General features: G+C 68.1%; 81 protein-coding genes and 1 pseudogene (1 of these 82 only partly in view). 38 read left to right on the forward strand and 44 right to left on the reverse strand.

The window, feature by feature from the left end:
• The 7 genes from AB4Z47_RS12385 to cofD form a co-directional block, all read right to left on the reverse strand.
• On the reverse strand, positions 1 to 512 hold the 5' portion of the coding sequence (locus tag AB4Z47_RS12385; protein ID WP_441950421.1) for a TetR/AcrR family transcriptional regulator. The gene continues 109 nt to the left of window position 1, outside the view; the window shows 512 of its 621 coding nt (coding positions 1-512); it begins with the start codon at positions 510 to 512; its stop codon lies beyond the left edge, outside the window.
• Between the two features lie 40 nt (positions 513 to 552).
• Positions 553 to 762, reverse strand: coding sequence for a rubredoxin (locus tag AB4Z47_RS12390; RefSeq protein ID WP_441950556.1), 210 nt, complete (start codon positions 760 to 762; stop codon positions 553 to 555).
• A 23-nt stretch (positions 763 to 785) separates the two neighbouring features.
• On the reverse strand, positions 786 to 959 hold the full coding sequence (locus AB4Z47_RS12395; protein ID WP_441950423.1) for a rubredoxin: 174 nt from the start codon (positions 957 to 959) through the stop codon (positions 786 to 788).
• Between the two features lie 76 nt (positions 960 to 1,035).
• Positions 1,036 to 2,295 (reverse strand): alkane 1-monooxygenase, encoded by a 1,260-nt coding sequence (locus AB4Z47_RS12400; RefSeq protein WP_441950425.1) that lies wholly within the window; start codon positions 2,293 to 2,295, stop codon positions 1,036 to 1,038.
• 297 nt (positions 2,296 to 2,592) lie between these two features.
• A complete protein-coding gene (locus AB4Z47_RS12405) occupies positions 2,593 to 3,111 on the reverse strand; it encodes an NUDIX hydrolase (RefSeq protein ID WP_441950427.1) in 519 nt (172 codons plus the stop codon).
• 94 nt (positions 3,112 to 3,205) lie between these two features.
• Entirely contained in the window at positions 3,206 to 4,552 is a 1,347-nt protein-coding gene (locus AB4Z47_RS12410; protein ID WP_441950429.1) for a coenzyme F420-0:L-glutamate ligase, read from the reverse strand.
• The gene (gene cofD / locus AB4Z47_RS12415; protein WP_441950430.1) at positions 4,549 to 5,547 is read right to left on the reverse strand and encodes a 2-phospho-L-lactate transferase; all 999 of its coding nucleotides are present in this window, start codon (positions 5,545 to 5,547) and stop codon (positions 4,549 to 4,551) included. The genes AB4Z47_RS12410 and cofD overlap by 4 nt, the downstream gene beginning before the upstream one ends.
• Before the next feature lie 487 nt (positions 5,548 to 6,034).
• Between cofD and AB4Z47_RS12420 the strand changes: the two genes are divergently transcribed.
• From AB4Z47_RS12420 to AB4Z47_RS12450, 7 genes are all read left to right on the forward strand, one after another.
• Positions 6,035 to 6,268 carry a WhiB family transcriptional regulator gene (locus AB4Z47_RS12420; RefSeq protein WP_041561325.1) on the forward strand — a complete coding sequence of 78 codons (234 nt, stop codon included), beginning with the start codon at positions 6,035 to 6,037 and terminating at the stop codon, positions 6,266 to 6,268.
• A gap of 183 nt (positions 6,269 to 6,451) precedes the next feature.
• On the forward strand, positions 6,452 to 6,931 hold the full coding sequence (locus AB4Z47_RS12425) for a metallopeptidase family protein (RefSeq protein WP_167477524.1): 480 nt from the start codon (positions 6,452 to 6,454) through the stop codon (positions 6,929 to 6,931).
• Positions 6,932 to 7,175: 244 nt separating this feature from the next.
• On the forward strand, positions 7,176 to 7,556 hold the full coding sequence (locus tag AB4Z47_RS12430) for a DUF3499 domain-containing protein (protein WP_441950558.1): 381 nt from the start codon (positions 7,176 to 7,178) through the stop codon (positions 7,554 to 7,556).
• A 53-nt stretch (positions 7,557 to 7,609) separates the two neighbouring features.
• The gene (locus AB4Z47_RS12435) at positions 7,610 to 8,986 is read left to right on the forward strand and encodes a phosphomannomutase/phosphoglucomutase (RefSeq protein WP_441950432.1); all 1,377 of its coding nucleotides are present in this window, start codon (positions 7,610 to 7,612) and stop codon (positions 8,984 to 8,986) included.
• Between the two features lie 118 nt (positions 8,987 to 9,104).
• Entirely contained in the window at positions 9,105 to 10,307 is a 1,203-nt protein-coding gene (locus AB4Z47_RS12440) for a tobH protein (protein ID WP_441950433.1), read from the forward strand.
• On the forward strand, positions 10,307 to 11,527 hold the full coding sequence (gene manA / locus AB4Z47_RS12445; RefSeq protein WP_441950435.1) for a mannose-6-phosphate isomerase, class I: 1,221 nt from the start codon (positions 10,307 to 10,309) through the stop codon (positions 11,525 to 11,527). The genes AB4Z47_RS12440 and manA overlap by 1 nt, the downstream gene beginning before the upstream one ends.
• A 277-nt stretch (positions 11,528 to 11,804) precedes the next feature.
• The gene (locus AB4Z47_RS12450) at positions 11,805 to 12,731 is read left to right on the forward strand and encodes a cation diffusion facilitator family transporter (RefSeq protein WP_441950437.1); all 927 of its coding nucleotides are present in this window, start codon (positions 11,805 to 11,807) and stop codon (positions 12,729 to 12,731) included.
• 66 nt (positions 12,732 to 12,797) lie between these two features.
• On the opposite strand, the gene AB4Z47_RS12455 is transcribed toward AB4Z47_RS12450, so the two are convergent.
• Together AB4Z47_RS12455 and AB4Z47_RS12460 are read right to left on the reverse strand one after the other, a co-directional pair.
• Complete coding sequence (locus AB4Z47_RS12455; protein WP_441950439.1) at positions 12,798 to 14,267, reverse strand: phytoene desaturase family protein; 1,470 nt, start codon at positions 14,265 to 14,267, stop codon at positions 12,798 to 12,800.
• A gap of 59 nt (positions 14,268 to 14,326) precedes the next feature.
• On the reverse strand, positions 14,327 to 14,917 hold the full coding sequence (locus tag AB4Z47_RS12460) for a TetR/AcrR family transcriptional regulator (protein ID WP_441950441.1): 591 nt from the start codon (positions 14,915 to 14,917) through the stop codon (positions 14,327 to 14,329).
• A gap of 109 nt (positions 14,918 to 15,026) precedes the next feature.
• Here AB4Z47_RS12460 and AB4Z47_RS12465 point away from each other — a divergent pair, with 109 nt between their 5' ends.
• Both AB4Z47_RS12465 and AB4Z47_RS12470 read left to right on the forward strand, forming a co-directional pair.
• Positions 15,027 to 15,458, forward strand: coding sequence for a DUF4267 domain-containing protein (locus AB4Z47_RS12465; RefSeq protein WP_441950442.1), 432 nt, complete (start codon positions 15,027 to 15,029; stop codon positions 15,456 to 15,458).
• Positions 15,459 to 15,634: 176 nt separating this feature from the next.
• Positions 15,635 to 15,850, forward strand: a complete 216-nt coding sequence (locus tag AB4Z47_RS12470) for a DUF4287 domain-containing protein (RefSeq protein ID WP_441950443.1) — start codon at positions 15,635 to 15,637, stop codon at positions 15,848 to 15,850.
• 59 nt (positions 15,851 to 15,909) lie between these two features.
• Here the strand turns inward: AB4Z47_RS12470 and AB4Z47_RS12475 are convergent, their stop codons facing one another.
• The gene (locus AB4Z47_RS12475; RefSeq protein WP_441950445.1) at positions 15,910 to 17,265 is read right to left on the reverse strand and encodes a cation:dicarboxylate symporter family transporter; all 1,356 of its coding nucleotides are present in this window, start codon (positions 17,263 to 17,265) and stop codon (positions 15,910 to 15,912) included.
• Positions 17,266 to 17,389: 124 nt separating this feature from the next.
• Between AB4Z47_RS12475 and AB4Z47_RS12480 the strand changes: the two genes are divergently transcribed.
• Positions 17,390 to 18,970, forward strand: a complete 1,581-nt coding sequence (locus tag AB4Z47_RS12480; RefSeq protein WP_441950447.1) for an ATP-binding protein — start codon at positions 17,390 to 17,392, stop codon at positions 18,968 to 18,970.
• Positions 18,971 to 19,043: 73 nt separating this feature from the next.
• Positions 19,044 to 19,751, forward strand: a complete 708-nt coding sequence (locus tag AB4Z47_RS12485) for a response regulator (RefSeq protein ID WP_441950448.1) — start codon at positions 19,044 to 19,046, stop codon at positions 19,749 to 19,751.
• Positions 19,752 to 19,764: 13 nt separating this feature from the next.
• Here AB4Z47_RS12485 and AB4Z47_RS12490 read toward each other — a convergent pair whose 3' ends face one another.
• The 3 genes from AB4Z47_RS12490 to AB4Z47_RS12500 form a co-directional block, all read right to left on the reverse strand.
• Complete coding sequence (locus tag AB4Z47_RS12490) at positions 19,765 to 21,072, reverse strand: cytochrome P450 (RefSeq protein ID WP_441950450.1); 1,308 nt, start codon at positions 21,070 to 21,072, stop codon at positions 19,765 to 19,767.
• Between the two features lie 137 nt (positions 21,073 to 21,209).
• A complete protein-coding gene (locus AB4Z47_RS12495; protein WP_441950452.1) occupies positions 21,210 to 21,932 on the reverse strand; it encodes a TIGR03089 family protein in 723 nt (240 codons plus the stop codon).
• 3 nt (positions 21,933 to 21,935) lie between these two features.
• On the reverse strand, positions 21,936 to 23,360 hold the full coding sequence (locus AB4Z47_RS12500; RefSeq protein ID WP_441950560.1) for an LCP family protein: 1,425 nt from the start codon (positions 23,358 to 23,360) through the stop codon (positions 21,936 to 21,938).
• Between the two features lie 245 nt (positions 23,361 to 23,605).
• Here AB4Z47_RS12500 and rfbD point away from each other — a divergent pair, with 245 nt between their 5' ends.
• The 4 genes from rfbD (at position 23,606) to AB4Z47_RS12520 (ending at position 27,043) form a co-directional block, all read left to right on the forward strand.
• On the forward strand, positions 23,606 to 24,475 hold the full coding sequence (gene rfbD, locus AB4Z47_RS12505) for a dTDP-4-dehydrorhamnose reductase (RefSeq protein ID WP_441950454.1): 870 nt from the start codon (positions 23,606 to 23,608) through the stop codon (positions 24,473 to 24,475).
• Positions 24,476 to 24,549: 74 nt separating this feature from the next.
• Complete coding sequence (locus tag AB4Z47_RS12510; protein WP_441950561.1) at positions 24,550 to 25,413, forward strand: glycosyltransferase family 2 protein; 864 nt, start codon at positions 24,550 to 24,552, stop codon at positions 25,411 to 25,413.
• Positions 25,414 to 25,459: 46 nt separating this feature from the next.
• The gene (locus AB4Z47_RS12515) at positions 25,460 to 26,539 is read left to right on the forward strand and encodes a sugar phosphate nucleotidyltransferase (protein WP_441950456.1); all 1,080 of its coding nucleotides are present in this window, start codon (positions 25,460 to 25,462) and stop codon (positions 26,537 to 26,539) included.
• Positions 26,540 to 26,653: 114 nt separating this feature from the next.
• Positions 26,654 to 27,043 carry a hypothetical protein gene (locus AB4Z47_RS12520; protein ID WP_441950457.1) on the forward strand — a complete coding sequence of 130 codons (390 nt, stop codon included), beginning with the start codon at positions 26,654 to 26,656 and terminating at the stop codon, positions 27,041 to 27,043.
• Between the two features lie 137 nt (positions 27,044 to 27,180).
• Here AB4Z47_RS12520 and AB4Z47_RS12525 read toward each other — a convergent pair whose 3' ends face one another.
• Together AB4Z47_RS12525 and AB4Z47_RS12530 are read right to left on the reverse strand one after the other, a co-directional pair.
• The gene (locus AB4Z47_RS12525; RefSeq protein ID WP_441950459.1) at positions 27,181 to 28,779 is read right to left on the reverse strand and encodes a carboxylesterase/lipase family protein; all 1,599 of its coding nucleotides are present in this window, start codon (positions 28,777 to 28,779) and stop codon (positions 27,181 to 27,183) included.
• 320 nt (positions 28,780 to 29,099) lie between these two features.
• A complete protein-coding gene (locus AB4Z47_RS12530; RefSeq protein ID WP_441950460.1) occupies positions 29,100 to 29,516 on the reverse strand; it encodes a PIN domain-containing protein in 417 nt (138 codons plus the stop codon).
• Positions 29,517 to 29,648: 132 nt separating this feature from the next.
• On the opposite strand from AB4Z47_RS12530, the gene AB4Z47_RS12535 reads away from it, so the two are divergent.
• Positions 29,649 to 29,876, forward strand: a complete 228-nt coding sequence (locus AB4Z47_RS12535; RefSeq protein ID WP_441950461.1) for an FmdB family zinc ribbon protein — start codon at positions 29,649 to 29,651, stop codon at positions 29,874 to 29,876.
• A gap of 23 nt (positions 29,877 to 29,899) precedes the next feature.
• On the opposite strand, the gene AB4Z47_RS12540 is transcribed toward AB4Z47_RS12535, so the two are convergent.
• The 4 genes from AB4Z47_RS12540 to AB4Z47_RS12555 form a co-directional block, all read right to left on the reverse strand.
• Positions 29,900 to 30,175, reverse strand: coding sequence for a SelT/SelW/SelH family protein (locus AB4Z47_RS12540; RefSeq protein WP_441950463.1), 276 nt, complete (start codon positions 30,173 to 30,175; stop codon positions 29,900 to 29,902).
• 18 nt (positions 30,176 to 30,193) lie between these two features.
• Positions 30,194 to 30,583 (reverse strand): YchJ family protein, encoded by a 390-nt coding sequence (locus AB4Z47_RS12545; RefSeq protein ID WP_441950465.1) that lies wholly within the window; start codon positions 30,581 to 30,583, stop codon positions 30,194 to 30,196.
• A gap of 323 nt (positions 30,584 to 30,906) precedes the next feature.
• Positions 30,907 to 31,272 carry a hypothetical protein gene (locus AB4Z47_RS12550; protein ID WP_441950467.1) on the reverse strand — a complete coding sequence of 122 codons (366 nt, stop codon included), beginning with the start codon at positions 31,270 to 31,272 and terminating at the stop codon, positions 30,907 to 30,909.
• Between the two features lie 100 nt (positions 31,273 to 31,372).
• Positions 31,373 to 33,889, reverse strand: a complete 2,517-nt coding sequence (locus tag AB4Z47_RS12555) for an AAA family ATPase (RefSeq protein ID WP_441950468.1) — start codon at positions 33,887 to 33,889, stop codon at positions 31,373 to 31,375.
• A gap of 543 nt (positions 33,890 to 34,432) precedes the next feature.
• Between AB4Z47_RS12555 and AB4Z47_RS12560 the strand changes: the two genes are divergently transcribed.
• The 4 genes from AB4Z47_RS12560 to AB4Z47_RS12575 are packed head-to-tail and all read left to right on the forward strand — an operon-like array spanning position 34,433 to position 42,001.
• Positions 34,433 to 37,303, forward strand: a complete 2,871-nt coding sequence (locus AB4Z47_RS12560; RefSeq protein WP_441950469.1) for a DUF5691 domain-containing protein — start codon at positions 34,433 to 34,435, stop codon at positions 37,301 to 37,303.
• Positions 37,300 to 38,400, forward strand: a complete 1,101-nt coding sequence (locus AB4Z47_RS12565) for an ATP-binding protein (protein WP_441950470.1) — start codon at positions 37,300 to 37,302, stop codon at positions 38,398 to 38,400. The genes AB4Z47_RS12560 and AB4Z47_RS12565 overlap by 4 nt, the downstream gene beginning before the upstream one ends.
• Positions 38,397 to 40,844: a DUF5682 family protein gene (locus AB4Z47_RS12570; protein ID WP_441950472.1), complete on the forward strand. Its 2,448-nt coding sequence runs from the start codon at positions 38,397 to 38,399 to the stop codon at positions 40,842 to 40,844. Before AB4Z47_RS12565 ends, AB4Z47_RS12570 begins: the two co-directional genes overlap by 4 nt.
• A complete protein-coding gene (locus tag AB4Z47_RS12575) occupies positions 40,841 to 42,001 on the forward strand; it encodes a vWA domain-containing protein (protein WP_441950474.1) in 1,161 nt (386 codons plus the stop codon). Before AB4Z47_RS12570 ends, AB4Z47_RS12575 begins: the two co-directional genes overlap by 4 nt.
• Positions 42,002 to 42,714: 713 nt before the next feature.
• Here the strand turns inward: AB4Z47_RS12575 and AB4Z47_RS12580 are convergent.
• On the reverse strand, positions 42,715 to 43,548 hold the full coding sequence (locus AB4Z47_RS12580) for a phosphatase PAP2 family protein (RefSeq protein ID WP_441950476.1): 834 nt from the start codon (positions 43,546 to 43,548) through the stop codon (positions 42,715 to 42,717).
• Positions 43,549 to 44,181: 633 nt separating this feature from the next.
• Here AB4Z47_RS12580 and AB4Z47_RS12585 point away from each other — a divergent pair.
• Positions 44,182 to 44,493 (forward strand): carbohydrate-binding module family 14 protein, encoded by a 312-nt coding sequence (locus tag AB4Z47_RS12585; RefSeq protein ID WP_441950477.1) that lies wholly within the window; start codon positions 44,182 to 44,184, stop codon positions 44,491 to 44,493.
• Positions 44,494 to 44,602: 109 nt separating this feature from the next.
• Positions 44,603 to 44,731 (forward strand): hypothetical protein, encoded by a 129-nt coding sequence (locus AB4Z47_RS12590; RefSeq protein ID WP_441950479.1) that lies wholly within the window; start codon positions 44,603 to 44,605, stop codon positions 44,729 to 44,731.
• Positions 44,732 to 44,776: 45 nt separating this feature from the next.
• Here AB4Z47_RS12590 and AB4Z47_RS12595 read toward each other — a convergent pair whose 3' ends face one another.
• Positions 44,777 to 45,766, reverse strand: a complete 990-nt coding sequence (locus AB4Z47_RS12595; protein ID WP_441950480.1) for a helix-turn-helix transcriptional regulator — start codon at positions 45,764 to 45,766, stop codon at positions 44,777 to 44,779.
• Positions 45,767 to 45,829: 63 nt separating this feature from the next.
• Between AB4Z47_RS12595 and AB4Z47_RS12600 the strand changes: the two genes are divergently transcribed.
• Positions 45,830 to 46,972 (forward strand): epoxide hydrolase family protein, encoded by a 1,143-nt coding sequence (locus AB4Z47_RS12600; RefSeq protein ID WP_441950482.1) that lies wholly within the window; start codon positions 45,830 to 45,832, stop codon positions 46,970 to 46,972.
• Between the two features lie 164 nt (positions 46,973 to 47,136).
• Here the strand turns inward: AB4Z47_RS12600 and AB4Z47_RS12605 are convergent, their stop codons facing one another.
• Positions 47,137 to 47,277 (reverse strand): hypothetical protein, encoded by a 141-nt coding sequence (locus AB4Z47_RS12605; protein WP_441950483.1) that lies wholly within the window; start codon positions 47,275 to 47,277, stop codon positions 47,137 to 47,139.
• A gap of 76 nt (positions 47,278 to 47,353) precedes the next feature.
• Here AB4Z47_RS12605 and AB4Z47_RS12610 point away from each other — a divergent pair, with 76 nt between their 5' ends.
• Positions 47,354 to 47,560 (forward strand): hypothetical protein, encoded by a 207-nt coding sequence (locus tag AB4Z47_RS12610; RefSeq protein ID WP_441950484.1) that lies wholly within the window; start codon positions 47,354 to 47,356, stop codon positions 47,558 to 47,560.
• Positions 47,488 to 47,994, forward strand: a complete 507-nt coding sequence (locus AB4Z47_RS12615; protein WP_441950563.1) for a methyltransferase domain-containing protein — start codon at positions 47,488 to 47,490, stop codon at positions 47,992 to 47,994. The genes AB4Z47_RS12610 and AB4Z47_RS12615 overlap by 73 nt, the downstream gene beginning before the upstream one ends.
• 14 nt (positions 47,995 to 48,008) lie before the next feature.
• Here AB4Z47_RS12615 and AB4Z47_RS12620 read toward each other — a convergent pair whose 3' ends face one another.
• The 4 genes from AB4Z47_RS12620 to AB4Z47_RS12635 form a co-directional block, all read right to left on the reverse strand.
• A complete protein-coding gene (locus tag AB4Z47_RS12620; protein WP_441950486.1) occupies positions 48,009 to 48,308 on the reverse strand; it encodes a hypothetical protein in 300 nt (99 codons plus the stop codon).
• Between the two features lie 216 nt (positions 48,309 to 48,524).
• Positions 48,525 to 49,766, reverse strand: coding sequence for a lipase family protein (locus tag AB4Z47_RS12625; RefSeq protein WP_441950488.1), 1,242 nt, complete (start codon positions 49,764 to 49,766; stop codon positions 48,525 to 48,527).
• A 700-nt stretch (positions 49,767 to 50,466) separates the two neighbouring features.
• The gene (locus AB4Z47_RS12630) at positions 50,467 to 51,438 is read right to left on the reverse strand and encodes a zinc-binding dehydrogenase (RefSeq protein WP_441950489.1); all 972 of its coding nucleotides are present in this window, start codon (positions 51,436 to 51,438) and stop codon (positions 50,467 to 50,469) included.
• Positions 51,438 to 52,457 carry a 3-oxoacyl-ACP synthase III family protein gene (locus AB4Z47_RS12635; RefSeq protein WP_441950491.1) on the reverse strand — a complete coding sequence of 340 codons (1,020 nt, stop codon included), beginning with the start codon at positions 52,455 to 52,457 and terminating at the stop codon, positions 51,438 to 51,440. Before AB4Z47_RS12635 ends, AB4Z47_RS12630 begins: the two co-directional genes overlap by 1 nt.
• A 759-nt stretch (positions 52,458 to 53,216) precedes the next feature.
• Between AB4Z47_RS12635 and AB4Z47_RS12640 the strand changes: the two genes are divergently transcribed.
• From AB4Z47_RS12640 to AB4Z47_RS12650, 3 genes are all read left to right on the forward strand, one after another.
• On the forward strand, positions 53,217 to 54,479 hold the full coding sequence (locus AB4Z47_RS12640; RefSeq protein WP_441950493.1) for a hypothetical protein: 1,263 nt from the start codon (positions 53,217 to 53,219) through the stop codon (positions 54,477 to 54,479).
• A 49-nt stretch (positions 54,480 to 54,528) separates the two neighbouring features.
• Positions 54,529 to 55,074: a hypothetical protein gene (locus tag AB4Z47_RS12645; protein WP_441950494.1), complete on the forward strand. Its 546-nt coding sequence runs from the start codon at positions 54,529 to 54,531 to the stop codon at positions 55,072 to 55,074.
• 356 nt (positions 55,075 to 55,430) lie between these two features.
• On the forward strand, positions 55,431 to 55,838 hold the full coding sequence (locus AB4Z47_RS12650) for an SSI family serine proteinase inhibitor (protein WP_441950496.1): 408 nt from the start codon (positions 55,431 to 55,433) through the stop codon (positions 55,836 to 55,838).
• Positions 55,839 to 56,013: 175 nt separating this feature from the next.
• Here AB4Z47_RS12650 and AB4Z47_RS12655 read toward each other — a convergent pair whose 3' ends face one another.
• The 7 genes and pseudogenes from AB4Z47_RS12655 to AB4Z47_RS12685 form a co-directional block, all read right to left on the reverse strand.
• On the reverse strand, positions 56,014 to 57,225 hold the full coding sequence (locus AB4Z47_RS12655) for a cytochrome P450 (RefSeq protein ID WP_441950497.1): 1,212 nt from the start codon (positions 57,223 to 57,225) through the stop codon (positions 56,014 to 56,016).
• A 675-nt stretch (positions 57,226 to 57,900) separates the two neighbouring features.
• Entirely contained in the window at positions 57,901 to 60,429 is a 2,529-nt protein-coding gene (locus AB4Z47_RS12660) for an ABC transporter permease (protein ID WP_441950498.1), read from the reverse strand.
• 5 nt (positions 60,430 to 60,434) lie between these two features.
• Positions 60,435 to 61,211 carry an ABC transporter ATP-binding protein gene (locus tag AB4Z47_RS12665; RefSeq protein WP_441950500.1) on the reverse strand — a complete coding sequence of 259 codons (777 nt, stop codon included), beginning with the start codon at positions 61,209 to 61,211 and terminating at the stop codon, positions 60,435 to 60,437.
• Between the two features lie 311 nt (positions 61,212 to 61,522).
• Entirely contained in the window at positions 61,523 to 62,449 is a 927-nt protein-coding gene (locus AB4Z47_RS12670) for a hydroxymethylglutaryl-CoA lyase (protein ID WP_441950501.1), read from the reverse strand.
• Between the two features lie 373 nt (positions 62,450 to 62,822).
• Positions 62,823 to 64,043, reverse strand: coding sequence for a CaiB/BaiF CoA transferase family protein (locus AB4Z47_RS12675; protein ID WP_441950502.1), 1,221 nt, complete (start codon positions 64,041 to 64,043; stop codon positions 62,823 to 62,825).
• Positions 64,044 to 64,303: 260 nt separating this feature from the next.
• The gene (locus tag AB4Z47_RS12680) at positions 64,304 to 65,233 is read right to left on the reverse strand and encodes a TauD/TfdA dioxygenase family protein (protein WP_441950504.1); all 930 of its coding nucleotides are present in this window, start codon (positions 65,231 to 65,233) and stop codon (positions 64,304 to 64,306) included.
• Positions 65,234 to 65,540: 307 nt separating this feature from the next.
• A pseudogene (locus AB4Z47_RS12685) lies at positions 65,541 to 66,197 on the reverse strand (deoxyribonuclease IV); the annotation flags it as partial.
• A 559-nt stretch (positions 66,198 to 66,756) separates the two neighbouring features.
• On the opposite strand from AB4Z47_RS12685, the gene AB4Z47_RS12690 reads away from it, so the two are divergent.
• On the forward strand, positions 66,757 to 68,610 hold the full coding sequence (locus AB4Z47_RS12690) for a protein kinase domain-containing protein (RefSeq protein ID WP_441950506.1): 1,854 nt from the start codon (positions 66,757 to 66,759) through the stop codon (positions 68,608 to 68,610).
• 650 nt (positions 68,611 to 69,260) lie between these two features.
• Here AB4Z47_RS12690 and AB4Z47_RS12695 read toward each other — a convergent pair.
• Positions 69,261 to 69,485, reverse strand: coding sequence for a hypothetical protein (locus AB4Z47_RS12695; RefSeq protein ID WP_441950508.1), 225 nt, complete (start codon positions 69,483 to 69,485; stop codon positions 69,261 to 69,263).
• A gap of 348 nt (positions 69,486 to 69,833) precedes the next feature.
• On the opposite strand from AB4Z47_RS12695, the gene AB4Z47_RS12700 reads away from it, so the two are divergent.
• The gene (locus tag AB4Z47_RS12700; RefSeq protein ID WP_441950509.1) at positions 69,834 to 70,244 is read left to right on the forward strand and encodes a hypothetical protein; all 411 of its coding nucleotides are present in this window, start codon (positions 69,834 to 69,836) and stop codon (positions 70,242 to 70,244) included.
• Between the two features lie 41 nt (positions 70,245 to 70,285).
• Here AB4Z47_RS12700 and AB4Z47_RS12705 read toward each other — a convergent pair whose 3' ends face one another.
• On the reverse strand, positions 70,286 to 71,413 hold the full coding sequence (locus tag AB4Z47_RS12705) for an acyl-CoA dehydrogenase family protein (RefSeq protein ID WP_441950511.1): 1,128 nt from the start codon (positions 71,411 to 71,413) through the stop codon (positions 70,286 to 70,288).
• A 9-nt stretch (positions 71,414 to 71,422) separates the two neighbouring features.
• On the reverse strand, positions 71,423 to 72,595 hold the full coding sequence (locus tag AB4Z47_RS12710) for an acyl-CoA dehydrogenase family protein (protein ID WP_441950513.1): 1,173 nt from the start codon (positions 72,593 to 72,595) through the stop codon (positions 71,423 to 71,425).
• A gap of 230 nt (positions 72,596 to 72,825) precedes the next feature.
• On the opposite strand from AB4Z47_RS12710, the gene AB4Z47_RS12715 reads away from it, so the two are divergent.
• Positions 72,826 to 73,593, forward strand: coding sequence for a hypothetical protein (locus tag AB4Z47_RS12715; RefSeq protein WP_441950514.1), 768 nt, complete (start codon positions 72,826 to 72,828; stop codon positions 73,591 to 73,593).
• A gap of 47 nt (positions 73,594 to 73,640) precedes the next feature.
• On the opposite strand, the gene AB4Z47_RS12720 is transcribed toward AB4Z47_RS12715, so the two are convergent.
• Positions 73,641 to 74,786, reverse strand: coding sequence for an epoxide hydrolase family protein (locus AB4Z47_RS12720; protein ID WP_441950515.1), 1,146 nt, complete (start codon positions 74,784 to 74,786; stop codon positions 73,641 to 73,643).
• Positions 74,787 to 74,881: 95 nt separating this feature from the next.
• Between AB4Z47_RS12720 and AB4Z47_RS12725 the strand changes: the two genes are divergently transcribed.
• Positions 74,882 to 75,880, forward strand: coding sequence for a helix-turn-helix transcriptional regulator (locus AB4Z47_RS12725; RefSeq protein ID WP_441950517.1), 999 nt, complete (start codon positions 74,882 to 74,884; stop codon positions 75,878 to 75,880).
• Positions 75,881 to 75,885: 5 nt separating this feature from the next.
• Here the strand turns inward: AB4Z47_RS12725 and AB4Z47_RS12730 are convergent, their stop codons facing one another.
• The 4 genes from AB4Z47_RS12730 to AB4Z47_RS12745 form a co-directional block, all read right to left on the reverse strand.
• Positions 75,886 to 76,269, reverse strand: coding sequence for a hypothetical protein (locus AB4Z47_RS12730; RefSeq protein WP_441950518.1), 384 nt, complete (start codon positions 76,267 to 76,269; stop codon positions 75,886 to 75,888).
• A 208-nt stretch (positions 76,270 to 76,477) separates the two neighbouring features.
• Positions 76,478 to 77,563 (reverse strand): NAD(P)/FAD-dependent oxidoreductase, encoded by a 1,086-nt coding sequence (locus AB4Z47_RS12735; protein WP_441950520.1) that lies wholly within the window; start codon positions 77,561 to 77,563, stop codon positions 76,478 to 76,480.
• On the reverse strand, positions 77,556 to 78,497 hold the full coding sequence (locus AB4Z47_RS12740) for a hypothetical protein (RefSeq protein ID WP_441950522.1): 942 nt from the start codon (positions 78,495 to 78,497) through the stop codon (positions 77,556 to 77,558). The genes AB4Z47_RS12735 and AB4Z47_RS12740 overlap by 8 nt, the downstream gene beginning before the upstream one ends.
• A gap of 291 nt (positions 78,498 to 78,788) precedes the next feature.
• Positions 78,789 to 79,706 (reverse strand): SMP-30/gluconolactonase/LRE family protein, encoded by a 918-nt coding sequence (locus tag AB4Z47_RS12745; protein ID WP_441950523.1) that lies wholly within the window; start codon positions 79,704 to 79,706, stop codon positions 78,789 to 78,791.
• A 106-nt stretch (positions 79,707 to 79,812) separates the two neighbouring features.
• Between AB4Z47_RS12745 and AB4Z47_RS12750 the strand changes: the two genes are divergently transcribed.
• From AB4Z47_RS12750 to AB4Z47_RS12765, 4 genes are read left to right on the forward strand one after another with little or no spacing between them, the layout of a single operon-like run.
• The gene (locus AB4Z47_RS12750; RefSeq protein WP_441950525.1) at positions 79,813 to 80,538 is read left to right on the forward strand and encodes an alpha/beta hydrolase; all 726 of its coding nucleotides are present in this window, start codon (positions 79,813 to 79,815) and stop codon (positions 80,536 to 80,538) included.
• Positions 80,539 to 80,576: 38 nt separating this feature from the next.
• Entirely contained in the window at positions 80,577 to 81,011 is a 435-nt protein-coding gene (locus tag AB4Z47_RS12755) for a type VII secretion target (RefSeq protein ID WP_441950526.1), read from the forward strand.
• Positions 81,004 to 82,296 (forward strand): WXG100 family type VII secretion target, encoded by a 1,293-nt coding sequence (locus tag AB4Z47_RS12760; protein ID WP_441950527.1) that lies wholly within the window; start codon positions 81,004 to 81,006, stop codon positions 82,294 to 82,296. The genes AB4Z47_RS12755 and AB4Z47_RS12760 overlap by 8 nt, the downstream gene beginning before the upstream one ends.
• Positions 82,278 to 83,141, forward strand: coding sequence for an ESX secretion-associated protein EspG (locus tag AB4Z47_RS12765; RefSeq protein WP_441950528.1), 864 nt, complete (start codon positions 82,278 to 82,280; stop codon positions 83,139 to 83,141). Before AB4Z47_RS12760 ends, AB4Z47_RS12765 begins: the two co-directional genes overlap by 19 nt.
• Positions 83,142 to 83,249: 108 nt before the next feature.
• Here the strand turns inward: AB4Z47_RS12765 and AB4Z47_RS12770 are convergent, their stop codons facing one another.
• Both AB4Z47_RS12770 and AB4Z47_RS12775 read right to left on the reverse strand, forming a co-directional pair.
• A complete protein-coding gene (locus AB4Z47_RS12770; RefSeq protein WP_441950530.1) occupies positions 83,250 to 83,873 on the reverse strand; it encodes a phosphoribosyltransferase in 624 nt (207 codons plus the stop codon).
• 11 nt (positions 83,874 to 83,884) lie between these two features.
• Entirely contained in the window at positions 83,885 to 84,739 is an 855-nt protein-coding gene (locus tag AB4Z47_RS12775; RefSeq protein ID WP_441950531.1) for a carbon-nitrogen hydrolase family protein, read from the reverse strand.
• A gap of 62 nt (positions 84,740 to 84,801) precedes the next feature.
• Here AB4Z47_RS12775 and AB4Z47_RS12780 point away from each other — a divergent pair, with 62 nt between their 5' ends.
• Both AB4Z47_RS12780 and AB4Z47_RS12785 read left to right on the forward strand, forming a co-directional pair.
• The gene (locus AB4Z47_RS12780) at positions 84,802 to 86,592 is read left to right on the forward strand and encodes a DEAD/DEAH box helicase (protein ID WP_441950533.1); all 1,791 of its coding nucleotides are present in this window, start codon (positions 84,802 to 84,804) and stop codon (positions 86,590 to 86,592) included.
• 110 nt (positions 86,593 to 86,702) lie between these two features.
• Positions 86,703 to 90,068, forward strand: coding sequence for an AAA domain-containing protein (locus AB4Z47_RS12785; RefSeq protein WP_441950534.1), 3,366 nt, complete (start codon positions 86,703 to 86,705; stop codon positions 90,066 to 90,068).
• A 5-nt stretch (positions 90,069 to 90,073) separates the two neighbouring features.
• On the opposite strand, the gene AB4Z47_RS12790 is transcribed toward AB4Z47_RS12785, so the two are convergent.
• A complete protein-coding gene (locus AB4Z47_RS12790; protein ID WP_441950535.1) occupies positions 90,074 to 91,252 on the reverse strand; it encodes an amino acid deaminase/aldolase in 1,179 nt (392 codons plus the stop codon).
• Positions 91,253 to 91,448: the final 196 nt, after the last annotated feature.

Raw genomic sequence — 91,448 nt, forward strand, 5'->3', positions numbered from 1 at the left:
AGCGCGATCCGCACCAGCGCGTGCGCGATGACGTCCGATTCGGCGGCCGTCGCCGCCACCCAACTGTGCTGGAACGCGAGCGAAAGCCGCTCGGTCGCGTGGTCGAGCAGCGGCCCGGCATCGAGCGTGATCAGCCGCAGCAGATCCAGCTTCACCTCGCCCGCGAGCAGCGACCGCACCAGCGGGTCGGCAGCCGCGTCGAGGAAGAAGTTGGCCATCCCCTCGCGGAACGCGGCGCGGGCATCACCGACATTGCCGGCGATCGCCGCGTCGACGTGGTCGACCAGATCGTCGGCCAAGCGCAACGCATATGCCTGGGTGAGGCCGTTGCGCGAGGAGAACTCGTTGTAGAGCGTCTGCCTGCTCACTCCTGCCCTGGCCGCGACATCACCGAGCGTGATCTTGGACCAGTCACGCTCGGTGAGGAGCTCGCGCATCGCGTCCAGGACCGACGTGCGCAGGAGTTCCCGTGCGGCCTCCTGGTAGGGAATCCTGGTTCCGTTGCGCGGCATACCCGCGACACTGTCACGGGCGCTTGCCGCAGTCAAAATCTCACGACCGCTCGATCTCGACCATGAAGAAGTCGGCCTTGGCGGCTCCGCAATCGGGGCAGGTCCAGTCGTCCGGGATGTCGTCCCAGCGCGTTCCCGGCGCGATCCCGTCGTCCGGCCATCCCTTGGCCTCGTCGTATTCGAAACCGCACTGGATGCATTGAAAGAGCTTGTATTCGGGCCCACCCGTCTCCCCGCCGCCACCCCTCATCGAATCGCTTGGCGATGCTGTACTCATTTCGTGGCCCCTATCTGCTCGAAGTCGATCTTCTCCCGTACACCGCAATCGGGGCAGCACCAATCGTCCGGGACGGCCTCCCACCGGGTGCCCGCCGGAAAACCCTCATGCGGCGCCCCTTTCGCCTCATCGAAGACATAGTCGCAGACGGGGCAGCGATAAGCGGTCACGACTCCACCTCGCCAGCGCTCGGCTCCCGCATTATCGCCATGACGACCGCGCCCGCTGCTCGCTCGCTGCGCGCACTCATGCCTCGGCCACCTGTGCGCCGCCGGTCGGGGCATCCGTGCCGTAGCGCGCGAGCACCTGGTCGCGCTTGCCCGGATGGATGTTGGCGCGCGTGATGTCGCCGCCGTAGTGCGCGAGCACCCGCTTGTCCATGACGCGGCGCCACAGTGGAGGGAAGTAGGCGAGCAAGATCATGCTGGCGTATCCACTGGGCAGGTTCGGTGCGCCATCCCAACTGCGCAGCGTCTGGTAGCGCCGGGTCGGATACGCGTGGTGATCACTGTGCCGCTGCAAGTGGTACAGGAAGATGTTGGTGACGATGTGGTCGCTGTTCCAGCTGTGCACCGGAGCGGGCCGCTCGTAGCGTCCACCGGCCGTCCGCTGACGCACCAGGCCGTAGTGCTCGAGGTAATTGACCGCCTCCAGCAGGCTGAAGCCGACGACAGCTTGCAGGATCAGGTACGGAAACAGCTCGATACCGAACACCGCCAGCAGTACCGCGTACAACACCGCCGACATCAGCCAGGCGCTGAACACCTCGTTCCGCGGGCTCCACGGCTTCTTGCCCAGCCGCTCCAAGCGGACTCTCTCCAGGTGCCAGGACGACTTCAGGCTGCCCCACACGGTGCGTGGCCAGAACGCCCAGAAGGTCTCGCCGACACGGGAACTCGCCGGATCCTCCGGCGTCGCGACGCGCACGTGGTGGCCGCGGTTGTGCTCGATATAGAAATGCCCGTAGAACGACTGGGCCAGCGCGATGCGCGACAGCCACCGCTCCAGGCTCACCTTCTTGTGGCCGAGTTCGTGCGCGGTGTTGATGCCGATGCCGCCGATCATGCCGACCGTGATCGCCAGGCCGATCTTGTCCACTACGCGCAGCCCGCCATCGATGCCGAGCCAGCTCACGTTGTCCGCGGTGATCAGGTAGGCCGCAAGAAGCAGCGTCGAGTATTGGAACGGCAGGTACAGGTAGGTGAGGTAGCGGTAGTACTTGTCGTTCTCCAGATACTCCATCACCTCGTCGGGCGGGTTGTCGCCGTCCGGGCCGAAGAAGATGTCGGCCAATGGGATCAGCACGTAGACCAGGATCGGCCCGAGCCAGAACGGCACCTGCGCCAGGCGGTGCCAGCCGAATTCGTTCAACGCCCAGACGAGCGGTAGGCCGATCGTGAACAGACCGGTCGGTGCGAACAACCCCCACAACCACATGTATCGCTTGCGGTCGCGCCAAGCCGGCAACTCGACCGGCTGTGCGGACAGGTCGGCGTCCGTCGACATCGTCGTCTCCATTCAAAGCGGCACATCACGTGTGATGTGCATTACCTCCAATATTGGACGATACCGCCCCATTTGTCGCATGTATAGACAAATACGGCAATTTGTAAAGACAGCAGTGGCTTCCCTTCGCTGCCTATGGGGAAGGTCGGACGCGACGCAGGCAGCCGACCAGTTCCGCAGGATGGGTGCGGTCGTCGGATGAGACGCCCCCGGCGCCGCAAGACGCTCCACCCCGCAAGCGGCCATCGGCACTGTGCGGGATGGAGGTCTGTAGCAGTGAATTTCAGCGGTAGGGCGTCAACGAAGCAGGACGTCCGCGTCGGCGGGCAGCGCGTCCACCGGCCACCAGCGCAGATCAGTGGACTCACTGCTGCGCACCGGTACCGCGCCGACGGGCGCGGTGAGCCGGAACAGCAGGTCCAAGTGCCTGGTCGGTGCACCGAGCGAACAGGTGATCGGATGCGCCTGCACGCCGTACAGCTCGGGCTCCAGCCGCAGGCCCGCGATGCCGGACTCCTCGGTCGCTTCGCGCAGCGCGGCGTCGGCGACCGTGGCGTCCCCCTCCTCACAGTGCCCGCCGAGCTGGATCCACCGGCCCACCCGTGGATGCAGGGTGAGCAACACCTCGCGCTCGTCGTGGGAGAAGACCACGGCCGAGGCGGTGATGTGGCCGGGTGCGTGTTCGCGTAGGCAGCCGCGCGGAGCCGAGCCGAGGAAAGCCAGCATCGCCTCGCGCAGCGAGTGGTCGGAACTCGCTGCGGGACACCAGGATTCGAGCAGCTTGGTGGCCGAGGCATGCAGCGAGGCCGCGGTCATGACGCCACCTCGCTGGCGCTTCGACCCCTCGTGACCGAGCGACGCCCGGCTGTTCCCGTGGTTCGCTCGCCCACGCCGAGCGGTGCTCGCGTACTCACAGCTCGACCAGGCCGAAGCCGACACCGCGCACCGGCCGCGGGGACAGCTCCTCCAGCGGATGACCGACCGCTATGGCGCCCAGAGGGTTCCAGTCGTCGGCCAGGCCGAGGATGTCACGGGTGAGCTCCGGGGCGAAGATGGTCGACCCGATCCAGCAGCTGCCGATCCCCTCGGTGGCCAAGGCGACGAGTAGGCCCTGCACCGCGGCGCCCACCGCGACCGTGAACATGGTGCGCTCGTTGGCGCGCCGCCGCTCGTCCGGATAGTCGTGCGCGCCGTCGGGCACGCAGAACGGGATGATCACCTCGGGCGCGTCGAACAGGATGCGGCCGCGGGCGATGCGGCGCTCGACGCGTTCCGGCGCGAGGCCATCGGCGGCGAGATCGGCGCGCCACTTCTCCGCCATCGCCTCCAGCAATTGGGCGCGCAGACCCGGCTTGCGCAGCCAGACGAACCGCACCGGGCGGGTGTGGTGCGGGGCAGGCGCGGTCAATGCGACAGACACCGCCGCACGGATGCGTTCCGGATCAACCGGGGTATCGGCGAACTGGCGGATCGAGCGACGCAGCAGAATCGCCTCCCGCCGCCCCTGCTCGATCGCCTCCGCGGTGCCGAGCCAGAACAGGTCGTCGGTACCGCTGCGCAGCAGGTCGGCGGCGCCGGACCCGTCGTCGGTGACCGGAAACCCGCGCACCACGGCGACGGGTACGCCGCCGAGCTTGCCCTTCACCAGGTCCGCGGCGGCAGCCAGCTCGTCGGCCACCGCGACCTGGGTGACGTGCAGCTCGTTGCCCTGGCCGTCGACAGCACCCGCATAGTCGTGCAGCACCCGAAGCCCTGACGCGCCGATCGCCGCGTCGGTCTGGCCATTGCGCCAGGCGCGGCCCATGGTGTCGGTTACGACCACCGCGACCGTCACGCCCAATCGCTGGGCCAGCGCCGTCCGCAGCGCCTTGGCGCTGCCGTCCGGATCGGTCGGTAGCAGGACGAGTTCGCCCTGCTCGACATTCGAGCCGTCGACCCCGGAGGCCGCCTGCACGATGCCGAGCTTGTTCTCGGTGATCAAGGTGCGGCCCTTGCGCGCGAGCACCCGCACCGCCTCTTGGTCGATGAGCCTGCGCCGGGCGCTGTCCCGTTCTTCGGGGTCCATCGGCGCCTCCACGACGCGGCCCTCGACCTTCGCGACGATCTTGCTGGTGACCACGAGCACGTCGCCGTCGGCCAGCCAGGGTGCACACCGAGCAAGGTGTTCGGCCAGGTCGTCACCGGGCCGGAACTCCGGAAGGCCGGTGACGGGCAGGATACGCAGCTCGCCCGCCCCGTGGTCGGTGGGTGTCGTCATGGCTTCACTCCCGCGAGATCCAGTGCCTGGCGCACCATTTCAGCGGTAGCCGGCGGGTCGGTCATCAGCAAAGGCACGCTACGCACCTCGACACCGGGCACGTCGGCGGTGTCGGTGGTGTGGATCAGCCAGCCGTCCAGGATTCCGGTGGCCGAGCGGGCGCCGTAATACCGACCGATCGCCTCGGCCGTGGTGTCCACTCCGATCACCGACAGGCACTCGTCGGCCATACCGCGCAACGGTTTTCCGTCGATCACGCCGGACACGCCGATCACCTTGGCCTCGGTCGTGCGCAGGGCGCCCCGAATGCCCGGCACGGCGAGGATGGCTCCGATGCTCACGACCGGGTTCGACGGAGCGAGGAGCACCACATCGGCGGACGTTATGATCTCCGTCACATTTGGGCCCGGTTTGGCGTCATCGGCGCCAATTGTGGCGAATCCATGGGTGTCGATGTTCGCGCGATAGCGAACCCACCACTCTTGGAAATGGATCGCGCGCCGTTCGCCAGGATTGTCCGGGTCGGTCACAACGACATGCGTTTCGCAGCGATCGTCGGTTGCCGGGATCAGTTTCACACCGGGCTGCCATCGATTGCACAGCGCCTCGGTGACCGCGGAGAGCGGGTACCCGGCACGCAACATTTCGGTTCGGATCAGATGGGTGGCGATATCACGGTCCCCCAAGCCGAACCAGTCCGGCTGGGCGTGATACTTCGCGAGCTCCTCCTTGGCGTGCCAGGTCTCGCCGACCCGGCCCCAGCCGCGCTCGGAATCGATACCGCCACCTAGGGTGTACATGCAGGTATCGAGGTCGGGGCAGATACGGAGGCCGTGCATCCAGGCGTCGTCACCGACGTTCACGATCGCGGCAACGTCGGCCTCGGGCAGCAGTTCGCGGACGCCCTGAAGGAAACGCGCGCCACCGACGCCACCGACGAGGACGGCGATCCGGGGCCCGTTCCCAGCTACGGCGTCCGCTTGTTGTCCAGTCACATCCGCACAGCCTATGCGGTACCCCGATGGAGACGACTCGCGGTAAATTTGCTATCTATTTGCTAACGTACGTGACAAGATCAATTCGGAATGCGGCTGCGGATAGTAACGGAATAGCGTCGGCGGCTTGACCATCGACACGTCCGGCGTGTCTAATCACAGTCATGTCATTCCGGGTTCGCGCGAGAGCCCAAGGCGCGAGCGGCTTTTCGAACAGATGTTCGAGCGAATGACAGGCTCGGGGACGTCCGCGGGACAACGTCGCGGGGTATGGCCGTCGGCGTGCGTGTTGGTCCGACGGAACGAATCATTCTGCGCTAACACACAGTGAGGAGGCGGAGCGATGGCCAACGAGATGGTCTCGCCGACCGATTCCACAGCAGGCGCAGCACGTGGCGTCTGCACAGACAACGGCTGGAAGGACGAAGAGGGGGGTGACGGAGTCTCGGCACCCCGGCTCAGCCTGGTCGTGACCGGCTTCGACGAGATGTTCGAATCCATCGAAGAGCAGTGGCAGGAGCGTGCCCTGTGCGCGCAGACCGATCCGGAGGCGTTCTTCCCCGAGAAGGGCGGCTCGACCCGTGAGGCGAAACGGATCTGCATGGGCTGCGAAGTACGTGACGAGTGCCTGGAGTACGCACTCGCGCACGATGAGCGCTTCGGCATCTGGGGCGGGCTCTCCGAGCGGGAGCGCCGCCGCCTCAAGCGCGGCATCAGCTGAGACGTACGCGAGGCCCGGAGTTGCCCACCTCCATCAGGGCGACTCCGGGAACACGCGAGGACAGCCGATCCCGCGCCCGATCATCGGTTCGCGACAGCACCGACACGACACTCACCGACACGACAAGACCATCACGCCGCCTCGATGAGCGCGGCCGGAATCGACTGGCCTAGATTTTGTGCCATGGCACGTTCCCGTAAGCGTCGACCGCCGACCGCCCGGTCGGTGATCCGCCGCGGCCGCGGAGTGCGCGGGCCGATGCTGCCACCCACGGTGCCGGCCTGGCGGACCCGCGGCCAGAAGTTCGACCGGCTGGTGCTGGAGGCGTTCGCCCCGTTGGACACCCGCTGGCACGACCGGCTCACCAAGCTCGACATCGCCGTCGACGACGTTCCGAAAATCCGTCCGCTGCATCCCGATTCGGTTACCTGGCCGGACGAGGTCGTCGCCGACGGTCCGGTCCCGCTGTCCCGGCTCATCCCGGCCGGTGTCGACCGGCACGGCGCGGCGACCCGGGCGCGGGTTGTGCTGTTCCGCAAGCCGCTCGAACTGCGGGCCAGCGATCCCGATGACCTGGTCGACCTGCTGCGCGAGGTCCTGGTCCAGCAGGTCGCGACCTACCTCGGCGTCGACCCGGACGTGATCGATCCGGAAGCCGAGTGATCCGCACCCATCCAGACGGCCCCACCCCTCGAATGCCATTGCGGGGCGAGCGAAACCGATACCACGGGTACTTAGGCTCGATACCCGGGGAACTCCACCGCGGAACACACCGTCGGACGCGCCACGGGCGCCTCTTGCGGGACGCCGTGCTGCTCGCATTCTGCTGAGAGCAGACCGAGATTCGTTCAAGCGTGTCTGCCCCCATCGACGCGCCAGGAGGGTTACTCTCGTCGGCGTGATCCCCATGCGTCGTTGCTGCCGACCAGGCTGCAAGAACCCGGCCGTCGCGACGCTCACCTATGTGTACTCGGATTCGACGGCGGTCGTCGGACCACTCGCGACGGTCGCCGAACCGCACTCCTGGGACCTCTGCGAAACACACGGCTCACGGATCACCGCCCCGAAGGGTTGGGAGCTGGTTCGGCACGAAGGCGGATTCTCCTCGAGCACTCCGGACGACGACGATCTGACCGCGCTCGCCGAAGCGGTCCGCGAGGCCGGACTGCGCCGCCGCCCGCAGGAACACGACCAGCGCGGCTACCACGACTATGCTCCCCCGCCGCCGCGCACCGGTCGCACCGGTCGCCGCGGCCATCTGCGCGTGCTCCCCGATCCGCCGTCCTGACCCGGACCAGGACGGTGTCGGACCGACCGGGCGCAACCACTAGGGTGTTGGGCATGACAGTCGCCCGCTCTGCCGAATTCGTGAACGCGGTGATCAAGGCTTACGACGTTCGCGGCGTGGTCGGTGAACAGATCGATGCGGAATTCGTCGGGGATGTCGGGGCATCGTTCGCCCGGTTGATGCGCGCGGAGGGCGCGACCCGAGTCGTCATCGGACACGACATGCGGGACTCCTCACCAGAGCTGTCCACCGCCTTCGCCGACGGCGTGCGCGGCCAAGGGCTGGACGTCGTGCACATCGGCCTCGCATCGACCGACCAGCTGTATTTCGCCTCCGGCCACCTGGACTGCCCCGGGGCCATGTTCACCGCCAGCCACAATCCGGCCCGCTACAACGGCATCAAGCTGTGCCGGGCCAAGGCCCTCCCGGTCGGGCAGGACACCGGCCTCGCCACCATCAAAGACGAGCTGATCGAGGGCGTGCCCGGCTACGAAGGAGCGCCCGGCGCCGCGACCGAACTCGAGCTGCTGGCCGACTACGCGAACTTCTTGCGCGGCCTCGTCGATCTCGGCGACATCCGCCCTCTCACCATCGCGGTGGACGCGGGCAATGGCATGGGCGGCCACACCGTGCCCCAGGTGCTCGGCACGCTGCCGCAGGTGACCGTCGTGCCGCTGTACTTCGAGCTGGACGGCAGCTTCCCGAACCACGAGGCCAACCCGCTGGATCCGGCGAACCTGGTGGACTTGCAGAAGTTGGTCCGCACGTCCGGCGCGGACATCGGCCTCGCCTTCGACGGCGACGCCGACCGCTGCTTCGTGGTGGACGAGAACGGCGACCCGGTGTCGCCGTCGTCGATCACCGCCCTGGTCGCCGAACGCGAGCTGGCCAAGGAGCCGGGCGCGGTGGTCATCCACAACCTGATCACCTCACGGGCGGTGCCGGAACTGGTACATGAGCTGGGCGGAACGCCGGTGCGCACCAGGGTCGGTCATTCGTTCGTCAAGCAGCAAATGGCCGCCACCGGAGCCGTGTTCGGCGGCGAGCACTCCGCGCACTACTACTTCCGCGACTTCTGGGGCGCGGACTCCGGCATGCTCGCGGCCCTGCACGTACTTGCCGCGCTCGGCGAGAAAGACCGGCCCGTGTCGGAGCTGATGTCGTCGTATGCAACGTATGCGGCCTCCGGAGAGATCAATTCCACAGTGGCCGATGCGAAGAAGCGGACGATGGCCGTAATGGAGGCTTTCGCGGACCGGGCGCACTCGGTGGACCGGCTGGACGGGGTGACCGTGCAGCTGGCCGACGACGCCTGGTTCAATCTGCGCGCGTCGAATACCGAACCGTTGCTCCGGCTCAACGTCGAGGCCCGATCGGCGGAGGAAGTAGACGCACTCGTAACCGAGATCCTGAGCATCGTCCGCTCCTGACTGGAATAGTGGAATCACAGGCCTTGGATTCGCCCGACTCGGTCTCGGTGTGGCAGCTGAACCGGGTGGGTGCGGGGGCGGAAACGACACAGCGCGATGAGGGGAGGTGGGACGCCCGATGATCGCTGGAACACCGGTGCTCGACCTCGACGATGCCGCTTCGCTCGAGGCGGCCGATACCGGCGGCGCCCTGCGCTCGGCCGCCTCGGGCGGCGCCCAGGTGCGCGCCACCGCGGCGGCCGTGGGTGAGGATGCGCTGGCCCGCCTTGCCGACCTGAGACCGCGCAGCGTGGTGTTGGTTGCCGGTTCCGGACGCGCGGCGCGTGCCGCGAGCCTGCTGGTCGCCGCTCTGGGCGATCGAGCAGGCCTACCCGTCGTGCCCGCGGCCGCCTTGCCACCGTGGGTCGGACCGCTGGACGTAGTGCTCGTCTCCGGGGACGACGCGGGCGATCCGCGCCTCATCGACGCCGTCGACCGGGCGCGGCGCCGCGGTGCCGAGGTGGTCGTCGCCGCGCCGCACGAGGGCCCGCTGCGCGCCGCCGCGGCCGGTCGGGCCGCGCTGCTGGAACCGAGGGTGCAGGTGCTCGATCACAACCGTCTGCTGCGCTTCCTGGCCGCCGGAATCGCGGTACTGCGTGCGGTCGACCCCCTCCGGTCCGGCGCTGCCGTCCCCGAGCTCACAGAGCTGGCCGACGTGCTCGACGCGGAGGCGCTGCGCGACGGCCCGCAGAACGAGGTCTTCCACAACCCGGCCAAGACGCTGGCCGCACGAATGCAACAACGCGGCATCGTGCTCGCGGGCGACTCGCCGGCCGCGGCCGAACTCGCCGAGCATGGCGCCGAGGTGCTACTGCAGTCCGCGGGCCGGGTGTGCGCGGCGGTGGATCTCGCCGAGGCCGTCGCGGCGAAGGGCCGAATAGCCGAAGCGGCAGGCGGATCCACGCCCGACTTCGATCCGCTGTTCCATGACGAGGAGCTCGACGGGCCCGCGCCGGTGGAGCGCATCCGGGTGTTCATGCTCAGCACCGATCGCGATCAGGCGGCCGCGCGCCGTCGGATCGCGGTGTTCGGCGGCGCCGCGTCGAGCCCGGTGGACGCCGATCTGGTCAATGCCGATGTCGACCTGCTGCGCACCGACCTGACCGACCCCGCCGTGCCCGTGCAGACCCAGGCCGAGGAGTCCGCATCCGGACACGGCACCGAACTCGAACAGCTCGCCGTGCTCGCGCTACGACTGGAGATGGCCGCCGCGTACCTAGGGCTGATCGGATCTCGCCCCGCCGCGGCCGACAGCCAGGGGCAGTACGGGGGAAGCTACTAGTGCACGAACTCGTCGGTGCGCTGCGCTCGTATGCCTGGGGATCGCGCACCGCGCTCGCTCAGCTGTGCGGACGGCCGGTTCCTTCCGCGCACCCGGAGGCCGAACTCTGGTTCGGCGCCCATCCCGCCGACCCCGCGCAGGTGCGGGTCGGTGACCACACCGTCTCGCTGCTCGAGCTCGTCGCAGCCGACCCGGATCGAGAATTGGGCGCCGCCGCACCGGAGTTCGGTGGAAAGCTGCCGTTCCTGTTGAAGGTCCTTGCCGCCGAGGAGCCGCTGTCGCTACAGGCGCACCCCAGCACGGCGCAGGCCGAGGCCGGATTCGAACGGGAGAACCGGGCTCGGGTGCCGCTGGACTCGCCGATGCGCAACTACCGTGACGAGAACCACAAGCCCGAACTGATCGTCGCGCTGGACCGGTTCGAGGCGCTCGCCGGATTCCGCGACCCACACCGTACGGTCGAGCTGTTGCGTGCGCTGCGCGTGGACGGGCTCGACCCCTACGCCGAACTGCTTGCCGCCCAACCGGATTCGGCGGGTCTGCGCACCCTGTTCACGACCTGGATCACGCTGCCGCACCAGGTGCTCGCCACACTACTGCCCGCTGTGCTGGACGGCTGCGTGCGCTATCTGTCGGGCAAGGGCAAGCGTGAATTCGTCCCCGAGGCCCGCACCACGCTCGAACTCGCCGAGGCCTACCCCGGCGACGCGGGCGTGCTCGCTGCACTGCTGCTGAACCGGTTGACATTGGAACCGGGCCAGGGCCTGTTCCTCGCAGCCGGGAACCTGCACGCCTACCTACGCGGGCTCGGCGTGGAGATCATGGCCAACTCCGACAACGTACTGCGCGGCGGTCTCACGCCCAAGCACGTGGACGTGCCGGAACTATTACGAGTGCTGGACTTCGAGCCGATCGACCTGCCCGTCGTGCTGCCGGAACCGGCAGGCGACGGGTCGGTGCGCTACCGGACGCCCGCCCCGGAGTTCGTGCTGCGGCGCTTCGATCTCGTCGCAGGCTCCGCGCAGGTGCCGCTGACCGCGGCGGGGCCGGGCATCGTGCTGTGCACGGCGGGGGCGGTACGACTGTTCCAGAACGGCTCCCTGCTCGAGCTCGAGCGTGGCGCCGCCGCGTGGATCTCCGCGGCCGACACCGATATCCGCGCCCAGGCGATGAACGGCGATGCCCAGCTGTTCTGCGCGTGCGTGGGCGGAACACATTGACCGATCCGAATTGTCCGGTCCGGCTGCCCTAGGCGTACCTTCGCATTCGCTCCGGCCATGCGCGGCCTGACGACGGCCTACGCCCGACTGCGCCCATCAGGCGTACCTTCGCATTCGCTCCGGCCATGCGCGGCCTGACGACGGCCTACGCCCGACTGCGCCCATCAGGCGTACCTCCGCATTCGCTCCGGCCATGCGCGGCCTGACGACGGCCTACGCCCGACTGCGCCCATTAGTCTGTTCGCGGATAGGTCGAAAACAGAGAGGACATGCTTCCATGTCGGCTGGTGGTGGCAAGAAGGCGATTATCGCGGCGTTGTCGGCGAACGCGGGCATCGCCGTGGCGAAGTTCGTCGGTGCGGCGATCACGGGCTCCGGGTCGATGCTCGCCGAGGCGGTGCACTCCGTGGCCGACACCGGCAACCAGGCACTCCTGCTGCTCGGTCAGCGCCGCGCCGAGCGTGCGGCCGACGCGCTGCACCCGTTCGGGTACGCGCGCAATCGCTACTTCTATTCGTTCATCGTGGCGCTGGTGCTGTTCACGCTCGGCTCCGGATACGCGATCTACGAGGGCATCCACAAGATCCAGCATCCGGAGGAACTGAGTTCGCCGCTGGTGGCGATCGTCATCTTGGTGATCGCGATCGGGCTGGAGTCCTACAGCTTCATGACCGCGATGCGGGAATCGAAGCCGCTCAAAGGTGATGCGAGCTGGTGGCGGTTCATCCGCAATTCGCGCAGCCCCGAACTTCCGGTGGTGCTGCTGGAGGACACCGGCGCGCTGGTCGGTCTGCTGTTCGCGTTCGCGGGCGTCGGCCTGACCATGCTCACCGACGATGCGGTCTGGGACGGCGTCGGCACCCTGGCCATCGGCGGGCTGCTCGGTGTGATCGCGATCGTGCTCATCGTGGAAATGCAGAGCCTGCTGATCGGCGAGGGCGCGACCCCCGACGAGGACCGGCAGATCCGCGAGAATCTGGTCGACGGCACCCGCATCGACCGGTTGATCCACCTCAAGACCCAGTACCTCGGCCCAGAGGAGCTGCTGGTAGCCGCGAAGATCGGCGTGGTTCCCGGCCTCGATGTCGCCGCCATCGCCACCGCGATCGACGACGCCGAATCCCGCGTGCGCGCCGCCGTCCCCGCCGCCCGCGTCATCTACCTCGAACCCGACCTCTACCGCACCGAACTCGCCAAGGGGTAGCTCTTCGCACACCGCCGGTACCTGACACGGCGCAAGCATGGTGGGACGAACTGGCGTGCGAAGGAATCAGCGAAGCTGCGGGGTGCGAGTGCGGAGAAGGTCCAAGGGGTCGGTGTGGATCGCGAAGCGCCCACGCAGGGCGTGGCGAGCAGCGTGCAGGCCGTTCATACCGTGCACGCCCGGACCAGGCGGGGTCGCCGACGAGCACAGGTAGACGCCGGGAATGGGTGTGGTGTAAGGGCTCCAGCGCACGGCGGGGCGGAAAGCGAACTGGCGCAGGGTCATCGCGCCCGCGGAAATATCGCCGCCGACGTAGTTGGCGTTGTGCGCGGGCATCTCGGCCGCGGTGCGGACATTCGTGGCCGCGATCAGGTCGCGGAAACCCGGTGCGAAACGGTCTACCTGGGCGATCACGGCGTCGCTTACGTCGCGGGTGGAGCCGTTCGGCACGTGCGCGTAGGTATAGAACGTGTGGCCGCCCGCGGGCGCCCGGGTCGAATCGACCACGCCGGGTTGGATGGACAGCACATAGGGCCGTTCGGCGTGTTGTCCTGCGGCGACGGCGTGTTCAGCCGCCATGGCCTCGGCGCGAGTGCCGATGACGTGCACCGTTCCGGCCAGTTCGCAGCCATCGGCCTGCCACGGCACCGGCCCGGACAGCGCGAAGTCGATCTTGCACGCGGCACCACCGTAGCGGAAACGCCGCAGCCGCTCGGCATATCGCGCGGGCAGCCGGTCCCCTGCGATGCGCAGCAGTTCGGCGGGGGCCAAGTCGAGCATGATCGCGCGGGCGTCGGAGAACTCGTCCAGCGAGTCGACCCGGTGCCCGGTGTATATCCGTCCGCCGAGGCGTTCGAGTTCGGCGATCAGAGCATCGGGGATCGCCTGGCTACCGCCGCGCGGAATTACCCAGCCTCCGGCGTGGGCCAGGGTGCCGAGCAGCAGTCCGGCGCCCGCCGCGGTGATGGCGCGCGGCGGGATGATCGCGTGCGTGGCGATGCCGGTGAGCAGGGCGGGCGCGGCTTGATCACGAAACCTGATGTCCCACAACGGCGTGCCTTGCTCCAGGGTTCGTAGCCCGAACCGGAACGCGGTCCCGGGTCCCGGCGGCATCCTGCGCAGGTCCGACATGGCGAAATCGACGACGTCCGGCCAGTGCCGTACCAGCGGCGCGAACAGGGAACGCCAGGCCGCGCCGTCCCGGCCCAAACCATCGACGGTCCGCGCCAGATCCCGCCAGGCCAGTCCGGCCACACCGCCGTCGAGCGGATGCGCGTAGGACACCTCCGGCGCGAGTAGCTCGACACCGTGTGCCTCGAGGTCGAACGCGCGAAAGAACGGCGACGCCAACGCCATCGGATGCGCGCCGGCGCACACGTCGTGCCGGTATCCGGGCAGGGTCAGCTCGGCTGTGCGCGATCCGCCCCCGGCCGTCGCCTCGGCTTCGTACACCTCCACCGCAAGGCCGGCGCTGGCAAGGATTACCGCGGCGGCCAGCCCGTTCGGCCCGGAGCCGACCACCACCACATCAGCCATGCTTCCACGCTACCGGCCGACGACCACCTCGACGGGCGAGCCGACGCCGCCGGATCCGGTCAGGTGAGCGGCGCGCCGACGGCGGCGAGCCATTCGGCTACCAAGAGCGTGAGGCGTTGGTCGCGAAGTTCGGGGCGAAGACGTCGGCCGCGTTCGAGGGTGGCCAGGCCGTGCAGGGCGCTCCAGGCGACCTCGGTGCGGGCGCCCAGGTCGGGTTCGCCGACGAAGGGCCGGAACATGGCTTCCAGTTCGCCGAAACCGTCGCGCAGTGGCTGCGGCGCCGCCAACCCGAACGTGAGGTCGGTGCTCATCAGGAACATCGCGTCGTAGAGCGCCGGGTTGGCCGCGGCGAAATCCTGGTAGGCCCGCGCTACGCGGGCCAGCGCGTCGACCACGTCGGCCGCCGCGGCGTGTGCCTGCCGCAGGACGGCGCTGAGGTCGGCGAATCCCTGTTCCGCGACGGCCGCGACGATCGCCGACTTACCGGCGAAGTGGCTGTACAGCACGGGCTGGCTGTACTCGATCCGCTCGGCGAGACGGCGCACGGTCACCGCCTCCCATCCCTGTTTTTCGGCGAGATCGCGTGCGGTGTCGATGATGCGCTGCTGGCGGTCGGCCCGCTCCCGTTCCTTGCGTGTCTGGGTGCTCATAGCAAAATTCTAGCATCGCTAGACAAGCTATCGCGGCTCAGTTAACGTTGCCCTTGAATCTAGCGTTGCTAAATTTCAGCGCAGCGATAATCGAACCAGGAGCGCCGCCATGACCCTCTCCCGCATCGCCACCGTCCTGTCCCTGATCGGTGCCGCGTTCATCCTCTACATCGGGATCAGCTACCTGTTCACCCCCGACACCATCGCCCCCGGATTCGGCCTCCCCGCCTGGCCGGACGGCGACGCGGCCGCATTCATGAACCTGAAGGGCGTGCGCGACACCGTGTCCGGCGTGCTGATCCTGGCATTGCTCGGCGCGCGGCAACGCTACGCACTCGGCATCGCGACACTGGTCATCGCGCTCGTCCCGATCGGCGACATGCTGACCGTGCTGAGCTGGAGCGGCTCCACCGCCACCGCGTTCGGAGTCCACGGCCTGACCGCCGTTTTCGTCGCGCTGACCGGTGTGCTGCTCATCCGCGAGCAGAGTCTGCGGAATCGCACCGAGTCGAGGCCCGACGCGGTCGGTGCGGGCGCCTGAGGCCGGCCGCCCGGCGCGCCACCTCGGCATACTGTCCAGGCATCGCTTCGAATGGGGCCAGCCCCAGAAAGTTCGAATGCCCCGGTGAATTGGAGCACACCCGCTCCCCCGGCGATGAATTACGCGAGGCCGCCCCGTCACCACCACCGAACGCACGACGAGCAAGGAGATCGACCATGGCGACCAAGCCCCACGGCCCCGCGTCCTACTTCCCCTCTATCGAGGCCAAGTACGGCCGCACCATCGAGGAGTGGAAGGCCGCCATGCGCGACACCGGGCTGACCTCGCACAAGGAGCTCGTCGAGTGGCTGAAGACCGAGCACGGTTTCGGACACGGTCACGCCTCCGGCATCACCCAGCACTACCTCCACCCGGAGAAGTGGGCAAACTGACCCGGAAACGCGACGAAGGGCCCGCAGATCCTGCGGGCCCTTCGTCGTTCACCGTGCGGCTAAGCCGTAACCAGGTCCTTGGTTTCGGGTTGCCGCGGCGGCGGCGTCCCGTGGTCGTCGTCGACCATGGTCCGCTCGTCGAAGGGCAGCTTGCGATCGAGCACGTCCTTCACCCGGTCGACGTTGATGGTCTTGGTCCAGGTGCCGATCAGCACCGTGGCGACCGCGTTCCCGGAGAAGTTTGTCAGCGCGCGTGCCTCGGACATGAAACGGTCGATGCCGACGATCAGACCGATACCGTCGAGCAGTTCGGGCCGGTGACTCTGCAACCCGCCGGCCAGCGTCGCGAGACCGGCGCCCGTGACACCCGCCGCGCCCTTGGACGCGATGATCATGAACAGCAGCAGTCCGACCTGCTCGCCGAGAGCGAGCGGTTTGCCCATCGCGTCGGCGATGAAGATCGACGCCATGGTCAGGTAGATGGCGGTGCCGTCCAGGTTGAACGAATACCCGGTCGGCACGACCACCCCCACCGTGGTGCGCTCCACCCCCAGGTGGTCCATCTTCGCGATCAGGCGCGGCAGCGCGGACTCCGACGACGAGGTCGCGACGATCAGCAGGTACTCCCGCGCCAGGTAGCGGACCAGCTTGAGGATGGACACCCGCGACACCGCCCACAGCAGCACGCCGAGCACACCGAAGACGAACACCAGGCAGGTCAGGTAGAACGCGGCCATCAGCGTGGCCAGCTTCACCACCGCATCGAGCCCGGTCTTGCCGACCACGTTCGCGATCGCGCCGAACGCGCCGATCGGCGCCAGCCACAGGATCATCGCCAGGATCCGGAAAACGAGCTTCTGAATGATCGCCACCGCGCGCAGGACCGGCTCACCCGTCTTGCCCATGGCCTGCACCGCGAAACCGACCAGCAGCGCGACGAACAGCGCCTGCAGTACGTTGCCCGCGGTGAGCGAGGACAACAGCGTGGTCGGGACGATGCCCTGGATGAAGTCCCAGGTACCGCCCGCGCTATGCGCGGTGTTGGCTAGATCGTGACCGGCTTTGACCGACTTGGTGACGTTCAGGCCGGTACCCGGCTGCAGCAGATTGCCGACCACGATGCCGATACCGAGGGCGATGGTCGACATGACCAGGAAGTATCCGATGGCCAGGCCGCCGACCTTGCCGACGGTGGCGGCCGCGCGCACCGAGCCGATACCGAGCACGATGGTGCAGAAGATGACGGGTGCGATCATCATCTTGATCAGGTTGACGAAGATGGTCCCCAGCGGGGCGAACGACTGCCCGACCTCGGGCGCCAGCCAGCCGACGAGGATGCCCCCGACCACCGCCACGATGACGGCCAGATATAGCCAATGGGTGCGGTCGTGCCGCGTAGTAGTCGAATCGCTCATCGCGCTGGGTTCTCCTGCGAGTGGTACCGAAGTGAGGTGTCTCATGCACCCCAGGCAGAATGATGACTGGCCGGGGTGATCCGGGTCACTGTTTGGTGCATTACGTTCAGCGAAGGAAGAGCTTGTGAGACGCGGTCGGCTGTCCCTAGCCGGTCAGGCATTCGCCCTCCAGCTGGTCGTGCTCGCGATGATGATCGCCATCGGCGCGGTACTCGCGGTCTTGGACGCCAGGCACGACAGCGACGTCACCACCACCCGTGAGGTCATCGACGTCGCAGTGACCGTCGCGGACGCGCCGTCCACCGTCTCCGCACTCCACACCGCCGATCCGACAGCGCTGCTGCAGCCGGTCACCGAGGACATCCGGCGCGAGACCGGCATGGACTTCATCGTGGTCATGGCGCCGGATCGGACCCGCTACACACACACCAACCCCGCGAACATCGGACTGCCTTTCAGCGGCAACATCGATCGCGCGCTGGCGGGCGAGACATTCACCGAGACCTACTCGGGCACCCTCGGCCCTTCCATCCGTGCGGTCACTCCGATCTACGACGACGGGCGCGTCGTCGGTCTGGTTTCCGCCGGAGTGACCCGCGCGAAGATCGGCGACCAGGTCGCTACCCAGGTGCCGCTGATCCTCGGCGTGGCGAGCGCGGGTCTTGTGGTGTCGGGGGCCGGCTCGTTCCTGCTGAGTCGTCGACTGCGGCGGCAGACCCACGGCCTCGCGCCCGACGAACTGCGCGTGATGTACGAGCACCACGACGCCGTGCTGCATTCCATCCACGAGGGTCTTGTGGTGTTCGGGCCGTCCGGCGAGCACGCCGAGGTGGTCAACGACGAGGCACGCAGGCTGCTCGACCTACCCTCCGGCAAGATCCGGCGCAGCGACCTTCCGCTCTCGCTGCAGCGGATGAGCTGGGGTGTCGTGCGGGACGAGATGCACGTGACCTCCGATCGGATCCTGCTGGTCAACCAGGACATCGTGACGTGGGAGGACCGGCCGATCGGCACCGTGATGACGATCCGCGACCACACCGAATTGCGCGCGGTGATGGGCGAACTCGATACCGTGCGCAGTTTCGCGCAGTCGCTGCAGGCGCAGGCGCACGAGTCCGCCAACCGGCTGCACACCGTCGTCACGATGGTCGAGCTGGGCCGCCACCGCGAAGCCGTGGAGTTCGCCACCTCGGAACTCGAACTGTCTCAGGCGCTGATCGACCGGCTGCTCGCCGCGGTGGGCGCGCCCGCGCTCGCCGCACTGCTGCTCGGCAAGGTGAACCAGGCGACCGAGCGAGGCATCGAGCTGACCATCACCGAGGACACCGCACTCGACTCGGTGGACCCGTTGTCCCCGCACGAAACCGTCACGCTGGTCGGCAATCTCATCGACAACGCGATCGACGCCGCGGCGGCCACTGCGTCCGGATGGGTGGAGGTCACCATGCGATATCAGGACGCCGACGCCGACGCGGCGGATCGCAATTCGGTGCTCTTCGTCCGGGTGGCCGACAGCGGTCCCGGCATGTCGGCGGAAAAGTTTGCGCGCGCCTCCCAGCGCGGCTATTCGACCAAAGCCGATCATCACGGGCTCGGTCTCGCACTGGTTCACCGTCTGGTGGCCCGCTACGGGGGAACCATTCGCACCGAACGGGATCCCGAAAGCGCGGTGACCGTGACGATTCCACGAAAGGACACCGCATGAGCGGTCAGGCCCAGAGGCGGCAGCGAAGCGTGACCACGCAGGGCCCCGCTCATGCGAGAAAGGACACCGCACGATGATCCGAGTGCTGATCGTCGAGGACGAGCCGCTCATCGCCGAGGCACACCGCGCCTACGTGGAGCGCATCGCCGGGTTCACCCCCGTCGGCGTCGCCCATACCGGACGCGAGGCGATGCGCGCCGCGGCCGATGCCGCCGCCGAGGGCGCGCCGATCGATTTGGTGCTCATGGACATCGGCCTGCCGGACGCGAGCGGCCTCGATGTCGCCGCCGCCCTGACCGGCCTCGCGCCGCGCCCGGACGTCATCGCCATCACCTCCGCGCGCGACCTCGCCCTGGTGCGCACCGCCGTGTCGCACGGCGTCGTGCTGTATCTGCTGAAGCCGTTCACCTTCGCCGCGTTCCGCGACAAGCTGGACCGCTACCGGGAATTCCGCACCGCTCTCCCCGCCGGCGAGTCCGCCATCTCCCAGCACGACATCGACCGGGCGCTCAGCGCGCTGCGCACCTCCGACCAGCGCGCCGCCACCCCGAAGGGCGTCGCGCCCCAGACGCTGGACGAGATCTCCCGCGCCGTGCGCGCCGCCGAGACCGAAGGAATGACGGCCGCCGACACCGCGACCTCGATCGGGGTTTCTCGCATCACCGCGTGGCGCTACCTGGAGAAACTGGCCGACGACGGCCTGGTCGTCCGGCGCTCGGACTACGGGAGGGCGGGTCGCCCGAAGACCCGCTACGTCTGGAAGAGCGCGTCCACTGGCTGATCGGGCGATCCGGTCAGACCGCGGTCGGTTCCGGCGCCGTAGCCCGGCGTCCGAGCCGAACCGGCATCCGCTCGTAGCCGTGCAGCGTGAACAGCTTGCGGCGTTGCGGCGCGCCGTCCAGCCGGAGGTCGGGGAACCGGTCGAACAGGGCCTGTAGCGCGTAGACACCTTCCATCCTGGCCAGGCTGGCACCGAGGCAGACATGCACGCCGCTGCTGAACGAGAGGTGATCCTTGGCGTTCTCGCGCCCGACGTCGAACCGCTCGGGGTCGGCGAAGACCGCGGCGTCGCGGTTGGCGCCCGCCAGCGACAGCACTACCGTGTTGCCCTTGCGTACCCGCACGCCCTCGATCTCCACGTCGGTCAACGCGGTCCGTGCCGTCGTCTGCACCGGCGAGTCGATGCGCAGGATCTCCTCGACGGCGTTCGGCCACAACTCCGGCTCGGTGCGCAGCCGCTCCAGCTGATCGGGATGGGCGAGCAGCTGCACGACGCCGTTGCCGATGAGGTTCACCGTCGTCTCGAAACCCGCGCCCATGAGCAGGCTCGCGGAGGCCTTCAGCGCGTTGTCGTCCAGCTCGCCCGCGATGACCAGGCTGCTGAGGATGTCTTCGCCCGGCTCGCGGCGCAATCGCTCGATATGCTGGCCGAGGTAGTCGTTCATCACCTCCATGGACCGCAGCGCCTTGCGGTGCACCCGCCACGAGATGCCGAGGTCCAGCAGCGGCGTCATCCGATCGCCCCAGTCGAGGAACATCGCCCTGTCCTCGTCGGGAAAGCCGAGCATCTCGGAGATGATCGCGATCGGCACCTGCGCGGCGAACGACTCGATCAGGTCGGCCGATCCGCCCGAGGGCAACGCGTTCAGCAATTCCGCCGTGACGGACTCGACCCGGTCGCGCAGCCTTCGGATAGCGCGCGGCGTGAACGCCGAGGCGACCGGCTTGCGCATCAGGGTGTGCTGCGGCGGATCGATCACCAGCATCGATGGCGGCTCGACCGGGTTCGGCGGCAGCGGGAAGCGCTCGGCGAGCTTCTGCATCGGCGTGGGGATATTGAAGCTCTCGGTGGTGCGCACGCCGAATCTGTTGTCGCGCAGGATCGCACGACACAGCTCGTGGTCGAACGTCGCCCACGAGATCGGAGTGCGGATGAACTTGCCCTGGCCGCGCAGCCGCTCGATCAGCGGGTACGGGTCGGCGCAGCCACTTGGCCCGCCTACCAGCTCGGCGAACGGGTCACCGCGGCGGGCTTGCGCGCGCAGGACGAGACGCGGCACTCCCTGCACCGACAACCAGCGGAACCAATACTGCGGCTTCATATGTCCTCAACCCCCGTCGTTGTGCGATCGGCTCCACCGTACGGAATCCGGCCGACTTGTGGAACGTCCCCTGGTCGGACTCCGGCCTATACCGCGGTAGGAGCCGGGAAGCGTTCGTCCACGATGCCGGGTCCTGCTCACCCGCGCTGCGCGGTGACGCGTTCCGACGCGATCCGCCGGTCACGTAGCTCCGGATCGGGATTGACCACCTGCACCAGCGAGGCGCCCGCGGCGAGCACCGCGACGTACCCGTCGATCAGCTCCGCCGGGGTCTCCCACGGCGTGCTCGACAGGACCCGGTCGCCCTCGGAGAAGCCTTGCCGCATGGCCGATTTCCTCGCCTCGGCGAGTACCTCCGCGACCGGCATACCGTCCAGCGCGACACCGGCCCCGCGGGGCAGGAACTGGTCGCCGTGAACACGCACCGCGGTGGCGAAATCGGTGATCCCGACGGGTAAGTCGCGCACCGGGGCGCCCATCGCGTCGAGCGACAGCGCGGCGACCTCGCCGACGCCGTCGGCGTCGTCCAGGCGGTCGGGGGTCACCAGGGCCAGGTCGGCGTCCTCGTCCGGGCGCAGCACCACCTCGGTGCCCGCCCACCAGCAGCCGAGCAGCACCGCGGCGGTCTGCCAGTGCGCGGGCAGCAGCACGGCGATCCGGGCGCCGGGGCTCAGGCCGAACTCGTCGCGAATCAGGTTGGCGGTCTTGGCCGCCCAGTTCGCCAGCGTCAGACCGGACAGCTCGATCCGCGCGCCGGTAGCGTCGTCGTAGTAGGTGACGCGCGGGCCCGCGGGTTCGCGGGCGAGGATCGGATCGAGTACCGCTTCGGTGAGGGTGTGGGCCTGGTCGATGTCACGCATGGTTCAGTTCACGCATTTCGGTCCGTTCTGGCCTGCGTCGATCGGTGGGGCGGGCGGCACGGGTGTAGCGGAGGTCGACGTTCCGGAGAAGTCGGACACACTGCTGGCCGCCGAGCCGGGACCAGAATAGTCGTTCGCCAGCACGACGCTCACAGAACCCGCCGACAGTGCCGAATCGGCGACGACCGACAGCCCGCCCAGCGCCTTCGCTACCGCCTCGGCCTTCGGGTCCGAGGTGGTGGCGGCGAGCACCCGGCTGCTCGTGACGCTTCGGCCGGTGTAGTTGGTCACCGCGCCTTCGCGAAAACCCTTGGCGTTCAACGCCTGCGCCACCTGAGCCGCGAGTCCGACGACGCCGCCGGCGTTGTAGACGCTGACGGTCACCGTTGCCGGGTCGACCCCGAGATCGGAGTTCTGCGCGGATTCACCGTCGGCTACCAGCGCGGCGATGTAGGTCTTGACCGCCTTGGGATCCACCTTCACCACCGACTCGCCACTGCTGGTCTCACCGTTGAGATCCTTGACGGGAATGGTCTCGAACTTCACCTGCCCGCCGGACAGATCCTCCAACTGCTGCAGGAACGCGACCACGTCCCAGGCGTCGTCCAGCACGACCGTCCGCCCCACCGCGTCGCTGAGCTGCTTCAGCCTGCCCGGATTCCGCAGCGTCTTCGCGCTGAGCACCTGCCGCACGAGCTGCGCCATGAACACCTGCTGGCGCACGATGCGATCGAGGTCGCCGCGCATCAGATCGTGTCGCTGGCGCACGAAGCTCAGCGCCTGCGGCCCGTCCAGGCGCTGGCGGCCCGCGGGGAAGTCGGCGCCGGACATCCACTCGTCGACCGGCCGGTTCAGGCACACCTCGACGCCGCCGACGGCATCGGTGAGCAGCACGAAGCCGAGCAGACTCACCTCGGCGTAGTGGTCGACGGTGATGCCGGTCAGGTTGGCCACGGTCTTGATCAGCGCCTGTCTGCCCGCCTTCGTGGACTGCTGCTCCGCGTCGGCTGCCGAGACGCCCTGGTCGAGCAGCTTCGCCTGCTGCGTCGCCTTGGTCACGCCGTAGGCCGAGTTGATCTTGCCCATGCCGATACCGGGAATGTCGACGTAGGAGTCGCGCGGAAGGGAGATGGCGGTCGCGGAGCGGCCGTCGTTCGGCACGCGCAGCAGCACGATGGTGTCGGTGTTGGTGCCGACCTCGTCGCCCGCGTGCAGCATGGCGCGCTCTCCGTCCGACAGCGGGTTGCCGTGCGCGTCGGCGCGACTGTCCACGCCGACGAGCAGGATATCCACCGCGCCGTCGCGGCCACCGCCGAGACCGAGGTCGCCGATGCGCTCGATATCGGCGATCAGCGAGTCGACGCTGCGCCAGGCGAAACCGGTGAGCACGAGCACAAGCACCGAGGCGACCGCGACGGCGAGACGCAGTGGCCCGACCGATTGCGCGCCTGCTCCGGTCGATCGCGACGGGATCGATGTTCCCCTCCGCTGCGACAACTCTGCATCCTCCTCGCCGAAAGTTGGTGTCCTCGCGTCGCTTGCGCACTTGCCCCGTCGCCCCGGTTCCCGCCCCGCCCCGCCCGGTCCGGGAAGCCCCCGATACTCCAAGGCTAACGAACGGTTACTGGGAAGGACCTCAACCACCGGTATGACGGCGTGCCAGACTTGCGCCCGTGACCGCCCCTACCGCGCCCGACTTCGCCGCATCCGCACACCTCGTCGTCACCGGCGCGCGCGGCCAGGTAGGCCGGGAACTGCTGCGTCTCGCTCCGGCTGCCCGCGGCTATGGACGCGCCGAACTGGACATCACCGATCCGTCCGCGGTGCGCGCGGTGCTCGCGCCAGGTGACGTGGTGCTGAACTGCGCCGCCTACACCGCCGTCGACCGCGCCGAAACCGAAATCGAGGCGGCGTACGCGGGGAACGAGACCGGTCCCGCCGTGCTCGCCGCCGCCTGCGCCGACCTCGGCGCCCGCCTGATCCATCTGTCCACCGACTACGTCTTCCCAGGAACCCACGATCGGCCGTACGACACCACCGATCCGACCGGGCCCGCAACCGTCTACGGCAAGTCCAAGCTTGCGGGCGAACGGGCGTTGCTCGCGCGATGCCCTGACGCGCACGTGGTGCGCACTGCGTGGGTATATGCCGGGCGCGGCGGCGATTTCGTCGCGACGATGCTGCGTCTCGAACAGGAACGTGACACCGTCGACGTGGTCGACGACCAATTCGGCTCGCCCACCTACGCCGCCGACTTAGCCGCGGCCCTGCTGGAACTGGCAGAGCGACCGGATACGCCACGCGTGCTGCACGCCACCAATGCCGGGCAGGCCAGTTGGTTCGAACTCGCGCGCGCGGTGTTCGCCGGGGCCGGCGCCGACCCAGGGCGCGTCCGCCCGTGTGACTCGTCCGCACATCCGAGACCCGCACGGCGCCCGGCATATTCGGTGCTGTCGCCTCGCTCCTGGAACGAGGCCGGGCTGACCCCGCTGCGCGATTGGCGGACGGCACTGGAGGACGCGCTGGTGCGAGTGTCCGACTAGGGTTGGCAACTGTGAGTGAGCGCAGCGAGCGAACCGAAGACACAGCAGCTTCTGATTCCGTCACCCCCGCGGGCGTGGCCGTCGTCACGGTGACCTATTCACCGGGTGAGCACCTAGAGCACTTCATCACCACCCTGGCCGTGGCCACCACCGAGAAACCACAGGTGATCCTCGCCGACAACGGGTCGGTGGACGGCGTGCCGGAGCTGGTCGCCGAGGCCAATTCGCACGTCCGGCTGCTGCGCACCGGAGGCAACATCGGCTACGGCGGTGCGATCAATCGGGCGGTCGGGGAGATCGATCCCGACATCGAGTTCGTCGTGATCGCCAATCCGGACATCCGCTGGAGCACCGATTCCATCGACAAGTTGCTCGCCGCTGCCAAGCGCTGGCCGCGAGCGGGCGCGCTCGGGCCGATGGTGCGGGAGCCGGACGGCAGCGTGTACCCCTCCGCGCGCCGGGTGCCCGGGCTGCTCGACGGCGCGGGGCACGCGATCCTCGGCGCGGTGTGGAAGTCCAATCCGTGGAGCCGCCGGTACCGGCAGGAGAACGAGGAGATCTCCGAGCGGGCCGTCGGCTGGTTGTCCGGGTCGTGCCTGCTGGTGCGGCGCGCGGCCTTCGACTCGATCGACGGCTTCGACTCGCGCTACTTCATGTACATGGAAGACGTCGACTTCGGCGACCGCATGGGCAAGGCGGGGTGGCACAACGTGTTCGTGCCGGACGCCGAGGTCACCCATGCCAAGGGCCACGCCGCGGGCCGCCATCCCGAGGTGATGCTGCCCGCGCACCACGCCAGCGCCTACCGTTTCCAGGCCGACCGGCATCCACACTGGTGGCAGGCGCCGTTGCGGTTGGCGTTGCGGGCCGGACTTGCGGTGCGCTCACGGATTGCGGTTCGATCTGCCCTGCGCCAACAGGCGCAGAGCGCCGGGTAACCGGCGCATGAGCGGATAAGGACCCACTGTGAACAGGGGAAGCTTGATGGCAGGCAATGCAGGCACCGACGCCGTGATCCTGGTCGGCGGCCAGGGGACGCGGCTGCGTCCGCTGACCCTTTCGGCACCCAAGCCGATGCTGCCGACGGCCGGACTGCCGTTCCTGACCCATCTGCTCGCCCGCATCGCGGAGGCCGGGATCACGCATGTGGTGCTGGGCACCTCGTTCAAGGCGGAGGTGTTCGAGGAGCACTTCGGCGACGGGGCCGATCTCGGGCTGGAGCTCGAGTACGTCACCGAGACCGAGCCGCTCGGCACCGGCGGCGGCATCCGGAACGTACTCTCCAAGCTGCGGGCGGACAACGTGATGGTGTTCAACGGTGACGTGCTCGGCGGCACGGACCTCGGCGCGGTGCTGGACACGCACGAGTCCACCAACGCCGACGTGACGCTGCACCTGGTCCGGGTGAGCGATCCGCGCGCGTTCGGCTGTGTACCGACCGACGAGAACGGGCGGGTCACCGCGTTTCTGGAGAAGACCCAGGACCCGCCGACCGACCAGATCAACGCCGGCTGCTACGTCTTCCGTCGCGAGTACATCGAGAAGATCCCGGCCGGGCGTCCGGTCTCGGTGGAGCGCGAGGTGTTCCCGTCGCTGCTCGCCGAGGGCGCCCGCGTCCAGGGCCATGTCGACGCCTCGTATTGGCGGGACATGGGCACCCCCGAGGACTTCGTCCGTGGCTCCGCGGACCTGGTGCGCGGTATCGCACCCTCGCCCGCCCTGCCTGGTCAGCGCGGCGAATCGCTGGTCCATCCTGGTGCGGGCGTCGCGCCGGGGGCGTTGCTCATCGGCGGCACGGTCGTCGGTCGCGGCGCCGAGATCGGCGCGGGCGCGCGACTGGACGGCGCGGTCGTCTTCGACGGCGCTGTGATCGAAGCGGGTGCCACGGTCGAACGCACCATCATCGGCTTCGGCGCGCGCATCGGGCCGCGCGCGCTCGTCCGCGACGGCATCATCGGCGACGGCGCGAACATCGGCGCACGCTGCGAGCTGCTGCGCGGCGCGCGAGTCTGGCCCGGCGTCGAAATCCCCGACGGAGGCATCCGCTTCTCGACGGACGTTTAGCCGATCGCCTTTCACGGTATCGAGTTGCCAGAGCTGGGTTATGAACGGCGAATGATGCTCTGAGCTACGGTAATACGGCTTTTGGTTGCAGTTCCGCAGAGGACAAGGATGGGGATGAACATCAACACCGAACGTCTCGCGCGGATTGCCGCGCTCACCACGGTGGCCTGCGCCGCGCTTCTGATCGGTGCGGGTACCGCCGCCGCCGACGACTGGCCCACGGACGGCGGCGGCGCGTTCGCGGTTTACGAGACCAACAATTTCGCCGTCCCGAGCGACCCCGACTACTGGAATCCACTTTCCGACCGGAACCGGTTGACCTCACCGTTCGGCACGAGCACCCGTATTGTGTGCACCAGCTTCCATGGCGTTCAGCAGGATTGCTGGCAAGCAGACCCCGACGGCAACCCACACAAGCTCAACACGGCCCCACTCGACATGCCATATGCCGGCTCCAGCAAGACAGGCAACTCCGGGCCCCGCCATTACGTCTACCCGGGCTGATTCCACCGGGCTCGCCAGGGTGCGGCGGTGCTGGTCACCGCCGCGATACTTGGCTGCGTGCAGATATACCTCGAGCCATGATTCCGGGTCGACACGCAGCCCACTGCGGACAGAACGAACGACATCGCGGCAGCGTGCTAACTGAACCCCACCGCCTGTTCGCCCCAGGCGCTGTGCAATTCGCGGTCGGGGTCGTCTACCACTCGGTCGGCGGTGTCGATGACCAGGGTGGTTCGGGCGGCCAGACGGTAGGGGGGCCAGTGTTTGGAACCGTCGAGCGCGGCCGGAACACCATGTGCCGCGAAGGCGAGCCAGCGGCGCATCATGCGACCGGACACTTCCATGGCCACCTTGCGTCCGCCGAGCCAGAAGGTCGGGTCATGGTTGAAGGTACCGAAATTGCCGAAGACATAAGGCAATTCGGTGGCGTGCCCCGCTCCGACCCGAGCCGCCCGCAACATCGGCGTCGCATAGTCGAAGCGGTACATCCAGGTCGGTGAGTGCTGGGCATGCGCGTCGGCCACCCAATGCGCGGGCATCCGGAAGGCAGCGTCGGTGGACATGGCCATCGCGCCGCGGGTCTTGGTGAGATCCGGGTAGGCCGACGTGATTTCGGCGATCCGCTCCGGCGGCATCTCCGGGTGGTTGGCCGCGACGTCACGAAGCATCGCGTTCACCGCGTCCGGGGTCACCGGCATGATCGGCGAGCGGAACACCCGGAACAGTGACGCCTCGTCCTTATTGGTGCCGATGATCAGCGGCACCTGGTGCGAGCGCCCGTGCTGGAACCGGTCGATCGGGTAGGTCGGCAGCAGGTCGCCGTCGACCACCGGCGCGGCGGCCAGCCTGCCCGGCTCCTTCAGCGGGATCTCGTCGAGCAGCACGCCCGCCGCCGCGACGATCCGATCGATAGGGCATTCCAGCAGCTCCTTGGCACGGGACGCGGGCAGCTTCATCAGCTCCAGGAAGCGCCGCGCCACCGTCGCCGCCCGCTCCTGCCCGAACACCGTGGTCGCCGGCGGGCTCTGCGCGATCGCCTTGTGGAACAGGCCGGCGGCGCGCGGCGAGGTCAGCAGCGCGGTGACGCAGCCGGCGCCGGACGATTCGCCGAACAACGTGACATTGCCGGGGTCGCCGCCGAACGCGGCGATGTTGTCGCGCACCCACTCCAGCGCGGCGATCTGGTCGTGCAGGCCGAGGTTGGGCACGAAGTCGTCGCCGAGCGAGGACAGGTCGAGGAAGCCGAGCGCGCCGAGCCGGTAGTTCACCCCGACCACCACGACGTCACCGGTCGCGGCCAGCTTCCGCCCGTCGTAGATGTCCTGCGCGGCGGTGCCGAGGCAGTACGCACCGCCGTGCAGCCAGACCATGACCGGCCGAGACTCGCCGGCATCCACGCTGCGCACCGGGCCGCCGACAGCCTGCTGCGGCGACCAGACATTCAACCAGAGACAGTCCTCGCCGATCTTCAGGTGCGAGTCGACCGGCACCATGTTGCCCATCGTCTGTGGTGCGATCTGGCCGAAGGTGGTGCAGTCGCGCACTCCCGCCCAGGGCGGTGGCGGCTGCGGCGGCGCGAATCGGGCGGTTCCGGTCGGGGCGGCCGCGTAGGGAATACTGCGCCAGACGCGAACCGATCCTTGGCGCATGCCGCGCACATCACCGTACGACGTGCGGACGATCGGCTCGGCAAGGTCATCGGGACCGGGCGCCGTCTCGAAGAACTGAGCGCTCATCTCAGACCTCCTCATACTTCTCTCTCGAGAGTACGTCGAAGATCAGGACGACAACGTTTCGATGCCGAGACATTGCTGCGTCGGATCACATTCATCCGCTGTTCAGGCCAGTGCTGAGGCCATCGTGTCGAATCGGTCACGGTAGCGAGGTATCGGCGGAATCCTTCCGATAGCTCGTAAGGTGCTGACATTCGGCCGGGCGGGCTGTTCCACCGTCATTTCTACCGAAACCCCGACTCCTGGAACCCGAGTCGGGCCTCGGGGCTATTCTGCGTCTTGGGCCGGGTAGGTACTCGATGTCCAGTACGCTGCACGCGGTTTCAGGCCCACGGGTCGATGACGGGCACTCCGGCAGCCCGGAACGGTGCGGTGTCGCGGGTTGCCACGGCCATGTTCGCGGCGCCCGCCGTCGCCGCGATGTAGCCGTCGGAGGTGCCGATCGCGGCCTCGGCAGCGCGGGCGGTGGCCATGAGTTCGGCGAAGGCGGCGGACACGGTCGTGTCGAAGGCGAGAACGCGCCCCGCGAACAACGGCAGCACGCGGATTTCGAGCCTGTCGCGCAACGTATCTCGCCGTCTACCCGTGGGCATGGCGGCAATACCGAACCGCAGCTCGGCCACGGTGATCGCCGAAAGGTACAGGGTGCGCAAGGGCTGGGCGTCGATCCAGCCGACCACCTGGGAATCGGGTGCCTTGCGCAGCGGTTCGGAGATGACGTTGGTATCGAGAACGATCACTCGAACTCCATGGGGGCGGCGGGACTGCGCTCGCGAGCGGAGACAAGCTCGACGAACCAGGACCTGGTCGACGACCGGTTGATACCGCAGGCCGATCCGAACAGCTCTGCGGCGCCGCCCTACACTGGGGGAATGCCGAGTTACAGCTATCGGTGCCGCAGCTGCGGCGACACCTTCGAGATGAACCGTCCGATGGCGGAGTCGTCGGCGCCCGCAACCTGTCCGAGCGGGCACGACGACACGGTCAAACTGCTGACCACCTTCGCCACGGTCACCAGGGGCGGTGGCAGCATGCCTGCGCCGAGCCCCGCACCGCGGCCGGCGGGCGGCGGCTGCTGCGGTGGCGGCTGCTGCGGCTGACTCCGCTTCGGCCGGTCCGGGTCTCAGTCGCGCCGGTCGGTGTGGCCGAGGTCGCGTTCCGGTGCGACCCGGTCGCGCACCCGCTGTTTGAGCACCGCGATATCGGGGAACCCGCCGTCGGCCTTACGCTCCCAGATCTGCTCGCCGTCGACCGTGATCCGGAAGACGCCGCCCGAACCAGGAATGAGCGCGACCTCGCCCAGCTCGGTGGCGAAAGTGCTCAGCAACTCCTGCGCCATCCAGCTCGCGCGCAGCAACCAGCGGCATTGGGTGCAGTACTCGATCGCGACGCGTGCCATGCCCGCTGACGCTACCGGTCAGGCCTTGTGCGTGCCGTCCAGGTAGACCCACGCGCCGTCGGACCGGGCGAATCTGCTCACCTCGTGCAACGCGCCGCGACCATCCGCATCCCGGTAGTGTGCGACGAACTCCACGGTGCCGGTGTCATCGAACAGGCCACCGCGTTCGGTCGCGCGAATCTCCAGAAACAGCCAGCGCTGCGCCGGATCGAGCATCACCTCCGGCGGGCAGGTGCGCGGATGCCAGGACCGCAGCAGGTAATCCACGTCCCCCACCGCGAACGCGGTGTAGCGCGACCGCATCAGCGCCTCCGCCGTCGCGGCGCTCCGTTCGCCGCACAGCACCGGACCACAGCAGTCGTCGAATGCGTCGCCCTGCCCGCACGGGCACCTGCGCGATCCGCTCATGACTGCGCGACGCTCGCTGTGCTGATGATTCGCTCGCTGCACTCGCTCATGCCACCGATCTTGCCGCCAGGCGAACGACGCACCTCCTCCGGGCGTCGCCTATGCCCCGGAAACCTTCAAAACCGGTGACGACAACCTCGGAATCGACGCGCTTACCCACAGAAAAATATGGGGGTCTGCGCCGCCACGCTGCTACGAACAACGGGCCGAGGCTGCCGATTTCGTACCCCGACACGCTGCGTCCCGAAATCCGACGAGCCGCCGAACCGACGCAGATCACGGTGCTCAGCATCGAACCCCTGAACCGAACCCCAGTGACGCGGCTACCTCCGACGCGCGTCGACGGCCGCCAGCGCCGCGGCGAGGGCGACAGTCTGTTCCCGCCAGCGCCGTAGATCGGTGACGCTCGGCGCGAGTTCGTAGTCGTGGTGGTGCGCGGCCCGGGACAGCGCCGCCCACAGCGCCGCGACCCGCGCCGCCACCTCCGGTCCCGCGAAGGCGCGCAACGCGATCAGCTGCGCCCGCATCGGACAGCGGATCAGCGCGGGCGCAAGCCGCATCCACAGTTCGTCGACGGACTGCTCCAGAGCGATCCGCAGAATCCACGCGGTCGCCCGGGACCACAGCCCGCCCGCGTCGGTCACCGAACCGGCGAGCAGCCGGTCCACGGTGTCCAGCCGCTCGGCCACCGACGGACGATTCGCGCGCGGCCGCCGGGAGCCGTTCTTCGGCCCGCGCCCAGGTCCGCGGCGTGCGCCGGCGGGCGGACGCCGCCCGCTCACCGGCGCCTCACCGGGCCAGCCACGCGACGAATTTCTCGGTCTCGCCGATCAACTCGCGCATCGTTCGCCCGATCGGCACGTGCGCGCCCGCCGTGGCGTCGCGCAGCGCGTCCACCACCCACTGTCCTTCGCGCGCGACCAGGTTCTTGTTCAAGTCGTCGACCTTGCTGCCCACACCGAACACCGCGAGCGCAACCTTGGCCCTGGTCGACTGCGCGGCGTCGATGTGGCGTTCGACCTCGTGGTGGTTCATGCCCGCGGCGAGCAGGGTGCGCCGGGCCCTCGCCAGGCTGGCCGCCTCGACCGCGGAACGGCAGCAGGTGGCCACGAGTTCGTCGGCGATCGCGGCAGGCAACTGCGGAGTGCGCACCAGCGCGCGGGCGTCGTCGAGATAGCGACGGATCGGATCACTCGACACCCGCACCTCGACCACCGAGCGGTCGCGGCGCTGCACTTCGAGCACGGTCGCGTCGAGCTCCATCCGCCGCACCGCCTCGGCGAGGCGCTCGTCGTGGGTGAAGACCACCACCTGACGGGTCCACGCCACCATGGCGAGTACCTGGGCCAGGCCGTCCACCTTCGCGGGGTCCATTGCCTGCACCGGGTCGTCGATCATGACGAAGCGGAACGGGCTCTCCTCGACCGTGGCCCTCGGCAGGAACAGCGAGAGCCCCAGCGCGTGCAGCTCCCCCTGGCTCATCACGCCGAGTGCGGCGCCGTCCACCTCGTCCACCGTGACGTCGAGCAGCACCCGGCGCGCGGTTCCCGCGTTGCCCTGCAGGCGGATCGCACCCAGTTCGACACTGCTCTGCTGGCGCAGTGTCTGCCACACCCAGCGCGCCGTCGTCTCCAGCGGCGTCATGCGCTCGCCGCGCAGGCCCGCGGTCGCCGACTTCAACCAGTCCTCAGCCTTCTTCACCGTGCGCAGTTCGGCGGCACGCGCGGCGACCTCGCGCGCCCCCGTCAGCCAAGTCGCGATCCGCGGGACCAGCGGCGTCCACACCTCGTCGAGGCGGTCGAGTTCCTTGCGGGTGCCCTGCTGCAGCAGGTCCAGTTCGTCGACCAACCGCGCGTGCGCGCCGCGCAGCCGGTCCGCAAGGTCGGGGGTGTATTCGGCGGTCGTCAGTGCGGCCCAGTCGGACCAGGCGCCGCGTACCGCAGAGGTGTCCACCGACGGCGGGTTGCGCGGATCGAATTCCAATTCCGCCGGAACGAGATCCGGCAGCGCCCGCGCCGCCCGTACGGCATTGCCCAATTCGACGCGCGCGATGGTGAGCGCGTCGACACGGGCGGCGAGCCGGTCTATGGCGGCCTCGGCGGCGTGGGCCCAGGCATCGTCGAGTGCGCCGCTTCCACAGACCGGGCACGGACACGTTCCGACCGCCGCACGGTGATCGCGCGCCTTGCGCAACAGCTCGAGCACCCGCAGATCGGCTTCGGCGTCGGCGGTGGCGCCCTTGGCCAGCGCCTCGCCGCAGCACTCCAGGCGAGCGGCCACCTCCTCCACTTCGGTATCGGTCGGCAGCACCAGCCGCACGATCGCCCGCAGCCCATCCGGCCCGGCCGGGTCGTCGACGGCGCCGAGCACCTCGCGCCCGATCGCGGCGAGATCCGGCTGAGCAGGGCGCAGCAGACCCGCCACCCGGATCGCCCGGTCGTCTGCCACCGATGCGAGGAGCTCGAGCAGCTCCAGTCGTTCCTGGCGCGAATCACGCACGGCGCGTTCCAGTTCCAGCCGACGCATTCGGATTCGTTCCTGCGCCGTGGTGAGTTCGTCGAGACCGAGCAGCTGGTGTAGAGCGTCGAACAGATCGCTCGGCTTGCCGTCGACCAGGGCACCGAGCTCGCTGTAGGACAGGAAGGGGCGGTAGAGCTCCAGCTGGGCCGCCCATCTGTCCACGTCGAATTCCGTTGGCGGGGCGGGCGGATACTGCTGGGTCCAGTGCGCCTCGGCCAGATCCGCGGCGGAAGTCCACTCCTTGGCGATGGTCAACTGTGTGTCTGCCGAGGCTTCGCTCGGCCGAGCACTTCCGGTGTCTGCCGAGGCTTCGCTCGGCCGAGCACTCCTTGGCGTACCACCCGCGGTGAGCAACGCCAGCTCGATGCGCGCCGCGTCGCCGTCGTGCAGATTGCGCCAGCCCTCGCGCCAAGCGGCCGACCGGCCGTCCCACCGGCGATTTCCGCCGGTCAGGGCCAGTTCGGCGGCTTCGGCGAAACTGGATTTTCCGCTGCCGTTGCGGCCGACCACCAGGGTGAGGCCAGGCCCGGGCGGCAGGTGCAGCGTCGTCTCCGGCCCGATGCCGCGGAAGCCGCGCACCCGGATGGAGCGCAAGAAGATGTCGGAGTGGTTGAATGCCGTTGCCGGATCACCGGACTCGGCGCCGCCGAGCGCACGCAGCACGGTCCGCATCACCGACGGCGGCACCGCGGGATCCTCGGCAAGGCGCCTGGTCACCACCGCGGACAGCCGGGGCGCCGCGTCCGCTGGGCTGTTGACCTGGACGGCGTCGGGATCCAGGCGCATTCGATAACCCCCTCCACCACCGAGCCACCACACGTCCTCCGACCCCGTGCGCGGCGCCTTTGTCGAAGCTGTGCGAAACGGTACCCGATCGCGCCGCATTCGCAAGGAGTGCTCAGCCGAGCGAACCCTCGACAGACACCAGAAGTGCTCGGCCGAGCGAAGCCTCGGCAGACACCAGAAGTGCTCGGCCGAGCGAAGCCTCGGCAGACACCCACCGTGCCCCGTGCGAATCTGCCCGCGGGGATGGATATGGTCATCGAAACGGCTCGGCCGCGTCTCGATGTCCACCCCTCGCCAACCCCGGCGGGCAGCTCGATGGTGTCAACACCCGTTTCCGGGTGGCTCGGTCGAGCCGAACAGGACAGGATGCCAGAGCACCTCGATCGGCGCAACATAAGCGCGGCTGACGAATGTGGCACGGCGACAAGAATTTCCGTGCGAAAGGCACCGGCGGCGTCGGCATTTGTCGGTGCGCTGCGGTAGAAATCCGGTCAACCGAGGAATGGGGAAGGCGATGAGGCACCACCGAGCTGGAACCGTCCGATGACGACACCCTGGACCGAAGACCAGGTCAGGGCGCTCGCACCGGACGCGAGTTCGCTGTTCGCGGCGCGAAAGCTCACGGACCGTTGGCGTGGCGCCGGGCAGCACGGCGTCGCGCTGTGGGGGCGGTGCCAGGGCAGCAGCGCGATGCTGTACCAGACGGTGGTCGATCTGTCCGGCCCCGCGTACAGCTGCTCCTGTCCGAGCCGCAAGTTCCCCTGCAAGCACGCGCTGTCGCTGTTGCTGGCCTGGACCGCGGGTGAGGTTCCCGCGGTCCCGGAAACCGCGGACTATGCGGCGGCCTGGATCGGCGGCCGCGCGGCGCGGTCGGCGTCCACCACGGGGCGCAGCGTCCGCACACCGAACCCCGCCACCGCCGAGCAGCGCAGAGTGCGGGTGACCGCGGGACTGGAAGAACTCGACATCTGGCTCGGTGACCAGGTGCGCACCGGACTTGCGCAGACGGACCGCTCGTTCCGCACCTTCGAGGCCATCGCCGCCAGAATGGTCGACGCGCAGGCACCTGGCCTCGCTTCGGCCTTGCGCCGACTGCCGACCACGGTGGCCACCAGGACCGACTGGCCGGATCTCGTGCTGGGCGAATATGCGCGGATGCACCTCCTGGTCGCCGCGCACCGGCAACTCGATGATGTGGCGCCCGCGCTGCGCGCCAGTATCCGCATGCACATCGGCTACCCGAATCCGGCCGAGGCGGTGCGTGGCGAACCCGCGGTGCGGGACCGATGGATGGTGTTCGGTGTGCGGGTCTCCGAGGAGGAACGGCTGCACACCAGGCGCACCTGGCTGTACGGTCGGGCGAGCAAGCGGTGGGCGCTGATCGTCGACCACTTCTTCGGCTCCCCGAACTTCCCCGCCGACGTTCCCGCGCTCGGTCAGCTCGCCGACGTCGAACTGCACTACTATCCGGGCGCCGCGCCGCTGCGTGCGCTCTGGGGCGAACGGCACGGCGCCGCCGAACCCTTCACCACGCTGCCCGCCGACGCGGACCGGCCGAACACCATCGCGGCCGCGCTGGCCGACCATGCCGCTGCGCTCGGCGCCGATCCGTGGCTGCGTTCATGGCCGATGCTGCTCGTCGATGTGATTCCCGCGTTGACCGAACAGGGTTGGTACCTCACCGAATCCGACGGTACGGCGCTGCCGATCGCTTCGGCCGAGCAACCGTGGCGACTGTTGGCCGTCTCCGGCGGCCACCCGGTGACGGTGGCCGCCGAATGGAGCGCCGGCGGGCTGGTTCCGATCTCGGTGTTCACCGCGGGCGAGGTCGTCGACCTGACGCCGACGGATCCCGTCGGCCGCCCGTCGAATTCGCCTGCCACGCACGCGTCGAGCGCGGATTTGACTTCCGTCGCACTGCTGGGCACCGCACGCCGGACACCGGATCTCGACCGGCTGGCGCCTCAGGTTGCGCGCGCCGCGGTCCACTTGCCGACCGACCCTGCGCTGCGGCTGCTCGAGTCCACCGCGCTACAGGACATTTTCACGCGCGGCGCGGTCATGCCCGCCACCGCGACCGCACCGGAACCCGCGGCGGACGACGGCCGCCGCTCGCTGCCGCGCCTGGCCGCGGCACGACTGGCGCGCATGGTGCAGGAGCGCTCGCCCTTCCTCCCGGAATGGTTCGACGCGGCGGAGCCGCACGATTATCGGGCGCCGGACGCGCTGAGTGTGCAATTGCTGGAGCACGCGAAGATCAACGCCGCGCTGCGCGAGCCGCTGCTGCGCCTGGCCGGCGCCCGCGGCAGCTGGCTTGCCGCACAACACCCGGAGTGGCGAAACCTGGTGCGACAGCAGCCCATCGCGTCCGAGCGCTCCGCGGAGACCTGGCAGTTCGGGCAGCCACCCGAGCGGCGCGACTGGCTTGCCGCGCTCCGTCGTCGTGACGCCGCCGCGGCCGGAAGGCGGCTCGTCGCGGCATGGCCGAAGGAATCCGGTCCGTTGAAGGCGGAGCTGCTGGCCGTGCTCGCCGAGGGCATCGGGCCGGATGACGAACCGCTGTTGGAGACGGCGCTGGACGATCGGCGCGCCGATGTGCGGCGCACCGCGGCGGGACTGCTCGCGCTGCTGCCGGATTCGGCGTTCGCGCAGCGCATGCGAAACCGGGCGAGCGCGTGGATCCGCGCCGAGCACCGGATGCGGCACACGAATCTGGTGCCCGCTCTGCCCGATACGCTCGACGCCGCCACCCAGCGCGACGGAATTACCGACCGCACGGTCGAAATCGTCTACCGCTGGAACGGCGCGCCCGACGGGCAGGCCGCCCGTTTGCGGCAGGTGGTCGCTGCGACACCGCTGGCGCACTGGTCGAGCCTGCTGGACACGCCGGAGCAGGCGGTGCGCACCACGATCGACGACCGGTTCCGACAGCCGATCTTCGACGGATGGGTGGATGCCGCACTCGCACAACATGATTCGGCCTGGGCACGCGCGTTGTTCGAGGCGGGCGTACCGACCGATCTGGCTATGCTGCGCCGGCGTGAGCTGTTCGCGCTGCTCCCGCCGTCCGACCGGACCGCGCATCTGTTGCGGCTGGACGGCTCCTGGCTCTCCGAGATCGAGGCACTGCTGCCCGCGATGGGCCACCCATGGCCGGAAGCGCTGGCGCAGCACCTGATCCTGCTGCTGTTCGGGCGGGCACGAGCAGCGGCCCGCCGCCCGGACGCGCACGGCGCCTCCCCGAACGCGCATCGGTCGCTGCTGGCCACCGCCGCTGTCCATCTCCCCGTCGCCGCCGCAGACGCCGTCGCCGCGGTGGCCGGCCGGTGCGACGATCCCGCTTGGGAGCGCGCCTTCGACCAGCTCGTCCACGACCTCAACCACCGCTCGATGATGCTCGAGGAGTTGCATTGACCACAATCGACCCGAAGCCGAACCTCCTGCGCCCGCATGCGGAACAGGCGTACGCCGACGAGCTGCGCGCCCTCGCCGACGCCGACGAACGGCCCCGGCCGCCGTCCTGGCGGCTGTCGCCGTGGGCGGTGGTCACCTACCTGCTCGGCGGAACTCTCGACGACGGCACCGTGATCACCCCGAAGTACGTCGGGCCGCGCAGGCTGATGGAGGTGGCGGTGTCGACGCTGGCAACCGATCGGGCGCTGCTCCTGCTCGGCGTACCGGGGACTGCCAAAACCTGGGTGTCGGAACATCTTTCGGCGGCCATCAGCGGTGCGTCGACGCTGCTCGTCCAGGGGACGTCGGGCACGGCCGAGGAAGCGATCCGGTACGGCTGGAACTACGCGCGACTGCTCGCCGAAGGGCCGAGCGAAGGCGCGCTGGTGCCCTCGCCGGTGTTGACCGCGATGCGCACCGGTGCGATCGCCAGGATCGAGGAGCTCACCCGCATCCCTTCGGACGTGCAGGACGCGCTGATCACCGTACTGTCGGAGAAAACGCTCCCGATACCGGAACTCGGCATGGAGGTGCAGGCGAGCAAGGGGTTCAACGTGATCGCCACCGCGAACAACCGCGACCGGGGCGTCAACGATCTGTCCTCCGCGCTGCGCCGCCGGTTCAACACGGTGGTGCTTCCGCTCCCCGCCAGCGAGGACGAAGAGGTGGCCATCGTCAGCAGGCGGGTCGAGCAGCTCGGGTCGGCCCTGGAACTGCCCACGGTGCCCGCCGCGGCCGAGGAGGTGCGGCGGGTGGTGCGGGTCTTCCGTGAGCTGCGCTCCGGCAGCACCACCGACGGGCGAACCAAGCTCAAGTCACCGTCGGGAACGCTGTCCACCGCCGAGGCGATCTCGGTGATCACCAACGGGATCGCGCTGTCGGCCCACTTCGGCGACGGGGTGCTGCGCGCCTCCGACATCGCCGGCGCTGTGCTCGGCTCGGTGATCAAGGACCCGGTGGCGGATGCGGTGGTCTGGACCGAGTACCTGGAAGCTGTGGTCCGCGAGCGGCCGGATTGGTCGGACTTCTACCGCGCCTGCCGTGAGGTCACCGGTTGAACTCCAATACCGCAGCCACGCCGCTGACCAGGGTGTTCGGCATTCGCCACCATGGTCCCGGCTCGGCGCGCTCATTGCGGCTGGCACTGGAGGCATTTCGCCCCGACATGATCCTCATCGAAGGTCCCGCCGACGCCGATCCGCTGGTGGGCTACGTCGCGGCCGAAGGGATGTCGCCGCCGGTCGCGCTGCTGGCCTATGTCCCGAACGCACCGGCCAAGGCCGCGTTCTGGCCGTACGCGGTGTTCTCCCCCGAGTGGCAGGCGCTGCGGTACGCCGTGCGGAACTCCGTGCCCGTCCGGTTCTGCGATCTGCCCGCGACGGTCGTCCTCGCGGCGGAGGATGAGCCCGGCGACCGATTCGATCCACTGACCGCCTTGGCCGAGGCGGGCGGCTACGACGACGCCGAGCGCTGGTGGGACGCGGCCGTCGAATCCGCCCCCGACGCCGACGCGTTCGACCCCATCACCGAGGCGATGGGCGCGCTACGGGAATCCGCCGAGCACACCGCGCGCGAACAGCGACCTGCGCCGTACACCGTCGAGCACGCACCGGCAAACACCGATGCGGCAGATACCGAGACGCACGACGAGCCGGCGCACCACAAACCACCACGGGGCGCACCGGCCCACAGCCGAACGGTGCGCGGCGAACCACCACACGGCGAATACACGGATGCCGAAGCACCGGAGGTGAATTCGGTTGCCGAAGCGCTCGCCGACGCCGGCCGACCGGTTCCGCCCGATCCGATCACCATTGACGCGCACACCTTGCGACGTGAGGCCTACATGCGGCAGACCATGCGCAAGGCGCTGAAGGACGGGGCTGTCCGGCTGGCCGTCGTGTGCGGCGCATGGCACGCGCCCGCACTCACGGGCAAGCTCGGCCCCGCCGCCACTGATACCCGTCTGCTGAAAGGGCTTCCGAAGACCAAAGCCCGGCTCACCTGGGTGCCGTGGACGCATTCACGGCTGTCCACGACCTCCGGATATGGTGCGGGCGTCACCTCGCCGGGCTGGTACCACCACCTGTTCACCGAGACCGAGCGGCCGATCGTCCGGTGGCTGACCAAGGTCGCCGGCGTGCTGCGCGCCCACGATCTGCCCGTCTCCAGTGCGCACATCATCGAATCCGTCCGGCTCGCCGACACTCTCGCCGCGCTGCGCGGCCGCCCGCTCGCGGGGCTGTCGGAGGTCACCGAGGCGACCAGGTCGGTGATGTGCGCCGGCGACGAGACGATGCTGCGTCTGGTGGTCGGCGAGCTCATCGTCGGCGAGGCGCTCGGCAGCGTTCCGGAGGGGACACCGACCGTGCCGCTGGACGCGGACCTACGCGCCAAGATCCGGTCACTGCGCATGAAGCAGGAACCGTACGCTCGTACCATAGACTTGGACCTGCGCAAGCAGCGCGAGGTCGAGCGGTCGCGACTGCTGCACCAGCTGCGCGTGCTCGACATCGATTGGGGCACGCTCACCACGAGCGAGGTACGCGCCACCGGCACCTTCCGGGAGACCTGGACGCTGGAATGGCGGCCCGAGTACGCGGTCTCGATCATCGAGGCCTCCCGCTGGGGCACCACCATCCGCACCGCCGCCGAGGCGAAGATCCTCGACACCGCGAGCCGGACGGAGAGCACCGTCGGCCAGTTGACCGCCGCGCTGGAGGTGGCCCTGCTCGCCGATCTCGGCGACGCCACCGACGGACTGATCGCCCGGCTGGAATCCGCCGCCGCGCTCGACCACGACGTCACCCACCTGCTCGCTGCCCTGCCCGGCCTGATCAGAACGCTGCGCTACGGCGACGTGCGCGGTACCGACACCAAGGCACTCGGGCACGTCGCCGACGGACTGCTCGTGCGCATCTGCGCGGGCCTGCCCGCGGCGGTGACAGGACTGGACACCGACGCCGCCACCGAACTGCGCACCCTGCTCGACGCGGCACACACCGCCATCCACACCAGGGACGACAGCTGGGCGACCGGCGAGTGGCTGGCCGTACTCGGCCGTCTCACGGACCGCGACGACGTGCACGGCGCCTTGGTCGGGCGGACCGTCCGGCTACTCGCCGACGCCGGCCGCGTCGGCGACGCCGAGTCCGCGCGCCGGCTCGCTGCGGCTCTTTCGGTCGGTAACACGGCCGCGGCCAAGGCGGCGTGGATCGATGGGTTTCTCGGCGGCCGCGGCCTGCTGCTCGTGCACGATCGAGAGTTGTTGCGGCTCATCGACGACTGGCTGCGCAAACTCGGCGACGACGCGTTCGTCGAAACGCTGCCGCTGCTGCGCCGGACCTTCGGCGCATTCGAATCCGGCGAGCGCCGCGCGATCGGGCAGGCGGTGCGCGACGGCGGATCCGTCGCAGCAGCGGGCACGACGGCGGGATTCGACGTGGAGCGCGGAACGATCGCGGTACGCACCGCCGCGGAGATCCTGGGGGTGACGGTATGACTGCCGACGAAACACAGGCGCGGCGTTGGCGTTTGGTGCTCGGCGCGGCGGCCGAGGAGGGTCTCGGCGGCCTCGGCTCCGCCGACGACGCGGCCATGGACCGGGCGTTGTCGGCGCTGTACAACACCGACGACGACGAGTCGCCGGGCAAGCGCACCGGCGGCCTGCAGGGCTCGGCGCCGCGCGTCGCCCGCTGGCTGGGCGACATTCGCGGCTACTTCCCTGGCGCTGTCGTCGAGGTGATGCAGCGCGACGCCGTGCAGCGGCTGAACCTCACCCAGCTGCTGTTGGAGCCGGAGTTGCTCGAGGCGGTGGAACCTGACGTGCACCTGGTCGGCACGTTGCTGAGCCTCAATCGGGTGATGCCCGAGACCACCAAGGAGACCGCGCGCATGGTGGTGGAGAAAGTGGTCCGCGAGATCGAGCAGCGCATCGCGGCGCAAACCGTCGCCGCGGTGAACGGTGCGCTGAACCGCGCGGCCCGTGTCACGCGCCCACGCCTGCGGGATATCGACTGGGACCGCACCATTCGCAAGAACCTCGCGACGTACCTGCCCGAGCACCGCACCGTGGTGCCGGAACGCCTGGTCGGCTATGGCCGCAAGGCGCAGGCGGTACGTCGCGACGTGGTGCTCGCCATCGATCAATCCGGGTCGATGGCCACCAGCGTCGTGTACGCGTCGGTGTTCGGCGCGGTGCTCGCGTCCATGCGGTCGCTGCGGACCTCGCTGGTGGTCTTCGACACCGAAATCGTCGATCTCACCGACAAACTCGACGACCCGGTGGAGGTGCTGTTCGGCACTCAGCTCGGCGGCGGCACCGATATCAATCGGGCCCTCGCCTACTGTCAGTCCCTCGTCACCCGACCCGCCGACACGCTGTTCATCCTCATCTCCGATCTGTACGAGGGTGGCATCCGCGACGACATGCTCCGCCGTGCGAACGCGATGAAAGAGTCCGGCGTCCAGATCGTCGTCCTGCTCGCCCTTTCCGACGACGGCGCCCCCGCCTTCGACCACGACAATGCCGCCGCCCTCGCGGCCCTAGACATTCCTGCCTTCGCCTGCACCCCCGACAAGTTTCCCACCCTCCTTGCCGTAGCCCTCGACCGCGGCGACATCCGATCCTGGGCCGAGACCGATGCCGCCCACCGCTAGCGCACCACCAGGCCGGGGCTATCTCCGACCGGTGCACCGAGTCGCCTCGGCGCCACAGGGGCAGCGCCGAGGCGACTCGCTCAGCCGCCTACGGAAAAGCCGCTGTCCCCCTGGACCAGGGACAAGATCTGGACGGCAAACGAGAGCAGCGTATTCAGGATGGCAAGCGGATCCACAGCAACTCCTTGTCCGAACTGGCAAACAAGATGGGCCCCGTGATCGTACTGGTGAATACAACGCCCTTCGGGTGACCGCCGCGCCGCGTGTATGACGACCGCTGACAGTGCAGCCGACGGGTACCGCCGACAGCGGGGCGCACACCCAGCGAAGCCAATTTCTGCTCTCGCGGCGACGCCGCCATTTCTACCGTCGATGACGGCTCCACAGTTGAGGCGCTGGCGGTTCCGACGGACGGCGACCCCATCGCCGCCCCGCCACACGCAACAGACGCCGCCGCCGACACAGCGGTATGCGCATCGACCGCCCTCGTTGCCCGGCACGGCTGCGCATCGCCATGCACACCGAACGTAGCCCAATGGTGGCTCTGCTCCGGCCCGATGCCACCATTTCACTACCGTCGACGATGGCTCCCCCGCCGCCGACGAGGAGGCGAGAGCCGGGGGGCGACTCGTTCGGCTGCGCAGCACGATCGACCGCAACGAGAACATGCGCGTGGACTTCGCCGCGTGCCCGACCGCCGCATCGGGGACGCACTACTGACGACTGTTCAGGACGGCCTTCCTCGAAGCAGGGCCCATGACACCCCACGCGGTGGACGACGCGGGGACCACGAGCGGGTGCAGCGCGGCGGACAGGGCCAGCAACACCACGGCGACAATAATGTCGAGCCAGTAGTGGTTGGCCGTGCCGACGACGACGAGCGTGGTCAGGACGGGGTGGGCAAAGGCGAGCCAACGCCAGCGGGTGCGGTTCGCGGCGACCACCGCGAAGGCGAGCAGCAGTGCCCAGCCGACGTGCAGCGAGGGCATGGCGGCGAACTGATTGGACAGTCCGCCGGAATCGGCTGCACCGTAGACGGATTGGCCGTGTATCGCGGCCAGGTCGATGAAGCCTTGGTCGGGGAGCATCCGCGGCGGCGCGAGCGGGACCAGCATGTGCACCACGAGCGCCGCCCCGGTGAGAGCCACCATGAGATTCCTGGTCCAGCGGTAGTGCTCCGGCCGGAATACCCACAGCCACAGCAGGATCCCGACGGCGGCGGTGAAATGGGCTGTGGCGTAATAGAAGTTGGCCGGAACAGCGAAAAGATCATGGTGGACGAAGATGGCCTGGATCGTCGTCTCCTCCGGCAGACCGAGTCGGTCCTCGAAGCCGAGCAGGTCGTGCGCGTTATCCATGGCGCGCCCCGTGTCGTCGGCGGTGACCATGCGGCCTGCTCGATAGCCGAGGTAGAGGACCGTGATCAGGGCGAGTTGCCGAATCGCCTCGCCGCCGCGGCCGTGCACGGCCGCCCGCACCCGTTCGACGACCCCGCCGGGCGTGAACTCGAGTTCGACGCCAGGGCCGCCCAGACCCACTGCGACCATCGCGCGGCCTCCTTCCCCGTTGAACCAGGCCGCTACCAAAAATTAAGCGGAGTGATAACCTCCACTTAAAATTAGCATCACCCAGCCGACAACTTCAGCAGAATGTGACGGGGCATACACGCGACCGCACGAAGCCGGATTCGCTTATACAGAAAGCGGATTCGCGATGAATGCTGCCCGCGTACGGGCACCCGGATGCGGACAACAGGCAGGCGACATGCAGCCGCCCGCAATGAAGCCTTTCGCGGATGTTCCTCATGCCCGCCCCACTCGACCGCACCAGCTGACCCGCCCCGCACGGTCACTCGCTCCAACGGCAGGGTGTTCATCAGCGCTGCGGTCAGTGTGCCGATCACATTGCCGATCGAGAGGCCCTTGGGTTCGCCAGTTGCGGCGGAGTCGTTGGTGGTCAACGTTTCTCGTTTCGACATGGCGAGTTGACGGGATGATGGAGTCCCTTATGTGCGGGTTGCGGGGATGGTGGGTTACTCGTGCCCAGTAGTCGTCGCGAGTTCCGGCGCGCTTTCGGCGATGCCTGCCGGGGTTGTGACGAGATCGGCGCGCCCACACGCGCGTCCACCCAGCCCATGTCATGATGCGAGCGGCCTGACGCCTCACCTGAAGGAGACGACCGTGCGACTCGCCCGCATCCTCGCTATGCCCGCCGTCGCGTTGCTACTCGGTTCCGGCCTCACGCTCGCCGCCGCATCCTCAGCCCTCGCGGAGGGCACCGGACTCGACATCGCCGCCTTCAGCTGTCCCCAGCCCAACGGCCTCTTCCCCTTCCCCGGGGACGTGACGAAGTACGTTCAGTGCTCGAACAACATCCCGACCGTTTACACGTGTCCGAGCGGCCTGAATTGGAACCGGACCGGCCAGTACTGCGATTGGCCGGCCAGCGCGGGCGCGGTGGCTGACCGATACCAACTCGAAAAATTCCGTTGACCTAGGTACGACGAAACGACCGCACCGGCCGGACCAGCTCGGCGATCACCTACCACAAGGCCCCTGGTGGGTATGCCTGAAATTTGTTGTTCAATTGCAGGATTCGTCGGTGGCGAAGACCGGTCGGCCGAAGAAGGACGTACTGACGGTGACGGAGGCCGAGCGGCGGGAGTTGGTGCTGGGCGCGCGGTGCACGCCCGGAACCAGCCACAGCGATGACACCCAGAGTGGCTTGTAATTGGGTCACAGATCGTTTTCGGCCCACGCTTCGTCGGGGTGCGGATCATGATGGGCGGTCAGCCGAACCGGGTGCGCCGTCGCGGGGCGTGATGGCCGCGGTGACGCGGTGCGCCAGCGCGCGTAGGTGGTCGATGAGTTCAGGTGGTTCATGCACGTGGAATCCGAAGCCGAAAAGTCCGGTGTAGACGGCTATTTCGTCGAGTGAGTTCGAGCCGGTGTGCAGCAGGCAGTGCCCATCGTCGATCGCCTCGATGACACCGACGGTCGGCGGGATGCGGTCCGCCGCGACGGCGGCCGACACCTCGAGGGTGATGCGCACCTGGTAGCGATAAGGGGCGGTGCTGACCCCGCGGGACACCCAGCCGGTCAGGTCGACCTCGGGTGCCTCGCGCGGGGTGAATCGTGGCCCGTTGGGGATGCGCGGGCGGAGGCGGTCGACACGGTAGGGGCGCCAATTCTTCTTCTCGACGTCCCAGCCGACCAGATACCAGTGCCGCCCGGTGTGCACGAGCCGATGCGGTTCGGCCGCCCGCTGGATCTCGGAACCGTCGTGGGTGCGGTAGTCGAAGCGGAGCTGTTCGTGGTCGCGGATCGCGGCGGCGATCGTGGTGAGGACGTCCGCGTCCACGGACGGCGTGCCTGCCGGCATGCTGACGGTCGCCGCCTGGAGCGCGGAGACTCGGTGACGCAACCGGGTCGGGAGGATCTGCTCCAGCTTCGCGAGCGCCCGCAACGAACTCTCCTCGATGCCGGTGATCGTTCCGCCCGCCGCGGTGCGCAACCCGACGACGACGGCGACCGCCTCATCGTCGTTCAAGAGCAGCGGGGGCAGCTTGGTTCCCGCGCCGAGGCGATATCCGGCCGCTCCGGCGACCGCGTGCACCGGGTAGCCGAGATTCCGCAGCTTGTCGATGTCGCGGCGGATGGTTCGCGCATCGACCTCGAGGCGTTCGGCCAGGTCGGCGCCGGTCCACACACGGGGTGTCTGCAGGAGTGCCAGGAGTTCGAGGAGGCGAGCCGACGTTTCCAACACACTGCACATCCTTCCTCAGAGCTAGGGCGATAGTTGTCCTAGCCGCTCCATAAAGTCGTTCTCATGAGCGCAGATATCACTCCCTTCCGTATCAACGTCCCCCAAGTCCAGCTCGACGATCTGCATCGGCGACTGGAGGAGACCCGCTGGCCGGACGGCGTCACCGGAGTCGGCTGGGCGCAGGGCATTCCGCTCGACTACACCCAGGAGCTGGTGCGGTACTGGCGCACCACCTACGACTGGCGGGCGCAGGAGGCGCGACTCAACGCGTTCCCCCAGTTCCGCACCGAGATCGACGGTCACGATGTGCACTTCATCCATGTCCGGTCCGCGGTGCCCGGCGCCATGCCGCTGATTCTCACCCACGGGTGGCCGGGATCGATCGTGGAGTTCCTCGACGTGATCGGTCCGCTGACCGATCCGGTCGCGCACGGCGGCCGGGCCGAGGACGCGTTCGATGTCGTCGTGCCGACGATCCCCGGATTCGGATTGTCCGGGCCCGCGGTCGGCTGGTCGACGAGCCGGGCCGCGCGGGCCTGGGCCGAACTTATGCAGCGGCTCGGCTATGACCGCTACGCCGCACACGGGGAAGACACCGGCGCGGCCATCTCGCGTGAACTGGCGGTGATCGATCCCGAGCACGTCGTGGCGCTGCACGTGACGATGATCGCCTCGGCCACCGTCACTCCCGAGACGGCCGATTTCGACAATCCTGCCGAGAAGCGAGCACTGCAGCTGGCTCAGCGCGCACAGTACGAACTCGGTGCGTATGCGATGTTGCAGTCCACTCGCCCACAGACGCTGTCCTACGCGCTCGCCGATTCCCCGGTAGGTCAGCTGGCGTGGATCGTCGAACGATTCAAGGACTGGACCGACTCGACCGACGTGCCCGAGGACGCCGTCGATCGTGACGCGATGCTGACCAACGTCATGATCTATTGGCTCAACGGCACCGCGGGCTCGTCGGCGCGCTACTACTACGAGGGCGCCGCGACGTGGGGGAGGCCCGAACCGGAGACCGATGTGCCGGTCGCTGTGGCGGTGTTGCCGCAGGACCTCGGCATCCCCGTCCGTCGCATCGCCGAGCGGAACCACAACATCGTGCGGTGGACGGAATTCGATCGAGGTGGTCACTTCGCGGCGATGGAGGAACCGGACCTCATCGTCGACGACCTGCGTGCCACATTCCGCGAATACCGTAAATAGACACGGAATCTCGCGCTTGATCCGTGGTAGCGGATCGAATCCCAGGAGCTTAGGACCTCGAGCAGCCGAGGGCTGACTGCCAGCAAGAACCAGCGGCGACCAATGCCGGCGCCTCGACCGGACCCACGATCATTCCTGGTCTCCGGTCGAGGTTACGCACCGCGTCACTCGTAGCACAGCACCGCCGCGACCGAAGCACCGAGATCGGCCACCCGCGCGTTGCTCCCCGCGACGTGAGTGAACGATTCGGTCAACTCCGGGAACCGGCTCATCACCCCCAGCACCAACTGACCATGCGATTTCACCAGTAAACCCCCAGCCGCTCCGGCGAACTCACCAGTAGGGCGCGCCGACCTGGGGCTGTTTGATTGATTGGCGGCCATGACTTCACCAGTGTTCGAGACCGCCACTCCCAACTCGCTCGTCTACCTCGACCGTCTCGCCGCAACCGATCTGGGCCGCTTCTACAAGGGTCGCATGCTCAATGAGCTCGACGTCCGACTGGCCAGACGGTGGTGGATCTCGGCTGCGGCCCCGGCACCGATCTCGGCACACTTGCCGAAGCTGTCACCGCCACAGGAGCAGTGATCGGTGTCGACCACGACCAGGCCGCAATCGACGCTGCCAGGGAGCACACCGCCGAGCTGCACAATATCGCCGTTCACCTCGGCGATATCCACGCACTGCAGCTGGCGGAGCACATTGCCGACCGCGCCCGCACCGACTTCGGCCCCGGACCTACTCGGTTCAGGGGCCGAAGTGTGGTGCCCCGCACCAAATGGTGGCTCGGCAGTACGCGGTTACGCGGCGTGAGAGTCGCCGGCCGCCGGATTGGCCCATTTCATATCAACGAACCGCTTGAACGACGCGAGGAGATCCTCGTTGTTCTCGTGGGCCCGATGGGTGATCGCGCGGTTCGTGTGACGCCCGCGACCAATGCCCGGTTCCTTCATAAGACGGTCCTTCGGCGTCTTGAGCACCTTGCCGTCGGGCGACGTGTGGACCGCTCCAACTGGATGTAGTCCAGCACCGTCGTCTAGTAATAGCGGTTCGCCGACATCAGCAGATTCGGGCGCACCCATCCGCGTGGCACCAGCAGCAGAGGCCTTCCTGCGGCGATCGGCAGTCGGAAGGGTTTAACCATCCAGTCGCGAGTGCCTACATCCCATGCCTGGCATCGGGCCGTTTCGGTGTGGTGACCGAGCCTGGAGAATTGCGGGTAACGCTCCACCATGTGGTCGGTGAAATTCGCCAACGCTTCGAACGTGACACGGGTGGCGATGTCCGAAGTGATGTCCTTGTCGATGCCTTCGACAAACAGCGGAAGGTCTTCCAAGTGACGAAGAAGTCCGATCGCAGTCAGTGCCTCGAGGTCATGGTTGAGCGTCCGCCAGATCCACGACCCGAGACCGACGCTGGACCTCGTCGACTGATCTGTTGCCGCCGAGCTGCCCGCCGGAATCGACCGCCACGTCCTGCGCCGTTGGAGCGCTTTCGCGCTGTACCGGATTGAAGCTCGCGTGCCACCGAGTGCGGGGCCCGGGGCATCAGTTCATGCGGCGGTGGGGTCGAACTCGGCGGTGACGCGGTCCACGAGTTTCTTGGCTTCGGGGCTGTCGTGGTCGGTGGGCAGCTCCACGGGCTGTCCGTTGATCGGGACGGTTACCGGCCGACGGTTCGCCAGTACCTTCCCGGCACCGTCGCCGAGCGGTACACCGGCCGAGGCGAGGATGCGGCCTATCACGGTGTCGGCGCCGACCGGCGGGAGGGCTACGACGCCCTGCGGCCACTGGACGCCTTTGATTTCGAAGAACTCATGGTAGCCGCCTATGTGCTGGTACCCGACCTGTTGCAAGTACAATTCGTCTGGCGTCGAGCCTTGCGTTTGATTTATCTCATTGTTGAACGTGCCTTGGAACACGCCGCTGGTGGGGTCGAAGTGTGCATAGTGGCCCGACACGGACGCCTGTGTCTCGAGCAAGTCGAACATAGCCTTCATACCGTCGGGAGCAGGCTGGTTGTTCTTGGAGTAGAGGGCCTTGGCGCTATCGATGTCGGGCGGGTTCCACATGTGCGGGACGATGTCGAGGTCGTTCGCGTAGCGCTGCACTCGTTGCAGGCGTTGGGTGGTGTAGTTGACGAATTCCTGATTGCAGAAACTCGGTCCGGCGGTCGAGAGCACGCTGATCCTGGCTTTCTCGGAATTGTCCCATAGCCACTGGGTGTCGCGCAGGAACAGGGCCAGTGTGGGTGACAAGGCACCGCCGAGGCTGTGACCGGTGACGGTCAGGTCGATCGCCTTGTCGCCGAGCGTGCTCAGGAACTCGGGCAAGGTGTGACCGGCGCCGGGACGGGGGCCGGAGGGTTTGAGACTTATGAGGGTTTTCACCCCGATGGCCGTGCCGATCGTGTGCAAGGCGGCGTTATTCGCGAACCACGGCGTCTGGAGAATGAAGGAGTCCTCGACGAGCCAGTCGAACACCAGTGCGTCGGTGCTGCCGGCCATGGCGATCACGTACCGGGAGCGATCCTCGGTGCTTCGCACCATGTACAGGGCGTTGACCGCGTACAAGTCGGTGTCGAACAGCGCGACTCCGGGACCCCATACGATCTCCCACCCTCCGATGACCTCCTGGTTGGTGTGGAGATACTGCTGGATCTGCTGATAGAGCGTCCCCTCCAGGTCGCTGTCTTCTTTGCTGATGCTGTTGACCAGATTCGCGTACTCGCACAGCTGGTATGTGATCTTGTCTTGCAGAGTCGGCTCATTGATCGTCGTGGATTGTGCAGTCATGTACCGCTCCTTGCCGTATGAGTTTCATCCGAAACAGAGAGGAGAAAGCGGTGACGCGAATTCACACGCCGCGTCCGCATCGGGAACAGATCATCCCGGACCGGTAGCTGTGGATGCGAGTCTAGACGATCCACCACACATGCGGGCGAATCACCTGCTTTTCCGGGACCTGACGTCGTCGCCCGCCGACGGGGCTCGGTCCGCGCGGTCACCGGAGACGCTGGTAGGCCGGCGCGCTCGGCGAGCCAGGCCACCAGCGCGATCCGGGTGCCTGGGTGCAGTGCTTCGGTGCGGGTTGGCCCGAAACTCGTCATCAGGCAAGGCCAGCGCCGGCCTGGGCTTACCGCCGGACCATACGGGCCCCATCAGAGGCCAGTATCGACCTAGTCTTGGACTCGCTGGCGAGCCAGCTCGCAGCGCTATCGACCAGGGGTTACCGCCTGTGGTGACAAATATCGTGAAAAAGCGACAGGTACGGTGAACAGCCACAACAACCAGCGATCAACCCGCCTGCACTCATCACGAACTCGCGACACTTGAATACGCGAGCCCAGCAGTACACAGGCCCACAACTGCGGGGCTGACCTGGTCGCGACGTGTTCGCGCTGTGGTATCGAGAGTTCGACCGTGACGGACCCGCGCGGCGCCGAGGTCCCCCATCGGAGGGCAGCGACGACGGGTGGCCACCCTCGAAAACTGGTCAAGGAGTGACCACAATCTTGCCGAAAACCGAACCGGCGGCCAGCGCCTCCAAACCTTCGCGGGCACGAACCAGCGGAAGTACATGATCGATGACAGGCGTTATCCCGTGTGCGGTACAGAAGTGGCTGAGCTCGGATAACTGATCGCGCGTTCCGAGAGTGGAACCGACGATGCTCACCTGCCGGTAGTAGATGTGCGTCAACTCCGCAGGGGGGAATGCGCCGCTCGTCGCTCCGCTCACCACAATGTGGCCGCCGTCCCGGACGCTGCGCACCGAATGCGCCCAGGTGGCCGCTCCGACGGTCTCCATCACCGCGTCGACGCGCTGCGGGAGCCGGGCACCCGATTCGAAAGCTGCCTCGGCACCGAGTTTCTCAGCCGCCCTGCGGCGCTGTTCGGCGCGGCTGGTGACCCACATCCGGTATCCGGCCGCCGAACCCAGCACGACGAGCGCGGTGGACACCCCACCGCCGGCACCTTGCACCAGAACGATGTCACCGCGGGTGAGCGACACCCGCTCGAAGAGCATCCGGTATGCCGTCAACCAGGCGCTGGGCAGACACGCGGCCTGCTCGAAGGACATGGACTTCGGTTTCGGGACGAGGTTGCGTCGCGGCACCACGAGCCGCTCGGCGAGCGTGCCGTCGAACACCTCGCTCAGCACCGAACCATCGGGATCGAGCGTCTCGTCACCATGGCCGGCGGCGGGATCACCGATGACCGGATACACGATCACCTCGTTGCCGTCCTCGTCGATGCCCGCCGCGTCGGAGCCGAGCACGATCGGCAGCCGCTGCTTCGCGGGTCCCGCGCCGCGCAATGTCCACAGATCGTGGTGGTTCAACGCGGCCGCGACCACGGAGACGGTGGTCCAGTCGTCGTCTTCGACAGCCGGCACGGCCCACTCACCGACGTGCAGACAATGCAGCGGGTCGTCGGCATCCGCTGTCAGGGCAGCGACCGCGAGCATCAGAGTGTGCCCGTGTGATGCCGGAAGCACAGCGATCCCCAGATGTAGCCCGCTCCGATCGCCGACAGGATCAAGTAGTCGCCGTGCTCGATGGAGTCGGCCATACGTTCGTGCAGCACCGTGAAAATACTGGCAGAGGCGGTGTTCCCGAGCCGGTCCATATTCATCGGAACGCGGTCCGGGAGTATGTCCAGCGTCTTCATGACGTCGGCCAGGATGTTGGCGTTGGCCTGGTGGAGCAGGAAGTGCTGGACCTCGTCCAGCGGAACGCCCGCGCGGGCGGCCACTTCCCGGATGCTGTGCGGGAGGTGGCCGGTCGCCGCATTCCACGCGGCTTTCCCATCCATCTGCAGATAGTGGCTGCGATCGTCGAGCACGGCCCCGGAGAACGGCCGCCTGGATCCACCGGCGGGGGTGCCGACCGCATACGAGAGCTCGTCACCGGTATCCCAGGCGAGCAGACCGAACCCGTCAGGGGCGGTCCCGAGGACAACCGCGCCCGCGGCGTCGCCGAAGAACACGCGGGTGGTGCGATCTTCCGGATCCGTGGCCCGGGATCCACAATCGGCACCGATGACCATCACATGGGAAAACGCGGGGTTCTGCATCAGGTGAGCGGCCACGACCAAGGCGTAGATTCCGCCGGCACACGCGGCTTGCGTGAGATCGAGCGGCATCGCGTTGGCGGCACCCAGTGCCTGCTTGACGGTGATCGCGGTAGAGGGCAGCGGTTGATCGGGCGTGAAGGTAGCGACGATGACGGCGTCGAGCGCGGTCGCCGGAATCCGAGCGGCGTCGAGCGCGTCCCGAGCTGCCTCGACAGCCAGATCGGAGGTCGCCGATTCCGGGTTGGCGAAACGACGTTCGGCGATTCCGGTCCGCGCTCTGATCCATTCGTCCGTCGTGTCGAGTCCCTCGATCAATTCCTTGTTCGTCATCACGCGAGGCGGGATGTGCAGCCCCGTTCCGACGATTCCGACCGGTCGGATCAGGGATCCGAAATGTTCCACGTTCGACATCGTTCACTATCCTTGCTGTCCGAGATCCCCTGCCGCACAGGTGGTGCCGAGATCCGCAATCCGAACCAGGGGGACCCTGTCGACGAACCTCCGCTGGCCCGCTCAGGTGGCTGTGGGGGTGCTGCAATGCCCTGCCGATTCAACTGCAGCCGACGGGCTTACATCGTTGGCAGCCCATCCAGGGCCGTCGCGGTATGCGGGACTGATTGTAGGTGTAGCTAGCGGTTTCCTCTACTTCACTCGTCGAGTGGCCCAATGCAGGTCGAACAAGCAGACTAAGCCGAGCGTCGTTGAGTGGTCAGTGGCGGAAGCGACATCTTCCGTGCGTATTCCGACATGACCGCCAGCGTGGGCAGGCCGCAGAGATGGCCAACAGGTGATGCCGTTCGAGCGGCGGAGGTACAGTGTCCGCCCCGGCTCCGAGCGGATCTCCGCAGTCGGCGACTGATCCCGCCGTCGCCGTAACAGCGCCGTCAGCGCTACCGACAGGCGGTGACCATGCGGCATACAAGGAAACCCGGCATCGCTGGACGTTGGGCATGCCTGCCTGGAGAATACGAGATCATGTCCGGCTTGCACGACCCAGTATGGCGAGAACCGAACTTCGTCGCCCGACCGCTGAGCTTGCTTGCGGATCGGGTTGGCAGTGCCGCTGCGATCGGATTGTGGCTCTGGGTGCGGACCGCTTCCGATGCCACCGTGCGCTGCGAATGTACTGTCTCCGCCGAGAGGTTCGCTGTCGGAACAATCACCGTCGGGGTGACAGGCCACGCCGAATTCGTCCACACGCCGCGCGCCATCGCGGTCCGCGGCAATCTCGACTGGTGGGCATCGCGAGATCCAGCCAACTGCCCTGCACTGGAGAACAGGTGGATTCGCCCTTATCAAGGAGTGGCTTTCCCGGTCGACATCGTGAATGTGTTCAGCCCACCGGACCTGGCCAAGTACCTACGTGAAATGGCCGACCATGCGGCAATCGACGAGTACGCATACGATCCTGACGAGTACGTCGATGTCGACGAGTACATCGACGACTGGGGCTGTCTCGATGTTGTGGCCGGTGGCTGGAAAGTGACACTGAAGATTGCCGAGCCGGATCAGGTGTCCCACGACAGCGTGGCCATGCCTTACCGTTCCGGTGGGGTGATTCCACCACAGGAGCCGGTGCCGGACAGGCACCCCTGTTGGGTGCACTGCACGATCGACTCCTTCGCCGAAAATGCTGCCGAGGTGCGCAAAGCGGTGCTCGCGGTCATGCCAGAAGACACCGCACCCAATTCGCCCGCCCCCGATCCCGCGCCGCCGCGCAACTCACAACGACGGCCGGCCACGCTCCGGACGCCGGGCAAGGGCCCGCTCTGGCCATACGAGGATCTAGCGGAGCACCTGGACAGCGCCGAGGCGGTGCAGGTGTCGGCCACCGCCATCGACGACACGTGGACGTCGACCCGATGCGACTGCATCGTCACTCACGACCGTTACGCCGCAGGCACCCTCACCGACAAGTCCTCGGGTCGAGCGGAATTCGTCGCCATGCCGCAGACCATCGCGCTGCGCGGCAATGAGTCCTGGTGGGCCCGTGGTTCATTGGAGAACACGCGAACCATGGCAAACGAGTGGATCCGTTCGCCGGAAGGCGCTGGCTTCGACCTCGACATTGCCGACACTTTTGATCCGGCACGGTTGGCCGACCAGTTTCGTCTGTTGTGCACCTGTGCCGTAGTCGAACGAAAGCCTGGCGAGGACGGGTTCGGCGACCTCTGCGATCAGATCGAGCGCACCGGCAACATTCGCGCGCATGCGGGGAGTTGGACGGTATTCCACTATGCCGACCGGCCCGGCGAGCCGTGGAAGGGATGGGTGCTTGCACCGATCCGGTCGTCGAAGTTGGTCCCGCCCGGCGAACATGTGCCGGAGTTGCACCGGGGATGGATCGTCTTCCACATCGAGAACGTAGCTGCCGACGCGGCCGCGACACGCACCGCGGCGACCGGTGTGCTGGAGGAGTGGCATGGGCTGTGACATGCACGGCGTGATAGAAATCAGGCGATCCGGTCGGTGGGAATACTTGGTGGACCTCGAGCCGCTCATCGCGCGGAACTACGCCCTGTACGGTTGCCTGTTCGGTGTACGCAGTGAGCTGGAATTCCGGCCGGTGGCCGCTGATCGCGGACAGCCGGACAACGCCAGTCCGCGTCTTCGTACCACGTTGCGGTCGGAGGGGCTCGACGCGCACAGCGTCACCTGGATTACCTGGGACGAGATCAAGACGATAGATCTCGACGAACAAGCCGAGCATCTGACCTCACGACCGCTCGTCTACCAGCGATTGCCCGATGGCTCCGAGATATACCTTTACCGAGGTGATTTCCTGCCCGAGTTCCCTCGGCTGGAACACGACGGGAGCGTCTACCGATATTGGACACCGGACGGGAAACCATGGGTCGAAGGGGCGGAATGGAACAGCCCCAACGGCGATATCTACCGCTACGCTCGTCCACGCCGCCGTCACGTCCTCAACCAGCCTTGGTGGCAGACCATCTGCCGACTCTGCGAAGTCGTCGAACCATCATGCGGAGCGGACAACATCCGACTTGTGGTGTGGTTCGACAACTGATTCGGATCTCTCCCGCCATTTCAGTGTCTGCAGTCAAAAGCTTTGCCGCCGGATGCAGGGCTGTCTCGGCGCCGAACTCCTGAAGCCGTCGGGGGGTGCAACTGCTGGCGTGTCGATGCGGCGTGCCGTCACGAACCTGAGTGAGCGGGCGACGTATACCGTTGCCGGCCACAGGGGTCGCTGATCGAGATCTCGACGCATACGTCCGAGGTCTACAGCGCCGAGGTCTCCAAACAAGCGATCCCGCGAGACCGTGTCGGGTAATTTATGACGAGTCTGTGCATATTCAATACTTTGGAGTACGCATGTTGCGGTCTGTCGTTGCCACGTTCGCATCGACCGTGGCTGCTGGTTCTATGCTATTCGCCGCTGGCATTGCCTCCGCTGCCCCGTCGCAGCCGGAATTCGAAGACAGCCTCACCGTGACGGTGGACCACAGCGGAGTCTTCGATGGGATGCACGAGCTGAAGTGTCACCCGACCGGAGGCACCCATCCCGATTCCTCCGCCGCCTGCGCCCGGCTGGATGAGCTGGCCGCCGAGATGCACGCCCAGATGCACAGCGGCGAGCCGGCAAAGAACCCCTTCACGCCAGTGCCACCGGCGGCTACGTGCACCCAGTTGGACGGAGGACCGGCCACTGCCCATGTCGTCGGTACTTGGTTGGGCCAGCCGCTCGACACCACCTTCACGCGGACCGACGGATGTCAGATCGACCGCTGGGAGCGGCTCGTACCGGTCTTGCCCCGGGTAGCACAGCAGTGATGGATCCCGCTCCGACCACGGACCGACCGGCTGCACATCACGCATCCGGTGGCAGCGGCCGCCCCTTGGTCAGATCGGCCATCAGATAGTCATGGGCGTTGCCGAGCACTGGCGGAACATTCAACCGAGCAGACGTGGATCGAGGACGTGATCGCGGCGCTGGGCAGATGTGTGTTCAGAGTTCGCCGAGCAACCGTTCCGCCTTGCGTTGATCGAAACGGAAATGCGCCTCGGTGACGCCGTCGACGAGTCCGGCGTAACGGGTGAACGGCTGTCCGGTGTCGAAGTCCAGGTCGGGTAGATACCGAAGCGCCGTCTGCAAGGCGATGTGGGTTTCGACGCGTGCCAGTTGTGCGCCGATGCAATGGTGCCCGCCGGATCCTAAGGCGAGGTGCCGGTTCGGTCGTCGGGTGACATCGAAGACGTCCGGCGGCGCGGCATGTGGATCGGCGCCGTTGATCGCGTTGTCGCGGTTGGCCGCGCTGAACCAGGCCCGAACCTGGGTTCCTGCGGGCAATGTGAGTTCGCCGTCGTTGACGACGACGTCCGTGACCGTGAACAATGGCGCAGCGGGAAACGGCGTGCCGAACCGCAGAATCTCCTCACCGGCCCACCGGTACCAGTCTGCATCGTCCAGTTTTGCTCGTGCGTCCCCGAGGAGACCGAACTCGCCGAGTAGCGCGAACGCGTTGACGAGATTGGTTCCGGTGGTATCGGTGCCTGCGGAGAACATGCCCCAGATGTATCCGAGCAGTTCGAGATCGGTGATCGACCCAGCTTGCCAGGCGGCGGCCAACAGTCCGAGAAGATCGTCCTCAGGGTGCGCCACTCGATGCCGGATGATCGCCCAGAAGTAGTCTTCGACCTCCTGTGGCTCACGTTTGGCCTGATCGAAAGCGGTTCGCTCGGTGAATTCGCTCAGCTGCGTGCGCATCCATTGTTCTCGTTCGAGAGGAAGTCCGACGAGCCCGCAGATGTTTCGCAGAGACATCCGATAGGCGAATTCATCGGCCAAATCGAACTCGCCGGTTCCCTTCTCGATGATCTCGCGTACGAGAGCCTTGGCGATCTTTTCCATCGCGGGCCGTAATGTCGCCACCGCCCTCGTCCGGAAGTACGGCTCGACGAGTCCGCGCAAGACGTCGTGCCGACCCGGCGAGCCGTCGGCCTGCCACTTCCCGGTGGCCCACATGAAATAGAAAGCAATGTGAATCCGCTCCCCAGCAGGCGCCCAATACGACGTGTCCTGAGCGAACTCGGTGCTCTGGTCGTCCAGCATGGCCCGCTGAAGGTCGGCGTAACTGCGCAGGTGAGCTACCCCTTCTTCGACAATGACCGGACCCGGTGTATGGAAGCGTTCGGCGCGGGGAAAGTCGGATGGCTTCATCGGCACAGCTCCTCGATCAGGTACGACAAATCATGTCAGGTAGCCATCGGCCTCGCACGCCGATGTGAAATGCGTTGTCGGATGGACGAACAGCATGCGGCGGCCTGGAACGATCCCGAATGGGTGATGCTCGCCGACGGTTCGGCGGGCAGAATCTGCGTTGATGGTCGCCTGGGCCCGGATCCATCAGGCTGATTTCGGGCAGGTGCCAGATCTGTTGGCGCCCAGAGAATGCCAGCCGGGCAGGGATCTTGATGAGGTCGGTGCGGCCCGTCCCCTGGTGCCCGCGGGCGGGCGGCTGCGTCACATATCCGGTGGCAGCCGCCGCCCCATGGTCAGATCGGCGATCAGGCAGAACCCGACCGGCCCGGCGTTGATCTTCAGCCCCGGCGAGTGGGATTCATTCACGACAAGCGGCGCGGACGGAGAATTCCACCGCCCCGCCTGAGTTCTCCCGCAGACATCGCCAACAGCGGCCCCGGTCCGAACGGATGGGCCGCTTCGGTTTGTATGAGACATCCGCGACACGCCCCGTCCACGTGCCAAGTGTTCTTGGCACCCAATTTATGTCGCATGTGAAACAGGCGGGGAGAGCTGCTGTGCATGTCTCCGCAGACAGAGCGAACACCCACGTCAGCCCGCGCGGCGCACAGTTGATGTGCGCCGCACGGGTTCTCAGAGGTCGGCGATTGCCGCGAGCGGTGGCGTGCGTGCCGCCCGAACCGCGGGCCAGAGCGCGGCGAGCACGCCGACGACCGCCGAGCTGATCAGGACGAATACCAGCTGCGCCCACGGAATGTCGATCTGGTCGAGCCCCAGATCGCGCAGCGTCCGCAGGAATCCCACGCCCAGCCCGAGCCCCAGCACCATGCCGACGACGGCGCCGAAAACCGCGATCAGCATCGATTCCAGGTAGATCGTCCTGCGCACTTGGGCGCGCTGCATGCCGACGGCGCGCAGCATGCCGATCTCACGTCGCCGCTCGACCACCGACAGCGCGAGCGTGTTCACGATACCGAGGATCGCGATCACCACCGCCAGCGCGAGCAGCCCGTAGAGGATGGCCAGTAGCGTGTTGATCTGCCGACCCTGCGCGCCCTTGAACTCTTCGCGGTCCTGCACCTGCACCACGACGTACTGCTCGGTCGCCTTCTCCAGGTCGGTGCGCATCTCGGCGAGGTTCGCGCCCGGCTTCGCTTTGATCAGCACCAGGTAGTTGGTCCGGAAGTTCAGCGGCACCAGTTCCTCGAAGAGGGTCTTCGACACCACCATCGGGCCGAGCAACGGTGTCTTCTTATACACGCCGACCACGGTCACCGGAATCTTCTTGCCGTCGAAGCCGGTGACGGTGACTTGCTTGCCGACCTGCCAACCACGATCGTCGGCCTCGTCCTCCGAGACCAGCAGGTCGTGGCCACCGACGGTGTTGCTGCCGCGCACGATGTCGTAGCTCAGCACCCGGTCCAGCGGTCCATCCGCCGAGGTGCCCATGACCTGTTCGTCATCGATCTTGAACCCGACGCCGCGCACCCCGACCACCTCGGCCACACCGGGCACCGACGTGCGGACCGCGTCGCCGGCGCCGAACGGTACCCCGAGCAGCTGCGGACCCGCCAGCACGTAGTCGGCCCGCACACCCTTGTCCACCAGAACGCCGACGCTGGCCTTCGCCGACGCGCCGAGCATGCCGATCGCCGACACGAGCATCAGCCCGAGGGTGAGCGCGAAAGCCGTTGCGGCGGTGCGGCGAGGGTTGCGTGCCGCGTTGTTACGCGCCATCCGGCCGATCGGCCCGAACGGTCGCACCAGCGCACCGAGCACGGACACCACCGGCCGCGATAGTGCGGGCGCGGCAAGCAACACCGCGAAGATCAGGCCGAGCGCGCCGACCCCGACGGTCGCGGCCGCGGTGCCCCCGGCAGATTGCGCACCCACCACGACGAATCCGACACCGAGCACGGCCAGCACCGCACCGATCGCGGTGCGCAGTCGCAGCGATTCACCGGCGGATGCGAACTCCTCGCGCATGGCCTGCACGGGCGGGATCCTCGACGCCCGGCGCGCGGGCGCGTAGGCGCTGACCATCGTCACCGCGAGACCGACGAGCAGGCCGACCAGAATGGTGCGCGGCAGCACCGCCATCGACCCGGTCGGCAGACCGAGGTCGAAGACGTTCAGCAGCGCCGACAACCCGAACGCCAATCCGACGCCACCCGCGAGACCGATCGCACTGCCGATCAGCCCGATGACGAATGCCTCGGCCACCACCGACCATCCGACCTGCTGGCGGCTCGCACCGACCGCGCGCAACAGCGCCAGCTCACGCAATCGCTGCGCGACGATCATCGAGAACGTGTTGTAGATGATGAACGTGCCGACGATCAGCGCGATCGCGCCGAACGCGAGCAGGAAGTAGTTGATGAAGTTGAGCGCGTTGGAGACTTCCTTTTTCAGGTCCGCGCGAACCTGTTCGCCGTTCTGCACCTTGTAGTTCGGCAGCGCCTCGGCCAGGTTGTCGCGCAACTCGTCACCGGGTATCCCGGATGCGGCCAGATCCACATAGGCGACATGCAGGCCGTCGGTGAACAGCTTGCGCGCCTGCGCGTCGTCGAACAAGATGGCGATGAAACCGCCGGTGTCCGAAGGGACTTCGTAGATGCCGGTCAGGGTCACCTCGATGGGGTCGGGCAGCGAAGGGATCAGGACCTTGGTCCGATCACCGATTTTCAGCCCGGCCCGCTCGGCCCCACCGGTGTTCAGCGCGATCTCACCGGGCCGGGCGGGCGGGACACCCTGCACGAACTTGTCCGGCTCCGCGACCGCCTTCTCCGGCGGCAGATACGACTGGCCGATGCTGGGCGCTCCGCCGGTCTGCACCGCCTTCTTGCCCGCGGGATCGAGCAGCACCACCGGGCCGTTCACACTGGGCGCTACCGTGCGGACGCCGGGGTACTTCGCGAGCTCGTCCACCACATTGTTCGGAATGCCTTGCGCCTGACGCTCTTTCGGGCCCACCCGGACATCGACACCCTTGGCCTGGTTGGCGAAGATCCCGTCGAAGGTGCGCTGCAGCGTGTCGGTGAACACGAACGAGCCGGCGATGAAGGCGGTGCCGAGCACCACCGACAGCAGGGTCAGGGCCAGGCGGACTTTGTGTGCGGCGAGATTGCGCAGCGCCACCTTGCGCATCGGACTACCGGCCATCACTATCACGCCTGCTCCAACGACTTCATCCGGTCGAGCACGGTGTCCGCGGTCGGATCGCGCATCTCGTCCACGATGCGTCCGTCGGCGAGGAAGACCACCCGATCGGCGAACCCGGCCGCGTGCGGCTCGTGCGTGACGATGACCACCGTCTGCCCGAACTCGTCCACCGCGGCGCGGAGGATCGTCAGCACCTCTTCCGAGGCACGCGAGTCCAGGTTGCCGGTCGGCTCGTCGCCGAAGATGATTTCCGGCTTGCCCGCAAGTGCCCGCGCACACGCCACCCGCTGCTGCTGTCCGCCGGACAATTCGCTGGGACGGTGCGTGAGCCGATCGGTCAGCCCGAGCCGTTTCACAACGGTGTCCAGCCAGTCCTGGTCCGGCGAGCGCCCCGCGATGTCCAGCGGCAGCGTGATGTTCTCCAGCGCCGTGAGCGTCGGGACCAGGTTGAACGCCTGGAAAACGAACCCGATCCGGTCCCTGCGCAGCCGCGTCATCTGCTTGTCGGACAGGGTGGTCAGGTCGGTGTCCCCGATACGCACGGCCCCGGAGCTGGCGCTGTCGAGCCCGGCCAAGCAATGCATCAGGGTCGACTTACCCGACCCGGACGGACCCATGATCGCGGTGAACTCCCCCTTCGCGAACTCGGCCGACACCCCGTCCAATGCCCTGACCTGGGTATCTCCCGAACCGTAGACCTTGGTCAGTTCGATAGCGCGGGCCGCGACATCGGTCTGGGCCACCGTTTCGGCGGTGTCGGCACGTATGGCTTGCGAAGTCATGCCGTCCAGTCTTACCGGGTTCGCGCCCATGTGCCATCAGTGTTTGTTCGGCCGCGCCTTCGCGCGGCGTGTTCGCGGCCCCTTGATGGCTCGCGTCCGGCAATGCTCGGTCTCGCTGCGCTCGGAAGCTGTAGTCGGGCCGATGTGGTTACGTAGGTGGCAATCCGGGCATCGGGGTTCGCCGTCCGGTGATGTTTCGCGCTGTGTTCGTATTGCAGCGCCTGCCGTGCTGCGTGTTTGCCGCCGTAGCGGGTCTCGACCGGCTCTGAGGCGGGGACGGTATGGTTTGTGTGAAGTGGGGACCGATCCGGTTAGCTGCGAGCCCGCTCGACGACCCACTCGAAGGCCGGTGCCTTCGACCGTGCGCCCTCGGCGGCGCGGGAACGGTTGGGTTCGCCGAGTTCGACAAGCAACTCCTCCGACAGTGCGACCAGCGCGGACAGCGTCGCGGGGGCGAACCACTCCGGCCGCGTCGCGAAGAGGATGTCCTCGGAAGAAGTGTTGCCGCTCGCGCCCGGCGCGAAGGGGCAACCGCCGAGGCCGCCGAGCGCCCCGTCGACCATGTCCGCGCCCGCCGCGACGGCGGCCAAGGTGTTGGCCACGCCCATCCCCCAGGTGTCGTGGCCGTGGAAGACGATGCGCCGCCGCGGGGTTCGCTCCCGCACCGCCGTGACAAGCGCCGCGACCTGTCCCGGATACGCCTGTCCCAGCGTGTCGGCGATGACGATATCGTCCGTGCCCTCGGTGCGCGGGTCGCTGGCGATGGCAAGCACCCGCTCCGGATCGACCGGCCCATCGAACGGACAGGTGAAAGCCGTTGCCAGACAAAGCTGAATCGACCCGTCCACCGCCCTGGCCAGCCGCACCGCGTCCGGCAACACGGCGACACTGTCCTCGGTGTCGCGCCCGATGTTCGCTCTGTTGTGCGCGTCCGACACCGAGAAGCAGTACTGGAAGTTGCGCACCCCCGCCGCGGCCGCCTGCTCGACGTGCCTCGGCGTGGCCACCCACACCCAACAACGTTGCAGCTCTTCGGGAGTCAGCTCGGCGACGAGTTCCATCGTGTTCGCCATCGGCGCAACCAGGTCCGGCCGCACCATGGAGCCGATCTCCAACGCGGGTACGCCGAGCGCGAGGAGGCGGCGCACGACGTGCACCTTCCGTTCCACCGGCAGCAGTTTGCCGGTGAGCTGCAGCCCGTCGCGCAGGGTCACGTCCCGCAGGACCGGCGCGGTCATCACCGTCCTCCCGCCTGGCGGCGTCCACACATCACGCCGCCCCACGGTTTCTCGCTCGCCCCAGTCGGATTCGGCTGCACCGCAGGCCTGCTACTACCTGGCGAACGCAATTCCCGTGCTCCGCGGCCCTGGGGTCGCCTGCGGTCTTGTGGCTGCGTACTCATGGCGCCTCCTGTTTCTTGCGGGACACCCGCACCCGGTCGGCCCCGATAAGCGCTGCGCGATTGTGTCTCATCGAGCCTCCAGTGTCTTGCGGGACACCCGCACCCGGTCGGCCCCGATAAGCGCTGCGCGATTGTGTCTCATCGGGCCTCCAGTGTCTTGCGGGACACCCGCACCCGGTCGGCCCCGATAAGCGCTGCGCGATTGTGTCTCATCGGGCCTCCAGCTCGGCGATCTCGGCCTCGCTCATGCCGAGCAACCCGGAGAGCACCTCTCGGGTGTGCTCTCCCAGATCGGGCCCGACATTGCGGATGGGCAGGGACTGCTCCCCGATCACCGGGACGATGCCGGGGAAGCCGACCGTCTTCGGTTCCGGCGCACCGACGTCCACCGCGAACGGCTGGATCATGTTGCGCGCCCGGTACTGCTCGTCAGCCACGATGTCGGCGGCGGTATAGATCGGGCCGCACGGGATGGCCGCCGCCTCCAGCAGTTTCAGCGCCTCGGCGCGGGTGTGCCGGATCGTCCACTCGCCGATCGCCGCGTCGAGCCGCTCGCGGTGCCGCCAGCGGCCGGCGTTGTCCTGGAGCTCCTGGTCGGCGGCCAGGTCCTGGCGCTCGATGACCGCCATATAGCGCTGGAAAATGGCATCGCCGTTGCCGCCGATGATGATGCTGGTTCCGTCGCCGCACGGATAGGCGTTGCTCGGCGCGATGCCCTCCATCCGGCCGCCGACGCGTTCGCGCTGGATGCCGTAGGCGAGGTAGTCCGGCACCAGCGATTCCATCACGGACAGGATCGCCTCGTTGAGCGCCACGTCGACCAGCCGCTCGGGAAGGGGTATCGGCGCGTCCTGCGCGGTGCGGCGTTCGCGCTGAAACAGCATCATCACGGTGCCGAAGGCGGCATAGATGCCCGCGATGGAGTCACCGATCGAGACCCCGGTGCGCACCGGAGGACGATCCGGGTCGCCGACCAGCTCGCGCAGGCCGCCGACCGCCTCGGCCACGGCGGCGAACCCCGGACGCGCGGACAGCGGCCCGGTCTGCCCGTAGGCGGAGATTCTGGTGATCACGAGGTCCGGATTCGCCTCGTTCAGCACCTCTGGCCCCAGACCCCACTTCTCCAGCATGCCGGGCCGGAAGTTCTCCAGCAGCACGTCACACCGCCGGATCAGGTCGAGCACGATGCCCCGCCCCGCCTCGCTGCGCAGATCCAGCGTGATGGACTTCTTGTTGCGGTTGATGGTCCTATAGAGCATCGAGGTGTCGCCGCCGTAGAGCCGCCAGTTGCGCAGCTCGTCACCGGCTTTCGGCCGTTCCACCTTGATCACCTCGGCGCCGAAGTCGCCGAGGATTCGCCCTGCGGTAGGCGCGGCGATGTAGTTGCCGAGTTCCAGGACGCGCACCCCGTCCAACGGCCGAATACTCATGATTACCAGTGTGGACCATGCCTCGAACGACCCCGGCTCGACCTCGCGACTCGGCGACGGTGGGTATGGCCCCGGCCGGTCGGCAAGCCCGGTCTTTCGCGCGACCGAGCCGGAAACCCACCCCACCGCGCCGGCGCGCCCGCCGCCCGGCAGCAGCGCGACATCGCCCGCTTCGCGATTCGCTGCGTCGTTTGGGCAGCGCATGGCCCCTCAACTGCTGCAGCGAGGTCCGCCCGCCGCGACAACCATGCGGGGGCCCGCTACGACGCGAGCAGCTGCGTGTCCTCGACGATCGAGTAGTGCTCGGCGTCGCCGGCGATGACGGTGCTCGCCGCGCCGTCCACGCCGACCGGGATATCACCCGCCAGGGTGATGCGGGTCAGCTTGCGCGGCTGGTCGTCGTAGTCGTCGATGGCGTAGTGCTGGGTGGCACGGTTGTCCCAGATGGCGACGTCGCCAGGCGCCCAGTTCCAACGGGCGGTGTTCTCCAGACGGGTCACCCGGTCCTGGAACAGACGGAACAGAGCCTGCGACTCCGAGCTGGACAGGCCGACGAAATGCTTGACGAAGTGGCCGAGCAGCAAGGCCCGCTCCCCGGTTTCGGGATGCACCCGCACCACCGGGTGCTCGGTCTCGTAGTAGGTGGATTCGAACTCGGCACGGTAGGCGGCGTTGGCCTTCGGCTGCTCGCCGGTGCGGGCCGCGTAGTCGTACAGGTTGGTGTGCACGGCGCGCAGGGACTCCGCGAGCCGTTTCAGCGGCCCCGGCAGCGAGTCATAGCCCGCGACGGTAGAGGCCCAGGTGGTGGAACCACCGTAAGTCGGCAGCTGCACGGCGCGCAGGATGGACGCCTTCGGGATGCGGTCGACGAAGGTGACGTCGGTGTGCCAGCTGTTGGCGCGGCCATGCTCGGAGTCGATGGCCAGGCTCTTGACGCCGTGCGAGGTCACCGTCGGATGCGGGGTGGTCGGCGTGCCGAGCAGTTGGGCGAACTCGTATTGCCCGTCCTCGGTCAGGTGGTCCTGCCCGCTGAAGAAGATGACCTTGTGCTCGAGCAGCGCGCGACGGATCACGTCGACGGTCGCCGCGTCCAGATCACCACCGAGCCGGATGTTGTCGACCTGCGCGCCGATGCGCGCGCCTAGCCTGGTCACCGAGGCAGTGGCCGGGGTGGCGGGTGCGACCGTCATGAGATCACCTTCGCTGTCTGGATCGGTTGATGCTCGGTCGAGCACACCACCGAAACCAGCCCGCCGACCAGGGTTTTCGTCGCCCTGATCACAAACGAACACGGAACGACCGGGCCGCCCCCCAGCACCCGGCGCCGCAGGCGCTGCAAAGACCAACACAGCCCGAAACATCAGCAGACGGCGAACCCCCGATGCCCGAACCACAGCCTACGTAACCACATCGGCCCGATTCCCGCTTCCGAGCGAAGCGAGACCGAGCATTGCCCGTTCGCGGCCCGGCTCGCGTCCGAGCGGCCGCCGCGTCCGCGATGGTGCCGTCGGCGAAATTGGCGTGCTGGTCGGCACCGGAGTTGAACGCGTCGCGCGAGGAGTTCAGGTGCACCAGGTCGATCCGCCCGGTGATCGCCTTGATTCGGTCGACGACGCCGACCAGTTCCTCACCGCCCGCCCAGGCGTGGCAGGTGTCCAGGCAGAAGCCGGCACCGTAGTCGCCGACGGCGTCCCACAGCCGGGCGATCGAATCGAAGTGCCGCGCCATGGCATGGTTGCCGCCCGCGGTGTTCTCGATCAGGATCGGCACCGCGAAGCCGCCTTTGTCCTGCTGGCGTTCGAACAGCTTGCGCCAGTTGTCGATTCCGGTCGCCAGCTCGGCGTCGGAGCGCACGTGCCCGCCGTGCACCACGAGGCCGAACGCGCCGAGTTCTGCGGCCGCCTGCGCCTGCTGCGCGACCGCGTTGCGCGAGGGCATGCGCAGCCGGTTGTTCAGGCTCGCCACATTGATTTGATAGGAGGAGTGCACCACCACATCGATCGGGCTCGCGAGGATCTCCTCGGTGCGCGGGTGCGGGGTGGGTTTGTCCCAGCCCCGGGGATCGACGACGAACAGCTGGATGACGTCGGCGCCCAGTTTTTCACCGAAGCCGATCGGATCGCTGTCGAGCCGGACATGTGCTCCAATGCGCATAGCGGTCAGCCTAATGGGCGAAGCCGGACGAAGTCCGCCAACAGACCCGCACCGGACCGAGCGCAGGCCGAGGGAGCCGCACAGCAGACACAGCCGGACGAAGCCCCCTCAGCAGACCCGCGCCGGACCGAGCGCAGGCGAGGTAGCCGCCCACCGACTGCGACCGACGGGTTCGCCCGACTGTTGCGTCCCGACGGCTCAGCGAGATACATCCTCAGGCTCCGCGTCCCCGACCAGGGGTAAACCGTGTTGCAGACCGGCGATGTCTTCGCAAGCTACGCCATTGAACGCGTGCTCGGCCGTGGTGGCATGGGTACCGGGTGCCGGCTGCCCGACTTGCGAACGCGCCCGGGTCCGCCTCAGCAACTGCCGGATCCACGGACCCCACCGTATCGGCCTGTCGCCCTCGCTACCCACGTTCGACGACCGACCGGGAGCTGCGCAGCAACTGCTATGGTTTCGATGTTTTCCGTGGTCGGGCCCGTCCCGAATCGCGCGTTCTTATGCTGTACGCCTGTTCGCCGGTGGGTCCCGGCGGACGGCGGGAAGTGGAGCAGTCATGCTGGCCAGCGGTGACGTTTTCGCCGGCTATGTCATCGAGCGGCAACTGGGCCGCGGTGGCATGGGTTCGGTGTACCTGGCGAAACATCCGCGGCTGCCGCGGATGACGGCGCTGAAGCTGCTGAACCGGGAGATGTTCTTCGACAAGGAGGTGCGGGCGCGATTCGAACGGGAGGCGGATCTGGTCGCCCAGCTCGATCACCCGAACATCGTCACGGTCTACGACCGCGGGCTCGAGGACGAGCAGCTGTGGATCTCGATGCAGTACATCGACGGCATCGACGCCGCCTCGGTGGAGCCGACGTCGCTGCCGCCCGAACGCGCGGTGCAAATCATCGAAGAGACCGCGGACGCGCTGGACTATGCGCACGGCAGCGGCGTGCTGCACCGCGACGTGAAACCCGCGAACATCCTGCTGGCCCGCTCCGGCGCGGGCCGCGGCGAGCGGGTGTATCTCACGGACTTCGGCATCGCGCGGCTGCGCGACGACACCGGTCATCTCACCCAGACCGGTACCTTCACCGCGACCCTCGCCTACGCCTCGCCCGAACAGCTCACCGGCGCCGCGCTCGACCACCGGTCCGACCAGTACTCGCTGGCCTGCTCGCTGTTCTGGCTGCTCACCGGCACGGGCCCGTTCAAGGCGACGAACCCTGCCGCGGTGATCCAGGGGCATCTGCAAGGTGCGCCGCCCGCGCTGAGCAGCGTCCGCCCCGGCCTGTCCTACGCGCTGGACGGCGTGCTGGCCAGGGCGATGGCCAAGCGCCCCGACGACAGGTACATCAGCTGCGCGGAGTTCGCCGCCGCCGCCAAGCAGGCGCTGGCCACTCCGAGCGCACCGTCGATGCCGGTGGTGGGCGGTCCCCGCCCGGTCACCGGTCCGCCACACTCGGTCACCGGCGGCCCGCGCCCGACGACCGGCCCGCGGCCGATCAGCGGTCCGCATATCCCGGTCGCCGGCACGCCTTTCCCGATGGCGCAGGGCTCCGGTCACCACGGGAACAGTGCTGACTATCAGGTCGGCGGACCCGGCCTGCAAACCAGCGGGCCGAATCCGCTTGCCCCCTCCGCCTCCTCCGCGACTCCGCCGCCCGCGCCGCTGGTGAATTCCGGGCCGTACTCCAGCCCCGCACCGCAGCCGACCGCCACGAACCCTTACACCCAGCAGCCCGGGTTCTCCACCTTCGCGGCACCGCCCGCACCGCCGCGCGGTGCACACCCGCACCTGTCGGCCGGACCGCCGCGTAAGAAGAACACCGGTTTGATCGTCGGCGTCTCGGTCGGCGTCGTCGTGCTGATCCTTGTGGTGCTCGGCATCATCGGAGTGGTCACCAGCTCGAGCTCGAACAACGGCGGCAGCACGACCACCTCGGCAGTGCAGCCGAACATCGTCGGCGCGACCGCGGAGTCGATCAGCGCGGAGTTCCCCAGAATGGTGCCCGCGTCCAAGACCGAAGAGGTCGGATACAACGGCGCCGAGTGCTGGCTGGCCTCGGCTAGCTCGCCGCCGTCGCCGTCCAAGGGCGAGCCGGACTTCGGCGACTGGGCCGCGCAGTGGCGCTGCTTCAAGGGCGGCAACAACGAGGACCCGTACTACCGCATTTACGCCTACAAGACACCCGCCGACGTGCAGAACGTGCTGAAGCGCCTGCCCTCGCAGGCCACCGAGTCGACCGACAGCAACGCCGGAAAGTCCTACACCAACTACAAATACGTGGACGACGGCGCCAAGATGGTCACCGCGTTCACCGGCGACCCGGATCGCACCCAGTTCCTGATGTACACCGACGGCTTCAGCTCCACCACGATCGACGAGCTGTTGCGTTGGTGGCGCTCGGCGCCGCTGCACTGACGCGTGCCGCACGCCGGGTGCGGTCTTCTCATCGAACGCCTGCTCCGCGGCGATCCGCGGTTACGCGGCGCCGGATCGCGGCCTCGTTCAGCCCGGGCGGCATCCCGGAGTCTGCGCGCACGGCCGCGAGCCGAACCATGCGCGGCGCGCCGTCGAATTCGACGGCGGGGCGCGGGGTGCCGGCGACGCGCAGCGTGCCCGGGACAGTGCAGCTGGGTGGTGTAGGCCTCGGGAAAACCCGTGCCGAGCAACGCACACCAGTGTTGAGCGGAGGCTGTGGGTCGCCGTCGACGCCCCTGCTTTCGGGTATCACCTCGGCCAGCCGGCCACGATGTCCCGCGGTAGCTCGCCGAGGGGCAGTTCGCGACCCGCACGGCAGCGCCGACTACGGAAGTGTCTTCGGCGTGCACAGACCGGAATCGCGAAGGCTCGGCAGCGGAGTCGACACCGCAACGCGATTCGCGATAGTCATCGTGATCACGATGTGCCGCAGCGGATCACGGAGCAGAAACATTCGGCCCGCGCACGGAGCACATCGACGCCCGTGGCGACCTGGACCCTCATACGAACAACGGTAGATCCCTGAAGTGTTGTGCACGCCGGTTTTTCGGGCACAGCATGCGTCGCTCACGCGCGACCGACCGGCTGTTTCAGTCGGCTTCGCTGCCACCCGTGCGGAGTTTGAGCAGGACCAGTCCCGCGGTGAACGCGAGAATGAGACCGGCAACGGTGATTTCGACGCGCAAGCCGGCGATGCCGAGGACCGCCCCGACGATTCCGCCGACAAAGATCAACCAGGCAAGGGTCCGCGACACAATCGTGGACAGCGTGCGCGCCGGCTGGTTCGACTCCAGATGCGGTGCAGTTGCCGACACCGCATCCTCCGTGGCGCGGGACGACCTGCGCCGCGATGTTGTCGAGTAAGCTCCCATCATCTACTCCTCGATGACGCCGGTCAGAGAATCGCTTTCACGTTCTCACACAACGTGTCTCTCATCCTGAAACAGGCGTCTCACGCGTAACTTTGCTCACACACGCTACGACTCCGGCACGTCGGATGACAGCGACACGTGCCCGCGACACGCCGACGAGATCAATTCGATATCTGAATTAGGACTGTTTTAAAGCGCCATCCGACACTGTTCCAGCGACCGCTTACCTCGCCTGGCCGACCGGCCCCGAGTAAGGTGAGGCCACTCGATACCCACGAGGAGTTGTTACCGATGGAGCACAGCAGGGCCAAGATCGCCGGTCCGGCGATCGCCGTGGGAGCAGTTTCCATCGGACTCGTTCTCATCGGCGCATGCGGCGTGGGTAGGCACGACACCTATGTCCCACCGCCGCCGCTGAAGGCAGGTCAGTATGTCGAGCCCGCGGCCCACGAGGGCACCACCGGCCCGACGACGCCCAGAGTGATCATCCCGCCCTCGCCGACCTGGAAGATCGCGCCATACCAGCAACGCCCTGCCACGCCGTTCTCGGGCTTCAGCAGCAGCACCACCTCTGCCGAGTCCTCGCCGCGGATTCTGCACGACGGCGCGGCGCCCGAGGACGCGAGGACGCCGATCAGCACACGACCGGCCGCGGTCGAGCCGCCGGTCATGGCGCCGAACGAGCCGACCGCGAATGAGTGACCCGCGGTGGCGCGCGCCGCGCGCACACCACCGCATCGGCCCTACAACTCGGCCAGCTCGTAGTCGCCGACTCGAGCGCTGAGCACTCGCAGATGGTCGAGCCCGCCGCCCAGGGTGCGCTCGACCGCGGTCAACCGGGCCACATAGTGGCCGACCGGGTATTCGGCGGTGACCCCGATACCACCGTGCATCTGGATCGCTTCCTGCCCGATGTGCCGCGCAGCGCGGCCGACCTGCAAGCGCGCACGGGACGCGATCACCGGGTCGTAGGCTCCGTCCACCAGCGACGCCGTGGCGTACAGACTCATGCTGCGCGCCAGCTCCAGCGAAACGTACATGTTGGCCGCCCGCTGGGTGAGCGTCTGGAACTTCGACAGCGTGACACCGAACTGCTTGCGCTGCCGGAGGTATTCGGTGGTCAGCCGGAGCGCCTCCGCCATCGCGCCGACCGATTCCGCGCACAGGCTGGCCTGTGCATGCCCGAGCACCGACGCGATCGTCTCCGCGGCGTCCGCGTCGCCGAGACGCTCGGCAGGCGCGTTGTCCAGCTCCAGCTGCGCACTGCGCTGACCGTCCACCGTGCGGTAGGGCTTGCGGACCACGCCGGTGGCACCCGGCGCGACCAAGAACAGCCCGACCCCGCCATCCGGCAGCACGGCACTGACGACGAGTTCGTCGGCACTGCCGCCGTGCGGGACCGGGTTCTTGACGCCGGTCAGCGCGTAGGAATCCCCCTGTACCGGAGCAGCGGTGGTCACCAGCTCGGTGGACGGCCAGCGCACACCGGGCTCGGCGTGCGCGAAGGCGAGCAGCTTCGTGCCCGCGGCGACCTCCGGCAGGATCCGCTGACGCTGTTCGGCACTGCCCGCCCTGGCCACGAGCCCGCCCGGCACATGTACCGCGTCCAGGATCGGCTCCGGCGCGAGCCTGCGGCCGACCTCTTCCAGCACGACCATCGTTTCCACCGGGCCGGCGCCGACACCGCCGTCCTCCTCGCTGAAGCTCAGGCCGAGCACGCCGAGATCGGTGAGCTGGCGCCATACGTCACGGCTCCAGCCGAGCTCGGAATCGGTGATCTTCAGCCGCGATTCGGCGTCGTAGTTGCGCGCGAGCAGGTCGCGGACCGTGTCGCGGAGCATGACCTGCTCATCGGTGAGATCGAAATCCATGGTGTCGCCTCACAATCCGAGGATCGTGGAGGCGATGATGGTGCGCTGCACTTCGCTGGAGCCTCCGTAGATGGTTGTCTTGCGGTAGTTCAGGTAAGCGGGGCCGCTGCGCTGCGCCCAGCCGGGCGAGGCGATGTCGTCTGCGTCCACCGGAATGGCATCCGGTCCCGCGATGTCGGCCAGCAGCTCGGTGGCCGCCTGCTGCAGCTCGGAGCCGCGCAGCTTGAGCACCGACGAGGCCGGATTCGGCTTGCCGTCCGAGGAGTTGGAGACCACGCGCAGCTGGGTGAGCTCCAGCGCGAGCAGTTCGTTCTCCAGCTCGGCGACCCGCGCCGCGAACACCGGGTCCTCCAGTAGCGTTCCGCTGCCCGACCTGGTCTGCGCCGCGTACTGTTTCGCGACGCCGATCTTGACCTTGGTGCGGCCGACGCCGGTGATACCGGTGCGCTCGTTGCCGAGCAGGAACTTGGCGTACGTCCAGCCCATGTTCTCCTCGCCGACCAGCTGATCGGCGGGAACCCGGACATTTTCGAAGAAGACCTCGTTCACCTCGTACCCGCCGTCGATCAGCTTGATCGGGCGGATGGTGACGCCGGGCGACTTCACGTCGAACAGCAGGAACGAGATGCCCGCCTGCTTCTTCGGCGCGTTCGGGTCGGTGCGGACCAGGCAGAAGATCCAGTCCGCGTACTGGGCCAGCGTGGTCCAGATCTTCTGGCCGTTGACGATGTAGGAGTCGCCGTCGCGGACCGCGGTGGTGCGCAGTGCGGCCAGGTCGGAACCGGCGTCGGGCTCGGAGAAGCCCTGGCACCACCAGATGTCCAGCGCGGCGGTGGCCGGGAGGAATCGCTCCTTCAACTCCTGTGAGCCGAAGTGGGCGATCACCGGGCCGACCATCTGCGCGTTGAACGTCAGCGGCTCGGGCACCGAGGCGAGCTGCATCTCGTCCTGCCAGAGATGCCGCTGCATCGGCGTCCAGTCCTTGCCGCCCCACTCGACGGGCCAGTTCGGCACTGCGAGGCCGTGGTCGTTGAGAATCTTGTTCGCGGTGACGACGTCGTCGCGGGACAGCTCATGGCCGTTCCGGACGCGCTCGCGGATGTCAGCCGGGATCTCGGTCCGATAGAAATTACGCAGTTCGTCGCGGAAGGCGACGTCTTCGGAGGACAAGGATAGTTTCATACGCATCTCCCAGCGTGTCTCGTACTTCCTGCTCCAACCTACCCCGCGGTAATCCCCCACATCGGCGACTGGATCAGATCAGGAGGTCCCGCGTATTCGTTCCGCGTGGTGGACCCGGTTCTGCCGTCGGCTACCGAGGCCCCGCTACCCTTGGGCGACAGAACCGGCGAGCTGGTACGTTGCTGGTCATGGGTCGCGGACCCCGAAAGGTTCGGTATCGAGGAGAACGAGTGAACGGCAGAACCACCGCACGCGCCATCACAGCCGCGACAGCTCTCGGCATCGGCGCGGTTCTGACCTTCTCCGGGACGGCCGCCGCCGACGAAGCCCGGTCCCCGCTGGACTCCGGCCTCGGCCACCTCACCGAGATCGCCCGGCCCGACCCAGCCGCGCAGGCAGGCGTCGACGCCCTCTCGCGGTACACCACCCTGGTCGACGTCGCGGAGCTGCGCCACGTCTCGAGCGTGTTCACCCCGTTCGCCTATGCCGCGCCCACCTTCGGTTGCGGTAGCAACGGCCCCGTCACCACGATCATCGCCGCCGCGACCACCGACGGGCCGGGCACCGGGCCGGACCTGAACGTCGCGCCGGGTACGCTGCGGTTCAGCGCCGCCCCCTCACATTCCGGCGCGCCGCTGGCCTCCGGCCTCGTCGTCGCGTGGGTGAATGTGAACACCGGCGCCAGCGGCATCGCCCCGCTCGACGACCTGACCGAGTACCATCAGCCGTCGCTGTCCAAGACCGTCAACAGCGGTCCGGGCACGGTCATCGCCTCGATGTGGGGCATCATCGACTACCCGTTCGCGCACTGCGTGATGACGCCGACGGTGGGTCTTTTCGTGGTGCCGGACAAGCCGGTCGGCGTCCCCGCGGCGCCGCCGCCTCCCACACCGGGTTTGATCACGCCGGGTCCCAACGGCACCGAGGTCGGTCCCGCGCCGGAAGCCACACCGAGTGCGCCCGCGGGCGCGGAGGCGCAGGCCGAACCCGCTCGCTGACGACGCGGCACGAGCGCGACCACCGTGGCGGTCCCGCTCGCGCGTGCTCACCGCAGCTCAGCGAAGAACGTGCGGATATCGGCAACGTGCGCGTCCGGAAGTTCCATCGCGACGAAGTGATTGCCGGTGTTGCCCTCCGGCCAGTGCACGATGGTGTTGTCCCGCTCGGCCAGCCGGCGCATCAGCGCGGAGCCACCGCCGTAGGTGCCCGTGGGGACCAGCTTCTGACCCCTCGGCCACACGAAACCACCCGCACCGAGACCGTTGTACATCGGCCAAGACGACGAGGCCGCGGTATTGGTGAACCAGTACAGGCTGACATTGGTCAGCAGGTGGTCGCGGTCGATCACGTCCTCGGCGCGTTCGGCCAGTGGAGTGAACTCGGTGAACTTGTGCATCAGCCAGGCGAGCAGACCCACCGGCGAGTCGGTCCAGGCGTGCGCGAAAGTCTGCGGTGCGGCATGCAGTAGCACGTGATGGTTCACGCCGGTCATCCACTTCTGCATGAGGTCCCACTCGGTACGTTCGTCCGGCGTCATGGTGGGCACGTCGGCCTCGTTCGGCATTCCGACGCCGCCGTCGAGGTGCACGCCGGTCACGCGGTCCGGCGCGGCGACGGCCAGCTCCGGTGCGACGTACGCGCCGAGGTCCCCGCCCTGCGCGCCGAAACGGCGGTACCCGAGTCGGTCCATCAGTACCAGCCACATCTGCGCCACCTTGCGTGGCGTCATGCCGAGTTCGTGCGGGCCCTCGGAGAAGGCGAACCCGGGGACCGACGGCACCACGACGTGGAACGCCTGCGCGGGGTCGAGTCCGTGCGCCCGCGGATCGGCCAGCAGGCCGATGGTCTTGGTGAATTCGACGAACGAGTTCGGCCAGCCGTGGGTCAGAATCAGCGGCATCGCGTCCGGCTCCGGCGAGCGCACATGCAGGAAATGCACGTCGAGACCGTCGACCCGCGTCATGAAATGGGGAAACTCGTTGAGCGCCGCTTCCTGTGCGCGCCAATCGAATTCGGTCCGCCAGTACTCGGCCAGCTCTTTCAGGTAGTCGACCGGGATGCCGCGATCCCAGCCGGCGCCGGGCAACTGCGCCGACCAGCGGGCGCGGGCGAGCCGGTCATGCAGGTCGTCCAGATCGGCTTGCGGGATCTGGATGCGGAACGGGCGAACGTCGGTGGAGTTGCTGGTCATCGTTGGGGCTCCTTGCCGGTAGGTCCTGCGATCCAGAACCACGGTAGGGAGGATCTAGGTCTGTTTATGTCCTACTTATCTGGAATTCTCGGAACATGAACGACACCCCCGCTCGTCTGCTGCGGCTGCTGTCGCTGCTGCAGACTCCGCGTGAATGGCCGGGCAGCGAGCTTGCCGAACGCCTCGGCGTCACCGACCGCACGGTGCGCCGCGACATCGACCGACTGCGCGAGCTCGGGTATCCGGTCACGGCCACGATGGGCGCCATGGGCGGCTACCGGCTGGCTGCCGGGTCGGCCATGCCGCCGCTGCTGGTCGAGGACGACGAGGCGGTCGCCATCGCGGTCGGGCTACGCGCCGCGGCCGGGTCTGCGGTGGCCGGGATCGAAGAGGCGTCGGTGCGGGCACTTGCCAAGCTGGAGCAGGTGCTACCTGCGAAGTTGCGGCGCAAGGTGCGGGTATTCGACACCGCACTGAGCGCGCCGACCGACGACAGGCCCGCCGTGGACCCGGAGGTGCTCGCCACGCTCGCCGCCGCCGTAACCAACCGCGAGCGCGTGCGCTTCGCCTACCGCGACGGGTCCGGCGCCGAAAGCAGACGCAACGCCGAGCCGGTGGGCCTGGTGCCCGTCCGGCGGCGCTGGTACCTGGTCGGCTACGACGTCGACCGCGACAACTGGCGGGTCTACCGTGTCGACCGGATCGACCGGCCACAACCCACCGCCGCGCGCTTCACCCCGCGTCCGCTCCCCGCTGCCGATGCCGCCGCCTACGTCGCTGGTCGTCGAACCGACTGGGGCACACCGACATTCCGACTTCGGGTGACCATCGACGCCCCCGCCGAACAAATCGCGGGGCGGCTGGGCGACGACCCCGGCGAGTTGGTCGCGGTCGATGCGCACTCCTGCCGAGTCGATGCCCTGCGAGACGACTCGCCGCAATGGTTGGCACAGCGGCTGATCGGGCTCGGTGTCGACTTCCGGGTGCACGAACCGCCGGAGCTGATCGCGCAACTGCGGGCGGTCGCACACCGCATAGCGCACGCGGTCAGCACCGAGCCGGGGCCGAACGCGCGCGCCAGCCGAACTCGATAACCGAATCAAACCGGTCCGGCAGTCGCCGCCGAATCCACGACCACGTCGAAGTACGGCCAGCCGTCCACCTCGACCGTCTTGCCGGCGCAGCGGGCAAGGTCCGGTGCGGCGGCGTCCAACAGGCGACGGACCGCGCCGGGCTCGTACAGATTGAGGTAGGTGCGGTCCGGGAGGCGGATCAAGGCACCGGACTCGAAGTACGAATTCGAGATGATTCTGTCCGGCGCCGGACGGAAGGCCAGTACCAAACGACGTCGGGTGTCCTCGGGGAAGAAGGAAAGCGTGATGCTGCACTCCTGATACGCGGGCCGCACCTGCTGCCGGATCATCCAGTACCACGTTGCCTCGCCCACAACCAGGCGACGCAGGCGGCGGCGGTCGTTCGTCACAGTGACACCGTAAAAGTCCTTGGAATCACTCGTCCAGCGATCCAGATACAAGCGTTCACGTGGCAGGCGAGTTCACAGCGCGAACCCCACGAGCTCGAACCCCACAGAACCTCTGGGGATTCGTTACTTCCGGGCTCACCAGTATGCCGACAACGGGCCCGCCTATGGGAACATCCAACCCGCCAGTGCGGGCCAACGCGTCGCAGTATCAAGCGAAACGGGACGGTGAAAAACGCCCCAGATCCACCGATGGTTCGCGGCCGAGATACAGGTCGCGAACTATCTCGCCGGCATATGGCGCCTGGCTCAGACCATGACCCGAGAACCCTGCCGCATAGATCAGCGGAGCAGACCCCGCATGAACACCCAGGAAAGCGGTCTTGTCCGCAGCTAGCTCTTCCACTCCGAACCACGCCGAGTTCAAGCCGATGCCGGCCAGCGAGGGACAGGTGCGGGCCAATTCGGTGGCCAGCCGCTGAATCCAAGCATCGCGAACTTCTCCGCGCTCGGGAATCCGCAACCCCACCATCAGCCTGTTACCCACCCCACGCATCCGCAGGTTACTGGCCGCGTCCAGGGTCAAAGCCACTGGCGCCGGCTCCGGCAACGGGTCGGTGAACAACAGCTCGGCCGGCTGCGGTGTGACCGGCAGGGTGAAACCAGCACCGGCTGCCAATTCTCTCGACCAGTATCCGGCGGCGAGCACAATCGCATCGGCGGTGATCGGCCCGGCGTCGGTATCCACCCGACCGGTTTCCAGATCGATGCGACTCACCGGAGTGTGGGTACGGATGTCGGCCCCCAGCTTTTGCGCCGCGGCCGCGTATCCGTGCACGGCACCGACCGCATCGCAGGTCACCGCATCCGGGGTCCATGCCGCGGCAAGCATCCGCTCGCCGTCCAGCAGCGGATTGCGTTCCACGGCTTGCTCCGGCGTCAGCAGCCGCAGATCCACACCGAGCGCCTGCTGAGCGGTCACCTCCGCCTGAAATTCCGCCAGCTGTTCTTCCTCGGTGAGCGCGACGAGAAATCCGATTTCGTTCACCCCTGCGTCACCACCGGTGCGCTCGGCGAAGTCTCGGAATGCACGCACGCTGGGCACACCCAACGCGGTGTTGTGCGGCTCGCCGGGGAAATATGCTCGGGCGATGCCGGCCACCGAACCCGAAGTGCCCGACGCCAGTTCGCCCCGTTCGAGCAGGGTGACGCGCACCCCGGCCTCAGCGAGATGGAAAGCGGCGGAAGCACCGATGACGCCTCCACCGATAATGACAACTTCGCTGTGTTCAGCCATGGTGCTTCCTTGTCTCCTGCCGTAAGTGCTGACCGACATCCCAGGGGAACAGCTGGAGGTTCCAGCTACCCAAACAATTCACGTACAGCGCCATGTGGGACATGAGCGCTTGGAAATCGCCGCGCGACAGTGGTTCTTCGAGCAGGTCGAGTAACCGTTGCGTGAAGGTCCACAGCTGCGCCAAGCCGCAATAGCCGAGGAATTCGGCGGGCACCGTCACCAGCATGCGGGCTAGTTGCCGCAAATGCTCGGTGGGTATATCGCTGTGTGCGGCGCGTACCAACCCCCCATAACTGGCGTAGCCGAGTGGTCGGGTTTCTCCGTTGACGAACAGCAAGGTGGGTAAGACTGTGTCGAAGCTGCCCGCCCCGGAGGCGATCCTTCCCTCGTGAAGATCGACGAGCTCGTCGGGTGGTTGCAGCCAGCTTTGTTCGGTGGCGGCGAAGATATCGGCTATCAACGCATCAGCCCGCGCGTCGGCGGCGCGGAGCCGGGGAATGTCGTGCCCGCCTGGTTCAGCTGCTCGTCGTACCTCGACGGTGATGACCTTCTTGGTGTGATATTCCGCTTCCCACACGGCACTGCCAACATCTGACAAGAGCGGCAGGTCCGCATCGCACACCTGCCCGATCGGGGCGGCAAGCATCGGCTCGGTCAGCGGGCCGTACTTGATGCCCACATGCTGCAACGCCGAGCCGAACACCGTGCCATCGGGCGCTTTCCGTCGATCGAGGCGCTCGGTCGCCGAGGTGTACAACAGCTCGTGCACGGGGGCGAGGTGGTAGAGATGATGCCCAGCGATCAAGGCGTGGCCTTGCAGGCTTCGGTAGGGCAGCGCCCGCCAGATCATCTCGGCTAACTCCTCGTTACGACCATCGAGTTCGGCGGTGACGGTGGCCCCGAGAGGTTCCCAGCTCAGCGTGATGCGGCGCATCAGATCTCACAATTCCTCGCATTAGCTCTGATCTTGCGCGAGCATAGGTGCTGCTGGATCACCCTCGGTGTGGCGCGCATCTCCGCTGTTGGGAACTGTTCGAGTCGATCATCACCTCGCACTCGACACACCCGTAGTGCGGACGTGCGACACCGCCGGTCGTATCAACCCGTTCTGCGATGGCACGGACCATTCCTGGTTCGGGGCAGCCCCGCTGACGATCACGCAGTGCCCTCGAGCGCCTGAAGTACCTGTGCACCAACATATTCGGCGCGTCGCAGGGTAAGTAGGTCAGCGGGACAGGCGGATGCGCAGGACGGCGCCGCTTTCAGTGCCTGCGAGCAATTCGTCCGGGTGACCGGGTACTGCGACGACCGCGGTCATCGGCTGGCCGTCGAGGACTGTGCATGCGGCGCCGTCAGCCGGATCGACCTGGACCAGTTGGCCCGCGAGAGTCGTCACGTAGAGGACACCGGAGGGGGCGACCAGGAGGTCGTCGGCGAAATCCGGCAGGCCGGGCAGTGGGGAGGACAGGTCGGCGACGGTGCTGCGGTCGGCGGGCGCGGCGATCGGGATGCGGACGATCCGGCCCAGCGGGCCGCCGTTGGTGGTCACGTACAGCAAGCCGTCGTACACGGCAACGCCATTGGCGGCGAGCCCGGCTACCGGCTCGCCCCACGCGGTGTCGACACTTGCGTCGGGACGGACCCGGACCACTCCGGACATGGTCGCGACGTAGAGGTTGCCGCTCGGGTCGAACGCGGCGCCGTTCGGCATGGTGAACCCGGAGACGAACACCTCGGGCTTCGGCGCGGCGGCCGCGGGGTCGAAGCGGACCACACCGCCGGGCCGAACAATGCTGGTCGGCGTGTCGCCGTAGACGACGTAGAGCAGTCCGTCCGGGCCGAGCCGGACAGCGCCTGGGAATTCGACAGGGACCGTCGCGGTCAGCGCGCCGGAGACATCATAGCGCTGAACTTCATTGCGGTAGAGGCGAGAAACCCACAGGTTGCCCTGCGCGTCGTACCCCAGGTTCTCCGACCAGTCGAGCACGGGCACGGCGGGCACGGCGGTCGCGGAGACGGCGGGAGCGCAGGAGGCGATCGCCGGGGCGGCCGGGGCGGCGGTGGCGCTCGACGCCGGCGCGACGGTCAGCATGAGCACGGCGGCGGGTAGGAGCAAGGCGCCTGGACGGCGGGAGGTTCTCAACGGCCACCTCAGCTCGGGAAAGGGCAGGGTCGCCGCGCAGTGTAGCGATCTTCTCCGAGTTGATGTGGCGTGCCATGACCAGCGGAATCTTTGGCAAGATCGACGAATGCCATTTTTCGAGGGCGCCCGCGGCCGGATGCACTATCGGTGGTGGCCGACCGAAAACCCGGTGCTCACCGTGGTTCTGCTGCCCGGAATGGGCCAGCACAGCGGCCACTATCACCGTCTCGCCCGCACCCTGCAACCCGCCCACATCCAGATGTGGGCGTTGGACACCTCAGGACACGGGCTGAGCGAAGGCGACCCAGACCGGCCGGGCACCCTGGTCGAGCTGGTCGCCGACGCACTGCGCCTGGTCGAGCTGGCTCGCGCCGCGCAGCCGCACACGCCGCTGATCCTGATGGGCCACTCACTCGGCGCGGTCACCGCACTGGGCATGCTCGGCGCCGCGGTGCCGGATTCGACCGAGGCGGCACCGGATTCGGCCATCCTGGAGCGGGCCTACCCGCTGCGGCCTGCCCTGCCCACGAGCACGCTGGCGGGTCTTGTGCTGTCCGGCGTGCCGAAGCGTGCACTCGGCGGCGGTACGCCCGGCGCGCCGGGAACGCCGCTGCCGCGCCGGCTTCCGGTGCTGGCGGTGCACGGTGTCGAGGATCGGCGCGCGCCGATCGATGCGGTCAGGGTCTGGACTAGCCGCCACGAATCGGTACATTTGCGGGAGTACACCGACGCCGGGCACGACCTGCTGCACGAGCCGGTGCACGCGCGGGTCGCTGCCGACATCGCGGACTGGATGCAGGGTGTCGTCGTGGGGTCGGCGCGGCATCCGTGAACCGAACACGCTTCGGATGAGGAAGGGGGACGGTGCATATGCCATCGAACGAGAACGGGTTCGGCGGAGAGCCACCCGCCGAGGTCACGGCGCCCGGCGTCGACGTCGCCGCGCTGAATCGCGCGGTCGACGACGGGACACTGTGGATCGACGGCCTCCTCGTCGCGGACGGTGCACACGAACGGTGCGCGCGCCAGTACGAGCAGCTCGCCGACCGGGTCGAAGCGCAGATCCGCGTGCTGAACGCGGCGGTCTCGCTGCCCGGCTTCGGCGGGTTCACCTCCGGTGACGCCCTGCGCGCCGGTTTCGAACGCAAAGCCGACGGCGCGATCGCCCGGCTGCGGGAATACGCCACGGGGGCCAGGGAACTCGCACAGACCTTCCGCGCGGCGGCGGCCGCCTACCAGGGTGCCGACCATGCCCTCGCCGCGGCGGTCGATCGGATCGACGTGACGGGAGCCACGCATGCGTAAGATGCCGCGCGCCGCCGAGCGGGCCACGCACCGGCGCACCGACCCCGCCTACGTGCCGAACGTCGAAATTTTCGACAACCTCACCCACGACGAGATCCACGCCAAAGTCCAGCTGCTGAATCCTGCGTTGCTCGCGGGCGGCCAGCAGGCGTGGGCCGATTCCGGCGCCGGCCTGGCGGACGCGATCTTCCAGGCACACACCGAGATTCGCGCCGCCATCGCCGATGGCTGGCGCGGTAGCGCGGCCGAGAGCGCGGTCGCGGTGGTACGCGTGTTCGAACAGAGCGGCCAAGACCTCGCCGATGTGCTCGCGGTGGTCTCGCAGCGCCTGGGACAGGCGAGCGACGCGGCGGAGGCGCTGCGGGCCGCCGTATCGGAGCCGTCCGGTGTCGCGCCGGATCTGGCCGCGGCCCTACTGGATCCGGCCCAGGCGACCAGCAACATCGACGGACAGAAGGAGGGCGAGCACGCGCGCCAGGACGTCGTGCGTGCGATGACCGACATCTATGCGGGAGTGTTCATCCGGACCGGCACCGATGTCCCCGCGTTCCCCGACGAGGCGGACGACCGAGCGCCCGACGCGCCGACCGGTGCCCCGGTAGCCAAGGTGACCGGCACCGGCCCGAAAGTGTCCGACGCACAGATCGTTTCGCTCGACCCGACCGTGCAAGGGACCAGGTCGGCGGACCCGATCGCGGACGGAGCGCCCACCGACCAGGCGTCCGACGCCGCACCCGCGACCACGGCCGCCGGGGTCACTCCGACCGACACCGTGGTCCCCGCCGACACGCCGACGAACGCACCCCGCGTCGCGCCTGCCGCCGCCGAGGCTCCGCCGTCGGTGGTCCCGGCCGGTAACCGGCTCCGCACCGCTCCCGCCGCGAGCACACGCGCGGCGACGAACACGGCCGCCGCGGCGGCCGCGCCGATCGTCGTGCCGACCACCCCGGGCACCAGCAACCCGGTCCCAGCGGAACACGAGCGCAAACGCGATGAGCGGCGCACGGACAATGCGGGCAATGACGCGGTCACCGGTGTCGGCGCGGGCGCCGTGGGCGGTCTGATGGGCGGCGCACTCGCCACCACCGACACCCCGAGACCGGGATCGAGCGTCGCCGCGAACGCGGTCGCCGCACGAACCGTGCACGTCGACGAGGAGGACGACGAGTTCGACCTCGACGACCTCCCGACTTACCTCGAGCCCTCCGACCACGGTGGTGAACTGATCGGGTCGCTCGATCCGACGACGCCGCCCGTGCTCGGTGAATGGACCGAGTACGAGTGAACTGGACGCTGACCCCGGACCAGTTCGCGCTGGCCTGGTCGCGCACCGACGGCGATCGGATCCCCTACCCGCTGGCCATCCGCCTGTCCGCGCGCGATACCGGCGAGCGCGCCGCGCAACTACCCGCACTCAGCGGTTGGTGCGATCGCGTGCTGGACGCGGATCTGGAAGCGGCGCTGCGCATCCTCGCTCAGCCGGACCTGCGCATCGAGGTGTTCGGACAGCATGATCCAGTGCCGATCCCGCCCGAACCGGGTCCGAGCCGGGACGGTGGCCCACTGGCGCCGCCTCCCACGCCTGCGGCAGAAGGCGGGCACGCACCCAGCCCGGCGGCGCGGCCGGTCCGGATTCTCGGCGCCGCATGCGGGAACATCGCGGTGGTCGCGACGCAGCGTCCAGGCGCGAGCCCGGACCGCGGCGATGCGGTGCGCTTGTTCGTCGGCAGCCCGAAAAACCTTGCCGCGCGAGTAGTCTCGACGCTGCCGGAGAACAACCCCGGCTCCCTCCCGCGACTGACCGCCCCTCGTGCCCAGGTCGGCGAGGACAGTCGCGGCTTGGTCACCGTCCCGGTCGCCGGACCGTCACCATCGGCCAGAATCCGCAAGCTGCTGAAGCAGCCGCGCGAGGGCATCGGCCAGATCGTCGTCTCCGCCCGCCGCGGTGCGGGCGAGCCGCGCCCGTTCGGCGTGCTGTGCTGGATCGACGTGGTCGGAGACGGGCGATACGCGGTGCGCACCGGCGTCGACGTCGATATCGTCGCCGTGACGGCGGAAGGGTTCGCCGCCCACCTGCGCCCGATGGTCACCGCGGCCGCACGCACCATCACGGCCTACGCAGAGCGCTGATCCACCGCGGTGTGTGTCCGGCAGGAACCACGACGCGTGGCAAGCGCTTACGCTACGCGGAGCCCGCGCGGCGGCACCGCAAGGGCATCGCCGAGATCTGAGCTGCGCTCAGCGCAGCAGCTCGGTGACCTCGTCGTCCTCGAGCTGATGGAAGTCACGGTAGGCGGCGCCGACACCGCCGAGCGAGCGCGGCACCCACGGACAGACCACCTCGTCGGCCTCGGCGGTGACACGCTGCAACGCCTCCCCGGAAGAGACGGGGATCGCGGCCACGATCCGCGCGGGCTGGTGCAGACGCGCGACACGGCAGGCGGCCACGACGGTGGCGCCGGTCGCCATCCCGTCGTCCACGATCACCACTGTGCGCCCGTCCAGCGCCACCGGTGGCTCGTCGCCGCGCAGCACCAGCCTGCGCCGCTCCAGCTCGGCGCGCTCCGCGTGCTCGATCGAGGCCAGTCGCCGGGGCGAGACGCCGGTGTGCGACAGCACATCCGGATTCAGCACGCGCACGCCGTCCTCGCCGACGGCGCCCATCGCCAGCTCCGGCTGCCACGGCACACCGAGCTTGCGGACCAGGAGGATGTCGAGATCACCGCCGATCACGGCACGCACCGCGGCAGCCACCGGGACGCCGCCGCGCGGGAGACCGAGCACCAGCGGGTTCGACGCCCGCAGGTGTTCCAGAAGCGCACCCAGCGTGCGACCGGCCGAGGCCCGATCGGAGTAGACCATCCACCCGGACGCTACTCCGGTCCGCGCTCGGTGATCGCGAATCGGCGCAAGGCGAGGCTGGGGTTGACGGTGCGGACCTTGCCCAGGTGCGCGAGGTCGATTCCGGCGGTGAGGATGCCCGGCTCGTCAGAGAGTTCGGTGAGCACCACGCCGGTCGGGTCGACGATCATCGAGGCGCCCGCGCCGCGCGGAGCGGCTTGATCGGCGGCGGCCACGTACATGGTGTTCTCGATGGCGCGCGCCCGCACCAGCGTGGTCCATTGGTCGACCTTGGCCGGGCCGGGAATCCACTGCGCCGGCAGCAGCAGCACGTGCGCGCCCGCCGCCGCGACCCGGCGGACGCCTTCGGGGAAGCGCAGATCGAAGCAGGTCTGCATGCCGAATGTCACATCCGCGACGGTAAAGGTGACCGGCGTCTCGATCGCGCCGGGCTCGACCACGTCGGATTCGAAGTGTCCGAAGGCGTCGTAGAGATGCACTTTCCGATACCGCGCGACGAGGGTTCCGTCGGGCCCGAGGACCACGAGCGTGTTGCGAATCCGGTCGCCGCCGGGAGCGACTTCCTCCACCATTCCGGCGACCAAGAACATCCCGAAATCGCGCGCGATGCCGCCGAGGCCGGTGACGAACGGCCCGGTCAGCGGTTCGGCGACGGCAACGACCCGCTCGTCCAGCCGGGTCACGGCAAACATCGAGTACTCCGGCGCGACGACCACCCGCGCGCCGCGGTCGCGGGCCGTGCGCACGTGCTCGCGCAGGGCGGCGAGGTTGGCCGACGGGGCAGTCGACGGGGCGAACTGGACGACCGCCACGTCCAGCTGATCCGGCGTCGGGTCCCGATACCCGCGCGAGTTGTCCAGTTGCATAGGTCTCACCGTATTGGGGCCGTGGCCTTGGCGACCAGCACGAGGCAGTAAACTCCTGGTCAATGAGTACCAATCAGGTCGACAGCGTTCCTGGCGACAACGACAGGGACACCGACGGCCCGTCTTTCGCCGATCTCGGTATCGATGACCGCATCCTCGCGGCCATCGCCGATGTCGGTTACGAGTCGCCATCGCCGATCCAGGCGGCGACGATTCCCCCATTGCTCTCCGGCGCGGACGTCGTCGGTCTCGCGCAGACCGGTACCGGCAAGACCGCCGCCTTCGCGATTCCGATCCTGATGGGCTTGGAGGTCGCCGGCAGGCATCCTCGTGCCCTCGTGCTCGCCCCGACCCGTGAGCTCGCGATCCAGGTCGCCGAGGCGTTCGGCCGCTACGCCGCGCACATTCCAGGCCTGCACGTGCTGCCGATCTACGGCGGCCAGAGCTACGGCGTCCAGCTCTCCGGCCTGCGCCGCGGCGCGCACGTCGTGGTCGGCACGCCGGGCCGCGTGATCGATCATCTGGAGAAGGGCACGCTCGACCTGTCGCAGCTGCAGTACTTGGTGCTCGACGAGGCCGACGAGATGCTGAAGATGGGCTTCCAGGAGGACGTCGAGCGCATCCTTGCGGACACGCCGTCGGACAAGCAGGTGGCGCTGTTCTCCGCGACCATGCCCGCCGCGATCCGCAAGATCTCCAAGCAGTATCTGCACGATCCGGTCGAGATCACGGTCAAGTCGAAGACCTCGACGGCGACCAACATCACGCAGCGCTGGGTGCAGGTCTCGCATCAGCGCAAGCTGGACGCGCTCACCAGGATCCTCGAGGTCGAGTCGTTCGAGGCGATGATCATCTTCGTTCGGACCAAGCAGGCCACCGAGGAGCTGGCCGAAAAGCTGCGCGCCAGGGGCTTTTCCGCCGCCGCGATCAACGGAGACATCGCACAGAACCAGCGCGAGCGCACCATCGGCCAGCTCAAGTCCGGTGCGCTGGACATCCTCGTCGCCACCGACGTCGCCGCGCGCGGACTGGATGTGGACCGCATCTCACACGTGGTCAACTACGACATCCCGCACGACACCGAGTCCTACGTGCACCGCATCGGCCGCACCGGGCGGGCCGGGCGCAGCGGCGAGGCGCTGCTGTTCGTCGCACCGCGCGAGCGGCACCTGCTCAAGTCGATCGAGCGGGCCACCAGGCACCCGCTGGCCGAAATGCAGCTGCCCAGTGTGGAAGACGTCAACGCACAGCGCGTCACCAAATTCGGTGACGCCATCACCGAGAACCTCGCCTCGGCGAACCTCCCGCTGTTCCGCAAACTGATCGAGGACTACGAGCGCGAGCACAACATCCCGCTGGTCGACATCGCGGCGGCGCTGGCCGTCGGCTCCTACGACGGCGACAACTTCTTCATGGAACCCGAGCCCGAGCCGGTAGAGCGCCCGCAGCGCGACCGGACCCCGCGCGAGCGGCCCGCACGGCGTCTCGAGGACGACCGGCAGGGCGGCGGTCTGCACCGCGCCACCGGAGCAGAGCTGGCGACCTACCGAATCAGCGTCGGCAAGCGGCATCGCGTGGTGCCGGGCGCGATCGTCGGCGCCATCGCCAACGAGGGTGGCCTGCGCCGCAGCGACTTCGGGCATATCAGCATCCGTCCCGACCACAGCCTGGTGGAGCTGCCCGCGCAGCTGCCCGCTGAAACGCTGGAAGCGTTGCGGCGCACCAGGATCGGTGGCGTGCTTATCCAGCTGCAGCTCGACCAGGGTCCGCCGCAGCAACGCTCGTTCAGCCGGGGTCCGCGCCGGGATCGCGACGGCGCCAAGCGAACGGAGCGGCGTAAGCCACGCTCCTGAACCGGGGAGGGTACACCGAGGTCAGACGGGCTAGCTACAGTGTTGCCGTCGGTGCGTAATGAGGCGCATGCCGGCAGCGGGTGTCCCGCGAAGACACAGGAGGGCCGCGTTTGTTCCTGTTCGGTGATCGTGTCGTCTGCACCGCCGTCGACCTCGTGCGCGCGGCGCGTTGCGAATTCGCGCTGCTGCGCGCCCTCGACACCGAACTGGGCACCATCCAGGCCGAATTCGATGGCGCCGAACGGGCGCCCGAGCCGCCGAACATAGTCGACGATCCCCTGGAACACCGCCTCGCCGACTACCGCGCGCGGTTCGGCGGCGCGATGGTGGAGATCGACCGTCCACCCGACCAACCGGGTGAACCGGCCGAGCGGATCGATGCGCTGACGGCCGCGCACGCGCAGACCGTCGCGGCGCTGCACGCAGGCGTGCCCGTGATCCACGGCGCGACCTTCTTCGACGGCCGATTCGACTACTCCTGCGACTTCCTCGTCCGCGCCGACCATCGGGTCCGCTACACCGTGCACGGCACCGCGCCCGCCAGGACGGACCGGGTCGGCGCCGCGGTCGAACTCGCCGCCTGCGCCGACGCCCTCGACCGCTCCGGCGCGCTGACCGCGCCGCTGATCCGGCTGCACCTCGCCGAGGGGAGCAGCGCCCACCCGTTGAGCGAGCTCCTTCCCGTGTATCGCGCACGCAGGCGCCGGGTAGAACGCATTCTGGACGAGAAGCTCAGCGAGCTGCTACCGGTGCAGTGGGGCGACCCTCGCTATCTCGCCTGCGGCCGCTGCCGGACCTGCACCGCCGCCCTCTCCGCCGCGCGCGACCTGCTGCTCGTGGCGGGCATGCCGTCGGCGACCCGCACCCGTCTGCGCGAAGCAGGCGTGAGCACCATCGATCGGCTGGCCGCCGCCGAGGTCTCGGTGCCAGGCGTGCCGCCGCGCACCTTGTCCACACTGCGCCGCCAGGCGGAAATCCAACTGCGGCGCGATGATTCGGGCCAGCCGATGCACAGCCTGGTGGACGCGATCGCGCTCGGCGCACTGCCGCCGCCCTCCCCCGGCGATCTCTCGCTCACCATCGAGGGCGGCGGCCGACTACCGCTCACCCTGGAGGTGGGCGGGCCGGGCACCGTGCACCTGTCGTTCCGCGGCCCGTTCGGCGCGGCGGGAACGCCGGACAGCGAGTCGGCCGGACAGCGCCGCGCGCTCGAACAGGTGCTCGACTATCTCGTGCGGCGGCGACGAATATATCCGGACCTGCACGTCTACCATTACACCTCGGCGGTGCGCACGGCACTGCTGCACTGCAGCGGGCGGCACGGAGTCGGTGCGGAGATCGTGGACGAGCTGCTGTGCGACGGCGTCTTGGTCGACCTGTACCCGATCGTCCGCAACGCCATGATCACCGGCGAGCGGTCCTACCGTCTGAGCAGCCTTCGGCGGCTGCTCCCCGGTGCGGCGCATTCGCCCGCCGCCGAACGCGATTGCCTGACCGTGCTGCGACTGCGGGACTGGTTACTGGACCGGGCCGCCGAGCAGCGCATCGACCCGCAAGCGGTGACGCTGGAGCAGGCCAGCTCGTGGTGCACGGTGGCGGGCCCCGACGAGCCGGAGTCCGCGCCCCCGTCGCGTCCGTCATCGTTGGAGGCCGCGCTCGCGGAATATGCTGCCGGATATGGTGATCCGCTGCACCCCTCCGCCATGATGGCCGCGGCGCTCGGCTACCACCGGCGCGAACGGCAGCCGCTGTGGTGGGCGCACGCCGACCGGCTCAGCCATCCCGTGGACGAATGGGCCGACGCCCCTGGCGTTCTGGTCGCCGACTGGGGCACGGTCGACACCAAGTGGCATCGCCGCCCGGACCGGCCGACAATGCGGCGGTATCTGACGCTGACCGGCCGGATCGCAAGGAGCTGGAGCGGCGCGGCAGGGCCGAGCGCGCTGACCCCCGGCACCCCCGTCTACACCTTCTACGACCGGCCGGTCGCCGCGGGCATGGTCACCGCCGTCGGTCGGCGCGCCACCGCGACTGCGACGGTGCTCGGCTGCTCGGTGGACGCCGAGTTCGACGACACCGTCCGACTGGAGGAACTGCTGCCCGACGGCTGCGAACCTTACGACGAACTGCCGACCGCGATCGCGCCCGGTCTTCCGGCCTGGGATGAGAACGCCGAGACGGCAGTGGAATTCGCGGCGCAGCAGTTGCTCATGACGTTGCCGGACGCGCCGCGGGAGGCGATTTTCGACATTCTCGTGCGTCGCCCGCCGCGGCTGCGCGGGGACGCCGGGCTGCCCGCGGTGCACGGCGACTACGCCGCGGCGATCACCGCCGCCGTGCGCGAACTCGACCGCTCCTATCTCGCGGTGCAGGGACCGTCCGGCACCGGCAAGGCCTCGACCGCTGCCCGGGTGCTGGAGCATTTGGTCACCCGACACAAATGGCGGATCGGTATTGTCGCGCAGGCGCATTCGACGGTGGAGAATCTGCTCGACGCGATCGTGCGGATCGGCGTGCTCCCGGAGCTGGTCGCCAAGAAGGACGTCGCGGCGGTCGCCCCGGAGTGGGCCGTGATCGACGCCGATCGCTATCCACGCTTCCTGGACAACGCCATCAGCGGCTGCGTTCTCGGCGGCACCCCGGCCGATTTCGCGAACGAGAACGTGGTGCCGCGCGCGAGCCTCGATCTGCTCGTGGTCGCCGACGCGGGCCGTCTGTCGTTGGCCGACACCGTGGCCGTCGGGGCAAGCGCGCGAAACCTGCTGCTGCTCGGCGATCCCGTGCCGTCGGCCGCACGCAGCGCCCATCCGGCTCCGGTCGGCGAATCGGTGCTCGGCTGGCTGGCCGAGGGCCGCCAGACCTTGCCCGCGCAGCGCGGCTACTTTCTGGACCGGACCTGGCGGATGCATCCCGCGGTGTGCGAACCGCTCTCCCGGCTGTACTACGACGGCCGCCTACGGTCCAACGAAACCGTCACCCTCGCACGGCAGCTCGACGGCGAGGAACCAGGCGTGTGCACGGTACTGGTGGATCATCACGGCAACTCCACCGAATCGGTAGCCGAGGCCCGGGAGGTGGTGCGCCGGGTCCGCACGCTGCTGGGCATGTCGTGGACGAGCGGTGCGACGACTCGCAGACTGCACCCGCACGACATCTTCGTGGTGGCGCCGTACGCCGCGCAGGTCGGGCGGATCAAGACCATGCTGGCTCGCGCGAAGATCGAGGACGTGCTGGTGGGGACGCCGGACCGGTTCCGAGGCAGGGAAGCGGCCGTGGTGCTGCTCTCGATGACCACCTCCAGCCCTGCCGACGCCCCATACGGCATGACGTTCCTGTTGTCACGTAACCTGCTCCACGCCGCGCTGTGCCGCGCGATGTGGAAGGCGATCATCATTCGCTCGCCACTGCTCACCGAATACCTGCCCGCCGCACCCGATGACCTGGCCGACCTGGCCGGGTTCTTGCGGTTGGGCTGAGGCGGTCAGCCGAAGCAGGCGCCCTCGCCGCGGTAGGTCGGCACGGAGCTGCGGGAGCCGTCGGCGTCGACCAGATGCAGGGTGTCGAACCGTTCGCAGAGTTCACCGGCCTTCGCGTGCCGAAACCACACCCGATCGCCGATGCGCAGTTCCGCAGCCCCTGACAGCGGGGTCTGCACCTCGCCGGCGCCCTCGGTGCCGAGCAGCTTCAATCTGCTGGGCCACACCGGTTTCGGCACCCGCGACGGCCCGGCCGGGCCGGAGGCTATGTAGCCGCCAGCGAAGACGGTGGCTATGGTCGGCGTCGGTCGCCGCAACACAGAGGTCGCGAAATACAGTGCGGGCCTCGGTGTGAACGATCGGTAGTGGTCGAAGAGTGTCGGCACGTACAAGCCGGAACCCGCGGTCACCTCGGTGATGTCCGGGTCGGCGACGCTTACCTCGATCGACCCCGTGCCGCCGCTGTTCACGATCTCCAGCTTGCCGGTCGTCGAGCGGACCGCGTCGAGCACCTTCGCGCGGCGCCTGGCGATCTCCGCCGCGGACGCACTCTTCACCAGGCGCACCGCGACAGTGGTGTCGGGCAGCCCGGCGATCTGCGCCTCGTAGGTCATCACGCCGACTACGTCGAACCCGCGGCGCAGCGCCTGACTCGCCAATGCGGCGGCCTGTTCGGGTGTCCGCACCGGGGAGCGGCGTACACCGAGATGGATCGGACCGATCCGCAAGGAGGCGTCCACGTCCAGGCAGACCCGTGGGCGCACCCGGTCGGTGCCGACGGCGGCGCGGATCAGGTCGAGTTGGGCGACGTCGTCGATCATCAGCGTGATGGAGCGCAGCAGGGTATCGTCGGCGGCCAGTTCGGCCAGCGCTGCCCGGTCCACGCTCGGGTAGCCGAGCAGGATGTCGCGGGCTCCACGACGTACCAGCCAGATGGCTTCGCGCAGGGAGTAGGACATAATGCCCGCGAAGCCGCCCGCAGCGGTGAGATCGGCGCCGAGCACTTCTTCGAGGACGGCGCGGCAGCGCACGGATTTGCTGGCCACGCGCACCGATAGACCCGCGGCGCGGCGCACCAGATCAGCGGCATTCGCGCGCAGGGCGGCCAGGTCCAGGACGGCAAGCGGCGGATCCAGCTCGGCGGTGGCCGCGTGCAGGCCCGCGATCGGCGACGTTTCGGTCACCGGAAATACTCAACCACCGAACTGGTCAAACGTCCAGCACTTCGGTCTACTAGTGTGTCGGTCCCGAAATTTTCGCCATATATTTCGCTAGGGAGTCGAGGATTTCCTCGGCTGTTTTGCGCCAGACGAAGGGTTTGGGGTTCTCGTTCCAGTTGGTGATCCAGGCGCGGACGTCTTTCTCCAGCGCGGCAACGCT

The sequence above is a fragment of the Nocardia sp. 2TAF39 genome, from assembly GCF_052114905.1.
Classification (GTDB): domain Bacteria; phylum Actinomycetota; class Actinomycetes; order Mycobacteriales; family Mycobacteriaceae; genus Nocardia.

What these genes read in the sequence shown, in the direction of transcription:
- AB4Z47_RS12755 (WP_441950526.1), top strand. Translation starts at nt 80,577, where the DNA reads ATGCCATCGAACGAGAACGGGTTCGGCGGAGAGCCACCCGCCGAGGTC.
- AB4Z47_RS12700 (WP_441950509.1), top strand. Translation starts at nt 69,834, where the DNA reads ATGGAGCACAGCAGGGCCAAGATCGCCGGTCCGGCGATCGCCGTGGGA.
- AB4Z47_RS12545 (WP_441950465.1), bottom strand. Translation starts at nt 30,583, where the DNA reads ATGAGCGGATCGCGCAGGTGCCCGTGCGGGCAGGGCGACGCATTCGAC.
- AB4Z47_RS12670 (WP_441950501.1), bottom strand. Translation starts at nt 62,449, where the DNA reads ATGACCGCGCCGGTCCTGCGGGACGTGACCCTGCGCGACGGGCTGCAG.
- AB4Z47_RS12440 (WP_441950433.1), top strand. Translation starts at nt 9,105, where the DNA reads ATGATCGCTGGAACACCGGTGCTCGACCTCGACGATGCCGCTTCGCTC.
- AB4Z47_RS12775 (WP_441950531.1), bottom strand. Translation starts at nt 84,739, where the DNA reads ATGCAACTGGACAACTCGCGCGGGTATCGGGACCCGACGCCGGATCAG.
- AB4Z47_RS12560 (WP_441950469.1), top strand. Translation starts at nt 34,433, where the DNA reads ATGACGACACCCTGGACCGAAGACCAGGTCAGGGCGCTCGCACCGGAC.
- AB4Z47_RS12515 (WP_441950456.1), top strand. Translation starts at nt 25,460, where the DNA reads ATGGCAGGCAATGCAGGCACCGACGCCGTGATCCTGGTCGGCGGCCAG.
- AB4Z47_RS12675 (WP_441950502.1), bottom strand. Translation starts at nt 64,043, where the DNA reads ATGAGTATTCGGCCGTTGGACGGGGTGCGCGTCCTGGAACTCGGCAAC.
- AB4Z47_RS12780 (WP_441950533.1), top strand. Translation starts at nt 84,802, where the DNA reads ATGAGTACCAATCAGGTCGACAGCGTTCCTGGCGACAACGACAGGGAC.
- AB4Z47_RS12535 (WP_441950461.1), top strand. Translation starts at nt 29,649, where the DNA reads ATGCCGAGTTACAGCTATCGGTGCCGCAGCTGCGGCGACACCTTCGAG.
- AB4Z47_RS12390 (WP_441950556.1), bottom strand. Translation starts at nt 762, where the DNA reads ATGAGGGGTGGCGGCGGGGAGACGGGTGGGCCCGAATACAAGCTCTTT.
- AB4Z47_RS12575 (WP_441950474.1), top strand. Translation starts at nt 40,841, where the DNA reads ATGACTGCCGACGAAACACAGGCGCGGCGTTGGCGTTTGGTGCTCGGC.
- AB4Z47_RS12760 (WP_441950527.1), top strand. Translation starts at nt 81,004, where the DNA reads ATGCGTAAGATGCCGCGCGCCGCCGAGCGGGCCACGCACCGGCGCACC.
- AB4Z47_RS12525 (WP_441950459.1), bottom strand. Translation starts at nt 28,779, where the DNA reads ATGAGCGCTCAGTTCTTCGAGACGGCGCCCGGTCCCGATGACCTTGCC.
- AB4Z47_RS12520 (WP_441950457.1), top strand. Translation starts at nt 26,654, where the DNA reads ATGAACATCAACACCGAACGTCTCGCGCGGATTGCCGCGCTCACCACG.
- AB4Z47_RS12400 (WP_441950425.1), bottom strand. Translation starts at nt 2,295, where the DNA reads ATGTCGACGGACGCCGACCTGTCCGCACAGCCGGTCGAGTTGCCGGCT.
- AB4Z47_RS12720 (WP_441950515.1), bottom strand. Translation starts at nt 74,786, where the DNA reads ATGACCAGCAACTCCACCGACGTTCGCCCGTTCCGCATCCAGATCCCG.
- AB4Z47_RS12455 (WP_441950439.1), bottom strand. Translation starts at nt 14,267, where the DNA reads ATGGCTGATGTGGTGGTGGTCGGCTCCGGGCCGAACGGGCTGGCCGCC.
- AB4Z47_RS12665 (WP_441950500.1), bottom strand. Translation starts at nt 61,211, where the DNA reads ATGACTTCGCAAGCCATACGTGCCGACACCGCCGAAACGGTGGCCCAG.
- AB4Z47_RS12555 (WP_441950468.1), bottom strand. Translation starts at nt 33,889, where the DNA reads ATGCGCCTGGATCCCGACGCCGTCCAGGTCAACAGCCCAGCGGACGCG.
- AB4Z47_RS12450 (WP_441950437.1), top strand. Translation starts at nt 11,805, where the DNA reads ATGTCGGCTGGTGGTGGCAAGAAGGCGATTATCGCGGCGTTGTCGGCG.
- AB4Z47_RS12435 (WP_441950432.1), top strand. Translation starts at nt 7,610, where the DNA reads ATGACAGTCGCCCGCTCTGCCGAATTCGTGAACGCGGTGATCAAGGCT.
- AB4Z47_RS12540 (WP_441950463.1), bottom strand. Translation starts at nt 30,175, where the DNA reads ATGGCACGCGTCGCGATCGAGTACTGCACCCAATGCCGCTGGTTGCTG.
- AB4Z47_RS12475 (WP_441950445.1), bottom strand. Translation starts at nt 17,265, where the DNA reads ATGAGCGATTCGACTACTACGCGGCACGACCGCACCCATTGGCTATAT.
- AB4Z47_RS12655 (WP_441950497.1), bottom strand. Translation starts at nt 57,225, where the DNA reads ATGAAGCCATCCGACTTTCCCCGCGCCGAACGCTTCCATACACCGGGT.
- AB4Z47_RS12410 (WP_441950429.1), bottom strand. Translation starts at nt 4,552, where the DNA reads ATGACGACACCCACCGACCACGGGGCGGGCGAGCTGCGTATCCTGCCC.
- AB4Z47_RS12630 (WP_441950489.1), bottom strand. Translation starts at nt 51,438, where the DNA reads ATGCTCGCGGTCGCTGCCCTGACAGCGGATGCCGACGACCCGCTGCAT.
- AB4Z47_RS12625 (WP_441950488.1), bottom strand. Translation starts at nt 49,766, where the DNA reads ATGACTGCACAATCCACGACGATCAATGAGCCGACTCTGCAAGACAAG.
- AB4Z47_RS12705 (WP_441950511.1), bottom strand. Translation starts at nt 71,413, where the DNA reads ATGGATTTCGATCTCACCGATGAGCAGGTCATGCTCCGCGACACGGTC.
- AB4Z47_RS12770 (WP_441950530.1), bottom strand. Translation starts at nt 83,873, where the DNA reads ATGGTCTACTCCGATCGGGCCTCGGCCGGTCGCACGCTGGGTGCGCTT.
- AB4Z47_RS12660 (WP_441950498.1), bottom strand. Translation starts at nt 60,429, where the DNA reads ATGGCCGGTAGTCCGATGCGCAAGGTGGCGCTGCGCAATCTCGCCGCA.
- AB4Z47_RS12420 (WP_041561325.1), top strand. Translation starts at nt 6,035, where the DNA reads ATGTTCGAATCCATCGAAGAGCAGTGGCAGGAGCGTGCCCTGTGCGCG.
- AB4Z47_RS12460 (WP_441950441.1), bottom strand. Translation starts at nt 14,917, where the DNA reads ATGAGCACCCAGACACGCAAGGAACGGGAGCGGGCCGACCGCCAGCAG.
- AB4Z47_RS12765 (WP_441950528.1), top strand. Translation starts at nt 82,278, where the DNA reads ATGGACCGAGTACGAGTGAACTGGACGCTGACCCCGGACCAGTTCGCG.
- AB4Z47_RS12425 (WP_167477524.1), top strand. Translation starts at nt 6,452, where the DNA reads ATGGCACGTTCCCGTAAGCGTCGACCGCCGACCGCCCGGTCGGTGATC.
- AB4Z47_RS12710 (WP_441950513.1), bottom strand. Translation starts at nt 72,595, where the DNA reads ATGAAACTATCCTTGTCCTCCGAAGACGTCGCCTTCCGCGACGAACTG.
- AB4Z47_RS12600 (WP_441950482.1), top strand. Translation starts at nt 45,830, where the DNA reads ATGAGCGCAGATATCACTCCCTTCCGTATCAACGTCCCCCAAGTCCAG.
- AB4Z47_RS12735 (WP_441950520.1), bottom strand. Translation starts at nt 77,563, where the DNA reads ATGGCTGAACACAGCGAAGTTGTCATTATCGGTGGAGGCGTCATCGGT.
- AB4Z47_RS12750 (WP_441950525.1), top strand. Translation starts at nt 79,813, where the DNA reads ATGCCATTTTTCGAGGGCGCCCGCGGCCGGATGCACTATCGGTGGTGG.
- AB4Z47_RS12580 (WP_441950476.1), bottom strand. Translation starts at nt 43,548, where the DNA reads ATGGTCGCAGTGGGTCTGGGCGGCCCTGGCGTCGAACTCGAGTTCACG.
- AB4Z47_RS12610 (WP_441950484.1), top strand. Translation starts at nt 47,354, where the DNA reads ATGACTTCACCAGTGTTCGAGACCGCCACTCCCAACTCGCTCGTCTAC.
- AB4Z47_RS12430 (WP_441950558.1), top strand. Translation starts at nt 7,176, where the DNA reads ATGCGTCGTTGCTGCCGACCAGGCTGCAAGAACCCGGCCGTCGCGACG.
- AB4Z47_RS12740 (WP_441950522.1), bottom strand. Translation starts at nt 78,497, where the DNA reads ATGCGCCGCATCACGCTGAGCTGGGAACCTCTCGGGGCCACCGTCACC.
- AB4Z47_RS12635 (WP_441950491.1), bottom strand. Translation starts at nt 52,457, where the DNA reads ATGTCGAACGTGGAACATTTCGGATCCCTGATCCGACCGGTCGGAATC.
- AB4Z47_RS12470 (WP_441950443.1), top strand. Translation starts at nt 15,635, where the DNA reads ATGGCGACCAAGCCCCACGGCCCCGCGTCCTACTTCCCCTCTATCGAG.
- AB4Z47_RS12725 (WP_441950517.1), top strand. Translation starts at nt 74,882, where the DNA reads ATGAACGACACCCCCGCTCGTCTGCTGCGGCTGCTGTCGCTGCTGCAG.
- AB4Z47_RS12405 (WP_441950427.1), bottom strand. Translation starts at nt 3,111, where the DNA reads ATGACCGCGGCCTCGCTGCATGCCTCGGCCACCAAGCTGCTCGAATCC.
- AB4Z47_RS12495 (WP_441950452.1), bottom strand. Translation starts at nt 21,932, where the DNA reads ATGCGTGACATCGACCAGGCCCACACCCTCACCGAAGCGGTACTCGAT.
- AB4Z47_RS12465 (WP_441950442.1), top strand. Translation starts at nt 15,027, where the DNA reads ATGACCCTCTCCCGCATCGCCACCGTCCTGTCCCTGATCGGTGCCGCG.
- AB4Z47_RS12490 (WP_441950450.1), bottom strand. Translation starts at nt 21,072, where the DNA reads ATGAAGCCGCAGTATTGGTTCCGCTGGTTGTCGGTGCAGGGAGTGCCG.
- AB4Z47_RS12680 (WP_441950504.1), bottom strand. Translation starts at nt 65,233, where the DNA reads ATGACGGTCGCACCCGCCACCCCGGCCACTGCCTCGGTGACCAGGCTA.
- AB4Z47_RS12485 (WP_441950448.1), top strand. Translation starts at nt 19,044, where the DNA reads ATGATCCGAGTGCTGATCGTCGAGGACGAGCCGCTCATCGCCGAGGCA.
- AB4Z47_RS12690 (WP_441950506.1), top strand. Translation starts at nt 66,757, where the DNA reads ATGCTGGCCAGCGGTGACGTTTTCGCCGGCTATGTCATCGAGCGGCAA.
- AB4Z47_RS12650 (WP_441950496.1), top strand. Translation starts at nt 55,431, where the DNA reads ATGCTATTCGCCGCTGGCATTGCCTCCGCTGCCCCGTCGCAGCCGGAA.